The following is a 115,343-nucleotide window of genomic DNA, read 5'->3' as shown; positions in this document are numbered from 1 at the left end:
ATGGCACTTACCGAAGTCTAAGCTACACACCGAGCCGTCTTAGCTGGGCAAACCTAACCAAAAAGTGCGGCCTGACCAAAGAAAACTTAGCCGAAGGAGGGTGAAAACAAGTAAAATGAAGATATAATGATGACAACGCTAATTCGCGCTGTTGGGTTGGGCTGGGCGGCTTTTGGCCTGTTCCCAGTACACGTCCATCTGCGCCAAAGAGAGGTCGGCGAGGTGCTGCCCGTTGGCGGCAGCGGCCGTTTCGAGGTACTGAAAGCGACTGATAAACTTGCGGTTGGTGCGCTCTAGTGCTTCCTCCGGGTTGATGCCGGCGAAGCGGGCAAAATTGACCAGCGAAAACAGCAAATCGCCAAATTCATCGGCCGCTTGCTCGGCCTTCATTTTCTCTGGATTGCCGTGGCTATACTCGTCGCCAAATTCGCTCAATTCTTCCTGCACTTTTTCCCAAACCTGTTCGGGCTGCTCCCAATCGAAGCCCGCGCCGCGGGCTTTTTCCTGAATGCGCATGGCTTTCACCAAAGCCGGCAATGAAGTAGGCACGCCACCGAGAACGCCGGTGGTATTGCCTTTTTCTTTCAATTTTAGCTGCTCCCAATTGCGCTTGACGGTTTCCTCATCGTCGGCTGTCACGTCGCCATAGATGTGGGGGTGGCGGTAAATGAGCTTTTCGCACTGGGCGTTGAGCACGTCGGCAATGTCGAAAGCGCCTTTTTCGGCGGCAATGCGGGCGTAAAAAATCAGGTGCAGCATCACGTCGCCCAACTCCTTTTTCAGGTCGGGCAGGTCGTCGCGCAGAATGGCATCGCTGATTTCGTAGGTTTCCTCGATGGTGAGGTGGCGTAGCGTTTGCAGCGTTTGCTTTTTATCCCACGGGCATTCGGTGCGAAGGCGGTCGAGGACGTCGAGCAGACGGCCGAAGGCTTCGAGCTGCGCCGGGCGGCGAGCGCTGGTAAGCAGGACACTAGGAGCAGAAGCGGAATTTTCCATTGTTCCAAAGATAAATGCCAGCGTCACCAACCGGTTGCGAATGCCTAATTTTGGTCTTTCAAAAACTCTACTCCGTGACTCTAATAAAATCTATTTCCGGCATTCGCGGCACCATTGGCGGGCCGGTTGGGCAGGGCCTGACTCCGCTCGACGTGGTGAAGTATGCCGCCGCCTATGGCACTTGGGTGAAAACCCAAGGTGTTGACAGCAAGCTCATTGTTATTGGCCGCGACGCCCGAATTTCGGGTGAGATGGTTAGCCGCCTCGTGGCCGCCACCCTGCAGGGGCTGGGCCTTGATGTGTGCGACCTGGGCCTGAGCACCACGCCCACCGTGGAGATGGCCGTGCCCGCCAAGAAGGCGGCCGGCGGCATTATTCTCACCGCTTCGCACAATCCCAAGCAATGGAACGCGCTGAAGCTACTGAACGCCCACGGCGAATTTATTTCTGAAACCGACGGGCAGCAGGTACTGGCTTCCGCCGAAAGCGAGGATTTTGAATTTGCCGTTGTGACGAAGCTGGGCCAGTACACCACGGACGCTACTTTCCTCAAAAAGCACATCAAAGCCATTCTGGCGCTGCCGCTGGTGGATGTGGACGCCATTCGCGCCCGCAACTTCCGGGTGGTGGTGGACGCCGTGAATTCGTCGGGTGGCATTGCCGTGCCGCTGCTGCTGGAAGCGCTGGGCGTGACCACCGTGGAGAAACTGCATTGCGAGCCCACCGGCGACTTTGCTCACAACCCCGAACCCCTGCCCGAACACCTGCGCGACATCGCCAAAATACTGGAAAAAGGCGGCTTCGACCTTGGAATCGTGGTTGACCCCGACGTGGACCGTCTGGCGCTGGTGAGCGAAAACGGCGAAATGTTCGGCGAAGAATATACGCTGGTGGCCGTGGCCGACTACGTGCTGAAGGCCCTGGGCGGCGGCAACACCGTGAGCAACCTGAGCAGCACCCGCGCCTTGCGCGACGTGACCGAAAAAGCCGGCGGCAACTATGCCGCCGCCGCCGTGGGCGAGGTAAACGTGGTGACCAAAATGAAGGAAACCAACGCCGTGATTGGCGGCGAGGGCAACGGTGGCATCATCTACCCCGAATTGCACTACGGCCGCGACGCCTTGGTGGGCATTGCGCTGTTTTTGACGCATTTGGCCAAATCGGGCCTGACGATGAGCCGGTTGCGGAATTCTTATCCGGGCTATTTTATTTCTAAAAATAAAATTGAGCTGACTCCGGAAATTGATACCGATGATGTGCTGGTGCAAATGCAGAAGCGCTACGCCAAGCAGCCCGTGAACACAATTGACGGGGTAAAAATCGAGTTCGATAAGGAATGGGTGCACTTGCGCAAATCCAATACGGAGCCGATTATCCGCATCTACGCCGAATCCGATTCCAACGCTACCGCCGATTACCTGGCCCAGAAAATTATTGGCGACATCAAGGAGATTATTGCCGTGAAGGCCTAAAATCTTCGGGTAAGCGCGGGTGAGAAGGGCCCACGGCCGAGCTTTGTATTCACGATTCCCAAGCGCCGGGGGCACCCACTCCCGGCGTCTGGTTTTACCCTCATTCTATGACCCCAACTGCGCCCTCCGCTCCCGCCTTCGTTTATTTTGATAATGCGGCCACCACGCCCCTCGACCCCGAAGTGCTGGCGGCCATGCTGCCCTTTCTGAGCCAGCACTACGGCAACCCGAGCAGCTTGCACGGCCCCGGCCGGCAAGTGCGGGCGGCCATCGAAAATGCCCGTAAGACTGTGGCGCACCTGCTGAATGCCGCCCCGGCCGAAATTTCCTTCACCAGTGGTGGCACTGAGGCTGACAACTACGCCGCGTTCGGCAGCATCCGCACGCTGGGGCTGAAGCACGCCATTACCTCGCCGCTGGAGCACCACGCGGTGCTGCACCCGTTGCAGGCCCTGGCAAAAAGCGGCGAAATTGAGCTGCACTATTTGCAGCACGATGCCCAGGGGACTTTGGACCTGACCCATTTGGAAGCGCTGCTGGCCGCTCAACCGCGCACGTTTGTGAGCCTGATGCACGCCAACAATGAAATTGGGAATCTGAACGACATCGAGGCCATCGGCGAAATCTGTGCCCGGTACGACGCCGTGTTTCACACCGATACGGTGCAGACCATGGGCCACTACCGGCACGACGTGCAGCAGCTGAAAAACCACTTTCTGGTGGGTTCGGCACACAAGTTTCATGGGCCGAAAGGCGTAGGTTTTCTGTATACCCGGAGCGGAATCCAGGTGAGCCCGCTCATTCACGGCGGCTCGCAGGAGCGCAACGTACGTTCCGGCACCGAGAATGTGTACGGCATTGTGGGACTGGCGAAGGCCCTGGAAATTGCTATTCGGGACCTGGGCGCGCATCAGGCGCATGTGCAGGGCTTGAAAACCCGCTTTATTGAGAAGCTACGGGCCGAGATTGACGACGTACAGTTCAACGGCCTGTCGAAATACGCCGACCAAAGCCTGTACACGGTACTCAGCGTGAGCTTGCCGCCGTCGTCCATCAGCGAGATGCTGTTGTTCAACCTCGATATCAGCAAGGTGGCAGCTTCGGGCGGCTCGGCGTGTACCAGTGGGGCACAGGCGGGCTCGCACGTGCTCGAAGCACTAGGTGGCGATGCCGACCGGGCCACGGTGCGCTTCTCAATGAGCAAGATGAACACCGAAGCCGAAGTGGACTACGCCGTGGCAACACTCGCCAAGCTGTACCGGCCCGTAGCGGTCTAGCTCAGAACTGGCCCGTAGCGCCGCCGCCGCCCGATTGCCCGCCGCCAAATGCGAATCCACCGGCTGGTGCGGCAGGGGCGTGGGCCGTTTGGGCCTGAATCAGGTTTTCGAGGTTGAAGTGGCGGGGCTCGTCATCGGGCAGCGAGGTAAGGCCGAACCGGGCGGGGCGCAGGCCCCGTAACAGGATTCCCGCTAACGCCGTGAGGACTATTCCCGCCAGAAGGGCGGCTATCTCGGGAGGCAGCAGCGAGCGGTAGTGCCGAAGCGTGTAGAGCGAAAAGGCCAGTGCCAGCAAGCCCACCAGCAGCGTGGGACGGTCGGCCCGGCGCAGCCCCAACATGATATACAGGAGTGGAATGCCCGCCGTGAAGGCATAAAATATTGCTGCAAACGGCACCTGAACCGACGTGTATAAGTCGTGCAGGGCGGCATTGCCTTCGCGCACTACCAGATAATTGCCGCCCAGGTACAGCACCACCAGCCCCAGCACTTTCAGCACCAACAGGCAGGTGGCATAATAGTCGGCCAAGTAAGTGCCCGCCATCCGGCGGCGCAAAAGGAGCTGAAAAACCAGCGCACCCCCGGCCGCAGCCATAGCCAGAAAAGGCAGCAGGGCTTGCCCTAGGGCCGACTGCAGGCCCAGGAGTGCTACCAGCAGCAACACATTGAAAAAAGCAGCGGCCGACACCACGGCATCCGCATAGCGCAGGGTAGCGGCTAGCAAAAGCGCCAGCGTTAATAGCAGAGGGGGAGCAAGGTAGCCGTTGCTGAGGGCGAGATGAGCGAGACTGACGGGCCAGAGATAGACGCTAAACACGTAAAAAATCAGCGCTACGGCCACGCCCAGTCCGGCGTACAGCAGGGCGTTGTCAGCCCCGGCGCGGTAGAACTTTCGCTCCCGAATCAATAGCTCCAGCACCCCGAAGCAGGCCGCGCAATGCACTGCTCCGGCCGCGAAAAGTGACTCGCCGGTAATCAAAAATGTGAAACCGCTTGCCATGACCAGCCCGAACCAGGCGAACAGGAAAAGTGCTACCCGCAACGGCCACACCGGGCGGTAGTAATCCAGCGGATAAGCGACTGCGATGCCGGCCAGCTGCTCGGGGCTGAGCAATTGCTGGCGCTGCCAGCGCGCCGCCCTGGCCTGGAGAGCCGCTCGGAAAGCCCATTCCGGATGGTAAGCCTGAAGCTTCATAACTCAGCTATTAGAGGGAGGAGTGGTGGCGGTGGCCGGACCGGCAGACCCGTGCATAATCTTTTTCAGATTGACGAAGAACAGCACCATGCCCAAGGCGGAAAGCGGAAAAAACACCATCAGCACCAGCCCGATAAGGTCATTGGGCAGTGCCATAATTACTTGTCCCACTAGGCAGCCGACGGCGAGATAGGCGTAGCCCGCGGCCAGTATCAGAAACCAATAGGACTGCGTGCGCCGTGCATACCAAAACAGCCCGCCGCACAAAGCCAGCACCAATAGCGCGGCCCCAGTGCTGGCGACCGGCTGCTCGTTGAAGGTGGCATGCACCAGTGAAGTGGCCAGCGCGGCGAGCGCCAGGTTGCTGCCCAGTAACAGATAAGTGAAGGCGAAATGGGCTTTGCGGCCCTGGTGTTCGGAGTAGAATCCGGCGGCCATCAGCACAAGGCCCAGCCCCAGTGCGGCACTGCGGATGCTGGTATTCCAAAAATCATTTTCCGTGAGTACCGATAGCGGCGCCACCGTGAGGCCCACCCAGGATGCCAGCGCCGTGAGGCCCATGGCCAGCACGCCGCGGTGGTCGAATGCATACGCCAGCGGCAGAAAAACCAGCGCCGGCACGGCTGTAGCCAGCCCGTAGCGGGTGCCAAATACATGGTATTGATACTGCACGTAGCCTTCCAGCACCACGAACAGCAGGCAGCCGAGCAATAATAAATAGTCGGCCCCCACCGAAGTTTTGGGAGCCACGCCCCAGGTAAATGGGCCCCGATGCCGGGCCGCGTACCCGAAACAGGCCGCCATAAGCACCGCCGTCGCGGCAATAATAACCTCGTGCCCGATACTGTCGAGGTGTTGGTAGACGAGCACGCCCAAGCCACCCGCGAGCAGCGTGATGCCTAAGTAGAGCAGTGTGCGCAACTCGTAGTGCAGCGAAAAGGGCTGCGCTTGGTCAGCGGCGGCAATGGCAGCGGCCTGGTCGGGCGGTAGCAGGCCCCGCGCTTGCAAATCGGCGAGGTAAGGGTCGGGTGGGGATGACGGCATGACGTGGGGACAGGAAGGGGCAGCTTATCGGGTGGGCCGCAAGTACGGCATTTAGCGGGTAAAGGCGTATATCGTCTATATAGCCCGGCATAATGGGGCGAAGCGAATTGCGCTGGCAAAGGAAGGATGCCGGGCTGCGGCCCGGTTTCAGCCGGTAATGACTACTTTTCGCCCCTTTCCGTACTAAGCCCTACAATCCATTTCTGCATGGCTGATATCAATATTCAACGCAAAAAATCGGCACCAAGCCCGTGGCTGCTGGTGCTGCTGGCGGCGGCGGTGCTGGCCGTGGTGGCATATTTCTTCCTCCGGCCCGACCCTGCTGACGAGCCCATGCCCGCTGATACTACCAGCGTGGAGGCAGCCCCTACCGATACGCTGGCTCCCAATAGTGCCGCTGAGCAAGCCCGCGCTACCCCGCCACCCGCCGATGCCGCCGCAGGCGTGGCCGACTCCGTGGCCCCCGCCGACGCGACGGAAGACTACAGCCCCGCTACCCTGGCGGCCCAGGCCGCCACCAACCCCGCTGCCCCAAACTATGCCCTGAACGGCCTGCAAAAGCTAAGCGGCATCCTGGTGGCCCTTACCGACCGGGACGACCTGCGCGACCCCACCACCACCGAGCAGCGCGACAACCTGACCAGTGCCACCGCCCGCCTCGGCGAGCCCGATGCCAGTCTGCGGCCTGGTTTTGTGGCGGCGGCCGGCCTCATCCGGGTCATGCAGCAAAAGGCGTATCCCGCGCTGGAAAGCGAGGCCAATGACCTGGTGCGCCTGGCCGGCCAGTTGTCGGGCCGTAGCGCCACGGCCGCCGAACAGCAGCAAAACAAACAGTTCCTGACCCAGGCCGCCGCCGCCGTGCGCGTGCTGAGCGAGCCGGCTCATTAATCTTTATTCTTGCCGTGAATTATGGAAACTCCCGTGTTGCGCCGCTTGCGCGATTTGACCGATTTTGAAGTAGCCGACAACAATCCGGACGTGCGCGGCTGGACTGTGCGCGGCAGCGACGGCCGGGCCCTGGGCACCGTTCACGAGCTGATTGTGGAGCCCGAAAGCCTGAAAGTGCGCTACCTCGATGTGGAGCTGGACTCCCGTTTTAACATCAACGAGTACGAAAATCACATCCTGTTGCCCATTGGCGCAGCCGCTCTTGATGCGGACGACGACAACGTGTTCGTACCCGCGCTCAATTCCGAATCGGTGCTCACATACCCGCCCTACGTCGAAATCCAGATTAGCCGCGAGTACGAAGAAGCCATGCTGCGCGCCCTTGGCAAAGAGCCCGCCACACCCAACCCCCGGTTTTACGAGCAGGATTCTTTCGACGCCGATAGTTTCTACCATCGCCGCAAAGCTTCCTGACGCAGTAGCTCGCAGCTGTTCTCGCTCAGGATAATTGCCGAAAATCAGTTCCGCCGAATCATGGCCGCCACCGCATCCACCCACTGCGGCTCCGAGTTGAGCGAGGGCACCAGCTGCCAATGGTCGCCGCCGGATTTTTCAAACAGCTCCTTGAATTCCTCGCCAACTTCGATGGTCGTTTCCAGGCAGTCGGCCACGAAAGCGGGGCTGAACGCCAGCACGTTTTTAATGCCTTTGGCAGGAAATTCTTTCAGCACCTCATCAGTGTACGGCTGCAGCCAGGGGTCGCGCAGGCGGCTTTGCAGGCGGCTCTGGAAGGCCACCGTGTACTGGTCTGGCTTCAGCCCCATGCCGACTGCCACCAGGCGCGAGGTTTCGAAGCACTGGGCCCGGTAGCAGTAGCGGTTGTTCTCGTTCAGCGTGTCGCAGCAGCTCCCGAATTTGCAGTAGTTGTGGAAGCTGCCCTTCGTAATGTGCCGCTCCGGAATGCCGTGGTAGCTGAACACGATATGGTCGTAATTCCGCTTGGCCTGCTCCCGCTGGCCCAGCGCCACGATGGTGGCAATAAAGCCCGGGTCGGAACTAAAGGCGCTGATAAAGCTGATGCTGGGCACAATCCACCAGTCTTTCACGATGTCCATCACCTTCTCCTGTACCGAACCCGTGCTGGCTGAGGCGTACTGCGGGAACAGCGGCAGCACGATGATGCGGTCCACGGCGGCCTCGCGCAGCTCGTCCAGCGCTTTGGCGATGCTGGGTTTCTGGTAGCGCATCCCGAATGCCACCACATATTCCGGTCCCAGCTCAGCCTGAACTTTTTTCTGCAAATCGAGGCCGTGAAAAAGCAGGGGCGAGCCGCGCTCGGTCCAGAGCTGCTGGTAGATTTTGGCCGATTTCGGGGCCCGCAGCGGCACCACCAGGCCCTGAAACAGCGGGTAGCGCACGGCAGCGGGCATGTCAATCACGCGGCCATCGGTGAGGAATTCGTTGAGGTAGCGCCGCACGTCGGGCGTGTTGGGCGAGTCGGGCGTGCCGAGGTTGACGAGCAACACGCCGATGCGGGCGTTGGGAAAAACGGGAGAATTCATTGGGACAAAGTTCGGGAGCAACACGCGGACTGTAGCGGGGATTCGGCGAGCTTCTGGTGCCGTTCGCCAAGCTAACAGCCGTTCGCTGGCATGGTTCGACGCACCGCCCGAACTTGCGGCCTGATTTCACGCTTCTATCTCATGACGCCGCCCGACACCCTCGCCGCTTCTTCGCTCAACCTGTTGTTGTGGGTGGCCGGCCAACACGGCGCCGACGTGCCCGCCCTGTGCCGCGCCATCGATTTTGACCCCGCTGCCACCGCTGGCAATCCCGATGCCCGCGTGCCCATCGCCACCATCCAGCGCCTGTGGCCATTGCTCATCGACGCCACTCACGACCCAAACTTCGACCTCCATCTCGGCGGCTACATCAACTTCACCGCCGCCGGCACGCTGGCCTACGTGCTGCTGCACGCGCCCACGCTCGGCGCGGCCGTCGTCCAGCTGTGCCGCTACCAGGACATCGCCTGCCAGGGCGTGCGCACGTTTCAAACGCCCGCCGCTGAGTGGCCCGGCAGCAGCTGGCTGAACCTGGAACTGACCAGCCCCGCCATCGTGCACCCGCGCTACGTGCTGAACTCGGAGCTGTCGATTTACCTGGCGGCCTTCGGCACGCTCACCGGCCAGCCCGTGACTCCGCTGGCCGTGCGCCTGGCCTACCCGCGCCCGGCCGATACGCGGGAACATGAGCAAGCCTTCGGCACGGCCAAGCTGGAATTCGACGCGCCCGTGACGGCTATTGCTTTCGATGCGGCCACCCTGGCGCGGGAGGTGCTGCACGCCAATCCGGCGCTGTTTCCGCTGTTCGAGCAGCACGCGGCGGCGTTGCTGGCCCAACTACCCACTAGCCAGCCGCCAATCTTGGTAGAGCGGGTGCGCAGCGAAATCGTGCGCCTGCTCAAGGGCGAAGCGCCCACGCTGGCCGCCGTAGCCGACCAGCTGTGTCTGGGCGTGCGCACGCTCCAGCTCCAGCTCAAAGAAGCCGGCCACACCTACCAGCAGCTCCTTGATAACGTGCGCCGCGACCTCGCCCAAAGCCACCTGCGCGAGCCCCACCTCAGCATCACCGATGTGGCGTTTCTGCTGGGTTACTCCGAGCCCAGCGTATTCGTGCGCTCCTTCAAGAAATGGACGGGGCAGACGCCGGGTGCCTTTCGCCGATAACCTCCCGGTTGCGGTCTACCCAATAGGCCAGCAGCACCGTCAGCCACAGCAGCTGCCCACCCCAGCCAATGAGCGCCACCGAAGCAGGCGGCGGGCTGAAGATGCTGGCTAGGTGTGACACTACCAGGAACGCCAGCAGCCCCAGCAAGCCGTAGCGCCCCACGCCGTTGCGGGCCCGGGTGCGCCGCACATACAGCCACAGCCCCCAGCCCAGCAGGGCAAATTCCACTACCTGCGTAATCGCCAGATGATTCCAGAGCCCAAAACCCAGCAGGGGCGAAGGGCCGGGATACAACGGTAAATCGGGCTGATGCACCACCAAATCGAGCAGCCAGTGGCTGGGCACCAGCAGGCCCACCAGCAGCGCCCCCTGCGCATTGCGTCGCACCAGCCAATAAACTAAGCCCAGCAGCAGGCCGCCCACCAGCTCGGCCAGCAGGCTGTGGGTGAAGGGGTAATGCACAAAGTCCAGCGCGTTGGCTGCCGTGGCGTGGGGCACGATATTCACGCGCTCCACGCCCAGCAACAGCAGGGTGGGCCACACCAAATCGGCGAGCTGCGCGGCCAGGAATAAGGTGCCCAGCGACACGCGGGGCTGAAGTGACTTGGCGCCGAAGCCGACGCCGAAATGTCCGAGAAACATGTGATTTGCGGGTTGGGGAGGAGGAAGAGTCTTGTTTTAGAACCGGACAAAGGTCCGGCCCTGCCCCAGCCGCCTTGCTGACGCTTTCCGCAAATCAAATTGACCAAAAGCGAAATTCTGCGCCGTTAGAACTGCCAAGTAGCTCGTCATGCAGCGCGCAGCGAAGCATCTGGCGCGCCACCGCTAATCCTTTTTTCTACGATTGAGTTACTACCACAGGCGAGATGCTTCGCTGCGCGCTGCATGACGTTCTGCGGGGCTAGTTTAGCGCTACCGTAGCTTTTGCCCGCCAAAAGCCGTACCTTTGCGGCCCTGATTATCAAACCCATCCATCGTGAACCCCGAAACTAAACCCCACCGTGCCGGCTTCGTGAGCATCATTGGCAAGCCCAATGTGGGCAAGTCCACGCTCATGAACGCGCTGGTGGGCGAGCGGCTCAGCATCGTCACCAGCAAGGCCCAGACCACGCGTCACCGCATCCTGGGCATCCTCAACGGTGATGATTTTCAGCTGATTTATTCCGACACCCCCGGTATCATTCAGCCCAAATACGAGCTGCACAACGCCATGATGTCGTTCGTGTACTCGTCGCTCGAAGACGCCGACGTGGTGCTGTTCGTGACCGATATCTACGAGAAGCACGACGAAGAACCCGTGGTAGAGCGCCTGCGCAAGATGGTGGATACGCCCATTATCCTGCTCGTCAACAAAATCGACCAGGCCGACCAGGCCGAAGTCGAAGCCAAGCTGGCCTACTGGAAGGAGCAGCTCCCCAATGCCGCCGAGGTTTTGCCCATCTCCGCTCTCAACGCCTTCGGTACCGACAGCGTGCTGGCCATGGTGCTCGACCGCCTGCCCATTCACCCGCCGTACTACCCCAAAGACGAGCTTACCGATAAGCCGGAACGCTTCTTCGCCGCCGAAATGGTGCGCGAAAAAATCTTCAAGCTCTACAAAAAGGAAATTCCCTACAGCTGCGAAGTCGTCATCGAGGAGTTCAAGGAAGAAGAAACCATCATCCGCATCCGCGGCGTCATCTACGTGGAGCGCAGCAGCCAGAAGGGCATCGTCATCGGGGCCGGCGGCGAGGCGCTGAAGAAAGTAGGCACCTGGGCCCGCGAGGAAATGGAGAAGTTTTTCCAGAAAAAAGTGTTTCTGGAGCTGCACGTAAAAGTGAATGAGAACTGGCGCACCGACCCCAAAGCGCTGAGCCGGTTCGGGTACCAATGAGTCATTGTTAGGCAGTATAGAACGTCATGTCGAGCGCAGCCGAGACATCTCGCTCGCATCGTTGAACGATTTGATTAGTGCTGCATGCGAGATGTCTCGGCTGCGCTCGACATGACGTTCTCTCAACCAATATAAAATCCGACCATCTATAACTAACACACCCCGGGCACTGCCGAATCTAGGTCGGGTCGGCGGCTGGGGCCAACACAACATGTCAATTAAGAACACCATCGCCATCGTGGGGCGGCCCAACGTGGGCAAATCCACGCTATTCAACCGCCTCGTGGGCCAGCGCAAGGCCATTATGGACAACGAGAGCGGCGTAACCCGCGACCGCCACTACGGCTACGGCGACTGGATTGGCAAGAACTTTACCGTGATTGACACGGGCGGTTACGTGCATAATTCGGAAGATATTTTCGAGGGCGAAATCAACAAGCAGGTGAAGCTGGCCATCGAAGAGGCCGACGTTATCCTGTTCATGGTGGATGCCGAAGCCGGCGTGCACGGCCTCGATGAGGAGTTTGCGCACGTGCTGCGGCGCTACATCGGCAAAAAGCCCATCTATATGGTGGCCAACAAGGCCGATACCAATCTGCGCGCCAACGGTGTGGGTGAGTTCTACTCGCTGGGCCTGGGCGATGGCGAAATCTACGCCATCAGTAGCGCCAACGGCCACGGCACCGGCGAGCTTCTGGACGCCGTGGTGAGCCATTTCGACGAGCCCGGCGTGGAAGAGCCCGAGTCGGACATTCCGCGCATTGCCGTGGTGGGCCGCCCCAACGTGGGCAAATCCAGCCTCGTAAATCTGCTGCTGGGCGAGGACCGCAGCATCGTGACCGACATCGCCGGTACTACCCGCGACTCGATTTCGGCCCGCTACAATGCCTTCGGCAACGAGTTTATCCTGGTCGATACGGCCGGCTTGCGCCGCAAGGCCAAAGTGAGCGAGGACATCGAATTCTACGCCAACATGCGCAGCCTGCGCGCCCTGGAAGAGTGCGACGTCTGCATCGTGATGCTCGACGCCAGCCGGGGCGTGGAGGCCCAGGACGTGAACATCATTACCCTGGCCGACAAAAACCGCAAGGGCATCGTCATCCTCGTGAACAAGTGGGACTTGGTGGAAGATAAAAACACCAACTCAGCCAAGGAATTCGAGGCGAAAATCATGGAAAAGATTGCGCCCATTGCGTACGTTCCCGTTATTTTTATTTCGGTGCTGAACAAGCAGCGCGTGCACAAGGCCATCGAAACGGCCATTGAAGTGTACCACAACAAGCGTCGCAAAATCCCGACCTCGCAACTGAACGACGTGATGCTGAAGGAGATTGAGAAATATGGCCCGCCCGCGCTCAAAGGCAAGATGATTCGCATCAAATACGCCACGCAGCTACCCACGCACAACCCGGTGTTTGCCTTCTTCTGCAACCTACCGCAGTACGTGCAAGCCAACTACACGCGCTATCTGGAGAACCGGATGCGCGAGCATTTTGACTTCACCGGCGTACCGATTGGCATCGTTTTCCGCAAAAAATAGTGGCTGGAAACACGGCCAGCGCTGGTCCTCATAAATTCTTCACAAATCTTTGGGGTAGTGGGTTACCTTTTTCAGGCGGGGGTATAAAGCCCCAAATTTGAAGATTTGCACTGGCATAACTTCAACAATCAACTGAATTTCACCCACATTTTTAAACCCAACCCAAGATGAAAAAAGTATTGTTCCTCGCCCTGGCTGCTGCTTCGTTCTCCTTCACCGCTTGCGACAGCAAGAAAGAAGATGCCCAAGAGCAAGTTGGCGAAAACGTAGAGAAAGCTGGCGAAGCCAAAGCTGATGCCATGGAAGACAAGGCTGACATGGTTCGTGACTCGGCTGATGCCAAAGGCGAAGCCATCAAGGACAACGCCGACAAAATGGACGCTCCGGCTACCGGCACCACCACCACGACCACGACCGAAGAAGTTAAGAAGTAATTCCAGCTGCTTAGCGTAATAAAAAGCCTCTCCGGCAACGGAGAGGCTTTTTTGCGTTTGGGCTAGAGCGTGGTTTCGGGCGCACCCAGCCGGCGGTTCAGCAGGCCGTCCACCACTTCAAACAGGCGGCGGGGCTCGTAGGTGCGCCACGGCAAGTCGTCGAGCTGTCCGCCGAAATTCACGTAGTTGTCGACGTTGTACTGGCGCATCTCACGTTGCACGTGCTCCTGGAAATTCACGCCTGCAATCCAGCCATCTTCCACGTCCTCAAACCATTCTTCATAGTAATCATCGTCGGAACCGTGGAAATTGAACACGTTTTCGCCGATGAGGATGAACTTGCGAATGCCTTCGTGCACGAGGATGTCCACGATGTTGCGCTTCAGCTCCATGATGTCGTTCTCGATGGCGTCGTTCCACTCGCCGATGAATTCGAGCACGGCAATGCCCAATTCATAATCAACAAAAAGGATTTTGAAGAACAGCGTGTCCGACCCCAGGCTGTCCCACTGCGGGTGGATATAGTAGCCGTAGATGGTGTTGGTGTAAGTGTCGAGGCTGTTTTCGGTTTCGAAAAGGGGAGAGCGCGGGTCTTCCGACGCCGAGTATTGCTCAATCCAGTTGTAGTGCGGTTCGATGGTGTGCATAGGTAGTGGCACCTGCTGAAACAGGTGCCTTCCTAGAAACGCCGGAAAGCCCGAATCGTTCGCCCGAAAAAATAAGCCCGTGAAACACAAGCCAGAGCAGCGGCTACGAACGGGCGTGCAGCGCAGCGCGCACGCTGCCGTGCTGCTTCAGCAGCGCCGCCGCTTCGGCTTCCGCAATGCCCAACTCGTCCATGAGCATCTTTTCGCCGCGGTGCACCAGCTTCTCGTTGGAAAGCTGCATGTCCACCATCTTATTGCCTTTCACGCGGCCCAGGCGGATAAACGTGGCCGTGGTGAGCATATTGAGCACCAGCTTCTGCGCGGTGCCGGCCTTGAGGCGGGTGCTGCCGGTAATGAATTCCGGCCCGGTCACCACTTCCACCGGAAACTCGGCCGCCGCCGCCACAGCCGAGCCGGCGTTGCACACCACGCAACCGGTGGCCAGGCCGGCCGCCCGCGCTTTGTTCAGCCCGCCGATAACGTAGGGCGTGCGCCCCGAGGCAGCGATGCCCACCAGCACGTCTTTGGCATTGATATCGTAGGCCTGCAAGTCAAGCCAGGCCTGTTCGGCGTCGTCTTCGGCGCCCTCCACGGCTTGCCGGATGGCGGTATCGCCGCCGGCCATGATGCCGACTACCAGGCTCGCGGGCACACCAAACGTGGGCGGACACTCGGAGGCGTCCACCACGCCCAGCCGCCCGCTGGTGCCCGCCCCGATGTAAAACAGCCGCCCTCCGGCTTCCATCCGGGCCACCACAGCTTCCACCAGTCGCTCAATCTGCGGCAGCGCTTTGGCCACGGTGTCGGGCACGGTGTGGTCGAGCTGGTTCATGCCGGCCAGCAGGTCGGCGGTGGAGCGGGTTTCGAGGGCGGTGTACTCGGAGGGGGATTCGGTGCTCATCATGGCGGGTAGAACAAGCGCTGGCTTGTCCAAAAATGGGTTTTCGTTCAGACGGGAACAAGCCAAGGCCTGTTCTACAGCAATACCCCAATGACGGGAAAATTGTCGAATACGTTGGCCGTGTGCGGCGCATCTTTGTCAAGCTCGGCCGTCAAATCCTGGCCCGCCCAGTGCTCGTAGTGGTTGCCGCGCCGCCACAGGCGCGACCGGCTCACGTCGTAAATCTGGCCCTGATACGCCACCCAGATTTCGTCGCGGTCCTGCCCATTGCGCAGGGCCAGCTGGTTTTTGGTATAGGTTTTAGTGGTTGGTTGCTCGTTGTCAGTTGTCAGGGGCATAATTCTATCGTTCAATAAAAACCAAGGCTAACACCTCACAACTAACAATTAAAACCTAGCTCATCAACGCCTGCAGCCGAATCCAGCGCTGTGGCAAGTCGCCCTGCGAGGCGTGCATGTAGTCCTCGTAAGTGCACGGCACCACGCGCTTCACGGCATTGTCGCCCAGGCGCTCCACTTCCATCCACCATTTTTCGGCGCGGCGCGACTTGTAGAACACCAGCTTATCGGGGTTGCCGGGCAGCACCACCGTGTAGGTGAGGAAGCGGAACGTGCCAAAGCCCGTTTCGGGGCGGCGGTGGTAAAAGCCTTCCACAAAATACCAGAGCATGGTGGAAAGCGTGGCGGCGGCCAGGCCGTGGGGGTCGTGGTCGGCGCGGTAGCCATACAGCCCAAAAGAGCTAAGCTGCTCATTGTGGCCCGCGTACCAGCAAAGCTGCGTAGCGTCTTCGTTGCTGAGACCAAACGGGTTGGCGGGGTAGTACCCCGGTGCATCCTGCCAGCGCAGGGCCGCAATGTCGACGCTCATAAAATCGGCCTGGCGCACCAGCGGCTCGGCCAGGCGCTTGTCGGCCCGGATTTCGCCCACGCTCATGGTTTCGAAATGCAGCTTTTCGAGGGCCACCAGCACTTCCGGCGGGGCTAGGTACTGCTGGTGCCCCAGGTGGGCCAGGCTGAACACGAAGTTGGGCTCGTGCACCAGCAGGCGGCGCAGGTGGCTGTCTTCGGGCGGAGTGCCGGGGCCGGGCTCGGCCATGTCGGGCCGGGCGTCCACCACGGCCAGGCTGATGGCGCGGTCCTGGCTTTCGTAGGCCAGAAACTGGCCGTAGTCGAGGTCGTGGCTGCCGCCCAGCAGAAGGGGCACGGTGTTTTCTTCCAGCAGGGCCCCAATTATTTCGCGCAGGCGCTGGTAAGTATCCTCCAGCGTGAGGCCCGGACGCAGGTTACCGAGGTCGACCAGCCGCACCGTGCCGGTCCCTTTTTGCAGCTGATAAAAGCGCTGGCGCACCACGTTGGCGCCGTGGCGGCTGGGGTGGCCGGCGGCGCTGCCGCGCCATTCGTCCAGCCCAATGAGGGCGAGGTCGGCGTTGCGCCAGTCGGGAAATGTTTCGGTGAAGCGGGTGGCGTAGGCGGCCAGGGTGGTGGGCGCGGGCACGGCGGCGGTCAGCGATTCCGGCAGCGGGTCAAAAAACAGAGCCAGGTTCATTGGAGACGGAAAGGCAAGTGCTCAAAATTACGCAGGAAAAGGCCGTGTTGCGGGGTTTTTGACCGTTTTTGCTACTGATTTGGTTTTTGCTCGTAGTAGCTGCGCCCTGGTTGAGTTCGCCTCACGGTAGCACGGCCCAAAAAAAAGCTCTTTATTTAAGCTGAAATTCACCCGATACGCTTTTTCCAACCCCACCCATGGACGTTCGTCGCGCCTTCGATATCCTGCCCCACCAAATTGCTGATTCGCCCAAAAAAGATGCGCTGGCTTCTAAAATTGATGGTCAATGGGTGCCCATCAGCAGCCAGCAGCTTCAGGAACAAGTAAACCTCGTCAGCCTCGGCCTGGTGGCGCTAGGCCTCAAGCACGGCGATAAAGTGGCCATTATCAGCATGAACCGCCCGGAGTGGATGATGGCTGATTTCGGTATTTCCCAAATTGGCGCCACCAGCGTGCCGATGTACCCCAGCATCACCGTCGAAGACTACAAATACATCTTCACCGACGCCGGCGTACGGGCCGTGTTCGTGGCCGATGTCAAGCTTTTTGAAAAGGTGAAAGAGGCCACCGCAGGCTTGGATATTCCCGCTGAGAACGTTTTTACTTTCGATAAAGTCACCGGTGCCCGCCACTTCGACGAGCTATTGGAACTGGGCAAAAAAGGCAACCCCGCCGACCTGAACCCCCTGAAAGCCGCCGTGCAGCCCGACGATTTGCTCACGCTCATCTACACCAGCGGCACCACCGGCAAGCCCAAGGGCGTGATGCTTACGCACGACAATATCCTGAGCAACTGCCGCAACTCGCAGCGCTTCGTGCCCGTCACGAAGGATGATAAAGCCTTGAGTTTCCTGCCGCTCTGCCACATTTTTGAGCGGATGGTGACGTACCTGTACATGATGAACGGCGTAAGCATCTACTACGCCGAGAGCATGGACGTCATCGCCGACAACCTGCGCGAGGTGAAGCCCGAGATTTTCACCACCGTGCCGCGCCTGCTGGAGAAGGTGTATGATAAAATCGTGGCGAAAGGCCACGAGCAGGAAGGCATTAAGAAAAGCCTGTTCTTCTGGGCCTTGGATTTGGGCCTGAAATACGATACCCAAAAAGACCAGGGCTTCTTCTATAACACGCAGCTGACGCTGGCTAACAAAATCATTTTCAACAAGTGGCGTGAGGCCCTGGGCGGCAATCTGCGCTGCATCGTGAGTGGCGGCGGAGCTTTGCAGCCGCGGCTGGCGCGCGTGTTCTGGGCGGCTGGCATCCGCGTGATGGAGGGCTACGGCCTGACCGAAACTTCGCCCGTAATTGCCGTGGGCGGCTACGAACCGGAAAACAACATGATTGGCACCGTGGGCCCGCTCATCGACAACATGGAAGTGAAAATTGCCGCCGATGGCGAGATTCTGACCAAATCGGCCTCCGTGATGAAGGGCTACTACAACCAGCCGACACTCACCGCCGAGGTATTCGACAAAGAAGGCTGGTTTCACACCGGCGACATCGGCGAGTTGGTAAATGGCAAGTTTCTGAAAATCACCGACCGCAAGAAGGAGATGTTCAAAACCTCGGGTGGCAAATACATTGCCCCGCAGGTCATCGAAGGCAAGCTGAAGGAAGACCCGCTCATCGAGCAAGCCATGGTGGTGGGCGCCGACCAGAAATTCGCTTCCGCGTTGGTCATTCCGTCCTTCTCTGACCTCAAAGGCTGGTGCAAGCGCAACGGCGTGCCCGATGCGTCGAACGAGGAACTGATTAAAAATCAGAAGGTAGTGGATATGTACGAAGCTTTGGTGAAAAAATACAACCAGAGCTTTGCGCAGTGGGAGCAGGTGAAGCGCATTGTGTTGCTGCCCGAGCTTTGGACCGTGGAAAGCGGCGAAATGACGCCCACCATGAAGGTGAAACGCAAGATTATTACGGAGAAAAACAAGGATTTGATTGAAGGCATGTACGCGTAGCCGCGTGGTCCTGACGACGTAATCCATCCTCTCAGCTACCAGCCCGGTACTGTAAAAAGCCCCGACTCAGCATAGAGCCGGGGCTTTTGCATTTAGTGGAAAGGCTTGTGGCACCAGGAACTGAGCCGCTGATGATAAGACTTATTGCTGCGTACTGCGTGCTGGCAATGGGATAGAATGCCACGGAAAGAAAATTTCAACTGTTATGCAAGCCTAACAAATTATTCGTAAGTTTACCGCTCTTACCGCCCGCCCATGAAACCTGAAGAAACCGTCGACTATAACATTAAAGTGGCCTGGCACGCGATTTCGCGGATGTATAACACGCAAGCTGCCCAAAATGATATCACCACGAGCATTGGCTTTGTGCTGTTGAATATCGACCAGGAGAAGGGCACGCCGGCCACCAAAATCGCCCCGTTGCTGGGGCTGGAAACTCGTAGCCTCACCCGCATCCTGCGGAGCATGGAGGAAAAGGGCCTGATTTATAAGCAGGGCGATTCGGTGGACAAACGCTCGGTCCGCATTTTTCTGACCCCGCTGGGCTTAGAGAAAAAAGAAGTTTCCCGCCAGACGGTGCGACACTTCAACCTGAAGGTGCGCGAGAAAATCCCGCAGAGCCAGCTCGATGTTTTCTTCAAGGTTTCGGCTCAGATTACGACCATGATTGAGGGTAAAACCCTCTTTGAAGACTTCGTGCTGAAACCACTGCGGCAGGAATCGTCAGCTTCTTAAAAAGAACTAAGCTATAGAACGTCATGCTCATCTGACGTCCGCGCAGCCGAAGCATCTCGCGTGCAGCAGTACTCAATGCCATTGCAACGAAGCTAGCGAGATGCTTCGGCTGCGCGGACGCCAGATGAGCATGACGTTCTTTAAGAAACTCATTACCACCCACCTCATCACCCCACAAGAGGATGAATCGAACCATCAAGAAAGTTGCCGTGCTCGGCTCCGGCGTTATGGGCTCGCGTATTGCCTGCCATTTCGCTAACATCGGCGTGCAGGTGCTGCTGCTCGACATTGCGCCCAAAGAGCTGCTGCCCGACGAAGAGAAGAAGGGCCTCAAGCTTGACTCCCCGGCCGTGCGCAACCGCATTGTGAATGCTGCGTTGCAGGCCGCAATCGTTGCCAATCCCTCGCCGCTCTACCGCAAGGCCGACGCCAGCCGCATCAAAACCGGCAACTTCGACGACAACCTGAAGGACATCGCCACCTGCGACTGGACGATTGAGGTGGTAATCGAGCGCCTCGACATCAAAAAGAGTCTCTACGAGCGGGTGGAGCAGTTCCGCAAGAAGGGCACGCTGATTACCAGCAACACCAGCGGCATCCCGATTCACCTGCTGGCCGAGGGCCGCTCGGAGGATTTCAAGCAGCATTTTGCGGGCACGCACTTCTTCAACCCGCCGCGCTACCTGAAGCTGCTGGAAATCATCCCGACCCCGGATACCAAGCCGGACGTGCTGGATTTCCTGCGGCACTACGGTGATTTGTACCTGGGTAAAACGGTGGTGTTGGCCAAGGACACCCCCGGCTTTATCGCCAACCGCGTGGGCGTTTTTGCCCTGCTTGATGCCATGCAGACCATGCAGAAGCTGGGCCTGACCGTGGAAGAAACCGACAAGCTGACCGGCCCGGTAATCGGCCACGCGAAGTCGGCCACGCTGCGCACTTCCGACGTGGTGGGCCTGGATACGACCATTAACGTGGCCAACGGTTTGGCCCAAGGGCTGCCGAATGACGAGGCCAGGGACGTATTCGTGCTGCCCGATTTCGTGCAGAAAATGGGCGAGAGCAAGTGGCTGGGTGACAAAACCGGTCAGGGTTTCTACAAGAAGGTGAAGGGCGAAGGCGGCAAGTCGGAAATCCACGCGCTGGACCTGAATACGATGGAATACAAGCCGGGCCAGAAGGTGAAGTTCGCCACTCTGGAGATGACCAAAACCATCGAGAAGCTGGCTGACCGCTTCAAGGTGCTGGTGGCGGGCAAGGACAAGGCCGGCGAATTCTACCGCCTCAGCTTCGGCAGCCTCTTCGCCTACGTGAGCAACCGCATTCCTGAAATCTCGGACGAGCTGTTCAAGCTGGATGACGCGTTGCGTGCCGGTTTCGGCTGGGAAATGGGGCCGTTTGAAACCTGGGACGCGCTGGGCGTGCAGGCCGGCCTCGATTTGGCGAAAGCTGCCGGCCGCACTCCCGCCCCGTGGGTGGAGGAGATGCTGGCTGCCGGCCACACCACCTTTTATAAGGTGACCGAAGCCGGCGTGCGCCAGTTCTACGACATCGCCTCAAAAAGCTACCATGACGTGCCGGGTGTGGAGAATTTCATTATTCTCGACAACCTGCGCGCCAGCGGCAAAGTGCTGTGGAAAAACTCCGGCGCGTCGGTTATCGACCTCGGCGACGGCATCCTGAACGTGGAGTTCCACTCCAAGATGAATTCGCTGGGCACCGACGTTATCCAGGGCCTGTTAAAAGGCGTGGAGATGGCCGAAGCCGGCTACCGCGGCCTCGTGGTGGGCAACGACGCGCCGAACTTCTCGGCCGGGGCCAACCTCGGCCTCGTGTACATGCAGGCGTTGGACCAGGATTTTGACGAGTTGAACATGATGATTCAGCAGTTCCAGCAGGCCATGATGCGGATGCGCTACAGCAGCATCCCGGTGGTGGGCACCCCGCACGGCCTCACGCTGGGCGGCGGCTGCGAGCTGAACCTGCACTGCGACCGCGTGGTAGCAGCCGCCGAATCCTACATCGGCCTCGTGGAATTTGGCGTGGGCCTGATTCCCGGCGGCGGCGGCACCAAGGAAATGACCCTGCGCACCGCTCTCAAGTACGAAGACGGCGAGCCGGAGTTCAACCTGCTGCGCAACACCTACATGACCATCAGCACGGCTAAGGTTTCGACTTCCGCCGCTGAGGCATTCGACCTGGGCTTCCTGCGCCGGGGCGACGAAGTGGTGCTGAACAGCAACCGCGTTATCGCGGCTGCCAAGTCGGCTGCCATCGACCTGGCCGATGCCGGCTACACTCAGCCGATGCAGAAAACCAACGTGAAAGTCCACGGCAAAGGCGCACTGGCTATGTTCAAAACCGGCGTGTATGCCATGCAGCAGGGCAACTATATCTCGACCCACGACCAGCTTATTGCCGATAAACTGGCCTATGTGATGTGTGGCGGTGATTTGTCGTCGCCCACCGAAGTGAGCGAGCAGTACCTGCTGGACCTGGAGCGCGAGGCGTTCCTGAGTCTCTGCGGCGAACGCAAGACCCTGGAGCGGATTCAGAGCATTCTGACCACTGGCAAGCCGCTGCGCAATTAATTCATTCTGAATCGATAAAGAACATGTCTAACACCGCATATATCGTAGCCGGCTACCGCACGGCCGTGGGCAAAGCCCCCCGGGGCGGCCTCCGTTTCACCCGGCCCGACGACCTCGCCGCCGCCGTTATCAAACACCTCGTGGCCCAGGTGCCGGCCCTCGACCCCACGCGTATTGACGACGTAATTGTTGGCAATGCTGTGCCGGAGGCCGAGCAGGGACTTCAAATGGGCCGCCTGATTTCGCTGCTGGCCTTGCCCATCAACGTGTCCGGCCTCATCGTGAACCGCTACTGCGGCTCCGGCGTGGAAACCATTGCCATGGCCGTGGGAAAAATCTCATCCGGCATGGCCGACTGCATCATCGCGGGCGGCACCGAGAGCATGAGCCTGGTGCCCACCGTGGGCTGGAAAACCGTGCCCAACTACACGCTGGCCATGAAGCACCCCGACTACTACATGGGCATGGGCCTCACCGCCGAAGCCGTAGCCAACGACTACAAAATCAGTCGTCAGGACCAGGACGAATTCTCCTACCAGTCGCACCAGAAGGCCATCAAAGCCATTGCGGCGGGCAAGTTTGCCAAGAGCATCGTGCCCATCACGGTAGAGGAAACCTACGTGGACCAGGCCACCGGCAAGAAGAAAAACCGCTCCTACGTGGTGGACACTGACGAAGGCCCCCGCGCCGACACCTCGGTAGAAGCCCTAGGCAAGCTGCGCCCCGTGTTCGCCGCCAACGGCACCGTCACCGCCGGTAACTCCTCCCAAACCTCCGACGGCGCGGCCTTCGTGCTCGTGATGTCGGAGCGCTTGGTGAAGGAGCTGAACCTGGAGCCCATCGCCCGCATGGTGAACTACGCCACCGAAGGCGTGGACCCGCGCATCATGGGCATGGGCCCCATCAAAGCCGTGCCGAAAGTCCTCAAGCAAGCCGGCCTGAAACTCGAAGACATCGACCTATTTGAGCTGAACGAAGCCTTCGCCTCGCAGTCGCTGGCCGTGGTGCGCGAGCTGGGCCTCGACCCCGAGAAGCTGAATGTGAACGGCGGGGCCATTGCCCTGGGCCACCCGCTGGGCTGCTCCGGCGCCAAGCTCAGCATCCAGCTCTTCGACGAGCTGCGTGAGCGCGGCAAGAAGTACGGCATTGTCACGGCCTGCGTGGGCGGCGGCCAGGGCGTCGCCGGCATCTACGAGCTGCTGAGGTAGCTTCTTGTATTGCTCTTAAAAAGAACGTCATGCTGAACGCAGTGAAGCATCTTTGCCGCAGAAGTAATCCATTTAATTGCCGCGAACGGTAGAGGTGCTTCACGATATTCGGTATGACAATGGCGGACTATGAAACAGGCCTTCATTCTATGTTTTCTGCTGATTGTGTCTGCATTAGGAGCCCGCGCTCAAAAACTGCCTGCTCCAAAAGAAGCTGTTGATTCCACGCATGTGTATACTTACGTGGAAAAGATGCCGCAATTGCTTAGTGGTGGTGGGTTTACGGGAATTGTGAATGAGTTTTCAAAACAGTTGCGTATACCGGCATTTACCGATGACGGGGACACTCGTTATTCGGGCATTCATGTAACATTTATAGTCGGTGCTGATGGACAGGTGCGAAATGCTGAAATATCGAAAAGCAGCAATAATCCCGTCATTGACAATGCACTACTGGCAACCGTAAGAAGTCTGCCTAGATTGAGCCCTGGTTACCATAATGGTCAAGCAGTACCAGTCCGCCTGACCATTCCTATCAGCTGCATCAAACCTCAATAGATGAAAAAGCGGCTACGAAAGAAACGTCGGCTACATGAGTTTCAGGAAATGGGCTTCTCGGTGAAATTTGATTTGAATTTGCCCGACAGCAAAGCGGAGGACGACTTTGGTGACCGGCTAATCAATGCAATCGAATCAAACCACTTGCTATTGGGCGGGGGGCTTAATGACTTTTTCGTGCAATCTGATTCAAGTCGGAAAACGTCGGAATCTGACCGCCAAGCGGTAGAAGCTTGGTTGCGGCAGCAACCTGAAGTCACAGCCATAAATATTGGCCCGTTGATAGATGCTTGGTACGGCTTCTTCAACTAGGCCACTGCCCAAATCAAGAAAACCCCGCTCATCCGGGGTTTTCTTTAAACAAAGTAGTAGGCACGCCTAACATTCTTTCTTAACTTGCAACACTAAACCGCTGGCCTCGTTGTTTCCCTAACTAGTAGGCTAGCCTAATACTTTTCAACTCCACAACCCACCCCAAACCGTCATGGAAGTAACGCAGCAAGCCAGCCTGAAGGGCGGCGAATTCATCATCAAGCCGACCGATGCCCAGAGCGTCTTCACCCCGGCCGACTTTACCGAAGAGCAGGTCATGATGTACCAGACCTGTCTGGATTTCGTGGCCGCCGAAGTGCAGCCGCTGCTGGAGCGCCTCGATAACCACGAGGAAGGCCTCATGCGCGGCCTGATGGAGAAAGCCGGCCAGCTCGGCCTGTTCGGCGTGAGCGTGCCGGAGCAGTTTGGTGGGCTGGATATGGACTTCCCCACGGCCCTGCGCGTGACGGAGGGTGTGGGCGGCGGTCACTCGTTCCCGGTGGCATTCGCGGCGCACACGGGCATCGCCCTGCTGCCCATTCTGTATTTCGGTACCGATGAGCAGAAGGCCAAGTACCTGCCCGGCCTCACCGATGGCACCCTGATGGGCGCTTATTGCCTCACCGAGCCCGGCTCCGGCTCTGACGCTTTGGGGGCTAAAACCAAAGCCGTATTGAACGCCGAGGGCACGCACTACGTGCTGAACGGCCAGAAAATGTGGATTACGAACGCCGGCTTTGCCGATGTGTTCATCGTGTTTGCTCAGGTTGACGGCGACAAGTTCACCGGCTTCATCGTGGAGCGCAACACGCCCGGCCTGAGCCTCGGCAACGAGGAGCACAAGATGGGCATCAAAGGCTCCTCGACCCGTCAGGTGTTCCTGACCGATGCGCTGGTGCCGAAGGAGAATGTGCTGGGCGAGATTGGTAAAGGCCACCTCATCGCCTTCAACGTGCTGAACATCGGACGCATTAAGCTGGCCGCTGCTTGCCTGGGTGCTACCAAAATGGCTGCTGATTTGAGCGTGAAATACGCCAACGAGCGGGTGCAGTTCAAAATGCCCATCTCGAAGTTTGGCGCCATTCGCTACAAGCTGGCGCAGCAGGCCATCCGCATCTACGCCGTGGAATCGGCCATTTACCGCGCGGGTTCCGATATCTACCGCATGGAGCAGCAGCTCATGGCGGAGGGCAAAGGCGCTAACGAGGCCCTGCTGGGAGCGGCCCGCGAGTTTGCCGTGGAGTGCGCCATTCTGAAAGTGGAAGGCTCGGAAGTGCTCGACTACGTGGTGGACGAGGGCGTGCAGATTTACGGCGGCTACGGCTTCTCGGCCGACTACCCGATGGACCGCGCTTACCGGGATTCGCGCATCAACCGCATCTTCGAAGGCACCAACGAAATCAACCGCCTGCTGGCCGTTGACATGATTCTGAAGAAAGGCCTGAAGGGCGAAATCGACCTGATGGGCCCCGCCCAGGCCGTGCAGCAGGAGCTGCTGAGCATCCCGAGCATGAGCCAGGACGAGGAAACCGGCCTGTTCAGCAAGGAGATGAAGACCATCGCCAACCTGAAAAAGGCCATTCTGATGGTGGCCGGCTCGGCCGTGCAGAAATTCACTGCCACCCTTGCCAAGGAGCAGGAGCTGCTGATGAACATTGCCGACATGGCCATCAAAACCTATATCGCCGAGAGCACCCTGCTCCGCGTGGAGAAGGAGGCCGCCGCCAAGGGCGAAGAAGCCCTGGCCGTGGAAGCCGACATTGCCCGCGTGTACCTGGCCGATGCCGTGGACATCGTGGAGAAAGCCGGCAAAGATGCCATCGGCAGCATGGCCGAGGGCGACGAGCAGCGCCTGCTGCTCATGGGTCTCAAGCGCTTCACCAAAACGGAACTGCTGAATGTGAAAGAGTCGCGCCGTCGCATCGCCGCCAAGCTGATTGAGGCCAACGAGTACGTGTTCTAAACCCATTCGCTTGTTGACACAAAAGGCCGCTCCTGACTCAGGAGCGGCCTTTTGTGTGTTTATGGGCAGTAGGCAAACTGACTACTTCACCACAATCTTTTCCAACTGCAACGCCGCCGATTTTTTGCTCGGCCGGCTCACCCCGATAATGGTTTTTTCGCCCAGCCACGCCGTGAAATCCTTTACGTAGGCCAACTGCTGGTCGTCGGCCACGTTCAACTTCAGGCGTTCGGGCGGGCTGATTACGCCCGTCTGGGCATTTACACGACGTAGGTATAGGTCCGATTTTTTGTTGATGTTCTCCAGTGTCAGTAGCTGCACCGTGCCACCGAATACCGCCGCCCGAAACCCAATGCCAGTGTAGGAATCGACGGCCGGGGCCACTTGGTCCTTCGCCACGATGCTGTGCCAGGTGGGCGCCCCAAACTCGTTGTAGCCAAACAGGTGCAGCTCGCGGGCGTGCACCGGGGCCTCGCTGCCGCCCTCTTCAAAGTGCTTTTCAGCCACCACCACCAGCTGTTTTTCAGGGGTGAGCAACAACTCACCCAGGTACACGTCGTCCAGCCGTTTTGCCTCCGTGCCGCTGGCTTTGCTCACCTCGGCCAGGTAGGCAGGGGTGAAGCGAAATTCCGGCGAGAACTTCATGTCGCCGGTGCCACTGAAGTCATATTTCACCACTTTCAGGCTGTAATATTCGCCGGTGGCGTAGTCGGCGCACAGAGCGGCGGCATACAGGCTGCCATCGTTCAGCACCGTGAAGCGGGCGTCGCGCACGGTCACGGTTTTGCCGCCGTACACGCCGCCCACCGGCACGCCCAATACCTTGATTTCGGTGGTAGGCCCGGCCGGGTAGCGGCGCACGGTCAGCTTTTTCATGCCTTCGCTAATGAGCGTTACATACTGTGTGCCATCGTTCGCCACATGCACGGCGGGCGAGAAAAAGTCGCTCAAATCGCGGAAATCATAGTTTTTTTCCTCCAGCTGCCCCAGGTTCTGGTCAAACAGCGTGGCCGCGATGCGCTGAACCTGCTGCTCGCGGGTGAGGTAGCGGAAGGCCAGCAGCCGGCTGCCATCGGGCGAGATGGACACGCCCGGCCGGCGGTCGCGCGGGGCGGCGGTCATCACCACTTTGGCGGGGCCGCGCTGGCCGCTTTGCAGGTTCACGGCCACTACGGCCAGGTTTTGGCCACTGTCGTCCTTGTGGTGCAGCACTACCCACGCCTGCTGTGGCCCCCGTCCAAAGGCTTCCAGCGTTTCGCCGGGTGTTACCGGGATGGTGGTGCTCCACTGCTTTTTGAGGTCGGCGTCGTAGCGTTCCACGGCGTAGCCGCCCGCGCTTTGGTGGGCCAGGATGACGAAGCCCGTGCCATCGGCCAGGGCCAGGGTTTTGTGCGGCACCCGCATATCGTAGCGGTCGGTGCCCTGCTCGGGCAGGTAGCTAAACGGGGCCGACTTTACTTTTTGGGCCACAGCCGGAGCCGCGCCACTCACCAATGCCCACCCCATCAGTCCAATCAGCAGTGCTCGATGCGACATAAAATTTTGACGTATTCTAAACATGAGAAAAAATATTTGCCCGCCCATTATGCCCAAAAGTACCAGTTTTGGGCGTTGCTGCATTCGTTGCAAGCGAGTCTCCGGACCGCTATTCAAGGAGCAGCTAACGAAAAAGTATCCTAAGCATAACACTATCATGGCCACTTCCGTACATGGGGCCTGTTTACTTCGTAGCTGTTTAGCAGGCTCAACCGGGGTCAAGCAACCAGTCCGATAACTACCTCCAAGTCCCATCAGGTTGCGGCGCCAGACGGCCGTGCTTTTTGCCCTTTTAAACGTTTTTTTGTAACAAGGCTGAGGTCGCGTCGTACCTTTGTCCTCGCAATTATCTACTACATTATGAAGTCGCTCTTTAAGTTTACGCTGTTATCGGCCATTATTATCAGTGGCAAACTTGCCAAACAACCCGCTCCGGTCGTTGTAAACCAGGCAATTGAGACGAAGACGCAGTCCGATACTTCAGTAGTGTTGGTGCACCAGGTTCTCACCTCTGAGCCAGTGAAGCCTGCCCCAGAGCACAGCCAGCCGCAGCAGAGCGGTAGCGGACTTCTCGCCGAGATGTTCTAGCTGAAAAAGCCTAACGACTTCTGGTAAGGTCGTTTTTTTTTGCCCATACTTATTTCCTGGGGCTAGCTAATCCGGCTCCAGTTCACGGCCGTAGCCGGCAGGCTTTCGATGTGGTGCCGGATGTTGCCGTTGACGGGGTGCACCAGCTCGGGGTCTTCCAAAAGGAGGGCCTGAGCGGCGGCCCGGCTTTCGCTCAGAATACGGCCATCTTTGGCCAGGTCGGCAATGAGCAGGTCGAGCACGCCGCTTTGCTGAGTGCCCATCAGGTCGCCGGGGCCGCGCAGCTTCAGGTCAATGTCGGCGATTTCGAAGCCGTTATTGGTCCGGACCATCGTTTCGAGGCGGGTGCGGGCGTCCTTGCTCAGCTTGAAGCCCGTCATCAGGATGCAGTAGCTCTGGTCGGCGCCGCGGCCCACGCGCCCACGCAGCTGGTGCAGCTGCGACAGCCCGAACCGCTCGGCCGATTCAATCACCATCACGGAGGCATTGGGCACGTTCACGCCCACCTCAATCACGGTAGTGGCCACCATAATCTGCGTTTCTTTCTTGATGAAGCGCTGCATTTCGTAGTCCTTTTCCTCCGCCTTCATGCGTCCGTGCACGATGCTGATTTGGAACTCCGGGAAAGCCCGTGACACGCTCTCGTACCCGTCGGTGAGGTCCTTGTAGTCCATCGTTTCCGATTCTTCAATCAGCGGGTACACGATGTATACCTGCCGCCCCAGCTTCACCTGGTCCCGAATAAACTCGAACACCTTCAGGCGGTTGGCATCGTAGCGGTGCACCGTCACGATGGGTTTGCGGCCGGCCGGCAGCTCGTCAATCACGCTCACGTCGAGGTCGCCATACAGCGTCATGGCCAGCGTGCGCGGGATGGGCGTGGCCGTCATCACCAGCACGTGCGGGATGATGTGCGGGTTCTTCTGCCACAGCTTGGAGCGCTGCGCCACCCCAAACCGGTGCTGCTCGTCCATGATGGTCAGGCCCAGGTTGCGGAACTGCACCACGTCTTCCAGCAGGGCGTGGGTTCCCACCAGCATGTGCATGGTGCCGTTGCGCAGGGCCTCGTGCAGCACGCGCCGCTCAGCGGTGCGGGTGCTGCCCGTGAGCTTGCCAATGCTGATGCCCAACTCGTCGGCGTACACCTTCAGCCCGGTGTAATGCTGGTCGGCCAGGATTTCGGTGGGGGCCATGATGCAGCTTTGCGCACCGTTGTCGGCGGCCATCAGCATGGCAATAAAGGCCACGATGGTCTTGCCCGAGCCCACGTCGCCCTGCAGCAGCCGGTTCATTTGCTGCCCCGTGCAAAAATCCTTGTAGATGTCGTGAATAACGCGCTTCTGCGCCCCGGTCAGGTCAAACGGCAGGTGGTTTTTATAGAAATCGACGAGCGTCGGCACCTGATTGAAAATCTGGCCGGCCAGCGTCACCTTGCGCTGGTCGCGCTGCCGCAACAGCTTCAGCTGTATGTAGAACAGCTCCTCAAATTTTAGCCGGAACTGCGCCGCCGCCAGCAACTCCGGGCTCTGCGGGAAATGAATCTGCTGCATCGCCTGCGCCTTGCTCATCAGCCCATACCGCTCAACAAGCACCGGCGAGAGCGACTCCACGATGTGCGGCCCCGCCAGCTTCAGGAGCTCGGCCACCATCCGCATAATGGCCTTGCTATCGATGCGGTGGTAGTTTTTGAGCTTTTCCGACGTGTTGTAAACCGGTTGTAGAAAGCTCTGGCCTGGCTTGGCCTCGCTCACTTCTTCCAGTTCCGGATGGGCCATTTGGGGCCGGCCGTTGAACATGGTGGGCTTGCCAAAAACGATGTATTCCTGGTTGTTTCTGGCGTATTGCTGCACCCACTTCACGCCCTTGAACCACACCAGTTCCAATTCACCGGTGCCGTCGCCCACCTTGGCCGTCAGCCGCTGCTTGGGTCCTTCGCCAACCAATTCCTTGCCGCGCAGCATGCCCCGAACCTGCACGTAAGGCAAGTCCTCAGTCAAATCGGCCACTTTATAAAACTGCGTCCGGTCCAGGTAGCGGAACGGGTAGCGCTGAATCAGGTCGCCGTAGGTGAATAAGCCCAGCTCTTTGCCCAGCAATTGCGCCCGTTGGGTGCTGCCCACCGTCCGCAAAAATTCGAGCCGGGTATTGAAGAAATTACTCATTCTTCGTCCCTACTTATATTTTAAAGTGTTGAGCATTCGTACCATATCCGTCTTCACGTACTCAATCACCGGGGCCAGCGAGTCGTTGGCCGTAGCCGTTTGGAAGTACAGCGCCGCCCGCAGAAAATGGTGCGTGCTATCGGTGGTGTAAAATTGAAACTGGCTGGGCACCTCGCCCGAAAGCTCAAACACCGAGGCCCGCATGCCGCTGGGTGTCTTTAGAATCCGCTCATCAATAGCCGTGGCTTTGATTTCGTGCTTGCCCGTGAGCTTGCGGGCATCCTCCATCATCTTGTTGTAGAGGCGCCGGTCGCGCTGCACGTCCATGTACGTAATCTGCACGTTGGCGTGCAGCTTGGGGTAGTACACGTTCAGCCAGTGCGGCTGGGCAATCGACGAAGAATCCCGCTTAATAACAGCTTGCGTCGAATATTCGAACTCATACGGATGGCCGCCCTGCAATTCCCGATAGCGGTGCGCAGGCAAGTCGATGCGATTGTAGCCCTTTGGTTTAGGCGTGAAATCCGGCGCCGACGAACAGCCCGCCAGCAGCGCCATCCCCACGGTCAGCACGGAAAGTTTTTTCAGGGTTGATACCACGTAATTTCTTCTACTAAGCAGGCAGCGCCACCGTTCCGGTCAGGCGCCCAGGCTTCAAAGGTAAAACCTGCGGCCCGCACCGGGCGCAACGAAAAAAGCCCCGGCCTGGTGCCGGGGCTTCTTTTTAAAATCGATAGCCAATGGCTAAAATGGCAGCTGGTCCAGCTCCGGCTCTTGCCGAAAGCTTTGCTGCGGCTCGGCGGCGGCGGTGCCGTTGGCATCCGTTGGGCTACCAGCACCTTGGGGCCGGCCGCCCAGCATCGAAATCTCATCGGCGATGATTTCCGTGATGTAGCGCGTCTGTTGGTCTTTGTCCTGGTACTGACGGGTGCGCAACTTGCCTTCAATGTACACTTGCTGGCCCTTTTTGAGGAATTTATCCGCCATGTCAGCCAGCCCGCGCCAAGCCGAAATGTTGTGCCATTCGGTGCGCTCCACGCGGGTGCCCTGCTTGTCTTTGTAATACTCGTTGGTAGCGAGGGTGAAGTGAGCCACGCTCACACCGCCATCCAAATGACGGACCTCGGGGTCTTTGCCCAGGTTGCCTACCAAAATTACCTTGTTTACTCCGGCCATATTATTGCACGTTAGGAAATACAGAAATAAAAAAACCGCCCGGCCTTTTCTGCTTCAAAGATAATAAATTAAATCGGCAAACACCTAAGTTTTTACTAAAAATACGGGCCAAAAAATCCAATTAAGTTGGGAAATGTCTTTCTAAAGATTCTGGCTGCAATAATTAGCAATCAGCTTCGGCTTGGGCAGGGCTTCTATCTCATCGGCAGAATAGGCGCGTAGCCCTAGGTCACGCAACGTGCTGGCCGGTAAAGCCTGCGTCAACGCCAAAGGATGAAACCGCGCCTCCAGCTTCTGATGGCTTAATACGTGGCGGTAGGCCGCCGTGGGCTCGGCTGCCTGGCTGGTGTCGAGGGCGGCGCCCAGCGCATCGAGATGGCGCAGCAGTTCGGCGGGCGGCAGCTCGGGCACAGTGGTTTCGGCCATGGCGAAGTCGTAGAGGCCTTGCCAGATGTCTTTCTCCCGCCGTTCGCGCAAATAGGTTTGTTCGCCATGGCGCAGCACGAAATAGTGGAAGTAGCGAGTGCGGGAGGCTTTGGCCTTGCTCTTCACGGGCAGCAGCGCCACCTGCCCATGCTGAAATGCCCAACACTGGCTCTGCAAGGGGCAAAACAGGCAGTCGGGCTTGGCCGGCGTGCACTGGATAGCCCCAAACTCCATAATGGCCTGGTTAAAATCGGCAGGAGCAGTGGCCGGAATATGCTGGTCGGCCACGGCCTGAAACTCTTTGCGCGAGCTGGGCGCAGCGATATCAGAATGCAGCCCAAAGATGCGGGCCAGCACCCGGTACACATTGCCGTCGAGCACCGCCACGGCTTCATCAAAAGCAAAAGAAGCAATGGCGGCGGCCGTGTAGGGACCAACGCCACGGAGCTTTAGCAATTCCGCATAGGTGCCGGGAAATCGGCTGCCGTGCTCCGCCACTACCTGCTGGGCGGTGCGGTGCATGTTTCGGGCCCGCGAATAGTACCCCAGGCCCTGCCAATAGCGTAGTACTTCGGCTTCCGGCGCGGCCGCCAAATCCTGCACGGTAGGGTAAGCCGCCAGAAAAGTTTCGTAGTAAGGCAGGCCCTGGGCTACGCGGGTTTGCTGCAGAATAACCTCCGAGAGCCAGATGGCATACGGGTCGCGGGTGTGGCGCCAGGGCAGGTCGCGGTGATGACGCGGATACCATGCCAGGAGAGCAGCAGCCAGAAAGGAAGGGCGAGGATTTGATTTTGTCAAAATTTTGAAAGAGAATAATTTGGGTCCGGGCCTTGTTTCGGTGTCCGGGTTGGTAAAACAAAAAAAGGGGGCTACCTTTGTGGCCCGAATTCAGGGGCGAACCGCTTACCGGGCAAGGGCTTACGCTGGAATTCGGGACTTTTTTGCCTAAAAACGTAATTTTTTCAACCACCTAAGTACCATACCAACGTGACTAAAGCTGAGGTAATCGCCGAAATCTCCACGAAGACCGGCATCGAGAAAGCTGATGTATTGATGACTGTTGAGGCTTTCTTCAAAGTCGTGAAAGATTCAATGACGGAAGGCAACAACATTTACGTGCGCGGCTTCGGCTCGTTCGTAAACAAGAAGCGCGCCCGCAAAGTCGCTCGCAACATCTCGAAAAATACGTCGCTCATCATCGAAGAGCACTACATTCCGAGCTTTAAGCCGTCGAAGACATTCGTGGCAAAAATCAAGAACAGCAAGAAGGTGAAAGCCGTTGCGGCCAAAGCCTAGTTTTGTTGTTTTTTTAAGTAGTTAGCGCTCAGTAACAGGTTATTAATTAGCCTAATGCTGAGTCAAGACTGCTTGCTACTGAATATTGCCGGCCGCGCCGCCGGTGTCTTTTCCGCGAGGAAAAGCCCGGCGGCCGGCTTTTTCAGCCCATGGCCACTACTAGCTCCACCACGCATCAATTGGTTGTCCTTGCCGCCGCACTTGTGCTGGTGGGAGGCTTATTTGTGTTGCCCAAAGGCATTATGAAACCGAAGGAAAGCCGGTCGGAACTGAGCAAAGACGCGGCAAAAACGGCCAACCGCGACGGCGGCGGTCCAGCCACCAACGGCTCCAAAACGGAGGAGTCCTCGGGGCCAGTGCCGGCGACGGCCACGGAAAACAAAGGTCCGAATGCTGCGCCTCACACCTCCGCTACTCCAGCCCAACGGCAGGAGTTGGCGCGGTTGCTAGCCCAATACAACGCGGCCCCGGATGGTGCGGCCCGTGCCACGGTGGCCACCACCCTGGCGCGGCGCTACAACAGCGTGGAGCGGTTCGACAGCGCCGGCTACTACCTGGAGCAAGTAGCCTTGGCCAAGCCCAATGCCCAAAACTGGCAGCAGGCTGCCGATGCCTATTTTCAGGCGTTTAGCTTTGCGGCTACCGACGAGCGGGTTAAATTGCTCGGTGGCAAAGCCCGGGAGCTATACGCTAAGGTGTTGAAGGAGCAGCCCGGCAACCTTGATGCTAAAACCAATCTCGGTATGGCCTACATGGCCTCCGACAACCCCGTGCAGGGCGTAACGCTGCTGCGCGAAGTGCTGGAATCCGACCCCCGCAACGAGAAAGCCCTGTACAATATGGGCATTCTCGCGGTGCAGAGCAACCAGTACGATAAGGCCGTGAAACGTTTCCAGGACTTGGTGAAAGTCAATCCGAAGAATGTGAACGGTCAGTTTTACCTCGGGGTTACCTTGGCCCGTACCGGTGCCAAGGAGGAGGCCAAGGCGGCTTTCCTTACCGCCAAAAGCCTCAGCTCCGATCCGGCCCTGGCTGCTTCGGTCGACGAGGAAATTGCCAAATTAAAATAGTTGTTAGTCGCTCGTTGTCAGTTGTTAGCGATAAGTTGCGACACAACGAGCCTGACAATTGACAACAAAAATCTGACAAGCTAAAACATCACCAACTTAACCCCCAAGCATCATGCCCTGCGGTAAAAAAAGAAAGCGTCATAAGATTGCCACTCACAAGCGCAAAAAGCGCCTGCGCAAGAACCGCCACAAAAAGAAGTAAGCCTCACGGGGCGTAGCGGCGGCCAGCAGTTTTCCTAACGGGAAGGGAGCCAGCCGCCTATCTCTCACGTAGCCTCCTGGGTGTGGCCGCGCCGAGTGCTTTTCCCGTGGCTCGCGAGGGAAGCCAGAACCATTGGTTCTGGCTTCCCTTTGCCGGTTTCGGGGTAATGCTTCGGCGGCTTGACCCGTAGGTTACCTTAACTAAACCAACGCTTTGAGTAATGAATTAGTGATTAATTCTACTCAGGAAGGCGAGCGGATTGCGTTGTTGCAAGACAAGCGGTTGATTGAATACCACTTCGACCGCAACGACACCAACTACTCAGTAGGCGACATCTTCCTGGGCACCGTGAAAAAGGTGATGCCCGGTCTGAATGCGGCTTTTGTGGACATCGGCTACGAAAAAGACGCTTTTCTGCACTACGGCGACCTCGGCGAACAATACCCTTCTCTGACGAAGTGGGTACGCGGGGTACAAAATGGCCGGGCGCCGGGCGCCGGACTAGAGAAATTCACGTTTGAGCCCCCGCTTGATAAAGTGGGCAAGGCCGAAAGTGTATTCAAAAAAGGCCAGCAAATTGTGGTGCAAATCATCAAGGAGCCAATTTCGACCAAAGGCCCCCGCGTGAGCACCGACATTTCGATGGCCGGCCGCTACCTGGTGCTGATGCCGTTTTCGAACACCATCAGCGTCAGCAAGAAAATTGTGAGTAAGGCCGAGCGTGACCGCCTCAAGCGGCTCATTGCCAGTATTAAGCCAGAAAACTTTGGCGTCATTATCCGCACGGTAGCGGAAGGCCGCGAGGTAGCCGAACTGGACAAGGACATGCAGGACATGGTGGCCAAGTGGGAGCAACTCCACACCACGCTCCGCACGGCCAAGCCCAACGATAAGGTGCTGGGCGAGTTAGGCCGTACCTCGTCGATGCTGCGCGATATGTTGAACGAGTCCTTCGACAGCATCATGGTGGACGCGCCGACCATGTACGAGGAGATGCGCGACTATTTGCAGAAAATTGCGCCCGACAAGCTTGGGCTATTGAAACTGCACAACTCGAAAATTAAAATTTTCGAACAGACCGGCATTGAAAAGCAGCTCAAGACGCTGTTTGGCAAAACGGTGACCGTGCCAGGCGGCGGCTACCTCGTCATCGAGCACACCGAAGCGCTGCACGTCATCGATGTAAACTCGGGTAGCAAGAGCAACCAGGAAAACGACCAGGAGGCCACGGCGTTAATGATTAACATGCTGGCGGCCAAAGAAGTGGCCCGGCAGTTGCGCCTGCGCGACATGGGTGGCATCATCGTCATCGACTTTATTGATATGCGCTCGGCTGAGAGCCGTAAAAAGGTAGAGGACACCGTGCGCGACGTGATGAAGCTCGACAAAGCTAAATTCACGGTGCTGCCCATCACCAAGTTCGGTTTGCTGCAGATTACCCGGCAGCGGGTACGGCCGGCCGAAAACATTGTGACCGGCGAGGTGTGCCCCACCTGCGGCGGTACTGGCAAAATCTCGGCTTCTATCCAAGTGACCGATGACATCGACAATAGCATCGACGACCTGCTGGTGAACCAGAACCAGTCGGGTATCACGTTGTCGGTGCACCCGTTCCTGCACGCCTACTACACCAAAGGGCTGGTTTCGCGCCAGATGAAGTGGTACCTTAAGTACTACAAATGGGTGAAAGTTGTAAAAGACAGCAGCCTGGGCCTCACCGACTATCGTATTGAAGACGAGCGAGGTGAGGAAATCCAGCTGCGTTCGTCGGCCGCTGCGATGAGCCGACTGCAGGACCGCGAAGTAGAAATTGTGGACTAACCTCTTGAGGCAAACAAAAAGCCCCGCCGTTTGCACGAATGCAAATGGCGGGGCTTTTTGTTTGGTAACCGAATGGTTGAACTAGAATTTAATGCCTAAGTCCAAGCCGAAAGAGCTATTCTTGATGGTAACATCTTTGAAGCCGCGGGTGCTTTCAAAGTAATGGTCGATGTCAACCAGGCCGCGGTGGTAGCTGAGGCCAGCAAAAACCTTGGTGCTTTTAGCTAACTGGTACTCGACGCCGGCTCCGGCCATGATGTCGACATCAACGAAGTAGATGTAGTCGCTGGCTTTGTTCTCTTTGGCCGTAGCGGGGTCGGTGAAAAACTTATTGCCATCGATGCGAGTGCCGATGGGGATATTCAGCGACGGCCCGACCTGGAAATAGAGGCGTGTGGCCGGAGCTATTTCATTGGTGAAGAGCTTGATGGTGACGGGCAACTCCAAATACTGGGTGCTGATTTTGGGCTTTACTACGAACGGTTGACCCGTGACGCCGCCGGACACATCGGTGTAGGAAATGGTGCCGCCTTTGCCCGTCAGCAGCAAGCCGGTGCTGAAGGCGTAATTTTCGCCAAAGAAGTAGTCCACCACCAAGCCGCCGCCAAAGCCAAGTTGGCTGCCGTCGCTGGCAAAGGCGTGGTCGGTGGGCGACTCAGCCCGTAAGCTGGTAATGGATGGCGACACTTTGAGGCCGATTTCAATCTGGGCGGCGGCGGTGCTAATGGTGGCGGTGACGACCAACAGGGCGAGGAATATTTTTTTCATACGGAGGATATAACCGGATTACATGCGGCGGATGCCGACTGCTGATGGGTTTTGGCTAATTTTACCCCAAAGTAACGAGCGTGGATAAGAATAATTTTGCGTGGCGGCGCTGGCTGCCCTTGTTTTTTGGATTGAGCCTTGGGTTGGGCGCATGCAAGCGCGGACCTACCGACGGCTGCCGGGCCGATGCCGCCGCCGATGCCCCGGCCCTGCCTGTGCGGGTGCAGCACCTGGAGCCGGCGTTCTTCAATATAAAAAATATTGCTGATGCCCAGCAGTTTATGAACGCGCATCCGGCCTTTTCCCGGTATTACTTGCAGCGCCAGGCGGCCAACGAGAAAGAATTAGAGGGGGGCTTATCTCAGATGGCTACCAATGCGGCCTTGCAGCAAGTGGGCCGCGAAACCGCCGCCGCTTTCCCAGACAGTGCGGCGCTTACCCATGAACTGAGCGAACTATTCCGGCGGGTGCATTACTACTTTCCTGATTTCCGGGTGCCCCCGACGGCTACGTACATAAGTGGATTTCTGAGCAAGGATATTTATGTGAACGACAGCTTGTTGGTCCTCAGCCTGGACTGGTTTGCGGGCCCAAAAGCCAGCAAGCGGCCCGACTTGCCGCAGTATATGCTGCGCCGCTACACGCCGGCGGGCATGCCGCCTCTGCTGGCCCAGAACATATCGAGCAAGTACAACCGCCACGAGCTGACGGCCAATACGATGCTGGACGCCATGGTGCATTCGGGCAAAGCCCTGTACTTCGCCAGCCAGGTGCTGCCCTGCACTCCCGATTCGCTGTTGCTGGGCTATACCGCCCGCGAAATGGTGGGGTTGGAAGCTAACGAAGCCCGCGTGTGGGGCCATTTCCTGGAAAATAATCTGCTGTATTCGACCACTCCTTTTTTGGTGCAGAAATACGTGGGCGAGCGTCCCAACGTGCCGGAAATCGACAAAACCTGCCCCGGCCGGGTGGGCCAGTGGGTGGGCTTGCAAATTGTGCGCAAGTATGTGGCCGAACACCCCAAAATAAGCCTGGGGCGCTTGATGGCCGAAAAGGATGCCCAAATCATTCTGAACGGGTCGCATTATCGTCCCAAGCGGGAAAAATAGTTAGTGAGTGACGCTTAACGCACGCTTCTTAAGTGTGGCAGTCGGGGCGTTGTATGCTGCTCATTGACAGCCTTTTCCATGCACATCGCCGTTTTTAGCCAATATCATACAAACCCCGATTGCCCGGCTACCAGCCGGCACTACACGCTGCTGGCCCATATTGCCAAATCGCATCGAGTAACGCTGCTGACCACTCCCGCTTGGAAAAGCCAGCGACTGACCCAAAAATTTCCGTGGGTGCCAGCTGGGGTGGAGATATTGGAGGCTAAGGTGCCGTATGACAACAAGATGGGGCCCGCCCGCCGGGCGTTGTCGTTTGCGCAATACGCTGCCTGGGCCATGCGCGAAGGCCTGCGCATTGTGAAGCCGGACATAATCTGGGGCATCAGCACGCCACTGACAGCTGCTTGGGCGGCGGCGCAGGTGGCCGGGTTGCGGCGGGTGCCGTGGGTGTTTGAGGTGCAGGACTTATGGCCGTCGTTCCCGATTGCCATGGGGGCCGTGCCCACGGCGCTGGCCCGGCGGCAACTGTATCAACTCGAAAAACGGCTGTATAAAAGCGCCCGCCACATCCTGCCGCTCTCGCCCGACATGGCGCGGTATGTGACCGATTTGGGCATTGCGCCCGAAAAGGTAACTACCGTGCTGAATGGCACTGACCTGAATCTGGCTGCGCGCGCGACGCCTGACGTAGTGGCCCGCCTGCGAGCTGAGCACGACTTGGTTGGCAAGCAGGTGATTTTATACGCGGGTACATTCGGGCGGGCTAACGACGTTCCCACGCTGGTGGCGGCGGCTGAGGCTATGGCTTCGATTGATAGCAATGTGGTGTGGCTGTTTCTGGGGCATGGCTTTTATGAGCCGCTGGTGGCGGCGGCAGCGGCCCGGTGGCCCGGCCGCATTCGACTGGTGGGAGGGCAGGCGCGGCACGCGGTGTTTGGATGGTTTGCGCTGGCCGAGGTTTCGGTGGTGGCGTTTCTGGCGCTACCGGTGCTGGACTCCAACTCACCCGCTAAGCTTTACGACTCGCTGGCGGTGGGCACGCCGGTGATTGTGACCAACCGGGGCTGGACCAAAGCGCTGGTGGAGCAGCATGATTGCGGCTGGTACGTGCCGGCCGGCGATGCCAGGGCTTTAGCTGAGCAGCTTTGGGCACTACTGGCCCAGCCGGCGCTATTGGTGGCGGCTGGAGCGCGGGGCCGCCAACTGGCGCTGGAAGAGTTTGACCGCCAGCAACTGGCCCAGCAGGTGCAGCAGGTATTAGAAGCTGCTGCTCGAAAAGCATAAAGGCTTTCCTGAGTGTTGTAGTGCAACATGCAGTGTTTTGTGTGGTATAGTGCTCAGCTTATGCCGATTTATGCAATTGCCAAGCTGGACGTATTTGTAATGCTCAGCCACGGTAGTTACGCCTTTGGTATGGGCTCGTAGGCTAATGCCTTGCCGAAGTTCTTTTCGAAGTAGGCGCAGCTGGGCGCCAAGGGGCAAATACTGCATTTGGGCGAACGGGCCACGCAAATGTAGCGGCCGTGCAAAATGAGCCAGTGATGCGCTTTGGCAATTAAATCCTGCGGGATGTGCCGTACCAGGGCCTTCTCCACCGCCAGCGGAGTGGTAGCGGTTTTCGGCACGAGGCCCAGGCGGTGCGATACCCGGAAAACGTGCGTATCGACGGCCATGGCGGGTTGGTTGTAGATAACGGAAACGACAACATTGGCCGTTTTGCGGCCCACGCCGGGCAGTCGCTGCAATTCATCAATCTGACTGGGCACTTCGCCCGCGAAATCCTCGGTGAGCATGCGGCCCAGGCCCGCAAGGTGCTTGGCCTTGTTGTTGGGGTAGGAAACGCTGCGGATGAACGGGAAAATATCGTCGGCGGAGGCCGCACCCAAGTGAGCGGCGGTTGGGAATTCGGCCAGTAGTGCGGGCATCACCAGGTTCACACGCTTGTCGGTGCACTGCGCACTGAGCACCACGGCCACGATGAGCTCATACGGGCTGCCGTAAGCCAGCTCCGTTTTGGGCTCCGGAAAGTTGGTCGTGAAATAGTCGAGAAAGTAGCGGAACCGGTCGGCGCGAGTCATACGGTGGAGATAAGGAGCCAACAAAAGTAAAACGGCCCTGCCGGGTTGGTCGAAGCATCTCCAACACAATAGCAAAACCAGTCGAGGGGATTGCTACTGCGGGCGGGATGCTCTGACCAGCCCGGCAGGGCCGTTTTATTCTGTTCAGCGTATGGGCTTGCGCTACCCGCGCCAACGGGGCGCACGCAGGGGCCGCCACAAAAAGTCTAAGGGGCTCAGGACTTGGGTAAGAAAGTGCGCGAGTAGCGCAAAATTGCCTCGGAGGTTTCGGGCCGGGGTTCTCGACGCACACCGTCGAGCGCCCGCTGGGCCAAAAGGAGGTCGGCGCAGGTAGCGGCCAAGTCCGGGTCGTGCTGCAGTGCCTCCTCTACCTCGCGCTGCCTTTCAGCCGGCAATTCGTTGTACACATACTGGAGCAGTGTCGAATGGGGTAAGGTTTGAATCATAATCGAGGGAATTTGCGGTCATTTTTTTCCGCAGGTTTATCAGCGCGTAGCGCATCCGGCCCAAGGCCGTGTTGATGCTCACGCCGGTTGCGTCGGCAATTTCCTGGAAGCTCATGTCGCCGTAATGGCGCATGAGCAGTACCTCCTTTTGGGCGGCGGGCAGTTCCTGGATTAACGCCCGAAGGCGGGCGTGGGTTTCTTCGCGGGCCAAAATATCGTCCGGCCCGTCGTCGGCAATGGTGAGAGTATTGGTCAGGCGGTCATTATCGGTGAGGCTGATGTGGGGCACGCGCTTGCCGCGCCGAAACGAGTCGATGGCCAGATTGTGGGCGATGCGGCAAATCCAGGGAGCAAACTTGCCCTCTTCGTTGTAGCGGCCACTCTTGAGCGTGTGGATGGCCTTAATGAAGGTATCCTGCAACAGGTCCTCGGCCACATCCTCATCGCGCACGATGAGGAGGATGGTCGTGAACGCACGACTGCGGTGCCGTTCCAGAAGGATGGCGAAGGCGGATTCCTGGCCAGCCAGGTAGAGCGAGATGAGCGCGGAGTCGCTCGGTTGCAAGAGGTCCATAAAGGGCTACGGATAAGGGGAACGTAGAGCTTCAGGCCATAGTATGCAGTTACCGAGAAAAATTTTGAGAGCGACGAGCAGCCGGGTATTAAAACCCGCTAGAATCGGACCAAATGTAGAGAAACGAAATGCACTTGCGCAATAGAGAAAAAATAAAAATGACAGAATTTTGCGGTTAAAACAGCGCAACCTTCCTCAAAACTTCATCTAAGCCCTATTTTGCTTTTGACGAGTTACAAAAAAACTAAAAAAGTTTTCCTTGAAATAATATTCAGGCACTTATTTGGCCCGACAACCAGTGGTATGCGGCGGCTTCGTCGGTGAAAAGCGCGGTTTGGTAGCCATACTCGGGCCGTTGGTTGGCGCTGATGGTGGCCACCGAGCTGGCCGATTGTTCTCGCAAAGCCCGCGTGGGTGAAATCAAAAAGGCGATGCGGACGGGCTTGGGGTAGCGACGGGCACGCCGGGGAAAGAAATCGGTATTCATCCACGTGGTAAGCTCCGGAGTGGCCGGGTCTTCGCGGCGGCGCAGGTCGAGGAGCCAGCGCCAGCACTGCAGGTCGTCGGCAGCTTCGAGCACGGCAAACCAGCTGGCTTGCCACTCGGACGCAGTGATTTCGCGCTGCCACCGGGCCACGACGGCGGGCAGGTCGGGGCGGGGCGTAATTTCCAGACCAAAAGCTGACATAAACCGAGGGGCGTCGGTGAGGCAAAATCTATCTGCAATGCAGGCGAAACCCGCCAACTGACCCCACCACCCAACGCGACACGGCCTACCTTTGGGGCGGGCCGTCGTACAGGCGGTTTTGCGCTTCTATATGCTTCCTCCCGCTGCTGCCCCTGTTGCCCACGACCCCTACGCGGCCCTGCGCGTGCCTGATTTTCGCCGGCTGGTGTCGGCCCGGGTGCTGTTCACCATCGCCAGCCAGATTCAGGGCGTGGTGGTGGGCTGGCAGATTTACGAGCTGACTAACAACCCGCTGGCGCTGGGCCTGATTGGCTTGGCCGAGGCCATTCCGAGCATCACCGTGTCGCTCTACGCCGGGCACGTGGCCGATTCGGTGCCGCGCAAGCGCATCATCTTGCCAATGATGCTGGTGCTGTTTCTGTGTTCGCTGAGCTTGTTTTTACTGACCAAACCGGCGGGCATGGCACTGTTTGCGGGCCAGCAGGTGGCCTCTTTTCCCCTTTATGTGGTGATGCTGTACGTGGTGCTGTTCGTGAGTGGCATTGCGCGTGGGTTCCTGGGACCGGCGGTGTTCTCGTTTATGCCGCAACTGCTGCCTGACCGTGGCTTGCTCTCGAACGCGGTGACGTGGAATTCGAGCAGCTGGCAGGCGGCGGCGGTGCTGGGGCCGGCCATCGGCGGGCTGCTGTTTGCGAAGATGGGCAAGGGCTTCGCGTATGAGGTGGATGCGACTTTGATGCTCATCTCGCTGCTGCTGTTTCTGAGCATTGCGGGGCGGGCACTGCCGCAACGCGAGGGCGAGCGGCTGAGCCTGGGCGAAAGCATTCTGAGCGGCGTGAAATTTATTTTCGGTAACCAGATTGTGTTGGCGGCGCTGTCGCTCGACTTGTTTGCGGTGCTGTTTGGCGGGGCGGTGGCGCTGCTGCCCATTTTTGCGAAGGACATTCTGCACACCGGGCCGGACGGGCTGGGCTACCTGCGCGCTGCGCCGGCCGTGGGCTCGGTGCTGATGGCGGTGTGGCTCACGTACTCGCCCATGCGGCGTGGCGCGGGACGCAAGCTGCTGTGGGCCGTGGGTGGTTTTGGGCTGGCCACCATCGGGTTTGCGCTGTCGAAAAGCTTTGCGCTGTCGCTGTTCCTGTTGTTCCTGACGGGGGTGTTCGATTCGGTTTCCGTCATCGTGCGCTCCACGCTGATTCATACTTACACGCCGGAATACATGAAAGGCCGGGTTTCGGCGGTGAATAACATCTTCATCGGCTCCAGCAACGAGATTGGTGGGTTTGAGAGCGGGGCGGCGGCCAAGCTGATGGGCACGGTGACCAGCGTGGTGTTTGGCGGGGCAATGACGCTGGTGGTGGTGGCCATCACGGCATGGCGGGCCGATAAGCTGCGCGGGCTGGAATCGGGGACGAAGTAGATGGAAGGGCTCCTGGCAGGGGCATTTTTAGTCGCACAGTGTGGGCAAGTCGGGGTTTTGGGCAAAGGCCAGCATGGTTTCGAGTTGCGCGAGCGTAACGCGGTCGGTGGATAATTCCAACCCCACTAACTCGTCGCGGTGCACCCAGCGGACTTCGGCGGTTTCGGTGGTGTGAGGCCGGATGGTGCCGCCGGTTACGCGGCAGAGCACGAAGGCCTTGTACACGTACCAAGGCTGTGGCGGGTGATGGTGCTGCTTTTTGTCGAGCAGGGCCAGCAGGCGCACGGCCTGGGTTTCGAGGCCGGTTTCTTCCTGCACTTCCTTCACGGCCACTTCGAAGGGCGTGTAGCCCACATCAGCCCAGCCACCGGGGAGCGACCAGCGGTTGCCGTCCATTTTCTCCTGCACCATCAGGACTTCCTCGGTGCCCCGGAAAAGCACGGCCCGGATGTCCACCTTGGGCGTGGGGTAGCCGGTTTCGGCGGCGAAAATTGCCTGGAGCTGAGGCACGGGCTCGCCGGTGAGGTTGGCGAGCATTTGCATGCTGAGGGCGTGGATTTCCCGGTGGCGCTCGGTGTCAAAGCCGTTGGAAGCGTAGGCAAGGCCGGTTTGGGCCAGGGCCTGGAGGCGCTGGGCGATGCGCAGCCAGTCAGTAGGATTCATCAGAGAGGTAGGAAGCATTGTTGAGGAGCGTGGCGTACTGCTCGGGCGTATCCACGTCGAGCAAACCGGCCAGCAAAGGTATTCGGCCGACGCCTGGCCCAAAGCTGGCGATGAGGTGCCTGGCGCCCTGTTGCCCCTGCAATTGGAGTAAATCAGCTAGCATGGTTTGGCCGAAAACGGCGGGGACTCCCAGTGTGTCGCCGTAGAGTGAGGCTACGACGGGAGCCTGCGTTTGCTGCTGCTGGGCCACCAACTGCCGCAACAGTTCCGACGTCACCAGCGGCTGGTCGCACAGCATGATGAGCACGGCGGCCGGCCCGGTTGCGGCCACGGCGGCCAGGCCCGTGCGGATGGATGAGGCCATGCCGGTTGCCCAGGCCATGTTGCGCACTGCCTGAATGGGCAGGCCGGTTACCTCCGCCATTAATTCTTCGTGCAGCGCGCCGGTAACCAGCACGATGGGTGTGCACCCACTGGCCACGGCCGTTTCGGCGGCGTGGCGCAGCAGGGTGCGGCCGTTATAGGGCAGCAATTGCTTGGGCCGGCCCATGCGGGTGGAAGCTCCGGCGGCCAGCAACAGCAGCGCCACTGGCCCGGCTGAAACCGGAGCGGTGGCGCTGGAAGTTGAACGGTTGGCCATGGTTTAAACGGCCTTCGTGCCCAGGATTTTATCGGGCGTGATGGGCAGGTCGCGCACGCGCTTGCCGGTGGCGTGGAACACGGCATTGGCCACGGCGGCCGATACGCCCACCATCGAAATCTCGCCAATGCCCTTCACGCCCATGGCGTTGATGTAGGGGTCGTGCTCGTCGATGAATTCCACGGTCATGTCCGGGATGTCGGCGTTCACGGGAATGTGGTAGTCGCCGAGGTCGGAGTTGACGTAGCGGGCGTAGTGCGGGTCGCGCACGGTGGCCTCCATCAGGGCCGCGCCGATGCCGAAAATGGAGCCGCCGATAATCTGGCTGCGGGCCGTTTTGGCGTTCAGAATGCGGCCGGCCCCGTGCACGCTCACCCAGCGCGTCACGCGCACCGTGCCCAGGTCGGGGTCGACGTGCACCTCGCAGAAGTGGGCACCAAAGGAATGCATGGAGTGCTGGCCGGCCTCGTCTTTGTGCGCGTCGCTGGCGGCGTTGGCGCTTTGGCCGGCCTCGTAGCCCGCGCCGTACTTGCCCTGGCCGCTGCCTTCGATGTCGTCCAGGCCGCCGCGCTTCATCAGGGCCATAAAGTCCTCGCCTTTCGACGGGTCTTTCTTCAATTGCAGCCGGCCTTTTTCCATGGTCACGTCCTCCGGCTTGGCTTTGAATAGGGGCGATTTGGGGTCTTGTGTGGCCATTTTGGTCAACTTCTGCCACACGTCCTGCGCCGCCATGTAGACCGACGATGACACCGTGCCCGCCGCCACCGAGCCGCCCGAGTTGGGGGCCGTGGGCAGCCGGGTGTCGCCCAGCTCGAAGCGGACTTTTTCGGGTGGCAGGCCCAGCGAATCGGCGGCTACCTGCGTCATCACGGTGTAGGTGCCGGTGCCGAGGTCGGTGGCGCCGGCCTGCACCACGGCGTGGCCATCGGCAAACAGGCGCACGCGGGCCGTGCCCTGCGAGCTGTGCACCGGGTAGCTGGCCGTGGCCATGCCCCAGCCCACGAGCGTGCGGCCGTCTTTGGTCACGCCGGCTTTAGGGTTGCGCTTGCTCCAGCCGAACAGCTCGGCCCCGCGGGCGTAGCACTGGCGCAGGCTCTTGCTGCTCCAGGCCTGGCCGGTGCTGGGGTCTTTTTCGGCGTAGTTCCGCAGCCGGATTTCGATGGGGTCGATGCCCAGCTGGTAGGCCAAATCATCCATCGAGCACTCGATGGCGAAGGAGCCGGGGGCCTCACCGGGGGCGCGGGTAAAGGTGGAAGTCATCACGTTGCCCCGCGCCAATTGGTAGTGCGACTCAAACGTGGGGCACTCGTAGAGCAGATTGATAATCTTGCTGTTCGACTCGGCGTAATTGTCCCAGGGCGACGTGGTGGAGGTTTTCTCGTGGATGAGCGCCGTGAGCTTGCCTTCGTTGGTAGCGCCCAAAGTCAGGGTTTGGGTCTGGTCCTCGCGATGGCCCATGCTCGTAAACTGCTGCTTGCGGCTGAGCACCAGCTTCACCGGCCGGCCCACGCCCTTGGCAGCCTGCGCCGTGAGCACGGTATGCGGCCAGCACGAGCCTTTGCAGCCGAAGCCGCCGCCCAAAAACTTGGTCACGACGCGCACCTGGTCCTGCGGCAGGCCCAGCATGGCGGCCAGCGACTTCTGCGTGCGCGTCACGCCCTGCGTCGATTCGTAGACCGTCAGCCGGTCGGGCGCTTCCCAAATGGCCGTTGTCGAACCCGGTTCCATCGGGTTGTGGTGGTTGATGGCGTGGGTGTACACGGCCGTCATTTTAATGGGCGAGCTGGCCAGGGCGGCGCGGGCATCGCCGCGCCGGGTGTAGCCATCGGCTTTGCCATCCTGAATTTTCTCGGGGTTGAAGAGCTGGGCTTTGGGGTCGGTGTAGGCGGCGATGGGCTGCTCGGCGGCGTAGGTCACGCGCACCAAAGTGGCAGCCTGGGTGGCGCGCTCAAAGGTGTCGGCCACCACCAACGCTACCGGCTGGCCGGCGTAATAAATCACATCCGAAGTGAGCGGCAGGAAGCCCATGGGTGCGCCAATGGCCTTTTTACCATCGGCATCGTTGGGGGTTTTGGCCAGTTTGGGTAGGTTCAGATGGGTGTAGATGGCCAGCACGCCGGGCGCTTTGGCCGCCGCGCTGGTATCGATATTCTGAATTTTGCCCTTCGCGATGTCACTGGTTTTGAGCACGCCGTAGGTGAGGCCCGGTAGCGGGTATTCGGCCGAGTATTTGGCCCGGCCCATCACCTTGTCGCGGCCGTCCACGCGGTTCATGGGCTGGCCTACCGAACTGGGCGTGGGCGAAGTTTCGAAGAAAGCTGGTTCGTTTTCCATGGCTAAAAAGTCGGATAAATGCGGGTCATGCAGAGCGTAGCGAAGCAGCTCGCGTGCTTTCACTAATCAACACGATTGAATCACTGCCGCACGCGAGCTGCTTCGCTACGCTCTGCTCTGCATGACAGATGATTAAGCTGCTGATAATTCTGTCAATGCCCTTACCAGCGTGTTTTGGGCCAATTCTACCTTGAAGCGGTTTTGCTCGTGGGGCTGGGCGTCGCGCACGGCAGCCGCGGCGGCCGCCCGGAACGTGGCCTCCGTGGCCGGTGCCCCGGTCAGGACTTTCTCGGCCGCCAGAGAGCGCCAGGGTTTGGTGCCCACGCCGCCCAGCGCTACGCGGGCGGAGCGAATCTGGCCGCCCTGCACATCCAGGCCCACGGCGGCCGAGGCCAGCGCGAAGGCATACGAAGCCCGGTCGCGCACCTTGAGGTACATCGATTTGCGGGCGTGCGCGGCGGCCGGCACGGTCACGGAAACTATCAATTCGCCGGGTTCAATCACGGTTTCGCGCTGCGGTGTGGAGCCGGGCACTACATGGAAATCGACCAGCGGCACGCGGCGCTGCTTGCCCTTGCTGTTCTCGAGCAGCAGCACGGCGTCCAGGGCCACAAGGGCCACGGCGAGGTCGCCGGGATAGGTGGCGATGCAGGACTTGCTGCCCCCCAGAATGGCGAGGCCGCGGTTTTCGCCGTCCTGCGCCGGGCAGCCGGAGCCGGGCTGGCGCTTGTTGCACGGAAAGGCCGTGTCGCGGAAATAGCCGCAGCGGGTGCGCTGCAAAATATTGCCCCCAATGCTGGCCATATTGCGCAGCTGCGGCGAGGCCGCCAGCAACAGCGACTGCGAGATAACCGGATAATTCTGCAACACGAGCGGGTTTTCGCCCACGTCGCTCATGCGTTCCAGCGCACCAATGCGCAGGCCATCGGCCGTCTGCTCCACGCCTTTGAAGGCGAGCATGTTGATGTCCACCAGCTGGCTGTGGTTTTCCACATCCAGCTTCATCAAATCGAGCAAAGTGGTGCCGCCCGCGATGAAGGCCGCTTCTTTGGTGCCCGCTACGGCCGCAGTGGCATCTTTTGCCGCCGTGGCCTGGAGGTAGGTGAAGTTGTTCATAGCTAGTTGGTTATTAGTTGCTCATTGTCAGTTGTTAGTTCGTTGAAATCTGTCCGGTGCTGACAACTGACAACAAGCAACTGACAGCTAATCACCCTTTAAAACCGCTTTTTTCCACCTCGCGGATGGCCGCTACGATGTTTGGATAAGCGCCGCAGCGGCAGAGGTTGCCGCTCATCCACTCGCGCACGTCGCCGTCGGTTTTGGCGTGGCCTTCCTTGAGGCAGGCCACGCCCGACATGAGCTGACCCGGCGTGCAGTAGCCGCACTGGAACCCGTCGTGGTCAATAAAAGCCTGTTGCAACGGGTGCAATTCCTCGCCTTTGGCCAGGCCTTCCACCGTCGTTATTTCCTTGCCCTGCGCCATCACGGCCAGGGTGAGGCAGCTGTTCACGCGGCGGCCGTCGACCAGCACGGTGCAGGCGCCGCACTGGCCGTGGTCGCAGCCTTTTTTCGAGCCGGTGAGGTCGAGGTTTTCGCGCAATGCATCGAGCAGCGTCACCCGTGGCTCAGCTTTTATGGTGCGCAGCGTGCCGTTCACTTTAAGACGCATTTCGCTCACGCCTTCCACCTTTTTGGACATGGCGGTGAGGCGCTCGGCCTGGCTGACGAGTGGTGGAGCCAGGGCCAGGCCCAGCAGGCCAGTGGCTTGCTTGATGAATGAGCGGCGGCCGTCGTTGGGCGCCGGGCCGTCGGGCAGCGCGGCCGAATCGGGCGTGGAGTTATCCATCATGGCAGGGAAGTGGGGAGTGGTAACTGATATTGCTAACCTGTTGGGAGGGCCGTTGGTTAGGTCCGCAGTTTTCTGAACGGTGTTAAGTTCAACCACCTACTACGGTACTACCATTCCCAATAGTTACTTCCTGCCGTGACTTTTTTTAGAGATTTTCGGCAATGCCGGGCTATTCGCAGCGCACATAGGGCCGCATTTTCTCCCAGTCGGCCGGCTTTAGAATTGGAATCTGCTTCAAATCCTCCACTGTTTTGAATGGCCCGTGCTGCTGCCGGTAAGCCACGATAATGCGCGCCCGCGGCTTGCCGATGTAGGGCTGCAAATACATTTCGTCGAACGAGGCCGTGTTCACATTCACCGTTTTGGGCGCGAAGCCGGGCGCCACGAACGTGTATTTCTTCAGACTATCCCGCAAATCCGGCGCGTCTTTCAGCACAAACACCTCGTCCAGCTGGTCCTCGCGCAGGTAGCCACCCAGCTGGTTGCGGTACTTCACCACCCACTTCGCCCGGCCCGCGCCAATGCCGCGAATCTGCATCAGCTGCGTGGTGTCGGCCGTATTCAGGTCGAAGGGTTGGAGGTTGCGGGGCTTGCGTGAGAACTTGCCGGGCGCCCCATCGGTGGCGGCGAAGGGCGGGAATTTGCCGTCCGGGCCGGGCTTGTTGGCGGCGTAGTCACGCTTGGGGGCTTCGTCAGGCAGCTGCATGAACGGGGCCAGCCGCTGGTACACGGAGTCCTCCAGGCCGTACATCTTCTTGATTTGAGCTTTGGCCTTGAAGCCGCCGGCGGCTGCGCGGTATTTTTCAATTCGAGCGGCCACGAAGTGCGGCACGCCCCGCGCCTCCCAGCCTGCAGCGGTGAGAGCGTTGGGGTCGAAAGGGGCGAGGCGGATTTGAGCCACTGCCGGATAACGGCTACCGCGCTCAAGCTTTTTATAGTCGCGCTTGGGGAAGCGCGTGGCGTAGCCCTGCTCGGCCGTGCGGTGGTCTTTGAGCTGGGCCGCCAGCTGGTCGAGGCCTTTCTGGTCGGCGGCGGGCAAATACCTGGGCAACTCCGGCCGCAGCAGGATGGGCGCCACGATGGCGGCCAGCATCAAAACCAAGAGCCCAACCATACCCTTGGCTTCGCCCCGCGAGTAGCCAAAATAGCGCCGCACCCAGCGCATCGGGCCGGAATTGTCCCAGGACCGACGGGGCTGTGGCGAGTGTGGAGAGGCCATAAGAAAAGGAGCCCTGGCGAGCGGCCCGGGAGCGGTAGAGGCGTGGAAGAGAGCAAGTAGACTGCCCGGGCCTGGGGTAGAGCCGCAATGATAGGCAAAAAATAGCAGGGCCAGCCCTGGCCGTCAGCGGCCAGGGGCTACGCTAGCCGCGCGTCCGTGCGGTGGCAGGTGTCCGGACGGGTTTGCGGCCGGTGGGGGGGCGTTTCACCGTTACGGGCAGGGGGCCGCCGGGGAGTTGAGTTTCCAGAGTTACCCAATCTTGAATTTTCTTCAGGGCTTTGGGCGAAAAAACGGCTTGCTGTGCTCCGTTCACCATTGGCCACTGGGCCGGGGCGGGCTGAAACAGGTGGTTGACGCCGTTGAGCTTGTAGGTGGCCACGGTGCGCTTGGCATGGTGCAGCGCCTTGGCCAGTGGCATCATATTGCGCTTGGCCGAAACCTGCAAATCGGCAGTGCCATTGAGCAGCAGCACCGAGCATTGCACTTTGTCGAGCTGGGCCTGGGGGTCAAAATCGAAAAAATAGCGCGACCACGGCGAAGTCAGCTGCGCGGCGCGGGCGCGGGCCATGGCGGCGTCAATCCCCGTGTTGGTAGCCGTGAGCAGGGCCGCTACCTTGGCGCGGGCCGTTGCGTTGTCGGACGTTTGGCGGATGATGCCCACCGTGCGCTGGAACACCGCCTGGGCCGCTTTCACCTGCGCGGGGTCGGAGCCGATAAGGCGCATGATTTCGCCCTGCTGGCGCAGCAGCACGTCATAACCCGTTTGGCCGTAGCCCGCCAATGACACTACGAAAGCCGGGGCTCGGTTTGGTGCGGCAGCGGCCAGCAGAGCCACATTGCCGCCCTCGCCGTGCCCAATGAGCCCCACGCGGTGGTCCGACACCAGGGGCTGGGCGCGTAGAAAAGTCAGCGCGGCCTGGGCATCGGTTACGAGGTCGGCGGTGGTGGCGCTGGCGTAAGTGCCGCTCGATTTGCCCACGCCCCGGTCGTCGAAGCGCAGCACGGCAATGCCGTGGCGGGTGAGGTAATCGGCCAGCTGGCCAAACATGCGGTAGCCGGTCACCTCCACGTCGCGGCTTTGCGGGCCGGAGTCGGACAGTAGCACCACGGCGGCAAACGGCCCTTCGCCGGCCGGCACCGTGAGCGTACCGCTGAGGTAGTTTTTGGTAACCGGGTTCTGGAAGCTGACGTCGGTTTGGCGGTAGGGCGGCGCGGCCTTGAACCTGGTAGCGGCCTGCACCGAGGCCACGGCCCGCTGCAACACCATGGGGGCCGTCACGCCCGGCTGTTTCCAGGTGCCTTTGAGGGTGGCGCCGCCATCAAGCACCCTGCCCACAAAGCTGCTGCCAGCCTGCTCGATGCGCAGCGTGAGGTCGTCGTCCTTCAGCTCTACTTCCACCGGCATGCGGCTGATGCGCTGTTGCGGAGCGTCGAGGGCGGCGTAATACGCGCCGTTGGTGAGGGGCACGATGGTGATGACGATGGTGATTTGGCCACCCAGTAATTTCAACGGGCCTCTCCATTGGCCGTTGAGGGGCGCGGGACCCGTCGGCGGGGTTGCCGCAAAGGCGCTATTCAACCCGCACGCAAGTAGAAAAACAGTAGCAAGTAAAAATCTCATCTTGGAATCGGAATAAATAATTGAGGGTAGCAGGGCAATCAATAGAATCTGGTGTTGAAAAGTACAACAAATCTATAACATGCCAATCAGTCCCCAACTTACTTAGCCTACTGAGCAGCCCGTACCTGCTCTCGCTTCACCACGGTGCACTCGCAGGCTGAGTTTACGCCGGGCCGCGGAATTTATTTTCGACTGTGCTGCGCTATCCAATCACCAATAATCTGCAGGGCGGCTGGGGCAAACGTCTCCTCAATGGTGCCGTATTCGGCCGGGCCGCCCGTGCTGGCGGTCTGAAACAAATGGTTGAGGCCGGGCAATTCTTTCACCGTCACGTCGCGGTTGCCACCGGCTTTCAGGGCGGCGGCGGCGGCGGCCAGGTTGCGCGTGGCGGGCACCTGCAAGTCTTTGCTGCCGCCCAGGGCCAGCACCGGACAGTGCACTTTGGCCAGCGTTTGGGCCGGCCGGTCGGCCAGCAGGTGGCGGTAGAAGGGCGAGGTCATCGCCGCATATTGGGATTCCATGGCCGCTGCCGTGTTGGGGTCATTGGTGGGGTTGTAGAGCGCCATTAGTTGGGCGCGGGCCTGGGCATCATCAGGCGTTTTCTGAATAATCTGGGTCATGCTACGCTGTTGCTTCTCGATGGTGGCCAGCTGAGCTGCGTCCGTGGTTTGCAGGCGGGTCAGGGCCAACGACTGTTGCACAATCAGCTCATCACCGGCGATAGCCGGCCCGGCCAGCAGCACCAGGAAATCGGGCCCCGCCGGCTGCCCGGCCGCGCCAATGCCCGCCGTGCCGCCCTCGCTGTGCCCCAGCAATCCCACCTGGCTTTTGCGGATGCCGGGCTGGGCGCGCAGCCAGGCCAGGGCCGCCTGGGCGTCGGTGGTGTAGTCGGCGCTGGTCATGCCCTGCTGGGTGCCGCCGCTCTGGCCCACGCCCCGGTCGTCGAAGCGCAGCACGGCTACGCCGCGACGGGTGAGGTAATCGGCCAGCACCGCGAAAGGCTGGTGGTTGAAGATGGTTTCGTTGCGGTCTTCCGGCCCCGAGCCGGTAAGCAGCACCACGGCCGGAAACGGGCCCATGTCGGCGGGCACGGTGTAGGTGCCGGCCAGGGTCAAGCCAGCCTTTTCATTCTTAAAGGTGATATCGGCCGACTGGTAGGGAAACGGCGGCTGCGGCGTCTGGGGCCGGTTGGGGCCGGCGGCTTTGGCGCTGCCCGCGCGGCTGAGCGTGAGCGGAAACGAGCGCAGGCCCTGCTGCCATTCGCCCACCAACTGCTGCCCATCGGCTGAGCGGCGGCCGGCAAACTGCGCAGCCACCGGCTGGCGCATGCGCAGGTACACGCTGTCGGCCGGTGCCGTGAACTGCATGACCAGGCCATTGGCGTGCTGGGCGGGGATGTCCAGCGTGGCCGTGCGCGGCCCGACGGCGGAGTCCGTGAGGTGGGCCGTGAATTCCAGCGGCCCCAGTGTGCCCGTCCAGTTGCCGGTGAGGCTGGGCTTGGTGGCCGTCTGGCCGTAGGCGCCGGTGAGGCTAAGCAGCGCGGCACCGGCCGTGCTTATGAAAAAACGAGTAAGCGTTTGCATGGCAGGGGATTGGTAAATGGATGTACAATGGTACAAAGATAATTAGACAAGTTTCTAATTGATGGAAAAATAAATTTCCATGCTCTTGCTTTTAAGCGAATTAGAAGCTTACCGCCAAAGTGGTTGAGTTCTGACCGGCCGGCAGTTGGGCCAAGGCATAAAGGGCATTGGCAATGCAGTCGGCCGCACTGTAATGCGTTCCGATGAATATCAGTTTGCCTTTGTAAGAAGCTGTTGAACTCGACCCTTTTTCTGGTTTTTTGTCAGAGAAGAGGAAACGTGATTTTCCTGCTTTATCCGGTAAGGGAAGTTGTAGGTGCAGATTAGTAACGAGCACTAGGCGGCATACTTCCAGTAGAATACCCTTCCAGGTCGAAATTGACTTGACAGAACCATTTGGTAACCGCAGCTGCTTCGGTTTCTGGCCCGCCGGCAAATCCTGCAAATGCAGCTGGCTTACATCGGTGAAGTCGGCTGCTTCGGGTTGAGGCTTCTTCGGTTTTGCAAGCGGCTTGGCAGTGGGTTTCGTCAGTTGGGGCTGCTTTAGAAGCGGCGAGCCCGCGTGAGAAGGCGTTGGACCAAAATCCGGCTGGATACCATGGCCGCTCTGCGCTGCATCAAGCCACTGAACAAGTTGTAGCGCAGCGGCGACGGTGTCGGCCTCTTGCAGATTCAACGTTGCTACGGGCTCGTAGCTGGAATGAGCGGGCGAATAGTAATGCCAGTTTAAGCCATCTGTGATGAAGAAATTAGTCGGCTTGAGCGAAAAGGCATATCCAATCAGCGCCCCAACGTGGCCCAGCTTATCGAGACTTTCGCCCAGCTTTTTAGCTTCGACCACAGAGCGAATGTTTCCTTGCGTATCCTTCAATACATAGTCAAGCGACTGCTTATTAGCGACCATGCGCTCGGGTTCTACCATGCGCACATTGGCTGTATCCCAGCCCAAAGCCCGCAAAATGGGGTCAATCAATGCGGCTCGGGTAGCCGCTTCGTTGTTTCGAAACAAGCTGGCATTGGCCGAGGCGTTGGCGCGAATCTGTTGAATAACCTCGTGAACAGAAGCAAGCGGACTGGTAGAAAGCATAAGCAATTGGCGAGGCGAAAAGGGACGCAATGTTAAGGAAAGTGCTGCATTATTTGCCCGATGTCAGCACATTGGTGCTCCAATGGTTTCGGATGCCCTCCGCCCCGGCCGTACCTTCGTACCCATAGCAATTGCCGTCGGCCGAAACCTTCCGGCCCCTCTCCGCTGTTAGTTCGTTTATGCCCAAAAAAGACGCTTTGCAAGTTTCGGCCCCCGCCGACAATGCCATTGATAACCTCGACCCGCGCGAATTTATCCTCATCAAAAACGCCCGGGTTCACAACCTCAAAAACCTCAGCGTGGCCCTGCCGCGCAACCAGTTTATCGTTGTCACGGGCCTCTCGGGCTCGGGCAAATCCAGCCTCGCCTTCGATACCTTGTACGCTGAAGGTCAGCGCATGTACGTGGAAAGCCTGAGCAGCTACGCCCGCCAGTTTCTGGGCCGGATGGACAAGCCCGACGTGGACTACATCCGGGGCATTTCGCCGGCCATTGCCATCGAGCAGAAGGTCAGCATCAAGAACAACCGCTCGACGGTGGGCACCAGCACCGAGATTTACGACTACCTCAAGCTGCTGTTTGCGCGGGTGGGGCGCACGTTTTCGCCCGTTAGCGGCGAGCAGGTGCGCAAGGATAATGTGGCCGACGTGGTTGATTTCCTGGCCGCCCAGCCCGAGGGCACCAAAGCCATGATTCTGGCCCCGCTCTACCGCGCCGACAAAACCCGCACCATGAATAAGGAGCTGGATTTGCTGCTCCAGAAAGGCTACAGCCGCGTGGTGGTGAACGGCGTGACTTCCCAGATTGAGGACCTGATTGGCGAGGGCCAGCCCGAAGTGAAAGGGGAAGTTTTCATCATGATTGACCGCGCCGTGCTGCGCCCCGATGACGAGGACCTGCTCTTCCGCCTCTCCGATTCGGTGCAAACGGCCTTTTTTGAGGGCCACGGAAGTTTAGTTGTCCGTTGTCAGTTGCCAGTTGTTAGTGAAGACGGCGCTGGCCTGACAACTGATAACCAACAACTAACAACTAACAGAACCTTCTCCGATAAATTCGAGCTCGACGGCATCATCTTTGAAGAACCCAGCGTCAACTTCTTCTCCTTCAACAACCCCTACGGCGCCTGCCAGACCTGCGAGGGCTTCGGCTCGGTGCTGGGCATCGACGAGGATTTGGTGATTCCGGACAAGAGCCTGACGGTGTACGAAGGCGCCATCGCGCCGTGGCGCACCGAGAAGCAGGGCGAATGGCTGAAGCCGCTGCTGAAAAACGGCATCCGCTTCGACTTCCCCATTCACCGACCTTACAACGAGCTGAGCCAGGCCGAGCAGCGCCTGCTCTGGACCGGCAACAAGTTCTTCGACGGCCTCGATAAGTATTTCAAGTGGGTGAGCGAGCAGACCCACAAAATCCAGTACCGCGTGCTGCAAAGCCGCTACCGGGGCCGCACCACCTGCCCCGACTGCCGCGGCACCCGCCTGCGCAAAGATGCTCAGTACGTGCGCATCGACGGCCGCAGCATTGCCGATATCGTGCTGCTGCCCATCTCCGACGCGCTGGCGTTTTTCCAGAATATGAGCCTGAACGAGCACGACGCCAAAGTGGCCGAGCGCCTCGTGACGGAAATCACCAACCGCCTCGGTTACCTTAACCGCGTGGGCCTGGGTTATCTGACTTTGAACCGCCTGAGCAATACGCTGAGCGGGGGCGAAAGCCAGCGCATTTCGCTGGCTACCTCGCTGGGCTCGGCGCTGGTGGGCTCGATGTATGTGCTGGACGAGCCCTCAATTGGCTTGCACCCGAAGGATGCCGAGCAGCTGATTGGCGTGCTGCGCTCGTTGCAGCAGCTCGGCAACACCGTAGTGGTGGTGGAGCACGAGGAGAAGATGATGGAGGCCGCCGACCAGATTATCGACATCGGCCCCGAAGCCGGCAGCGGCGGCGGCAACCTGATGTTCCAGGGCACCATGGCCGAGCTATTGCAGGACACCACCACCTACACCGGCCAGTACCTGAGCGGCCGCATGGAAGTGGCCGTTCCCAAAGTGCGCCGCCCCTGGCGCAATGCCCTGGAGCTAACCGGAGCCCGCGAAAACAACCTCAAGAACGTCAATGTGAAGATTCCGCTTGGCGTAATGACCGTCGTAACGGGCGTGTCCGGCTCGGGAAAGTCCACGCTCATCAAGCGCATTCTGGCCCCGGCGCTGATGAAGATGCTGGGCGGCGGCGCGGGCGAAAGCACCGGCAAGTTCGACCGCCTCACGGGCGTAAACGGGCAGGTGTCGCACGTCGAATTCGTGGACCAGAACCCCATTGGCAAGTCGTCGCGCTCCAACCCCGTTACCTACGTGAAGGCCTACGACGCTATTCGGACGCTGTTTTCGGAGCAGCCGCTGGCCAAAGCGCGGGGCCTCAAGCCTTCGCACTTCTCCTTCAACGTGGACGGCGGCCGCTGCGAAGTGTGCCAGGGGGAAGGCCAGGTTAAAATCGAGATGCAGTTCATGGCCGACATTTACCTGACCTGCGAGGGCTGCGGCGGCCACAAATTCAAGCAGGACATTCTGGAAATCAAATTCCAGGACAAGGGCATTGATGACGTGCTGGAAATGACCGTGACCGATGCTGTCCAGTTCTTCAAAAGCCAGCCCAAAGTGGCTGAGCGCCTCAAGCCGCTGGAAGACGTGGGCCTGGGCTACATCCGCCTCGGACAGTCGGCCAACACGCTGAGCGGCGGCGAGGCCCAGCGTGTGAAGCTGGCCAGCTTCCTCACCAAAGGCGCTACCCTTCAGCAGGATAAAATCCTGTTCATCTTCGACGAGCCCAGCACCGGGCTGCACTTTCACGATATTGCCAAGCTGCTCGGCGCCCTGAATGCGCTGATTGAGCAGGGCAATTCCGTACTCATCATCGAGCACAACGTGGACATCATCAAGTGCGCCGACTGGCTGATTGACCTCGGCCCTGAGGGCGGCCTCAACGGCGGCCACCTGCTATTCGAAGGCACGCCCGAGGAACTGGTGAAGCTGAAAGACACGAACCACACGGCCCGCTTCCTGGCCGATAAGGTCTAAGGCCCGCATCATGCAGCTCGGCGCCGAAGCAAAAATTACGGTCGGCACCCCCGAAACCTTCCTCGAAAGCACGGCCACGGCTGGTACCATGCGCGTGGTTTTTGAGGACGACGGCACTACCGGCTACCTCTACGCCATCCGGCCGGGCCCTGAGCTGCACATCCTTGATGCCCTGCACGTGTACGACGTAGCCAAGGTGGCCGACCGGCAGATTCCCGTGACGGTGCAGCTGTTCTGGGACGCTACCGAAACGGCGGCGGCGCTTATTATCAATGGCCATTGCCACGCGCTGTACGATTTTCAGCGCATGGCGGGCTTTTGCCGCAATGCCTTTCCGCCGGCTCGCAACGGGCAACTGGCCAAGCGGGAATTAACGGATGAGGTTGTAGAGCAGTATTTCGCAGCATGATATGGCCGTTACGGCTTCTTAGGAGGCATATTTTGTTGGTTGGAGGTCCAAAAGATTCGGACCGTACCGCACGTTATCTGGCAGATAAAGTGTAACGTTGCGGCCCCGCTTGGCTCCCAGGCAACGGCCGGGGCGGTTCTTTTCGAATATACCATTGCCAACACAGGTTCCTGGCGTGTCAGATAGGCGTTCCAGTCCCTAATCCGACTCATTTACTGATACGTAGGTGTCTCGTCTATTGCTCTATTTATGCAGCTCACCGCAACGGTCCCCCCCGACCACTACGCCCCTCCCAACCGCTCGGCTGCCGGCCGGGCGTGGCGCTGGCTGACGGCCCTGGCCATCTTTGGCAATATTTTCCTCAATTACTACGCCAATACCCACCCGTTTGCCGGGCAAACCATGGGCGTGGTGTCGGCCAAATACCCCACGCTGCTCACGCCGGCTGGCTACGCGTTTAGCATCTGGGGCTTAATTTTTTTGGGACTGGCCGTGTATGCGGTGTGGCAGCTGCTGCCCGCGCAACAGCGCAAGTCCTTGCCCGATGCCGTGGCCAAGCCCCTCACGCTGGCCAGCATCGCCACGGGGACTTGGGTCGTGCTGTTTGCCTACGAGCTGCTTTTGCCCAGCGTGGGCGTTATGCTGCTCCTGTTGGGCTGTCTCATTGCCACCTACGGCCGGGTGCGGCGGCGGATATTTGCCGAGGCCGCACCTACTTGGGTTGGGGTGCCGTTCTCGCTGTATCTGGGCTGGATTTCAGTGGCTTCGGTCATCAACTTCACCATTGGACTGCAGCAGGGCTGGCAAACTGCCGAAGGTGTTTCCATTATACTAACCCTGGGATTGATTGCCATAGTTGTGGCATTGGCACTGATAATCAGCCGGGTATTTCGGGATATGGTGTTTCCGCTGGTGGTGGCCTGGGCCTTGGTTGCCGTTTGGATGGCACGCCTGAGCGCCGTGCCCGAGCTGGGTTGGGCGGCGCTGGCCGGGGCTACGGTGGCGGCCATCGGCGGCATTGTGCTGTCGCGGCTGGGAGGCCGCAAGCAGCCCTGGGAGCTGGCTGCCGAAGCCGCCGCCGCCGAAGCCGAGATTGCCGCCCGTAACGCCAGTTCCGTTCGGACCGGCGAGTAGATTGGGTGGTACAACCGGCGCTTTGGCCCGTAGCTTTGCAAGCAGTACCTCCCATTTACTTGACTCGCTTGATTATGCGCCAAAACCTCGTTGCCGGCAACTGGAAAATGAACCTGACCTACCCCGAGGGCCTGGCCCTGGTAGAAGAAATTACCCGGCTGGCCGGCGATGCCGCTACGGCCCCCAACGCCCCGGAAATCGTCATTTGCCCGCCGTTTCCGTTGCTGCACGGTGTGGGCCAGCAGCTGCCCAAGGCGTCGAAGTTTCATTTGGGCGCCCAGAACTGCCATCAGAAAGAAAGCGGTGCTTTCACCGGCGAAGTATCGGCCAAGCTGCTGGCGTCGGTGGGCTGCGAGTACGTTATTCTGGGCCATTCGGAGCGCCGCCAATACTTCCGCGAAGACGATGAGCTGCTGAGCCAGAAGCTGAAAGCCGCCCTGGCCGCCGGCCTGAAACCCATTTTCTGCGTGGGCGAGTCGCTGGATACCCGCGAGGCCGACGAGACGTTCGACTTCGTCGGCAAGCAGCTTACCGACGGCCTGTTCCACCTTAGCAACGAGGAGTTTGACCAGGTGACCGTGGCCTACGAGCCCATCTGGGCCATTGGCACGGGCCGCACGGCCAGCAGCGCCCAGGCCCAGGAGGTGCACGCCTTCATCCGCGAGCGGATTGCCCGCGCCTACGACGCCAAGGCGGCCCTCGATACCACCATTCTCTACGGCGGCTCGGCCAACGCGCAGAACGCGCGGGAGCTTTTTTCGCAGCCCGATGTTGACGGCGGACTGATTGGCGGGGCTTCGCTGAAAGCAGCGGATTTCACGGCCATCATTCAGTCGTTTTAAATTGTAGCGCGAACTTTGCAGTTCGCGTTCACGCGCCGTTAAAGTCGTTCTGGAACGCGAACTGCAAAGTTCGCGCTACTGTGGTGCTTAGCTTTATTTACGATGTTTTTTTCCTTCCTGCTCAGCGGATTATTGGCGCTTGCACCGGCTTTCCCACCGCCGGCTGCGGCTGCCCTGGTAGCGGCCGTGCCGCACGCGGCCGGCCCGCTGGAGCCCTGCAAAATCTACGGTTCGGTGTACCTCGAAACCGACCCCGGCCGCCGCACCTACTGCTTCGGCACGGTGTACGTGGAGCCCGAGGAGGCTTTTGCCGACGTCCTCGTGTTCAAGGAAAACAACAAGCTGTTTGCCGACAAAGCCGGCTTGTGGGCCGAAGCGCCCGCCCGCGACTTTGCCGACTACGTGCTGCTGGTGGTGACTGACCGCAGCCGGGCCGATTTCAGCATTCACTACACCAACGTGCGCTCGTTTGCGGGCTGCAAGAGCAACAATTGAACAAGCTCTCGTTTCGTCATTAAACTCGTTAAAAAGCCCCTTCCCACAACTGCGGAAAGGGGTTTTTTGATAACAAGGCGCCGCTTCGAGCCGTGCAGCGGGCTGGCAGTGGGCGTTTATTGCCCGCCGCCAGTTTCTGAAGGTGGCTGGCAAGTTCAGCAACCAGATTTGGAGCATAAAAACCAAAGCCCCCGCCTGCGCCAGGCAAGTCGGCGGGTTTGTGACGACTTTTGTGCATTGTTAACCTTGAAACTGTTTAGAAAGTCGCCAGAACGGTGTAGAGACGAACTGACTTTCTAAACAGCTTCCTTATGACCTGTTGCGTAGCCCAATGGATTTTATTGAACTGACCGTTGAAGCCCCGCGCGAGCTGGCCGACATTCTGGTGGCCGAGCTGGCCGAAGTAGGCTTCGACACCTTTGAGGACACCGACGCGGGCTTCTGCGCCTACACCACCGAAGACGCTTTCAACCCCGACGCGGTGGCCGAAATCATGAGCCGCTACGAGGGCCAGGGCGCGCTCAACCACTCGCACCGCGTCATCACCCGCCAGAACTGGAACGCCGAGTGGGAGAAGAATTTCCAGCCGCTCATCATCGCCGGGCGCGTGTCGGTGCGGGCCCCTTTCCACCCGGAGCCGGCCAGCGTCGACTACGACATTGTGATTATGCCGCGCATGTCGTTCGGCACGGGGCACCACGAAACCACGGCCCTGATGATTGAAAACCAGCTCGATGTGGACCACAAAGGCCTGCGCGTGCTGGATATGGGCACCGGCACCGGCATTCTGGCCATTATGGCCGAAATGCTGGGCGCCCGCCAGGTACTGGCCGTGGATACCGAGCCCTGGACCGTGGAAAATGCCCGCGACAACGCCGCCGAAAACCAGTGTCGCACCATCGAGTGCCGCCTCGGCGGCGTCGAAACGTTGGCCGATGAAGCGCCTTTCGACCTCATTCTGGCCAACATCAACCGCAACGTGCTGCTGGAAGACATGAACGAATACGCCCGCCTGCTGCCCAGTGGCCGGCCCATCCTGTTCAGCGGGTTTTACGAAGAAGACCTGCCGAAAATAACCGCCGAAGCCGCCCGCCACGGCCTGCGCTACCAGCGCCACCGCACGCTACGCAGCTGGGTGTCGGCCATCTTCGAGAAGGAGTAGGGCCGGATGTAGCGCGGACTTTGCAGTCCGCGTCCCCGCGCCGTTAAAACGATTCAATCGGCGCGGGGACGCGGACTGCAAAGTCCGCGCTGCGTTGTGCTACTCGGGTGGCATCGTTCCCGGCATCGATTGCGCGAATAAAAAGGGCCTTTTTGGCATATTAGGACTGGTGAGGGACGTAATATTAGATGGGGATTTGCCGGGCTGTCGCTGCCAATCGGGCGTGGCTGCGGCTCGGCTTTCTTCATCGGACTCCCACATTTCCCACCATGACAACTTATTATTTCCGCACTATTATTCCGTCTTTCGAGCGGGCCCGGCGTTCGGTCCGTATCGGCTTTGGCCTGCTGGCCGCGGTAGCCGGCCTGGCCGCCAGCGCTCCGGCCCAGGCCCAGCAGCTGGCCTTTCCCGGGGTGGAAGGCGCCGGGCGCTTTGTGAGCGGCGGGCGCGGCCGGGCGGCCACGCCTACCACGGTGTTTGAGGTAACCAGCCTGGCCGATACGAACACGCCGGGCACGCTGCGCTACGCCATCAGCCAGTCAGCCACCACGGCGGTGTACCGCACCATCGTGTTTCGGGTGTGCGGCACCATCCATCTCACGGCGCGGATGAGCATTCCGCGCAACACCACCATTGCGGGCCAGACCGCGCCCGGCGATGGCATCTGCATTGCCGACCGCCAGGTGGCCGTAAGCGGCGACAACGTCATCGTGCGTTTTGTGCGCTTCCGCCTCGGCGACCTGTACCCGCAAACCAGTGGCGGCGGCATGGTGAACGGCAACGGGGACGAGGATGCCTTCGACAGCCAGGAGCACAAGAACATCGTGGTCGACCATTGCACCATGAGCTGGAGCGAGGACGAGGCCTTCACCTTCTACGGCGCGGCCACCGACTCCATGACGCTGCAATGGAACCTCATTTCGGAGCCGCTGAACTACTCCTATCACTTCGAAACCGGCGACCCCGACTATGAGCGGCACGGCTACGGCGGCATCTGGGGCGGCCGGCGGGCTTCGTTCCACCACAACCTGTTTGCCCACTGCAACAGCCGCACCCCGCGCTGGAACGGCACCCGCTATGGCGCTGCCATCGCCTCCGAAAACTGCGACTTCCGCAACAACGTCATCTACGACTGGGGGACAGGCGCCAATGTCTACGGCGGCGAGGGTGGCAACTACAATATGGTGAATAATTACTATAAGTATGGCCCTGCCACCGGTACCAGCACCAGCAACCGCTCCCGGGTGATGAATCCCTACAAGCAGACCACCGCGCCCGTGCTCCCTTACGCTCAGGTGTATCTCACCGGCAACTATGTGGATGGCAACCCAACGGTGACCAATGCCAACTGGAAAGGCGTGACCATGCAGGGTAGCACCCAGGCCGATACCGTCTTGTCCAAAGTCCTCACGCCGTTCAACATTGCCCCGCTCAACACCCAGACGGCCGCCGCGGCTTACGCTTCGGTGCTGCAAGGCGTGGGCTGCGTGTTGCCCGTGCGCGATGCCGTGGACCAACGCATCATTCAGGATGTGCAGAGCCGCACTGGCGGCCTCATCGATGTGCAGGGCGGCTACCCGGCCCACGTCACGCCCTACAGCGTGTCGCAGGCTGCGTGGCCCACGCTCAGCTGCGGCCCCGCGCCGGCCGACTCGGACCACGACGGCATGACCGACGCCTACGAGCTAACCAACGGCCTCAATCCCAGTAATGCGTCTGACCGCCAGGTTATTGCCACTAACGGCTACACCAACCTTGAAAACTACCTCAACGGCCTCGTGGCCGTGGTGACGGCCACCAAGCCCACCGGCGCCATCGTCGAGCCGCTGCACCTGTACCCCAACCCGGCCAGCGAGCAACTGACGGTGGTACACCCAAAATCCACGGCGGCGGCCCGCCTCACGGTCTACAATTTTGTGGGCCAGCGCGTGGCCACGCTCACGCCCACGGCGGGCGGGCTGACAACGCTGGTGAATATCGGCGCCCTGGCCAAGGGTAACTATGTGGTGGTGTACACCGATGCCAACGTGAGCCTGACGGCCAAGTGCACGCGCGAGTAGCGTCTCCTTGCGTGAATTGAATGCCTGATGGGGCCTGAGCTGCACTTGCCTAGTGTGGCTCAGGCCCCGACTTTTACTTTTCTAACCAGTCTTCCGGCTATGTTGAATCGACTTTTTTTCAGCAGCGCGGCCCTCGGCTTGCTGCTGCTCACGGCTTTTGCCGCGCCGTCCCGGCACATCACGGTGTATCTGGTGGGCGATTCCACGATGTCGGCGAAAGAGGTGAAGGCCTACCCGGAAACGGGCTGGGGCATGCCGTTTGCCATTTTTTTTGATGAAACCGTGACCGTGGACAACCGCGCCCAGAACGGCCGCAGCACCAAGAGCTTCGTGGCCGAAAACCGCTGGCAGCCCGTGGCCGCCGCCCTGCACGAAGGCGACTACGTATTCATCCAGTTCGGCCACAACGACGAGGTGCCCACCAAGCGCAGCTTCACGCCCGAAGCCGATTATAAGAACTACCTCATCCGCTTCATCGCGGAAACCCGCGCCAAAAAAGCTACGCCCATTCTCCTCACGCCCGTGGCCCGCCGCAAGTTCGACGCGGCCGGCAAGGTGGAGGAAACGCACGCCATGTACGCCGAAATTGTGCGCGCCACCGCCCGCGAGCAGCAAGTTGCCCTCATCGACCTGGACCGCGAAAGCCAGGCCCTGCTCCAGCAATACGGCGTCGAAAACTCCAAGCTATTGTTCAACCAGCTGGCGCCCGGCGAACACCCCAACTACCCCGCCGGTAAGGAAGACAACACCCACTTCAATGAGCTGGGGGCCCGCAAGATGGCCCAAATTGTGCTGGCCGATATTCGCGCCCTCAAGCTGGAGCTGGCCGGCCGCATCGTGCAGCGCGAGGCCGCCAAAGTGGTGGACCCGCAGGCAAAATAAGGCGGTTATACCACCAGTTTGGGCAGCGGACGCGACGACTCCCGCACCACCAGCGTAGTGGGCAGCTTCATGGTGTTGGGACCAGTGCTTTTGTGCTTGCGCTCAATGAGTTCGATGAGGCGCTCGGCGGCGAGCTGACCAATTTCCTGGGCCGGCTGGGTCACGGTGCTCAGCGGCGGGTTGAGCAGGTGGGCCGACTGAGAGTTGGTGAAACTGAGCAAAGCCACCTGGCCGGGGATATCTACGCCGCGCTGGCGCAGGGCGCCCAGGCAGCCCAGTGCCAGCCGGTCGCTGGCGGTAAAGAAGGCATCGGGCGGCGGCGAAAGGGCCAGCAGCTCGTCCACCAGCGGGCCGGCTTCGTCGGGGCCGAAGGTGCCGTAGCGCACCAGGTTTTCGTCGTAGGGCACGCCGTATTGTTCCAGCGCGGCGCGGTAGCCGGCCAGCCGCTCCTGCGTGATGCTGAGGTAGGGCGGAATGGTGAGGTGGGCAATGCGCCGCCGGCCGGTTTGGAGCAGGTGCGAAGTGGCGGCATAGGCCCCACCGAAGTTGTCGGCCACCACCTGAGTCACGGGCAGCTCGGCGGCTACCCGGTCGAACAAGACTATCGGCATGCCCTGTTCAATCAGGGCTTTGATGTGAGATACGTCCGAGGTTTCGCTGGAGAGCGAGAGCAGCAGCCCGTCGACGCGGCGCGACACGGCCTGCTGGATATTGGCCACCTCGCGCTCGTAGGACTCGTGCGTTTGGAAGATGATGACGTGGTAGCCGCGGTTGTAGGCAATGGCCTCGATGCCGTTGATGGCCTGCGAAAAAAAGTTGTTCGCAATCTGGGGCACGATGACGGCCAGAGCCTTGCTGCTGCTGCCCTTCAGGCTCAGGGCAATGGGATTGGGCCGGTAGTTGAGGCGCTCGGCGTACTCCATCACCAGCCGCTTGGTTTCGGGGCTGATTTCGTAGCTGTCGCGCAACGCCCGCGACACCGTTGAGGTCGACAGGTTCAGCGCGTGCGCAATATCCTTGATGGTAACGGGGTCCAAGCGCGTCGAATCGAATAAAAGGTAGAATTAACAGCCATAACCAGCCGAAGCCCACGGGCCCAGTTGAATTACCGGATTAGCGCCCCAAATGGTTCCGGAAAGCGGCCCGCCTGCCCACTTCCTCCCCGCCCGCGCCGCAGTGGCCCCCAATAAATTGAGGCCCCGGCGCCCCGGCGGGCACATTCGGAAAATCTTTATCGGACCAAATCCATTACAAGAGTAGCAAATTCTGACTGAATTGGAACCGCTGCCGTTGCCGTTTCAGATTGGTAGCGGCCCGGTTCGCAGCCCCGGCACTCCTGGTTCGTGCGCGGGCTTCACCGCTTCGCCATCTTTGCGGAGTAATCTCGCGGTTGGTTTAGAAGTACGGACTAGCTGTTTTTGACTGAATAGTAACATGAAAATAGTGCGCGTGCAAAAAGGAATGCTGGCGGCCCTGCTGGCCGGAGCGATGCTGCTAACGGCCACGGCTTTTCGCCAGCGGCCCGCCGACGAAGGCCTGATGCAGCGCATCGCGCGCCAGCTGGGTGAATTTTATACGGCCGCCCGGGGCGAAAAAGCCTACCTGCACCTTGACCGCCCGGTGTATGCCACCGGCGAAACCATCTGGTTCAGCGCCTACGTCGTGGACGCGTCGCGGCACCAGCTCGACTCGCTCAGCCAGGTGCTGCACGTCGACCTGCTCTCGCCCGATTTGAAGGTGGTGGCCCGCCGCACCCTGCGCCTGCAGGGCGGCCGGGCCAGCGGCGACCTTGACATTGCCGACACCCTGGCCGCCGGCACCTACGTGCTGCGCGCCTACACCAACTGGATGCGCAACGCCGGCGATGAGTTCGTGTACAGCCGCCGCCTGAGCGTGTGGCCGGCCTCACCCATTGGCCCGCAGGAGCCGTCGGCCCCGGCGGCTCCCACCACGGCTTTTGGCCGGGCCCGGGCCGCGGCTGCCGCGCTCCCCGACGTGCAGTTTTTCCCTGAAGGGGGCTACCTGATTGAAGGCCTGCCGGCCGTGGTGGCCTGCAAAGCCACCGATGCCAGCGGCCGGGGCCTCGACGTGCGCGGCCAGATTCTGAACGCCCAAAATGCCGTGGTGGTACCGGCCTTCAGCAGCCGCCACCTGGGCATGGGGCGCTTCGCCTTTGTGCCCGGTGCCGGCCAGCGCTACCACGCCCACCTCACCCTGCCCGACGGCAGCGCCAGCGACTACCCGCTGCCCGTGCCCCAGCCCGGCGGCTACACCCTGCACGTGGTGGATAGCGGCGAAAACTTCCTGGTGGAAGCGCGCTACCGTGGTACCACGCCCGCGCCGGGCCCGGTGCAGCTGCTCACGGAAGTGCGCGGCGTGGTGGCCTACCCCGGCCCCCGCACGCTGGATGGTGCTACCCCCGCCGTGTGGCGCATGCCCAAGAAAAACTACCCCAGCGGCATCGTCCACTTCACGTTGTTTGATGCGCTGGGGGCCCCGAAGTGCGAGCGGCTGGCCTTCGTGCAGAACGGCCCGGCCGGGCTGAAAATCACCGTCACGCCCGACCAGGCCAGCTACGGCCCCCACGCCCCGGTGCAGCTGATGGTGCGCGTGGCCGATGCTGCCGGCCAGCCCGTGGTGGCCAACCTTTCGGTGGGGGTGAGCGATGCCGGCCTTGCCGCTCTTGACCCCACGGCCGAAACCATTGCCTCCAACCTGCTGCTCACCTCCGACCTGGTGGGCTACGTGGAGAAGCCGGGCTATTACTTCCGCGACCAAACGGCCGGCACCGCCCTGGCCCTCGATGACTTGCTGCTGACCCAGGGCTGGCGGCGCTTCGTGTGGAAGGATGTGCTGGCCGGGCCGGGCCCCACCGGCATTTTCTCGCCGGAGCAGGACATCTCCCTGGTGGGGCAGGTGCTGAGCGAACACGGCAACCGCCCCATCCCCAACAGCCAGCTGACTTTTCTGCAAACACGGCCGGTGAAAAACGTGGCCACGGCCACCACCGATGCCAAAGGCCGCTTCAGCTTTACCAGCTTCCCGGTGCAGGACACGGCCATTATTACGTTGCAGGCCCGCCGGTCGCAGGGCGGCTCCAATGTCATCATTCGCCCCGATGCCGGCCCCGTGCCCAATGCCCGGCCGCTGCCCGTGCTGCCGCCGCTGGCCCAGGCCCCGGCCGGAGTGGCGGCCTTCGTGCGCCGCAGCCGGCAGGCCCAGGCCGCCGACCTGGATTTGCACCCCGAAAAAGGCATTCGCAACGTCAACCTGGCGAATGTATCGGTCACGGCCAAGCGCGTAAAAGTGCCCGTTGATGACCCGCGCCGCCTGTACGGGGCCAGTGGTGGCACGGTGGTCGACTTCGCCGACAACCCCGCTGCGCAGTCGGGTATGAACATCCTGCAAGTGCTCCAGGGGCGGGTAGCCGGCCTCACCATCAGCGGCAACCCGCCGAACATGACGGCGCAAATCCGCGGGTCGGGCTCGCCGCAGTTCATTCTGGACGGCCAGCGGGTTGATATCGACGTGATATCCACGCTTTCTTCCACCGACATTGAGTCGGTGGAGGTTTTCAAAGGACCTGAGGCAGCCATTTTTGGTGGCAGCGGCGGCGTTATTGCCATCTATACCAAGCGGGCCGACCCCAACTACAAGGGTGCCGACAAAGGCCCGGCTCCCGGCATTGCCATCGTGAAGCTGCCCGGTTACTACCCGGCCCGCGAATTTTATCAGCCCCGCTACAACGCCCTGCTGACCAACCCGCCCGCTGACCCCCGCACCAGCACCCTCTACTGGAACCCCACCGTGCGCACCAACGCCAAAGGCGAAGCCGAACTGCACTTCTTCACCGCCGACGGCAGCGGCACCTTCCAGGCCGCGGCAGAAGGCCTAAGCCGGGATGGCCAGCCCGCCCAAGGCACCGGAACGCTGAGCGTGAAGGGTAAGTAAGGAATCTCCCGTCGCATGGCAGCAACGCACCCCTTTGCGTCTCTACCGTCTGCGCCGTTCACCGATAATCGTTTAATGCGGAGTCGCGTTGGGTGGCTTCTTTACAATCGTTCTACTGACCTTTTTTACCCAAAAAAAGCCCCGCTGAATATATCAGCGGGGCTTTATAAAAGAGCGAAGGGCCTGCCGGTTATTCTACTACCACCTTGCGCGTCACGGGCGTGCCGTCTACGTTCAGGCGCAGCGTGTAGACGCCTGCGGCCAGGCCGCGCACGTCAAACTCGGCGTTGATGGACTGGCCGGCGGGGGCGCTCAGCAGCTTGGTGCGCACGGTCTGGCCCAAGGTGTTGATGAGGGCAGTCGACACGGCCGCTTTGCTGCTCAGCATGGGCAGCCGCACCCGGAACGACGAGGAAGCGGGGTTCGGAAACAACTGGACCTGCGCGCCCAGCACCTGGGCGGCGCGCACACCCAGCACTGCCTGGGCCGCGCCCTTGAAGCGCACGTTTTTCAGCAGGGCGTAGCGCGGGATGCCGGTGCTGCCGCAGGCGAAGTACAGGCGCACGGTGAGGGTTTGGCCAGCCGCCACGGCCACGCCGCCGCTGGGGTTGGCCACGCTGGGGCCGCTGAGGGCCGCGCGGTACAGGTTGGTGTTGCCGGAGGTCTGGTTCAACAGCGGGAACGAGTTATTAAAGTTGCCGCTGGCAGTGAGCGTCTGCACCCCGCCCGGCCCGCTCACGCCCGTTATTTCAGTAGAATCGGCGGGCGTGGTGAAGCCATTCCGCGAGTACACAATGGCCATTTTGGTGTTGGAGCTGGTGTTGTAGAACGCCGAGTTGAACAGCACCGAGTCGAGGCGCATGGTGGGGGCACCGGCGGCGACGGTCACGGTGAACTGCTCGTAGTAGAGGCGGCTGAGCGTACCACCGGGGCCGCCGGCGGCGGTGCTCCACTGCCCGTCGCCGGCCGGGCTGGCGCCGAAGGCCTGCCCGAACTGGTTGGAATAGGCCGGAATCGTGGCCATCGTGGTGCCGTTCGACAGGTAGAGGCGCTTGAGCGTGGGCGTGGTGGCCACAATGCGGCTGCTGCGGGCCTGGGTGCTGTCGGCGTTGTTCACGCGCAGCGGCCACCACTGCACCACGTTCGACGTGATGGTGGGAGCCACAATGGCCGTGCCGCTCAGGCTGAGCACCAATGTGGTGGCGTTGGTGCTGGCCAGGGTAAGCGTGCCGGTGTAGGGGCCGGCCGTGGTGGCATTCAGGCGCACGTAGACCGGGGTGCTGGCCAGCGCGCCGGTGGTCGGGCTCAGGCTCACGCTGCTGGCGAAGGTGCCGCCCGAAGTCAGCGACACCTGGAAATTGGCCGAAGCCGTCACCGTCACGGGGCCAACCAAGTCGGAACCCGATACCGCCACGTTCTGCGCGCCGGAGCCCGTGCCCAGTTGCTGGGTGAAATTGCCCAGCGCGCCGGTGGCCACGATGGTGGGCGCGCTGCTGATGGTGATGGTGTCAGACGAAATCTGGCGCACGGCGTTGCTGCCGCGCACGAAGTATTTGTACAGGCTGCCCGAAGCCGGAATGGCATCGGAATACGAGTAGTTGAAAATCGTGTCGCTGGGCTCGGTCTGGGTGCCCACCACCGCGAATGCGCCGAGGACGGCCGGCGGCGTGGCCGTGGCGCGGTACACGCTCAGCACGTCGCCGGAAGTCGGAAAGCTGGTGTTCCAGGTGAAAGCCGACGTGGCGGCGCCTTTCACGCCCCTGAAATTATTGACGATGACCGGCTTCACGAATGGCGTCACGCAGTCAATCAAGGAGCAGGGGTCCCAGCCGCTCAGGATGTTGGCTTTGGTGTAGGTAGCCGCCTCAGTGGCGGTGAGCTGCGAAGAAGGCTGGGCCGGAGTCAGGCCCTGGCCCGAGAGCACGCGGCTGCTCACGTTGATGGCGCGGCCGTTGAAGTGGGTGTTCTGATACTCCACGAAGTAGGAATCGCGGATGGTGGCCGTGCCCGCCGAACTGGTGGGCGACCAACCCTCGGCCAGGATGATGGGCGTGGACAGGTTGCAGTTCAGGAACGCGGCTTTGGGGCTGGCCTGCCAGGGGCGGCCTAGGTCGTAGCTGGTGCCGCCGGCCACGGAGTGCCCGGTCACGTTGCAGTTTTTGAACACCATGCCGAACGCCTGCCCGGCCGGCGTGTTCGGCACGGCGATGTAGGAGGTGCTGGTTGTGGTCTTGTTCTTCGCGTAGACGTTGCAGTTCTCGAACAGGGCAATGGCGCTGCCGAAGATGAAGTCGGTGTTGCCCTCGATGTAGCAGTTCACGAAGTACTGGCGTGGCGTGCCGTTGCCCTTCAGGTACATGGTGTCCTGGTTGCCCAGGAAGCGGCAGTTGCGGAAGGCGGCCCGGTCGTTGTTCACCAGCACGGCCACGGCCTGCCCGTTGGAAGCCGCCTCGCCGAACGAATTTTCGAAGGTGATGTTCAGCGCCGAGAAGTCGGTGGCGTTTATCGTGACCGAAGCCGAGTTCTGGGTGCCCAGCGCCACGCCCGCCACGATGGTGCCCGCCGAGTTGTTGTAAGTAACGAGGGTGTTGCCCACGCTTTCGCCCACCAGCTGAATAAAGGGCTTGGTGGCCGGCACGTTCACCAGCTCTTTGTACCGGCCATTCTTAATGAAAATGGTGAACGGCGTGGTGCGGCCGGCCGGCGCCGCGTCGATGGCCGCCTGCACGGTGGTGTAGTTGCCGGTGCCGTCTTTGGCCACCGTCAGGTCGTAGGCAAAGGCCTGGGAGCTAAATGCCAGTATAAAGCCCAGCAGAACCCAGAATCGGGCCTTTGTGCCGCGCCGGGCGAAAGGCGTTGAGAAAAAGTTTATCATAATGAGCAACAGTGATGTTGAGTGGGAATCCTGGTCAAATATCACCCAGTCCATCAGCCAAATGCGCCGGGCCGGTTAGGTTTATTTGTGCAATCGTTGCCGGGAACGTTGCCAGCCCGGTCGAAGCGTATTTACGGGTCTTCCGATTGCCAGCTAATGCCGGTGAGTGGCCGTTTAGTGGTGTTCCTAAACCCTTAAAAACCAACGCGCCTCCTGCGTGAGCAGAAGGCGCGTTGGGTACTTCGTAACAGGGAAAGCTACCGCTACTCTTTCGCGATGCGGGCGCTGCTGCGCTGCGTGCCATCGGCGTACTCCACCAGGTACAGGCCGGTGGTCAGAGTGCTGAGGTCAACCGCCGTTTCAGTGGTGCCGGGCTGGGTGGCAAACACGGCCACTTTGGTGCCGGTATTGCTGAACACCGTCACGCGGGCGTCGCGGCTGGCCGCGGTATGGGGCACGGTGAGGCGGTTCTGAACGGGGTTGGGGTAGGCGGCCAGATTGGTTTGCACGGCCGGGCGGGTAGCCAGCAGCACCTGCTGGCTTTTGAGGGCCACGTTGCGCAGCAAGGCATGGCGTGCCGCGCTACTGGTGCTGCTACTTACATAAACACGGACAGTAAGGGTCTGGCCAGCCGTAAGGCTCACGCCGCTGGCGCCATTTAGCGCCACGCTGTACCGCAAGTTGTTGGGTGCACCCGAAACCAGCGTAATGGAAGGCGCAACGACGTAGGCGCTGGCGATAGTAGAGCCATTGGCCGCGCCAACAAGGGGGGCTGTAGGCCCTTTGCCGCCGCCGCTAGCTTCTACGGAGTCAGAAACGAAGCCGCTTTTGGAATAACGCACGCCCAGGTTGGTGCCGGTGGTGGTGCTCAAAAACGTCAGGTTCATCACCAGCGAATCGGCTCGCAGGGGCGTATTGGCAGGTGCGGTGGCCGTGAACTGTACGTAATAATAGCGGCGCAGCGTGCTGCCGGTGCCTCCGGCCGACGTGCCCCAGTTACCCCCCGCCGCCGATGGGGCAAAGGCCATGCCGTAGAGCGAACTGTAAGGCTTGGGCGGAGCGGCGGCCGTGCCGTTCGATAGCACAAAACCATTGAGGGAGACGCTGCTTGCTGCCATCGTGCTGGGCGAGCGCAGGGCGGCGCTGTCCTGGGCGCCAGCCTTCAGCGACCAGAACTTGTAAATAGGGGTGGTTTGAGCCGTAGCCACCTGGGCAAGCCCCAGGCCTCCTAATAGCAATAAAGCCGAGCGTAAATTGTTGTTCATGAAATAATGGGATGGGGTGAAACAGGAAAGTGGAAAATGTAGCGTAAAAAAGCCCGCTTAGCTGGCTTTGACAGGATATTATTTCTGCAATTTCCAAATTTGCTCGGCAAGCGGCAAGCCTTTCCCGGACTTTAATTGCGCAATCGTTGCCGGGAACGTTGCCATTCAGCGCGTGGCATCAATCGAGTACAGCTTGTTGTATCACTAATTCCGGAAAGGGTTGTTGCCGGGCAAAGGCAGGCGGGGACTGATGAGCAAATGTGAGAACGTTCCCGGCAACGATTGCGCAAAAAAAAGTGCCTCCCGGTGCCGCTTCAGGCAGGTAACGGCTCGGAAGCGACCTAATATTGTTAGGGCAATACTGCCTTTTTTCTTTCCTCAACAGGCTGCGCTGGCGGGTGCGGCCTTTTCTTTCCCACCCATGAAATCACTCTTGGCACTGCTGCTGGCCGGGTTGGCCGCATTCCTGACGGCGGCCTTCCAGCCGGCTGACGCCCCGAAAACCCAGATTTTCCTGGTTGGCGATTCCACCATGTCCGACAAGCCCGACCTGACCAAGCCCGAGCGCGGCTGGGGCATGGAATTCGGCCAGTATTTCGACAACGGCGTCATCATCCGCAACACCGCCGTGAACGGGCGCAGCACCAAAAGCTTCCTCCGCGAAGGCCGCTGGGCCAAGGTGCTCGAAGCCCTCAAGCCCGGCGACTGGGTGTTCATCCAATTTGGCCACAACGACTCCAAAGTGGAGGACAGCACCCGCTCGGCCCCGGCCCAGACGCTGTATCGCCAGCTGCTCACCAAGTTCGTGCAGGAAGCCAAACAGAAAGGTGCTAATCCGGTGTTGCTAACGCCCGTGGGCCGCCGCTATTTCGACGACAACGGCAAGCGCAAGGACGACCACGGCGAGTACCCCGGCGTGGTGCGCGAGGTGGCCAAAGCCCAGAAAGTGGCGCTAATTGACCTGCACGAAAAAAGCTGGGCCCTGTACTCGGCACTGGGCGAAGTGGGCACCCGGCCGCTGTTCTGGAGCTACCAGAACGGCTACTACCAGCCCAACCCCGTGCCACCCGCCAAGAACGACAATACCCACTTCTCAGACTACGGCGCCACCCGCGTGGCCCAGCTTGTGGCCGAGGACGTAGCCGCCCAGCACCTCGCGCTGGCCAGTCACCTCAGCCACGCCGTGTTCGACGGCAAGCTCACGGCCGACCTGCCCGTGGTGCTACAGGCGTCTTTCAAGAAGGACACTTTCAATCTGGCCAGATACGGTGCCGTGGCCGATGGCCAGACCCTGAATACCGAGGCTTTCCGCAAGGCCATTGAGGCCTGCGCCGTGGCTGGCGGCACCGTGCTGGTGCCGCGCGGCCTGTGGCTCACCGGCCCCATCGTGCTGAAAAGCAACGTGAACCTGCACCTGGCCACCGGTGCGCTGGTGCAGTTTACGGCCGACCGCAGCCAGTTCCCGCTCATCAAAACCACTTGGGAAGGGGAGGAGGCCATCCGCAGCCAGGCCCCGATTTCGGGCGTGGATTTGACCAACATTGCCATCACCGGCAACGGCACGTTTGACGGCGCGGGCGATGCCTGGCGGCCCGTGAAAAAAAGCAAGCTCAACGAGACGCAGTGGCAGAAGCTGGTGGCCTCGGGCGGCGTGCTGAGCGAGAAGAAAGACTACTGGTACCCATCGGCGGCGTCGATGAAGGGCAACCTGCTGGCCACCGCCGGCACGCCGCGCAAAAGCCTGAATCTGGCTGACTTCGACGATATCCGGGACTTTCTGCGGCCCAACATGCTCAGCCTCACGCGCTGCAAGCAGGTGCTGCTCGAAAGCTTCACCATTCAGAATTCGCCGGCCTGGACCATTCACCCGTTGCTGTGTGAGGATATTACGCTGCGCAACGTGACGGCCAAGAACCCCTGGTACGGCCAGAACACCGACGCCGTGGACTTCGAATCGTGCCGCAACGGGCTGGTGGAAGGCTGCACGTTCGACGTGGGCGACGACGGCCTGTGCATCAAATCGGGCCGCGACGAGGAAGGCCGCAAGCGCGGCGTGCCCACCGAAAACTTCATCATCCGCGACTGCCGGGTATACCACGCCCACGGCGGCTTCGTGATTGGCTCCGAGATGTCGGGCGGCGTGCGCAATATGTACGTGAGCAACTGCACCTTCATCGGCACCGACGTGGGCCTGCGCTTCAAAACGGCGCGGGGCCGCGGCGGCGTGGTTGAGAACATCTTCGTCGACGGCGTGGACATGACCGATATTGCCGGCGAGGCCGTGTTGTTCGACATGTATTACGCCGCCAAAGACCCCGTGCCCATGGCCGGCGAGTCGACGGCCCCGCCCGTCATCGCCGCCCAGCCGCTGAACGAAGGCACGCCGCAATTCAAGGGCTTCCGTATCCGCAACATCACCTGCAAAGGCGCGGCTACCGGCATTCTGGTGCGTGGCCTGCCCGAGATGAGCATCAAGGACATCAGCATCGAAAACGCGGTGCTCGAATGCAAAAAAGGCCTGGTGTGCCAGGAAGCGGAGAACATTCGCCTCAAAAATATAACCTTGCTCGCGACTGATACCGCGCCCGTGATGGAAGTGCAGAACAGCCATAATATTGCGCTCGACGGCATTTACTACCCCAACGGCGCCGACCTGCTCCTGCGCGTGACCGGCGACCGCAGCAAGGACATTCGCTTCACCAACACCAACACCAAACTGGCCAAGAAAGACGTGGAGCTGGGCCAGAAAGTGGCCAAGAAAACGGTAGTAGTGGCCCAACGGTAGTTATTTCACGCAGTGTTCTGCGGTGTTAAAACGCAGTGTTCCGCAGTGGACCCTTGAACGACACTGCGCACTGCGCTTTTAACACCGCGAAACACTGCGTGAAAGCGTATCTGAATAAAATCAAAAAACTATGAAAAGGCTTTTCCTGCCACTGCTGGCGTTGCTGGCTGAAACCGGTGCCGCCCAAACGGCGCGGCCGGCTCCGTATTCGCAGCGCATGGCCGACGCCTTCATCAGCTGGAGCCCCGATTCCATCGTCATCGGCAACCGTAAAACGGCCCGCTGGGACTACGAGCAGGGCCTGATGCTGAAGGCACTGGAGCGCGTGTGGCAGCGCACCGGCGACGCCAAATACTTCACCTACATCCAGAAAAACCTCGACCAGTTTGTGCAGAAGGATGGCAGCATCCGCACCTACAAGGCCGACGAATACCAGCTCGATAACGTGACGCCCGGCCACGCGCTGCTGCTGCTCAGCCAGGTGTCGTTGCCCGGCAACGACAAGTACGTCAAGGCTGCGCAACTGCTGCACCAGCAGCTCGAAACCCAGCCGCGCACCAAGGAAGGCGGCTTCTGGCACAAGAAAACCTACCCCAACCAGATGTGGCTGGACGGCCTGTACATGGCCGAGCCGTTCTACGCCGAGTACAGCCGGGTATTCAACCAGCCCACCGGACTCGATGACGTGGCCAAGCAGTTTGCCCTGGTCGAGAAGCATTTGGTCGACCCCAAAACCGGCCTGCTCTACCACGGCTACGACGAAAGCAAGGAGCAGAAGTGGGCCAACAAAACCACCGGCCAAAGCCCCAATTTCTGGGACCGCGGCATGGGCTGGTACGCCATGGCCTTGGTCGACGTGCTCGACTATTTCCCCGCCAACCACCCGCAGCGGCCCGCGCTGGTAAAGGCCCTGCAACGCCTGGCGCCCGCACTGGCCAAATACCAGGACCCCAAAACCGGCACCTGGAGCCTGGTGATGACCCAGGAAAGCCGCAAGGGCAACTACGCCGAAGCCTCGGGCAGCAGCATGTTCGTCTACGCGCTGGCCAAGGGGGCCCGCCTGGGCTACCTCGATAAAAAGTACGCCGACGTGGCCAAAAAGGGCTACGCCGGCCTGCTGAAAACCTTCGTGGCCACCGAAACCGGCGGCGCTCTGGCCTTCAATGGCACGGTGAGCGTGGGCGGCCTGGGCGGCAACCCCTACCGCGACGGCTCCTACGAGTACTACCTCTCCGAGCCATTGCGCAAGAACGATTTGAAGGGCGTCGGTCCGTTCATCCTGGCCAGCACCGAAATGGAAATTGCCGCCGAGGATGCTCCCGGTCAGGGCAAAACCGTGGGCCTGGACTACTTCTTCAACCACGAAATGCGCAAAAGCCCGCTTACCGGCGAGCAGGAGCAGTGGCACTACACCTGGGAGGAGCGCACGCACGGAGGCTTCTGGCTGTGGGGCAACCAGTTCCGCGAGTTGGGGGCCAAAACTGTGGCCGTGCCCGCCGCGCCCACGGCCGCCAGCCTCAAGCCCCTGAGCGTGTACATCATCGTCGACCCGGACTCGCGCAAGGAGTCGCCCAGGCCCAACTACATCCAGCCCGCTGACAGCAAGGTTATGACCGAGTGGGTGAAGGGCGGCGGTACGCTGGTTCTCCTCGCCAACGACACGGCCAACTGCGAAATCACGCACTTCAACGAGCTGGCCAAAAACTTCGGCGTGCAGTTCACCGACCAGAGCGTGAACATGGTGCAGGGCAGTCAGTTCGAGCAGGGCAAAGTGGACCTGGCTTCGGGCAAAGCGGTGTTCAAAACGGCCAAGGCAGCTTATATCAAGGAGCTGTCGGTGCTGTCGGTAGCGGCCCCGGCCCAGCCGCTGGTCACCAACAACGGCAAGGTCATCATGGCAACGGCCCGCTTGGGCAAGGGCAAGGTGTTCATCCTCGGCGACCCGTGGCTGTACAACGAGTACACCGACGGCCGAAAGATTCCAGCGGCCTTTGAGAATTTCCAGGCTGGGAAAGATTTGGCTACGTGGCTTTTGGGCGCGAAATAACTGCACAAAAACGCGGGTGCAATTGCCTGAGTGAGTACACAATCGGTTGTGTAAACTGGTGGAATCAACCGCCCGAAGGCGGGTAGGAAAGGAAGCTATCGGCAACGTTTCCGGCAATACTTCTGAGGGGAAAACAAAGATTTTCCTTTCAGAAACGGTTTTTTTGCCGGAACATTACTTTTCCATAGCTTCGCAGCCGCCGCGCAAACCTGCGTTTTGAGCGGCCGCCGCACCTCAATTCCCACTCCCGTTCGATGCACCAGAACCAGCTCGCCACGATTGATTACATCGTATTCTTCGTCTACTTCCTGATTGTAGCCAGCTACGGCATTTGGATTTACCGCCGCAAATCGGGGCACGACGGCACCCTGGAGGGCGATTCCAAAGACTACTTCCTGGCCGAAGGCTCCCTGACGTGGTGGGCCATCGGCTCCTCGCTCATCGCCTCCAACATCTCGGCCGAGCAGTTTGTGGGCATGTCGGGCTCGGGCTTCAAGATGGGCCTGGCCATTGCCACCTACGAATGGATGGCGGCCATCACGCTGGTCATCGTGGCCACGTTCTTCATCCCGGTGTATCTGAAGAACCACATCTTCACCATGCCGCAGTTCCTGAGCCAGCGCTACAACAGCACGGTGGCCATGATTATGGCCATTTTCTGGCTGGCGCTCTACGTGGTGGTGAATTTGACCTCAATTCTCTACCTCGGCGCCATCGCCATCAGCAGCATTGCCGGCCTGAACCTGAACTTCTGCATGTACGCGCTGGCGGCCTTCGCCGTCATCATCACCCTGGGCGGCATGAAGGTGATTGGCTTCACCGACGTTATCCAGGTGTTCTTCCTGATTCTCGGCGGCCTGGCCACCACCTACCTGGCCCTGAACCTGGTGGCTACGCACTACGGCACCTCGGGCGTCGTCAACGGCTTCAACCTGATGACCCAGCACGCCGGCGACCATTTCCAGATGATTTTCAAGCGCGACAACCCCAATTACATCGACTTGCCGGGGCTCACGGTGCTGCTCGGCGGCATGTGGATTGTGAACCTGAACTACTGGGGCTGCAACCAGTACATCACCCAGCGCGCCCTCGGCGCCGACCTGCCCACGGCCCGCGCCGGCATCCTGTTCGCCGCTTTCCTCAAGCTGCTGATGCCCGTGATTGTGGTGCTGCCCGGCATCGCGGCCTTCGTGCTGTATAAGAGCAACGTGTTCAGCGGCGAGATGATGCAGAACGGCGAGCTGAACCCCGACCGGGCGTATCCGGTGCTGCTCAACATCCTGCCGGTGGGCTTGAAAGGCCTGTCTTTCGCCGCCCTCACGGCGGCCGTAGTGGCCTCGCTGGCCGGCAAAGCCAACTCGATTGCCACCATTTTCACGCTGGATATCTACAAGAAAGTCATCAACCCCGAGGCTTCGGAAAAGACGCTGGTGGCCACCGGCAAAATTGCCGTAGTCGTGGCCATGATTCTGGGCGTGCTCATCGCGCCGCACCTGGGCATCGATAAGAAAGGTGGTTTCCAGTACATTCAGGAGTACACGGGCTTCGTGTCGCCGGGTATTTTTGCCATGTTCATCCTCGGCTTCTTCTGGAAAAAGACGACTTCTACGGCCGCGCTGTTTGCCACCATCGGCGGCTTTCTGCTGTCGGTGATGTTCAAATTCCTGCCCACCTACGCCGACCTTTCATTCCTGGCCCCGTTTGGCTTTTCCGTGAAAAATGCGGCCGGCGTCTACGAAATTCCTTTCCTCGACCGGATGGGCTTCGTGTTCATCATCTGCATCGTGATGATGATAATTATCAGCCTGTTCGAAACCGGCCGGGGCGTGAAAACCAACGGCCTGGAAGTCGACCGCAGCATGTTCAAGCCACAGCCTAGCTTCACCATTGGCGTGGCTGCCATCGTGGTCATTCTCACCACGCTGTACACCATTTACTGGTAGGGACCGGGGCTGCCGCCGCGCCCGGGAATCAGTTGGAAGTAGTCACCCTATTTCGCCCGTCGGCCCCCGCCGGCGGGCTTTTTAGCTTTTATGCGAAACCTCATTCATTGCGCCCTGTTGGGGCTGGCGTTGACAGTTGGCGTTGGGCCTGTGGCCATTGCGCAATCAACGTTGTCGCAGGTCTGGGTACCTGATTTGGGCAACGGCACCTACAAAAACCCGGTGCTCTACGCCGATTATTCCGACCCCGACGTGGTGCGCGTCGGCACCGATTACTACCTCGTTTCGTCGAGCTTCAATTGCGTGCCGGGCCTGCAAATCCTGCATTCGAAGGACCTGGTGAACTGGTCGCTCATTGGGGCGGTGTTCAGGGAGCAGCCGCCCGTGGCCGAGTTCCGGCTGCCGCAACACGGCAACGGCGTGTGGGCGCCCGCCATTCGCTACCACAACAAGCAGTTCTACATCTATTACCCCGACCCCGACCGCGGCGTTTACGTGGCGCGGGCCACCAACCCGGCCGGCCCCTGGGAAGCACCCAAGCTGATAAAAGAAGCCAAAGGCTGGATTGACCCCTGCCCGCTGTGGGACGAAGACGGCCAGGCCTACCTCGTGCACGGCTTCGCGGGCAGCCGGGCGGGCTTCAAAACCATTCTGGCCGTGTCGCGCATGAGCGCCGATGGCCTGCACATTCTGGGCGATGACGCGCTGGTGTTCGACGGCCACGCCAAACATCCCACGCTGGAGGGGCCGAAATTCTACAAGCGCCACGGCTATTACTACATCTTCGCGCCGGCCGGCGGCGTGCCCACCGGCTGGCAAACCGTGCTGCGCTCCCGCAACGTGTTCGGGCCCTACGAGGACCGGATTGTGCTGGACCAGGGCAACACTGCCATTAACGGCCCGCACCAGGGCGCCTGGGTGGATACGCCCGATGGCAAAGAGGACTGGTTCCTGCATTTCCAGGACCAGGGGCCCTACGGCCGGGTGGTGCATCTGGAGCCCATGGTGTGGAAAAACGACTGGCCCATCATCGGCTCCGACCCCGACGGCGACGGCAAGGGCCAGCCCGTGCTCACCCACCGCAAGCCCCGCGTGCCGGGCCCGCCGCAACCCGTAGCCACGCCCCCGACTTCGGACGAATTCAGCCGCACCACGCTGGGCCTGCAATGGCAGTGGCATGCCAACCCGCAGCTGGGCTGGGCCTTCCCCAATGGCCCGCTGGGCTACCTGCGCCTCTACGCCGTGCCGCTGCCCGCCGACTTCAAGAACTACTGGCAGGTGCCCAACCTGCTGCTGCAAAAGCTGCCGGCCGAAACCTTCACCGCCACCACCAAACTCACCTTCACGCCGCGCACCGATGGCGAAAAAGTGGGCCTCCTGGTGATGGGCCTCGACTACGCCTACCTCTCCATAACGAACCAGAACGGGCAGTGGCAAATTGCCCAAACCACTTGCCACGACGCCGACAAGCTGAGCCAGGAAACCGGTACCGTGCCCCTTGCCATGGCCCCAGCCCCGGGCCCCATCTACTTGCGGGTGCAGGTAGCAGCCGGAGCCAAATGCCGCTTCAGCTACAGCCTCGATGGGCAGGAGTTCAAACCGGTCGGGACCGAGTTTCAAGCCCGGGAAGGGAAATGGATTGGGGCTAAAATTGGCTTATTCTGTAGTCGTATTGGTAAAACCAATGATTCAGGCAGTGTAGACTTGGACTGGTGGCGAATTGCTCCCTAAATTCGCAGGACTCAGCTTTGCTACCAATGGGCTGGGTACTGCCTTTCCTAAGTCCACCCGCTACCATGCGCACACAGCTCCTTGTTGCCTTATTGTTGTTCAGCTTTAGTATCGCTGGCTTTGCCCAAACCAAGCAGGTGCTTGTGGCCCAGGACGGCAGCGGCGCTTTCCGCACGGTGCAGGCCGCTCTCGATGCGGTGCCTAAGGACAACCGCGCCCTCATCACCATATTTATCAGAAAAGGCATCTATAAAGAAAAGCTGAACCTGGCCAAGAAACAGAATTTCGTGCGGCTGGTGGGCGAAGACCTCAACACCACCGTGCTCACGTACGACGACTACAACGGCCGCACCCCCGACAACGGCGAGCCCCTGGGCACCTCCGAAGCCGCCAGTTTCCGGGTTTTTGGCAACGATTTCTCGGCCGAAAACATCACCTTCGAAAACACGGCCGGTACGGCGGGGCAGGGCCCGGCCATGTGGGTGTACGGCGACAAAGCCCGGTTTCAGAATTGCCGCTTTCTGGGGTTTCGCGATACGCTGTACCCCTACGGCTACGGCAGCCGGCAGTACTACAAAAGCTGTTACATCGAAGGCACCACCGATTTTATTCTGGGTTCGGCCACGGCGTGGTTTGAGGACTGCACCTTGTTTTGCAAAGCGGGTGGCACCGTCATCATGGCCGCTTCCACCCCCGACAGCGTCCGTTACGGCTTCGTGCTGCAACGCTGCAAGATTGTGGGCGATGCGCCCGCGGACTCCTACTTCCTGGCCCGGCCCTGGAAGCCCTTCGCCAAAACCGTGCTGCTCAACTGCGAGCTGAGCAATGCCATCAAGCCCAAGGGCTGGGACCATTGGGGCAAGGAAAGCAACAAGCAGGACGCCTTTTTTGGCGAGTTCAAATCCGTTGGGCCCGGCGCGGCGCCCAAGGCCCGCATTTTGTGGTCGCGCCAGCTCACGCCGCAGCAAGCCGCGTTCTACACCCGCGAAACCGTGCTGGGCGGCTGGGACCCCACCATAGTTGAGTAAGGGCACCTCCCGCTGAAGCAGAGCCGATTCGCGGCTGTCAATGAGCTTTGAGAAACTGCTGACAGTATTCGGAATGCTCGTTATTTGAAACAATAAGATGAATCAGTAGAAGCTTACAGGGTTTGCTGCCGATAATAAACCCGGCTTGCTGAAGTCGGGTTTATTGTAAAAATTCAATTTAATTGCATGGGTAGGTAGTTGGGTGCCGGGAGTTGGAAGATGCCTTTTTAGGCTGATGAAATGGGCTTACGCCAGGGTGGGAGAGGGTATGGAGATGTATGGCATCGTTCCCGGCAACGATTGCGCAAAAAAATATTGTCCAACTCTTGCTTTTGGTGAAGGACGGATGAAACCTTTAAGAAGCAAAGCCACTCTCGGCAGTGCCGAAGGCCCGGAACTGGCTTTTTATTCTCTTCGCATCGTCCCTTTTTCATGACCGCATTTTCCTCTGCGTTTAGCTTGGTCGGCAAGCGGGCCCTCGTCACAGGCTGCGACCGCGGTATTGGCCAAGCCATTGCCCTGGGCCTGGCCGAGGCCGGCGCCGACATCATCGGCGTATCGATGCACATGCCCGTTGGCGGCGAAACGGAAATGGCCGTGCAGGCGCTGGGCCGCGAGTACCACGGCTACCGGGCCGATTTTGGTAAGCTGGACGAGTTGCAGGGCTTCATCAAGCAGGTGCAGGCCGACTATCCGGTCATTGACATTCTGTTCAACAACGCCGGCATTATCCGCCGCGCCCCGGCCGCCGAGCATTCCGACGAAGACTGGGACGCCGTGCTCACCATCAACCTCGACGCGCCGTTCCGGCTGGCCCGCGCCATTGGCGGGCAAATGCTGAAGCAAGGCAGCGGCAAAATTGTGTTTACGGCCTCCCTGCTCACCTTCCAGGGCGGCATCAACGTGCCCGGCTACGCGGCCAGCAAAGGCGGTGTGGGCAGCCTCGTGAAAGCCCTGGCCAACGAATGGGCCAGCCACGGCATCAACGTGAACGCCATCGCGCCCGGTTACGTGGCTACGGACAACACCGCCGCCCTGCGCCAGGACGAGGAGCGCAGCGCCGCCATTCTGAGCCGCATTCCGGCCGGCCGCTGGGCGCTGCCCACCGATTATCAAGGCCCCGCCGTGTTCCTGGCCTCGGCCGCTTCCGACTACGTGCACGGCACCATCCTCACCGTCGACGGCGGCTGGATGGGACGCTAAAAATCAGTTAAATAGTTGGCAGTGAGCAATGAACAATGGCTCGCTGGTGCTGCCTCCTGGCTTTACATCAACTGTTAATTACTCACTGTTAACTGCTCACTGAAAACATGACCCAGCGCTTTGCCATTGGCCCCCGCGAAACGGCTACCCTGAACACCACGGATATCCGGGAGCATTTCCTGATTGAAAATATCTTCGTGCCCGGTGAAATTCAACTGACCTACACGCACTACGACCGCATGATTGTGGGCGGCGCGCAGCCCACGGAGGCAGCGCTGACGCTGCCCTGTCCCGAGTCGCTCAAAGCTGATTTCTTCCTGGAGCGCCGCGAGCTGGGTGCGCTGAACGTGGGCGGGGCCGGCACCGTCACGGTGGACGGCACGGTGTACGAGTTGGGCAACCAGGACTGCCTGTATGTGGGCCTGGGTGCCCAGAACGTGACGTTTGCCAGCGCCGACGCGGCCAACCCGGCCAAGTTTTACCTGCTTTCGGCCCCGGCCCACGCGGCGCACCCCACCACGCGGCGCACCCAGGCCGAGGCCACGCCGGTGCAAATGGGCACCCCGGAAACGGCCAACGAGCGCACCATCTACAAGTACATCTACCAGGAAGGCATCCAGAGCTGCCAGCTGGTGATGGGCCTCACGCAGCTCAAAGCGGGCTCGGTGTGGAACACGATGCCCAGCCACACGCACGACCGGCGCATGGAGGCCTACCTCTACTTCAACCTACCCCAGGGCCAGCGCGTGCTGCATCTGCTGGGCGAGCCCACCGAAACCCGCCCGCTGTGGGTGAGCAACGAGCAGGCCATTCTCTCCCCGCCGTGGTCCATCCACACGGGCTGCGGCACCAGCGCTTACGCCTTTATCTGGGGCATGGCCGGCGAAAACCGCGAATACACCGACATGGATGCCGTGCCCCTCGACACGCTCCGCTAAGGCTTTTCATTAAAACTCCCACCCAACTTTTTTTAATATGAAGAAATATTATTTCCTGCTCTGGCTGCTGCTTTTCGGCGGCATTGGGCTGGCGGCGGCCCAGAGCCATCAGGTTCAGGGCGTCGTTAAGTCGGCCGAAGGCGAAACCCTGCCGGGCGTGACGGTGCTGGTGGAAGGTACTACCAATGGCGCTTCTACGGGCGCTAACGGCGACTTCAGCATTACACTGCCAGCAGGCAGCGACAACGCCACGCTGCGCTTCAGCTACGTGGGCTTTGTGTCGAAAGAAGTGACGGTGGGCAGCCAGTCCACCATCAACGTGACCCTGGCTTCGGACAGCAAGCAGTTGGAAGACGTGGTGGTGATTGGCTACCAGGCCGTGCAGCGCCGCGACGTGACGGGTTCGGTATCGTCGGTGGGCGCGCAGCAGATTAAGGATATTCCGGTCAACTCGGCTGCTGAGGCCCTGGCCGGCCGTCTGGCCGGTGTGCAACTGACGTCGTCGGAAGGCTCGCCGGGTGCCAACGTGGTGGTGCGGGTGCGGGGCGGTGGCTCCGTGACGCAGGACAACTCGCCGCTGTATGTGGTAGACGGGGTGCAGGTAGAAAACGCCCTGGCCGTGATTGCGCCGCAGGATATCCAGTCGGTCGACGTGCTGAAGGATGCTTCGGCCACTGCCATTTATGGTGCGCGCGGAGCCAACGGTGTCGTTATCATCACGACCAAAGCCGGCCGTGAGGGCAAAACAGTAATTAGCTACAACGGCTTCGTGGGCGTGCGGGCCCTGGCCAAAAAGCTGGACGTAATGAACCCCAGTCAGTTTGTGGATTATCAGTTTGAGCGGGCAACTTCGCTCGGCTCGACGGGGCTGTCGGCGTTCAAGTCGCGGTTTGGCACCACGCGCTTTCGCAGCGACACCCTGCAAAACCTGCGCAACACGCCCAACATTGACTGGCAGAACAAGGTATTCGGCCGCAAGGCGCTCATGCAGACGCACAACGTTTCGGTATCGGGCGGCAATAAGGGCACTACGTATTCGCTGAGCCTGACCAACAACCAGGAAGACGGCATTCAGGTAAGCTCGGGCTATGTTCGCAACCTGCTGAATTTCCGTTTCGACACTAAGGCTTCGGAAAAGCTGCGCCTGGGTTTCAACGTGCGCTACAACGACCAGGTGATTGAGGGGGCCGGTACTTCCACCAACGGTACCACGCCCCAGGGTGTCTCCACGTCCTCCATTAACACCCGCTTGCGCAACACGGTGCTGTACCTGCCGCTGGAGCTGCCAAACATCAGCTCGACCGACCCCAACGTGTTCGACGAAGACTTCGTGACCAACAGCAACCTGGTGAACCCGCTGGTGGCCATCGACAACGACTACCGCCGCAACCGCCGCAAGGTGCTGAACCTGGCCGGCAATGCCAGCTTCATCATCGTCAAAGACCTGACGTTCCGCTCCACGGGCGGCATCGACATCACCAACTCCAGCCTCGAATCCTTCTACGGCCCGTACTCGCCCACGCTGCGCCAGCCCGCCGGCAACTTCAACCTTCAGCCCTTTGCCAATGTGAACACGGGGGTGACGACGAGTATCAACAACTCGAACGTGCTGAGCTACACCTTCAAGACGGGCAAGCACAGCTTTGATGCCTTGCTGGGCGAAGAGGTTTATCAGCAGCTGACTACTTCGCAGAACATTCAGACCAAGTACCTGCCCAAGGAGATTACGGCCGAGCAAGCCATTGCCAACATCAACCAAGGGGTCCTGCCGGGCAGCACGTTTGCTCAGCCGTCGCCCACTACCGACCGTGACGAGTACCGCTTGCTGTCGGGCTTTGGCCGCCTGAACTACAATTTCGACGAGAAATACCTGCTGACGGCCACGTTGCGGGCCGATGGCTCCTCCAAGTTTGGGGCGAACAACCGGGTGGGCTACTTCCCGGCGGCTTCGGTTGCCTGGCGCATCTCGCGCGAAGCTTTCCTGGCCGACGTCAGCCAGATTTCGGACCTGAAGCTGCGCGTCAGCTACGGTGAGGCCGGCAACAACCGCATTCAGAACTTCCTGTATTCGCAGCTCTACCAAACCGGCAACAGCCAGTACGCATTCAACGACGTGTCCTATAACGGAGCCGCCTCGACGCGCCTGCCCAACCCCAACCTGAAGTGGGAATCTACCACTTCCCGCAACCTGGGCGTGGATTTGGCCATGTTCAACAACCGGGTGCAGCTGACGGCCGACGTGTACTACAACACCACGCACGACCTGCTGGTGGACGTGCCCATCTCCTCAATTTCGGGCTATACTTCCCAAACCCGCAACATCGGCTCGACCACCAACCGCGGCCTTGAGCTCCAGCTGTCCGGCAACATCATTCAGACCCCGGACTTCACCTGGTCGGCTAACGCCAACGCGGCCATGAACCGCGGCCGGATTGAAAGCCTGGGTTCGGCTTCGTCCATCTTCTCCAGCTCGGGTTGGGCCAGCAGCGACATTTCCTCCGACTTCCTGACCCAGGTGGGCAGCCCCGTGGGGCAGATGTTTGGCTACGTGGTGGACTACTCGGGCGGCAACGGCAAAGGCTTTTACACGGCCGATGATTTCACGGGCTACAATGCGAGCACCGGCCGTTGGACGCCCAAGCCCGGCGTGGCTGATGACGCCAGCACGACGGGTAACAACCTGGCGCCGGGCACCATTCGCCTCAAGGACCTGGACGGTAACGGCGTCATCAACGAAGCCGACCGCACGATTATCGGCAATGCCAACCCCAAAGTGGTGGGCGGCCTGAACCAGCAGTTCACTTACAAGGCATTTGATGCCAGTGTGTTCCTGAATTTCGTGTACGGCAACGACGTGTACAACGCCAACAAAATTGAGTTCACGACCGCCCGGTATGCCTACGCCAACCTGCTGTCGACGATGAACAACCGGTTCCGCACCATCGACGACAATGGCGTCGCCATCACCGACCTCGATGTCTCGCGCAACCTGAACCAGAACGCCAGCATCTGGACGCCCACCCGCAAAAACTTCGTGAGCTCCTGGGCCATCGAGGACGGTTCGTTCCTGCGCATCAACAACATCACGCTGGGCTACACCATGCCCAAAACCCTGATTTCGCGCGCCAAGCTCACGCAGCTGCGCTTCTACGTGACGCTGAACAACGTGTACGTTTTCACCAAGTACTCGGGCTACGACCCCGAGGCCAATACCCGCCAGGGGGCCAGCAGCCCGCTCACGCCGGGTGTCGACTACGCTGCCTATCCCCGTAGCCGGGGCTTCCTGTTCGGCGTCAACCTTTCCTTGTAATCATACATAGTCCGCCCACCGGTTATTCTTATGAAAATCTCCCTTCTTCGTTCTGCTATCGCCCTGACGGTGGCGTGCGGTACGGCCGGCCTATGGTCGTGCAAAGACTACCTCCAGGTCGACCCCGTGGCTTTCAATACCACGGAGGCCACGTTCAGTTCCGTGACCGGGGCCTCCGGGGCCGTAACGGGCGTTTACGACCAGCTTTCTGGCGATAACACCTACGGCAAAACCGTGGCCCTGTACTATCCCTACGATACCGATGAGTTCATTGGGCAATCCGGCGCCAGCCAGGCCGGCCGTCGGGCCATTGGCCGCTACGCCGAAACGTCGACCGATGCCGAAGTAGAAAACGGCTGGAACGCCCTGTACCAGGGCGTGGAGCGGGCCAATATCTGCATCAAGTACATCCCGCAAATGCCGCAGTACGCGAGCGGCGCGGACTCGGCCACCCTGCACCACCTGCACGGCGAAGTGCTGGCCTTGCGGGCGCAGTTCATGCACGAGCTGATTCGGAACTGGGGCGACGTGCCGGCCCCTCGGGAGCCTTCCATCGTGGGCAAGGATTTTCCCAACGAAGACCGCAACGCGACCTATGATAAACTGCTTGAAGACCTGCGCCAGGCGAGCAAGCTGGTGCTGTGGCGCTCGGCCGGTGCGCCGGAGCGGGAGCGATTTACGCGCGGCGGGGTGATGGCCCTGCGCGCCCGCCTGGCCCTGGCCCGGGGCGGCTACTACCCCAAAGGCGACCACGAAAACGAGCGGGCCGCCGACTACCGCACCTCGCTGCAACTGGCGCACGACATCTGCCAGGAGCTGATGCAGAGCACGCACAGCGGCGAGCACAGCCTCAACCCGAGCTACTCCGACGTGTTTCTGAGCATCAACCACCTGCAGGCCGATGCCACCCACGAATTGATGCTGGAGGTAGCGCACGGCACCGGCACTTCGGCCGCTTCCTCGGATAGCAAGCTGGGCTACTACAACGGCCCCAGGCTGAACTCGACTACCTACGGCACTTCCAGCGGTGCCATTACGGTAACTCCGCCGTATTTCTATGCCTTCGACTCTACCGACCAGCGCCGTGACCTGACCATCACCGCCTACACCCGTGCCACGGCAACGGGCGGGGCGAGCGACTCGAAAATTGGCGTGGCGCTGGACAAGGCCACCGACGGCAAATTCCGCCGCGACTGGCACAGCCCGCCCGTGCCCGGCGGGGGCAACTACCTGGGCTACAACTGGCCCCTTATTCGTTTTGCTGACGTGGTGCTGATGTTTGCCGAAACTGAAAACGAATTGAACGGGCCCACGACTGCCGCCGTGAATGCGCTGCTGAGCGTGCGCCGCCGAGGCTTTGGCCCCAATGCCGCCAACGCCGCCCGCAACCTGGATTTGAGCACGGCCACTACCTTCCGCACCGCGCTCCAGAACGAACGGCTGGTAGAGTTTGGTGGCGAAGGCATTCGCAAATACGACCTGTTGCGCTGGGGCCTGCTAAGCACCAAAATTGCCGAGGCCCGGGACAACATCAACAAAATGGCTAATGGCCAGCCCGTGCCCACCTTTTACGGCCCCCGGCTATTGCCTGCCGGAGCCTATTACAAAACAGTGAACGGCGAGGTGCAGTGGGCCAATTCTTTCTACCGGCCCACGCCGGCCACCGCTCCCGCCGGCACCACCCGCGTGAACTGGACCCAGAGCACCAGCCTTGCCGCGTTAGGCGCTAGCGGACCCGGTGCCACCGGTCTGGCCGCCGAGTACGTGCCCCACCTGGGCAAGGAACTGCTGCCCATCCCGCAGAAAACCATTGACTCGACCCCTGGCCTGCACCAGAACATGGGCTACTAACCATCGGGCATGGGCCGGCCCGTACCGCGCTTTTTTGAAATCAGTAACCACGATTACCTGAGGATTGGACCTCGCATTCTGACGCATGATGACGCTGCAATTACTATTCCTGCTGGCAGGACTGTGCAAGGTGGGACTTGATATACCCCAAGCCCAGCAGGCGACGGTAGCCACGGGTGGCCCGGAAACTTTCCGGGCCACCCAAGCTGCGGTGCAAGACGTGATGCAGGACAGCACCGCCGAAAAAATGCTGGTGTTTCAGCGGGCCATTGGCGGCTGGCCCAAGGCCGTAGGCGACCACAAAGTCGACTACAGATATCCCCTCAGCATGGCCGAGCGCGCCAGCACCCTGGCCGATAAAAAGCGCGGCGATGCCACCATCGACAACAATGCCACGACCCGGGAAATCAGTTACCTCGTCGGGGCTTATCAGCAAACCAATAATCCTGCCTACCGCATGGGCGCCGAAACCGGCATCCGCTTCCTGCTGAAAATGCAGTACGCCAACGGCGGCTTCCCCCAGTATTACCCCGATTTCAGCAACTACCGTCACCAGATTACCTACAACGACAACGCCATGGTGCGGGTGCTGGAAGTGCTCCGCAACGCGGCCACTGGCACCAAAGGATTCGGCGAGCTCGACCCCGCGCTGAAGCCGCTGGCCCAGCAGGCCGTGGAGCGCGGCACCGAATGCATTCTGAAAACCCAGTACGTGCGCAACGGCCAACTCACGGCCTGGTGTGCCCAGTACGACGAGAAGACTTTGCAGCCGGCCAAGGCCCGCGCCTTCGAGCTGGCCTCGCTGAGCGGTGACGAGTCGGTCGAAATCGTGCGGTTTCTGATGGGCATTCCGCAGCCTTCAGCGGCCGTGAAAAAGTCGATTGAAAGCGCCGTGGCCTGGTTCGAAAAAGGGAAGCTGACCAACACGGCCATGAAGGACATCCCGGCCCCAAACGAGCCCCGCGGCCGCGACCGGGTCATTGTGCCCGAGGTGGGTTCCACCATCTGGGCGCGGTTTTATGAGCTGAATACTGACCGGCCCATCTACGTGGGCCGCGACAGCCAGGTGCATTACCAGCTCAGCGAAATTGAGAACGAGCGCCGCGCTGGCTACCTCTACGCCGGCACCTGGCCCGAAAAATTACTGACTAAAGATTATCCGGCCTGGCAGAAGCGGGTGAGTACGGGAGAGAAGAAGTGAAACCCACTTCTAGCTTCGTTCAGCAACAACTAATATCCCCACCGCACAAATGGACACTTTAAATAGACAGCTGGCTTCGGCCATGCCCAGCAGCACGGCCCCGGTGTCCTGGCCCACGCCGGGCCTGTTTGCCCTGCCCGAGAAGGTGCTGCAATTCGGGACCGGCGTGCTGCTGCGCGGCCTGCCCGATTTCATGATTGACGAGGCCAACCGCCGGGGCGTGTTCAACGGCCGCATTGTGGTGGTGAAAAGCACCGACGGCGGCGACGCCACGGCTTTTGAGCGCCAGGACGGCCTGTACACGGTGTGCATTCGCGGCGTGGATGATGGCCACCCGGTGGAAGAAAACGTGGTGTGCAGCAGCATCAGCCGCGTGCTCTCGGCCAAAAGCCAGTGGGCCGAAGTGCTGAAATTTGCCACCAGCCCCGACTTACAAGTAGTCATTTCCAATACCACCGAAGTCGGCATTCAGCTGGTGAATGAGGATATTCACCTTACCCCGCCCACCTCGTTTCCCGGCAAGCTGCTGGCCGTGCTCTACGCGCGCTTCGTGGCCTTCGAGGGCGACGTGAATTGCGGGCTGGTGGTGGTGCCCACCGAATTGATTCCCGAAAACGGCCGCAAGCTCGAAGCCATTGTGCTGGAGCTGGCGCACCGCAACGACCTCGGCAGTGCCTTTATCGACTGGCTCGAGTCGGCCAATCACTTCTGCAATACGCTGGTCGACCGCATTGTACCGGGCAAGCCCGACGCCGCTACCTACGCCCGGCTTCAGGCCGACCTCGGTTATCAGGACGAGCTGCTGACCGTGGCCGAAGCCTATGCGCTCTGGGCCATCGAAGGCGGCGAGCGGGTGCGCGAGGTGCTCTCGTTCCACACCGTGGCCAAAGGCGTGGTTATCCGGCCCGACATCACGCTGTTTCGCGAGTTGAAGCTGCGCCTGCTCAACGGTACGCACACGCTGAGCTTCGCCCTGGCCCACCTCGTGGGCTGCGTTACGGTGCGCGAGGCCCTGGAAAACGAGAACCTGGCCCGCTTCATTCACAACCTGATGCTGGCCGATTTGCTGCCCGGTATCCCGTACGCCGTCGACGAGAAAGTGGGTCAGCGCTTCGGTATGCAGGTCCTCGACCGCTTCCGCAACCCTTACCTGGAGCACCGCTGGCTGGCCATTGCCATGCAGGGCACCATGAAAATGCAGATGCGCAACGTGCCCACGCTGCTGCACTACTATCAGCAGCACGAGGCTGTGCCGCACTACGTGGCGCTGGGCTTCGCGGCCTACCTGCTGTTTATGCGCAACACGGCTACTGGCGCCAGCACCGGCCAGGGCGAAGCCAACGGCCAGTCCTACCTCATTCAGGACGACCGCGCCGGCTATTTTGCCGACCTGTGGGCCAAGCTGTTGCCGGAGGAGCTGACCGCTGCCGCGCTGCGCAACACCGCTCTCTGGGGCCACGACCTGACTCGCTTGCCCGGCTTCGCCGACAAGGTGAGCCAATACCTGAACCAGCTGCTGGAAGAAGGTGCGCCGGCCACCCTGGCCGCGTTTTTTACCAAAAAATCAGCCTTGGCTAATTAATCAGCACTATGAACGTCATGCTGAGCGGAGCCGAAGCATGACGTTCAGTTAAAAAAAATACCCCGTGAAACATCAAGTTGCCCGCATCCACCCCGCCGACAATGTGCTGGTCGCCCTCGCCGACCTGCCCATCGGCACCGAAGTGCCCTGGGAAAATGGGTTCGTCACCACTTCCGAAGCCATTCCGGCCAAGCACAAGCTCGCGCCCCTGGGCCTGACGCAGGGCCAGCCCGTTACCATGTACGGCGTGCTCGTGGGCACTGCCCGCGAGGCCATCCGCCCCGGCGGCCGCCTCACCACCGCCAATATCCAGCACGCCACCAACAGCTACGACGAGCACGCCCACCGGCGCGCCGCCTGGACTGCCCCCGACGTAACCGCCTGGCAGGACCGCACCTTCCAGGGTTACCACCGCGCCAATGGCCGCGTGGGTACCGCCAACTACTGGCTGGTGATTCCGCTGGTGTTCTGTGAAAACCGCAACATCCAGGTGTTGCAGGATGCGCTGATAACCGACCTCGGCTACGGCCGTCGCAAAAGCTACCAGCCCGAAACCCGCAAGCTGGTGGAGCTGATGCAAGCCGGCAAAACGGTGGAGGAAATCCTCAGCGCCGACCTCGAAGCCAGTGCCGACGCGGCTCAAAATAACCGGCCGTTTCCGAACGTGGACGGCATCCGCTTCCTCTCGCACGAGGGTGGCTGCGGCGGCATCCGCCAGGATGCCCAGACGCTGTGCGGCCTGCTGGCCGGCTACATCACGCACCCCAACGTGGCCGGCGCCACCGTCCTCAGCCTGGGCTGCCAGAACGCGCAGGCCAGCATGCTGCAGGACGAAATCGCGAAGCGCGACCCCCACTTCAGCAAGCCGCTCTACATCCTCGACCAGCAGAAGCTGGGCACTGAGGAAACCCTCATCAGCACCGCGCTGCGCCAGACTTTCGCCGGCCTGATGATTGCCAACCAGGCCCGGCGTGAGCCCGCCCCGCTCAAGGCCCTCAACATCGGCCTGGAATGCGGCGGCTCCGACGGCTTCTCCGGCATCTCGGCCAACCCGGCCCTCGGCCACGTTTCCGACATGCTGGTGGCCCTGGGCGGCTCGGTCATCCTGGCCGAATTCCCGGAGCTGTGCGGCGTGGAGCAGGAGCTGGTGGACCGCAGCGTGAACCAGGAAACGGCCGAGCGGTTCAGCAGCCTGATGAAAGCCTACGGCGACAGCGCCGTAGCCGTCGGCTCGGGCTTCGACATGAACCCTTCGCCCGGCAACATTCGCGATGGTCTGATTACCGATGCCATGAAATCGGCCGGGGCGGCCCGCAAGGGTGGTTCCTCGCCGGTGGTGGCCGTGCTCGACTATCCGGAGCTGGTAACCAAGCCGGGTTTGAACCTGCTCTGCACGCCTGGCAACGACGTGGAATCGACCACGGCCGAAGTAGGCTCGGGAGCGAATATTGTGCTCTTCACCACTGGTTTGGGTACGCCCACCGGCAATCCTATTGCCCCGGTTATCAAAGTGGCCAGCAACACGGCCCTGGCCAGGCGCATGCCCGACATCATCGACGTGAACACCGGAACGGTGATTGACGGCGAAGAAACCATCGAGCAGGCCGGCGAGCGCATTCTCGACTATGTCATTCGCGTGGCCAGCGGCGAGGAAGTGGCCGCCGTGCGCCACGACCAAACCGATTTCATTCCGTGGAAGCGCGGGGTGTCGCTGTAGTCAGACATTAAAAGAACGTCATGCTGAGCTTGCCGAAGCATCTCTACCGCTTCGTTGAATCAGCATTGAATTAGTTACGTGGTAGAGATGCTTCGGCAAGCTCAGCATGACGTTCTTTTAAACTATTTACGCAACCGTTTTCGCTAATAAATACCGAAAGCAGGAGCCTTCAGGAGGGATATGGCGCGGGGAGCGGCCTACCTTCGGTTCCCGAAGCTAAAGCGCATCCCAGGGCTCCCACCCACCCAATTTAGTTGCTCATGAAGCCTTTTCTCAACGACGATTTCCTGCTGCAAACCGCCACGGCCAGCACGCTCTACCACGAGTTTGGCAAGCAGATGCCCATCATCGACTATCATAACCACCTGCTGCCCGACCAGATTGCCGAGGACAAGCAGTTCGACAACATCACCCAAATCTGGCTCTACGGCGACCATTACAAGTGGCGCGCCATGCGGGCTAACGGCGTGCCCGAGCGCTACATCACCGGCGATGCGTCGGACTGGGAGAAGTTTGAGAAATGGGCCGAAACCGTGCCTTACACCCTGCGCAACCCGCTCTACCACTGGACGCACCTGGAGCTGCGCCGCTACTTCGGCATCACCGAGCTGCTGAATAAGGACAGTGCCCGCCGCATCTACGACGAGTGCAGCGCCAAGCTCCAGACGCCCGAGTATTCGGTGCAAAGCTTGCTGCGCAAGATGAATGTGGAAACCCTCTGCACCACCGACGACCCGGCCGATTCGCTGGAGCACCACCAGGCGCTGGCGGCTTCCGGCTTCGAGGTGCGCGTGCTGCCCACCTTCCGGGCCGATAAGGCCATGGCGGTGGACGACGCTCCGAGCTACAACGCTTACCTCGACAAGCTGGGAGCGGCGGCCGAAGTGGAAATCCGCACGTTTGGCGACTTGCAAACGGCCCTGCGCAACCGCCACAGCTTCTTCGCCAGCGTGGGCGGCCGCTTGTCGGACCACGGTCTGGAGCACATTTACGCCGCCAATTACACGGCGGCCGAAATCGACGCCAGCTTCAGCAAAATCCGGGGCGGCAGCGAATTGACTTCGACCGAAAACGTCCAGTTCAAATCGGCCATGCTGGTTTTCCTGGCCGAGCTGGACTGGGAAAAGGGCTGGACGCAGCAGTACCACATTGGTGCGTTGCGGAACAACAACTCGCGCATGCTCCGCGAGCTTGGCCCCGATACGGGCTGGGATTCCATCGGCGACTTCCCGCAGGGCCGCGCCCTCTCCACCTTCCTCGACCGGCTCGATGGCCAGAACAAGCTGGCGAAAACCATTGTCTACAACCTGAATCCAGCCGACAACGAGCTCATCGCCACGATGATTGGCAACTTCAACGACGGCTCGGTGGCGGGCAAAATCCAGTTCGGCTCCGGCTGGTGGTTCCTCGACCAGAAAGATGGCATGGAGAAGCAAATCAATGCCCTGAGCAACATGGGCCTGCTGTCGCGCTTTGTGGGCATGCTCACCGATTCGCGCAGCTTCCTGTCTTACCCGCGCCACGAGTATTTCCGCCGCGTGCTCTGCAACCTGCTCGGCAACGATGTGGAGAATGGCGAGCTGCCGGCCGACATGGACCTGCTCGGCAAAATGGTGCAGAACATCTGCTACGGCAATGCCAAGGAGTATTTTGGTTTCGGCAAAGTGGCGCAGGCCGCAGCCGTAACCGCGTAGCAGTATTGAATAATTGAACGTCATGCTCATCTGGCGTCCGCGTAGCCGAAGCATCTCGCGTGCAGTAGTAATCAAGACGATTGCAACGATTGGATTAGTGATAGCACGCGAGATGCTTCGACTACGCTCAGCATGACCGTTCTTTCGGCCAAGTTTTCAAGTTCCCAAGTCTCCAAGTCTCCACGAATGAAGCAAGTAGTCACGTTCGGCGAAATCATGATGCGGCTGTCGCCGCCGCTGAACTACCGGTTCGCGCAAACCCAGAGCCTGGAAATCGTGTACGGCGGCGGCGATGCCAACGTGGCCGCTTCGCTGGCGGGCCTGGGCGTACCCGCCGCGCACATCACCTGCTTCCCGGCCAATGACCTGGGCCACGCGGCGGCCCAGCAGTTCCGTGCCCTGGGCGTGAACATGGACGCCACTGTTTATGAAGGGGACCGGCTCGGCCTGTATTTCCTGGAAGTAGGGGCGGGGATGCGCGCCAGCAAGGTCGTCTACGACCGCGCCAACTCGGCCTTCGCCAACCTCGACCCGGCCGCTTTCAACTGGGATGAAATCCTGAAAGATGCCGGCTGGCTGCACTGGACGGGCATTACGCCCGCCATTTCGGCCAGCACCGCCGAGGCTACGCGCCAGGCCATTGCCGCCGCGCGCCGCCTGGGCCTCACCGTATCGGCCGATGTGAACTACCGCCGCAACCTGTGGCAATACGGCCAGACCGCGCAATCCGTAATGTCGGAACTGGTGCAGGGTTGCGACGTGGTGGTCTGTTCCGAGAACGACGCCGAGGACTTATTCGGCATCGTGCCACTGCCCGGCACCGACAACAAGTTCGTATCGGTGGCGCAGCAGGTGATGGCGCGGTTTCCGCAAATCAAGCAAGTCATCACCACCCGCCGCAAAACCCACAGCGCTTCGCATAACGGGCTGAAGGGCATTTTTTACGATGGCCAGCAGTTTTTAGAAACCATCACCTACGACATCAACCCCATCGTGGACCGCATCGGCGGGGGCGACGCCTTCATGGCGGGCTTCATCTACGGCTCGCTTGCTTACAACAACCCGCAGCAGGCCCTCACTTTCGGCGTGGCCGCGTCGGCCCTCAAGCACACCATTCACGGCGACGTTAACTTAGTAACCGTGGCCGAGGTGGAAGACATCATGCGCGGCAACACCAGCGGCCGCCTGCTCCGCTAAACTTCTCAATTCCATGGCTCAACTCATTGCTTCCGATACGCTTGCCACGCTGTTGCGCTACCCCGTAGTGCCGGTGTTCTATCATGCCGATGTGGCCTATGCCCAGCGCATGCTGCGGGCCTGCTACGACGGTGGTATCCGGGTGTTTGAATTCACGAACCGGGGCGCAAACGCCCTGGCTGTCTTCACTGAATTGCAGGCTTTCGTGCAAACGAATTGCCCGGACATGGTGCTCGGCATCGGCACGCTGTTCACGGCCGAGCAGGCCGAGCAATTCATTGCCGCCGGCGCGGCCTTCGTGGTGCAGCCCTGCGCCACGGCCGAAGTGGCCGAAGTGTGCCGCGCCCACGACATTCCGTGGCTGCCCGGCGCCCTCACACCGACCGAGATTTACCAGGCCAGCCAGCTGGGTGCGGCCGTGGTGAAAATCTTCCCCGGCAACCTCGTCGGCCCCGACTATGTGAAGGCCCTGCGCGGCCCCATGCCCCACATCAAACTCATGGTAACGGGCGGCGTCGAGCCCACCGAAGCCAGCGTCAGCGCCTGGTTTGGGGCGGGCGTGAATGCCGTGGGCATGGGCTCGCAGCTGTTCAGGAATGCCGATGATACCGATGCCCTGGCCGCCAGCATTGGCGAGCTGATGAAGTTTGTGGATACCCTGAAGAAATAATGCCTGATATGGTGGCACCCACCGCCGGTTTCCGCCGCGAGTAATCCCCGTCTTAAATTCCCGCACTCGATGACACCACTTCCCACCCAATCGCCGCCGGCTTCGCCGCTGGATACGGCCAACGCCGCCATCGGCAAGTACCGCTGGACCATCTGCGGGCTGGTGTTCTTCGCCACCACGATTAACTACCTTGACCGGGCCGTTATCTCGTTGCTGAAGCCGTACCTGGAAAAGGCTTTCCACTGGAATTCTGGCGACTACGCCAATATCGAAATCGCCTTCAAGCTGGCGTATGCGGTGGGAATGGTGGGCGTGGGCCGCATTATCGACCGGCTGGGGACCAAGCTGGGCTACGCGCTTTCGACGGCGCTGTGGAGCGTGGCGGCCATGGGGCACGCACTGGTGAGCAGCACGCTGGGCTTTGGGGTGGCCCGGGGATTTTTGGGCGTCACGGAAGCGGGTAACTTCCCAGCGGCTATCAAGACCACGGCCGAGTGGTTTCCGCAGCGGGAGCGGGCGCTGGCCACGGGCATCTTCAACTCGGGTTCCAACGTGGGGGCCATCGTGGCGCCGCTCTCCGTGCCGTGGATTGCCGAGCACATCGGCTGGCAGTGGGCGTTTGTGATTACCGGGGCGCTGGGTTTTATCTGGCTGGTGCTGTGGTATCTCATCTACGACACGCCGGCCAACAGCAAGCGCCTGAGCAAGGCCGAGTTCGATTACATCAACGCCGATATTCCGGCGGGCCTGCCCGAAGAAGGCGTGACGGAAGAGAAACCCAAGGCTTCGTGGGGCACGCTGCTGGGCTTCCGCCAGACCTGGGCCTTCGTGATTGGCAAGTTCATCACCGACCCCATCTGGTGGTTCTACCTGTTTTGGTTGCCCGATTTTCTCGGCAAGCAGTACCACCTCACGGGCACGGCCATTGCGCTGCCGGTAGCGGCCGTGTACATCCTGTCGAGCATTGGCAGCATCAGCGGCGGCTACATCCCGTTGGGCTTCATGAAGCGCGGCATGCCGGCCTTCCAGGCCCGCAAGCGCAGCATGCTGCTGATTGCCTGCTGCGTATTCCCGATTATTTTTGCGCAGTGGCTGGGCAACATTAATATGTGGCTGGCGGTGCTGGTCATCGGCATTGCGGCGGCGGCCCACCAGGCGTGGAGCGCCAACATTTTCACCACCGTGTCGGATATGTTCCCGAAGCGGACGGTGGGCTCGGTGACGGGCATTGGCGGCATGGCCGGCGGCCTGGGCGGCATTGCCCTCACCGCGCTGGTGCAGAAGCGCATGTTTGTGCACTACGAAAGCATTGGCCAGCTCGACAAGGCGTACTACATCATGTTTTTCATCTGCGGCGCGGCGTATTTGCTGGCCTGGGTGCTGATGTTCACGCTGGTGCCGCGCATGGAGCCCATTAAGTTCGACGATAACAACTAATGAGCGGCGCAGCCGTGCGCGTTGGTCTTTCTCTGGTAACGCAATCAGTATAACTGTCTGGTTATTGCTGCTAGCCTTGGTGCTGGCCTTGCCGCTCATTGCCTTTACTCAGGCATACAATCCGAAAATATGGACCTCGAAAAAGAAGTGGAAGCCCTGGAACGCCAGCGCTTCGAAGCCCAGGTAAGTAAAGACTTCACTGTTCTGGAAAAAGCTTTCGCTGATGACCTGATTTACATCCATTCCAACGGGCATCAGCACAACAAAAGCGAATACCTCCAGAGCATTCGCAGCGGCGAAAGCCAGTACAACAAGATTGACGTGGAAGCCCTGGCTGTGCGCACTTACAACGACGGCAAAACCGCCGTAGTAAACGGCACCGTGCTCATCACCCTGGCCAATTTACCCGACGGCACTCCTAATCTCACCCACCTCAAATACGTGACGGTGCAGGTGAAAGACTCGGAAAAAGGCTGGCAGGTAGTGCTGTGGCAATCGCAGAAACAAGCCTCTTGATTTCAGTGAGCAGTTAACATTCCCATCTAGCTACCAAACCAAAATGGTTAACTGCTCACTGTTAACTGTTAACTGACTACAATGTCCCAGATTACCGAAAACTCCCTGGCCACGCCCGTTGGCACCACGCTGGAGCGCTACATCATGCGCAAGCAGAGCGAATTCGCCTACGCCACTGGCGAGCTAAGCCAGTTGCTGCGCGACATTGCCCTGGCCGGCAAAATCGTGAACCGCGAAGTGAACCGCGCCGGCCTTTCGCGCATCACCGGGGCCATGGGCGAGAAAAATGTACAGGGCGAGCACCAGCAGAAGCTCGACGTGGAAGCCAACATCCGCTTCGTGCGCGCCCTCACCAATGGGGGAGAGGCCTGCGCCGTGCTCTCGGAAGAGGATGAGGAAATCATTCAGACCGGTAATGTTTTCGGCAAGTACGTGGTGGCTATCGACCCGCTCGACGGCTCCTCGAACATCGACGTGAACGTGAGCATCGGCACCATTTTCAGCATCTACCGCCGCGTGTCGCGCATTGGCGGCCCGGCCCGGCAGGAGGATTTTTTGCAGGGCGGCCGGGCGCAGGTGGCGGCGGGCTACGTTCTGTACGGCTCCAGCACCATGCTCGTGTACACCACCGGGCACGGCGTAACGGGCTTCACCTACGAAAACTCGCTGGGTGAATTCTTCCTTTCGCACCCCGATATCAAGATTCCGCGCCACGGGCCGGTGTTCAGCTGCAACGAGGGCAACTGGTTCGACTATCCGGAGTTCGTGCGCACCTACCTCACCAGCTGCAAGGAGCGCCGGCTCACGGCTCGCTACGTAGGCTCATTGGTGGCCGACTACCACCGCAACCTGTTCACAGGCGGCATCTACCTCTACCCGCCCACCGTGGACAAGCCCGGCGGCAAGCTGCGCCTGCTCTACGAATGCTACCCGCTGGCCTTCCTCATTGAACAGGCCGGCGGCATGGCCGTAACCGGGGCCGACGTGGTGCTCGACGTGCACCCCAACGCCGACCTGCACCAGCGCGCCCCGCTCTTCGTGGGCTCCGCCGATTTGGTGATGGAGCTGCAAGCCGTAGCCGCGCAGTAGAGGCATGAGCATGCGCGGAAAAAGCCTTTTGCTCGCGTTGCTAGCCATTTTGGGAAGCCACTTTGCGCAAGCGCAGAAGTCCGGCCCGAACGTGCTCGACTGGAAGGCATCGGCTACGCTCAGCACGTATTTGCTACAGCAAACGCACGCGCAGTACGCCCCCCGCGCCGCCGAGCTGGACCGCGCCGCGCAGTCGGCCCCCGGCGCGGCGGCCTACCGCGACAGCGTGCAGGCGCGTTTCCGGCGGGTGCTGGGGCCGCTGCCCGCCCGCACACCGCTGCACGCACAGGTGACGGGCAAGCTGGCGCGAGCTGGCTTTCGCATCGAGAAAATCATTTATGAAAGCACGCCGCGTCACCACGTCACGGCTAATTTGTACGTGCCGGCGGGCAAGGCGAAAAAGCCGGGCGTGCTGCTGTTTTGCGGGCATGAGCAGGAATCAAAAGCCACGGTTTTGTACCAGAAAACAGCTGTTCTATTCGCTCAGCACGGTTTTGTGGTTCTCGTCATTGACCCCATTTCGCAGGGCGAGCGCATGCAGCTGACCGATGCGGCCGGCAAACCGTTGGCTCGCGGCGGCACCACCGAACACACCTTGCTCAATGCCGGAGCGGCCCTGCTGGGCGAAACCACGCCCGCCGAAGAGCTGTGGGACAACGAGCGCGGCCTCGATTACCTGTTCACCCGGCCCGAAGTAGACACGGCCCGCCTGGGCTGCCTCGGCAACTCCGGTGGCGCTACCCAAACGGCCTATTTCATGGCCTTGGAGCCGCGCATGAAAGTGGCCGCGCTGTGCAGCTACGTGGCCAGCGGCGAACGAAACCTGGAACTGACCGGCCCCGCCGATGGCTGCGTGCAGCTGCCCGGCGCCGGCCGCGCCCGCCTCGATATCGCTGACTGGCCCATCATGTTCGCACCCAGGCCGCTGCTGATACTGGCCGGCCGCTACGATTTCGTGGACTACAATCAGATTGAAGCGGCTACGGCAGAGACTGGCCGGATATACGAGGCTTTGGGCAAACCGGCTCAGCTCAGCCTGTTCACTTACGACGACGGCCACGGCATTTCGCAGCCCAAGCGGGAGGCGGCCGTGGCGTGGTTCCGGCGGTGGTTTTATGGCGATGCAAGTCCGGTGCGGGAGGGTAGTTTGGCGGTATTGTCTGAAAAAGAGCTGCGCTGTACCACCACGGGCCAGGTAAATACTGCGTTTCGGGATGAGGAAACCCTGCCTGCCAAACACCTTGCCCAAGCCAAAATTCTGGCTAGTCAGCGGGGGGCAAACCCGCCCGCTGCGGTGGAAAAATTGGTGTCGCAGCAATTGGGCAGTGCCGCAACAGATGTCAAGAGTTTGGCGATTTCACCGCTCGATACGCTGCGCCGAGATGGTGTTATGCTGCAAAAATTTATTCTTCGCGCGATGGGTGAGCCGCCGCTGCCCGTGCTGGTAGCGCTGCCCCCGGGGAATGTGCCCACCAGGGTGCTCCTCTGGCTGCCCGATGCCGGGAAAGCCAGCATCTTGGACAGTGCCGCGCAGCTTCGGGCTTACCTGAGCCAGGGCACGGCCGTGGTGCTGGCCGACTTGCGCGGCCTGGGCGAAACCACCGACCCCACCGCTTTCAACGACCCCAAATATTATAACCGCGAGTACCGCAATGCCCTGCTGGCGCTGCACACGGGCCGCCCCCTGGTAGCCCAGCGCATTGCCGATATCGCCCTGCTCCGCCTGTTTGTGCGAAGCACCGACCACTTAGCCGGAGCGCCGCTCGAAATCAGGGCCAGTGGCCGGGCTGTGGTGCCGGCGCTCTGTGCGGCGGTGCTTTCGCCCGTCATCACTCGTCTCACCGTGGCGCAACTGCCGCAATCTTTCCAGCAGCTGTTGGAGCATCCTGCCACTAAAGACACGTACTCACAAGTGCTGCCCGGTGTGCTTCAACACTACGACCTGCCCGATTTGCAGCGGGCGCTGGGGGGCCGGCTGGTGGTTGGCAAGCCGTAAGTCAGCAGAGTGTTAAGCCGAGGCGGGCTGCTCCAGCAGCTCATTTTGCCACAGCAGCTGCTCCTCGCGGATAGGGTAGGGGATGCCGTTGCGGATGGTTTGAAACACGGCTTCAAACAGGCCTCTGTAGTTGCCGGGGGCGGCGGGGTCGGGGGTGGTTTCGAGCGCACCGGTGGGGGTGGCAAGGGTCAGGTGGCCTTCCTGGCCGGGTTTTTCGTGGCCGTATTCGGGGGCTTCGGGCGACATTCCGGCCAGCAGTTGGGTTTCCTGCACGTCGGTACGGCCTTTTTGGTAGCTGCCTTGGGTGCCGTGCAGCACGTAGGCCGGGCCGGGCGCCGCCACCAACAGGCCCGAGGTAATCCACACGTTGAGCCCCGCCGGGTAGCGCAGTTGCAACGAGAAAAAGTCCTCTACCTGGGTGCCGGGCCGGAAATAGCCCACGGTTTTGTGCACGCTGAGGGGCCGGCCAAACAGGCTGATAGCCTGGTCGATAATGTGCGGCCCCAAATCATACAGCAGGCCGCTGCCGGGCAACGCTTCCTCCTTGAATTTCTTAGGATTCAGGGCCACCTTGTACCGGTCGTAGCGAATATGCACTTCGATGAGCTGGCCCAGCTGGCCGCTTTCTACCACGCGGGCGACGGCCCCGAAGTCACTGTCCCAGCGGCGGTTCTGGTAGGCAAAGAGGTGGCGGTCCATCTTTTTGGCCAGGGCCAGCAGCTCTTGTAGCTGCGTAACGGAGGTGGCCACGGGCTTTTCCAGCAGCACGTGCTTGCCGGCGCGCAGGGCTTGCTGGGCCAGGTCGAAATGCGTGTTGCTGGGCGTATTCACCACCACCAGCTCAATGGTGGGGTCGGCCAGCACCTCGGCCACGCTGGCATAGCTGCGGATGGCCGGGTAGTCGTGGCGCATGCGCTGCTCGGTGCGTTCCACCACGCCGTGGAGGTCGAAGCCGGGGTGAGCGGCCAGAAAGGGTGCCTGAAAAAGCTTGCCCGACATGCCATAGGCCAGCAAAGCGGTGCGAATGGGAACGGTCGTCATGCCTCAAATGTAAAGCGAATGACCGGTGAGCAAGATGTGCATCGCCGCATTTCGGCTCCAGGTTTGTAATAATATGGGGGACATAAACAGTATGTTATTTAGAAAATAATTGATAATCAACAGGAGTGTCGCGTTAAGCGCTATCGTCAGCGAATTGCTTTTTTGATTGTGCCTAACTTGTACCGGGTTTATTAGCACAACACTGGGCACTTACCACCGCGCCAGACGTTTGCGTTGAGAAGCAGCCGGTCGGGCAGGGGCCGTGTCGTTTGATGCGCGGCCGAGGCCGGAGTGAGCATATGGTATTATGTATGAAAGCGGGGGCGGCCCGCGGCTTGCTTAGCGAGCCCCAATTCCAGTTCAATCTAATGATATGAAGCAAATAGTTCTTTTTACTGCGTGGTTGGGTCTGTTGCTCGGTAGCTATTCAGGCGTGCGGGCGCAGACGAAAGCGCCTGCCCCCGGTGCTGCGGCGCCTGCCGCCGCCCCGCGCTACCAGGTCGGGAAGCTCTCGACCGACCCGGCCCAGTACATCACCGATGTGCAGGGCATGATGGCCAGCACCAACAACGCCACCGCCCGCGCCATGGGCACCCGCCTGAAAGAACTGTGGGGCTCGAACCGCCTCACGGCTTCGCAGCAAGCCCGCATCGTGGCCCTGTCGCAGACCATGCTGGCCAAAAAATTCAAGCCCCGGCCGCACTTTGAGATGTTGTTTGGGGCCATCGTGGGTGGCGCGACCACGGCCAAGCTCAGCGACCAGCAGATGGACCAGTACCTCGACGTGCTGGGCCAAACCCTGGAAAAAGAGACTCCCCAGGAAACCGAGAAATTTATTTTCAGCACCAGCCGCTTCCTCAACGGCGGCTACCTCTACCACTCGGGCTACAATTCGCTGCGCGCCACGGGCGGCACCATTTCCTTCGCGTACTCGCCCATTGCGGCGCCCACTTCCAACCTGGAATTTGGTTCGGAGGCCCCCGCGCCCAAAGAAGAGCCGCTGCCCGCCGCGCCCAAGCCCGTGGCGAAGAAGCCCGTGGCGAAGGCTCCCGTGAAAGCCGCGGCCAAGCCCGCCGCCAGGAAAAAAGCCAGCAGCAGCGGCTGGGACACTGCCGACCTGTGGTCCTCGCCCTCGGGTGGGGGCTGGGGCGACAGCGACGACGGCTGGGGCACCCCGATGAAGAAGAAAGCGCCGGCCAAAAAGCCCGCCGCAACTGCCGCAAAAAAGCCGGCGGGCTCTACGCCGACTGCCCCGGCTAAGGAAGCCGCGCCGGTGGCCAAGTCGTCGGATTTTGATGCGCCTTCGGCTTCGTTTGCGCCCTCGGCGCTGCCGTATGACGACTACGTGGCGCCGCCGGCCCGGGGCGCGGTGATGGTGGTGAAGGATGCCGACCTGTTCATGGCCACGGCCGGCGACTCGGTGGTGCTGAAGAAGGTGAGCGGCACGGCCGTGCCCAGCTCGGGCCGGTTTCTGGCCACAGGCGGGCAGCTGGCCTGGACCATTAAAACCAACCCGGTGACGGCCGACATGGCGGGCTTCGACTTCGACATGAGCAAGCCCGAATTCACGGCCCAGCCCGTGACGCTGACGTACGCGGCCGTGCTGGAAGCCCCCGTGAAAGGCGCCCTGAGCTACAAAAGCGTGCGGCGCAAGCCCGGCGCGACGGACACCGGCTACCCGCGCTTCATCTCGCTCACCAACGATGCCCGCATCAAAAACCTGGGCGACAACATCAAGTACCGGGGCGGCATTTCAATGTCGGGCGGCAAGGTGCTGAGCGCCGCGCTCGACGGCTCGCTGTCCAACCTCACCGTGAGCCTCGACGGCAAGCCCAAGTTCAAAGCGGCTTCGCGGGCCTACGTGCTCAGCGACTCGCTCATCACGGCCAACCGGGCGGCGGTTACCATTTACGAAGGCGCCAAGGACTCGGTGACGCACCCCGGTGCGCAGCTCAAATACTCGAAAGCCAAGCAGCAGCTGAAGCTCGCGCGGGAGGAAGGCCTGTACAAGAACACGCCCTACAGCGACTCCTACCACCAGCTCGAAATCCGCACCGAGGCCCTGACCTGGAACCTGCGCCAGCCCACCATTGACTTCGCCGTGCTGTCGTCGAAAAACCAGCAAACGGCCGATTTCGAGAGCAAGGAATTCTTCACCAACACCCGCTACCAGCAGCTCAAAAGCATCAACCGGCTGCACCCGCTGCAAATGCTGGTGGGCTACAGCCAGGCCCACGGCGACGAGAAAACCATTAATGTGAGCACCTTGGCCACGGATTTGAACACGTCGGTGGCCAACATGCGCAGCGATATGTCCGGCCTGGCCCGCGACGGCTACGTGGCCTGGGACCCCCAAACCGGCAACGTGACCATCCTGCCCAAGGGCGCGCACTACGTGGCCGCTGCTCGCGACAAGAAGGACTACGACCACATCGCCATCAAGTCCCTGTCGGGCTCGGGCCGCAACGCCACCCTCAACCTGAACACCAACGAGCTGCTGGTGCGCGGCGTGGACCGGTTCAACTTTTCGGATGACTCGGCGACGGTGTTCGTGCGGCCCGACAGCGCCATCATTCGCATCGAGAAAAACCGGAACATCAATTTCAGCGGCACGGTGGTGGCGTCGGCCATGCGCTTTAAGGGGCGGGATTTCAAGTTTGACTACGACGGCTTCTACGTCGACATGGCCAAGATAGACTCCATCGTGATTCGGAGCGAGCCCAAAACGGCGGCGGGCAAACCCACGGGCAAGCACGCCGACTTCGCCCTCACCAACAAAGGCAAGGTATCCACCGGCCGCCTCTTTCTGAACGACCCCAAGAACAAGTCGGGCCGCAAGAAAAAAGGCCAGTACCCGGCGTTCGACTCCAAGAGCGGAGCCAACGTGTACTTCGGCAAGCAGGACGTGCTGGGCGGCGCCTACGACTCGACGATGGTCTTCGATATTCCGCCGTTCAAGCTCGACTCGCTCAATGGCATCGGCAAGTCGGCGTCGGGCTTCGATGGCACGTTCCGCAGCGGCGGCATCATTCCCGACATCAAAACCAAGCTCACCATGCAGCCCGATGGCTCGCTGGGCTTCATCTACGACGTGCCGAAGGACGGCTTCCCGCTCTACAAGGGCCGCGGCCGCGTGTTCAACAAAGTGAAGATGGACGGCAAGGGCCTGCAGGCCGACGGCACCGTGACGTATCAAACCGGCACGTTCACCTCCGACAGCTTCGTGTTCTACCGCGACTCGGTGGTGGCCGTGGGCAAAACGGGCACCATTCTGGCCAAAAAGGAGGGCGATGTCGACATTCCCCGCATGAACTTACCCACCGGCTACCTCATGAACTGGAAGGTGCGCCAGGACTCGATGTACCTGTCTACCCCGCCGGGCGGCGAGTCGTCCATCCGCCTGTACTCGGCCGTATCCGACCCCAAATCCAAGACCATTACGTCCTACAATTTCCGGGGCACGGCGCTGCTGACGCCCAAAAACGCGGGCGGCAATGGCCGCCTCGACGGGCCGCAGTCGTTCATCAAATCGCCGGAGTTTACATTTAAATCCAACAGCTATTCGGGCAAAAAGGCCATTCTCAGCGTCAAATCGGCCGAGGCCAATAAGCCCGCGCTCACGGCCAACGACGTGAATTTCGAATACAACCTGAAGAAGGGCTACGCCGATTTCAAGCGCGAGGAAGGCAGCAAAGCCAGCATCGACCTGCCGTATTCGAAATTCAAAACCACGCTCAGCGGCGGCCATTGGGACTTCAAGAAAAAGCAGGTTAAGCTGCGCGTGGCCACCAATGGCGACTCCACCAAGTCGTACTTCTACTCCACCAATCCCGACCAGCAGGGCCTGAAATTCAAGGCGGCCACCGGCGTATACGACCTGGCCAAGTACCAGATGAAGGTGGGCGGCGTGCCCTACATCGCCGCTGCCGATGCCTGGATTATCCCCGACTCGGGCAAGGTCAGCATCGGGGCCAATGGCCGCCTGCAGCGTTTCAAAAGAGCCGGCATCCTGCTCGATTCGCTGGCTAAGTTCCACAAGCTTTACAATGGCAACATCGAGGTGCTCTCGAAGGTGGCCTTTACCGGCAACGCCCTCTATAGCTTCAAAACGGCCCGCGACTCGGTGGCCCTGCGCTTCACCAACTTCGGCCCCGACCAGGCCTCTATGCTGGTAGGCAAGGCCGCCAAAGCCGCCCATAAAGAGAAAGAGAAAGAGAAAGAGAAAGAGAAAGATGGCATGGACAGCGGTGGCGGGGCCGCCGCCGGGGCCGCCACCGTGGCCACCGCCACCGTGGACGCCGCTACCAAATTCCAGCTCACGCCGCGCATCGGCTACCGGGGCGGCGTGCAGCTGAACTCGCAGCGCCGCGGCTTCGTGTTCGATGGCCAGGTGCAGCTCCAGTTTGGCAAAGACCGCAACTCCGCCGAATGGATTGCGGTGAAGGATTCCATCGACCCCAAGAACTTTAGCCTGAACCTGAAAGACATCAAGGCCGAGGACGGGGCCCCGCTCGTGACCGGCCTGTTCGTCTCGGACCAGACCAACAAGCTCTATCCGCTGTACGCCGCCACCGTGCCCAACCCCACCGACGTGCCCGTGTTCAAGGTGGATGGCAAGCTGCGCTACGACGACCGCAAAGGCGTGTACAGCATCTCGCGCAACGACATTACCGACGTCAACGCCTACGAGGGCGCGGCCCTCACCTACACCGATTCCACCAACGCGCTCAGCTTCCGCGGGCCCATGTCCTTCATCACGTCCAACAAGGACTACAAAATGGTGGGCAGCGGCGTGGGCACCGCCAACCCCGACAGCGCCCGCTACGCGGTGGATGCCCTGCTGGGCATCGACATCGTGATGCCGCCCAAAGCCGTCGACATCATGGGCGCGGAGATTGCCAAAATCACCAAAGGCTCGCCCGAGGCGCAGGACGGTGGCACCAACGAGCTCTACAAGCTCGGCCAGTTCATCGGCGACAAGGGCGTGGAGGCCTACACCATGCGCAAAGGCGCCGCCGACCCGCTCATGAAGCTCTCGCCCAAGCTGGCCCACACCATCCTGCTGAGCAAGGTGAACCTGCGCTGGAACGAGAGCAAGCGCGCCTGGTACTCGGTGGGCCAGCTCGGCCTCGGCGGCATCGGCAAGCAGCCTTTGAACGCGATGATTAACGGCTACGTGGAAATTCGCCGGGAAAACGCCTCCGATGTCGTGGAGCTTTACCTCGAACCCGAACCCCAGAGCTGGTATTACCTGAAATACGCCAACAACGTGCTGCTGGCTAAGTCGCAGAGCGAAGATTTCGACGGTGAGATTGGCAACAAGGCCAAGGGCAGCATCGAAACGGCGACCAACTACGGCGTGTTCCTGGGCGATTTCCCGGACGTGGACGCCTTCCGCTCGCACTTCGAGCGGGACTACCTGCACAAGTCCGGCAAGCTGGCCGCCCGCCCCACCGCCCCGGCCCCGGCCGAAACCTTCGACGCGGTGGACAGCAAAAAGAAGAAGAAAAAGGGCAAGGGCGACGACGCCTTTGGCACGGATGCCAGCGCCGACCCCAACGCCAACCCCGGTGCCGCTACCGCTGATGCCGCCCCCGAACCGTCCAGGAAGAAGAAAAAGGCCAAAGCCAACGACCCCTTCGGCGACGGCGTGATGGACGACCCCAACGCCCCGGCCCCCGCCCCGGAAACCACCAGGAAGAAGGAGAAAACCAAGGACAAGGCCGCCGACGCCGACGCTCCCGCCACGGCCGACGCCCCCGCCGCCGAGCCCAAAAAGGTGAAGACCAAAGCCAAGGACGCCGACCCCGCCCCGGCCGACGCGGCCCCCGCTGCGGCCGACACCGCCCCCGACCCCGCGCAGGCCAAGAAAGAAGCCGACCGCCTGGCCAAGGAAGCCGAAAAGGCGAAGAAGGACGAAGAGAAGGCCAAGAAGGACGAGGAGAAAGCCAGGAAGGACGCGGAAAAGAAAAAGAAGAAAGCCACCGACGACCCCTTCGGCGACAGCTAAGCCGGGGCGAAGGCAACACGTAAAAAGAACGTCATGCTGAGCGCAGCCGAAGCATCTCTACCGCGCAACTAATTCGATTTAGTATTGCACGCGAGATGCTTCGGCTCCGCTCAGCATGACGTTCTTTTGTCTCCATTATTACGCCCTAACCGCCACATGCCCATTCTCTACATCCTCCTTGCCCTCGTCGCGGCCTACCTGCTCGGCTCCATTCCCACGGCCTTGTGGGTGGGCCGCCGCTTCTTTAACCTGGCCGATATCCGGGAGCACGGCTCCGGCAACGCGGGCGCCACCAATACCTTCCGCGTCCTCGGCCCCAAAGCCGGCACGGCCGTGCTGCTCGTCGATGCGCTGAAGGGCTTCGTGGCCGCCTATTTTCTGCCCAACTGGCTGCTCAGCCAGGGCGCCATCGAGCCGGGCCAGGTGCTGTACTTCCGGCTGGCGTGCGGCGTGCTGGCTGTGGTGGGCCACATCTACCCGGTGTTTGCGCAGTTCCGGGGCGGCAAGGGTGTGGCCACCATCCTGGGCATGATGCTGGGCGTGGCCCCGGCCACGGTGGGCGTGTGCATGCTGATATTTATCGTGATACTGCTGCTGTTCCGCTACGTGTCGCTGGCCAGCATGACGGCCGGCCTCAGCTTCGCGCTGCTGCAACTGCTGCCCCAGTTCCGGCCGGCGCAGCCGTTCATGGTGGGCGTGGGCTTCGTGCTGGCGGCGCTGCTCATCTACACGCACCGGGCCAATATCGGCCGGCTCCGGAGCGGGACCGAGAGCCGGGTGCCGCTGCCGTGGGCGAAGTAGCAATGCTGCAGTTTGCTGATAAACTGTTTGTGATTTATGACTGGACGACATTTCCAGACAAGCACGCAATCCGCAACCTCTATGCCTACGATTCGGAAGGTGAACGATTATGGATAGCAGAAGAGCGACGCTCTGGCGATTTTTTTACCGGCTTTGTAGGCGATGGTAAACTCTTGCAGGCCGCAACATGGGATTGTTTTTGCTGCACCCTTACCCCTGAAACTGGCGAGATACTCGATTCGTATTTTACTAAGTAGCTATCCACCCAACCCACCCCCCGGCACCCCCGAAACACCCGAAATAGCTCCGGTAACTGCTTTGGTCGCGCCGGGAAGTGCTTCGAAGAGGCCGGGGAAGGTTTCAAGCGGGCCGGGGAGTGGGGCGGGGGAGCCGGGGAACGCCGGGAGGGAGCCGGATGGTGCTTCGGGCGGGCCGGCGGCTGCTTGGCAGCGGCCGGAAAATACTTCTGGCTCGGCGGGAAATATCCCGATACCTTCGGGGCGGCAGCTGCCCGGGCGGCAGGTGTGATGTTACCCATCTCATTCCCCCACATTTTTATGCTTGACAAAGACCCCATCGCCGAGTACCCTTCTACCCAGGCCGCCCTTTGGGAACGCTGCCTCGCGATGAGCGCCACCGCCCGCCGCGACGCCGCCGAGCTGGCCAGGCGCGGCATCACGGCCGCCGCGCTCACCAAATTCGATGCCGACACCGCCACCTTCGGCACCATGGACCCCGACACCGTGCTGGTGCAGGAGGCCAAGGTGGTGACCGACGACAAAGACGAAACCCAGGCCCGGCTCGAAACCGCCATTCAGGCCGTGATGGACTGCGTGGGGCTGAAGGACGACCCGCGCACGGCCGCCTACAAGCGCTTTGGCGTGAGCGACGTGACCAGCCTGGGCCAGGCCAAGCTGCACCTGGCCGCCACCATGGTGGCCAGGCAGGGCCGCAAGTACCTGGCCGACTACGCCGATAAGGGCCTCACCGCCGCCATGCTGGCCACCGTGGAAACCGAGAACACCGCCTTCGTGGACCAGATGGCCGGCCGCTACGAGGCCGTGAGCACCCGCGCCGGGGCCACCCGCGCCCGCATCGTGTTTGCCAACGGCCTCTACCGCCAGCTGGTGGCCCTGGCCAACGCCGGCCAGGCCGCCTGGCGGCTCGCCGATGCTCAAAAAGCCCACGAGTACGTGATTGACGCCGCCCCGGCCGATACCGCGCCGGTGGCAGCCAAGCCGTAGGCCAGGGCTTTTTTGGGCAACGCAACGCCCCGGCAGCTGCCCGCTGCCGGGGCGTTGCGTTGGCGGGGAGGGGATTTCGGGCGCTACTTTTAGGCGATGTTCCGCACGCTGCCCAACTTGCTGCTGGCCTTTGGGCTGGCCCTGCTGCTGCTAAAGCCGGCCGCCGCCCAGCGCTACAACGTGCCGCTGGCCGCCCCGCCCGCCGGCTTTGCCTGGCAGGCGCTGCCCGACGGCAAGGCCGCCGCGCTGCTTCCCGCCGGCTGGTACTACCGGGCCGAGGGCCGGAAGGGCGCGCCCACCTACTACCTCACCCAGGAGCCCATCGGCGAAAGCGGCGAGTTTGTTACGGGCCTCTCGCTGCAAGTGGTGCGCAAGGCCACGGCCCACACCAAGCGCCCCGCCCCCGAATACGCCGAGCTGCTGATGCTGCGCATGGGTTTCGGCCGGAGCCAGCAGGTGCTGGAAAAGGCGACAGCCGTGGAAGGCCCCTGGCACAAATGGACGGTGCGCTACCGCGACGCCCCGCCCGATGCCGACCCGCGCACCGTGTACCAGCTGGCCCTGGCCAACGCCAAAACCGACACCCTCTACCTGCTCACCTTCGAAAGCCCCGAGAACGACTGGCCCGAAGCCTGGAAGCTGGGCGAGGTGATGGTGCGGGAATTGGTGCTGGATTCCCGGCAGTAAACGCTGGCGCTGCTGGCGCGGGCCGGTGGCCCGCGCCAGCGTTCCGGCCCGGCCCGCTACTTTTACCCCCGCATTCCCAACCTCCAACCTCCGCTCCGTATGGCCCACTATCTTTCCGATAACCAAACCCGCTTCCTCGACGAGCTGATTGACTGGCTCCGCATCCCCTCCGTGTCGGCCGACCCGAAATTCCACGCCGACATCTTAAAGGCCGCTGATTACCTGAAAATGCGCCTCGAAGAAGCCGGCGTCCAGAACGTCGAAATCTGCCCCACGGCCGGCAACCCCATCGTGTACGGCGAATACGTGGTGGGCCCCGAGGCCAAAACCGTGCTCGTGTACGGCCACTACGACGTGCAGCCCGCCGACCCCTACGAGCTGTGGACTTCGCCGCCTTTCGAGCCGGTGATTAAGGACGGTCAACTCTACGCCCGCGGGGCCTGCGACGACAAAGGCCAGGTCTACATGCACGTCAAGGCCTTCGAGATGATGATGCGCGACGGCCAGTGCGGCGTGCCCTGCAACATCAAGTTCATGTTCGAAGGCGAGGAAGAAATTGGCTCCAACAACCTCGAAATCTTCGTGAAAGCGAACAAGGAGAAGCTGAAGGCCGACGTCATCCTCATCTCCGACACCGGCATTCTGGCCAACGATGCGCCCAGCATCGAAGTGGGCCTGCGCGGCCTGAGCTACCACGAAGTGACCGTGACCGGCCCCAACCGCGACCTCCACTCCGGCCTGTATGGCGGCGCGGTGCAAAACCCCATCAACGCCCTGTGCGAGATGATTGCCAGCCTGCACGATGCCGATGGCCACATCACCATCCCCGGCTTCTACGCCAACGTGGACGAGCTGAGCGCCGACGAGCGCGCCGAAATGGCCAAAGCCCCATTCTCCGAGGACGAGTTCAAAAAGAGTATCGGCCTGCCCGCCAGCTACGGCGAAAAAGGCTACTCCAGCATGGAGCGCACCAGCATCCGGCCCACGCTCGACGTGAACGGCATCTGGGGCGGCTACACCGGCGAGGGCGCCAAAACCGTCATCGCCTCGCAGGCCCACGCCAAAATCTCCATGCGCCTGGTGCCCCACCAGACCTCGGCCGAAATCACGGCCCTGTTCCAGGCGCATTTCGCCAGCATCGCCCCGGCCGGCGTCACCGTCGAAGTGCGCCCCCACCACGGCGGCGAGCCAGTGGTGACGCCTACCAACTCCATCGCCTACAAAGCCGCCGCCGATGCCATGGAAACCACCTTCGGCAAGCGCCCGGTGCCCACGCGCGGCGGCGGCTCCATCCCCATCGTGGCCATGTTCAAGTCGGAGCTGGGGCTGGATACCGTCCTGCTCGGCTTCGGGCTCGATTCGGACGCCATCCACTCGCCCAACGAGCATTTCGGGGTCTTCAACTTCCTGAAAGGCATCGAAACCATCCCGCATTTCTACCGCAACTACGCGGCGGCGGAGTAGGGGCGGAGCCGGTCGGCATTCACGAAAAAGCCCGGCCTCCGCTTCTGGAGGCCGGGCTTTTTCGTGCCTGATACGCCGGAGGATTATCCACCAAACGAGTACGTCAGGTACAGCTGAAATACGCTGTTCCGAATGTTGTTCTGCACAGTCACGTTACCGGCCGTATACGATTTTTCGACGTTGGTAAACCCGCCGTTGTAGCGCAGGCCGACGCCGGGGCCGGTTTTGCGCTGGTAGCCTAACCCGACCAGATAGCCAAAATCAACCGTATTGTAGAGGGGTTTGCGGTCCAGGCTGAGGTTGCCGGCCTGGTCTTTGGCCGCCAGCAGAAAACCCACTTGCGGGCCGGCCTCGAAGAACAAGCCATCGGCATTGACGTGGAAAGACAACGGGACGTCGACGTAATTCAAGCGCGTGGTCACATCCGAGGTCGAAGTCTTGGCACCTTTCTGCGAGTAGATGATTTCGGGCTGGAAGGCAAAAAGGTCGGTGATGCCAATGTTGGCGAAAGCCCCCGCGTGAAAGCCAAAAATACTTTCGTAGTTGGTGGCCTGCTTGCCGACAAACGATGAATACGAGCCGCCAGCCTTCAGGCCCAACGAAACGTTGCTATGCTGCGCTTGTGCCACGCCGGTTAGGCCACCCATCAGGGCGATGGTAAAAAGAGTCTTTTTCATAAGCATCTGGGATTTGGATAGAGCCACAAAGCTACGGCTCGCACAAGGCCGCCCTGCCCAATTATGCGGCAGCCAGCCGCATATTCAACGCAAAAGCCCGGTTTCCATTGCGGAAACCGGGCTTTTACCTGATTCAGCGAGCCGTAGCCTAGCCGCCAAACGAATACGCGAGCACCACAAACACGGAGCTCGACTTGAACTTGCCGGTGCCCAGGGCAGTCGCGGTGTTGCTTTTGAAGACGTTGGACGCGCCGCCGTCGTAGCGCACGCCCAGCGACGGGCCGTGGCCCAACTGATAGCCCACACCCACCACGTAGTCCAGAATCACGCTGTTGACCTGGCTCTTCACGTCATTGCCGTCCTCATCCACGGCCTTAATCGGCACGCTTACCTGGGGACCGGCCTCCAAAAAGAGTCCCCCAACGTGGTAGCGGGCCAGCAGCGGTACGTCGATGGTGTTGATGTCGCGGTTCAGGTTCGCGTCGTTCGAGGTATCAAAATAGCGCATCGTGTACAGCACTTCGGGGTGAAAGGACACCTTTTCCGAAACGTTCAAATCGGCCGTCAGGCCCGCCTGGTACGCCGAATGGCTCACCGAAGTGTACTGGTTGTTGTTTAGCAGGCGGTCGCGGCCGTAGGCCACCGTGATACCGACTGTAGTGGCCCGGTTTTGGGCCTGGACAGCACCGGCTACGCTAACCACCAAGGCCAGCGAAGTGATGATTTTCTTCATGTTAAAGAACGAAATAGAATGGGGGTGGGTAAGCATAAGTGCGCTGTTCCAGCGCCGGGGCGTATACTAATTTCATCCGTCGATAGTTGCCCGTACAGCATAAAAAGCGCCTTGGGGCAGCTCCCAAGTTTTTCTTTCCCAGGCCTGGCTCAACGCCAAAGGGCCCGGCCTCTGTAGCAGAAGCCGGGCCCTTTGGCGCGGGAGCAAGGTGGCAGCTAGTGCTTAGTCAGGGGAATTATCAATCCTAATTTTCTGGTAATGCCGTCCGAGTTTGGTGCGGGCCTTCTCCAGGGTAAATTGCCAGCGCACGGTGGCGCGGGCGGCATTGCGCTGGGCCACGCAGGCGGCCACGTGGGCGGAGAGTTCCTCCTGGGTGGGA

Annotated in this window: 90 protein-coding genes; 57 read left to right on the top strand and 33 right to left on the bottom strand. The window is 60.7% G+C overall.

Annotated elements, in window-relative coordinates; genetic code table 11:
* Nucleotides 1-138: 138 nt before the first annotated feature.
* On the bottom strand, nucleotides 139-996 hold the full coding sequence (gene mazG, locus J4G38_RS17495) for a nucleoside triphosphate pyrophosphohydrolase (RefSeq protein ID WP_210519206.1): 858 nt from the start codon (nucleotides 994-996) through the stop codon (nucleotides 139-141).
* A 74-nt stretch (nucleotides 997-1,070) separates the two neighbouring features.
* Here mazG and glmM point away from each other — a divergent pair, with 74 nt between their 5' ends.
* Together glmM and J4G38_RS17485 are read left to right on the top strand one after the other, a co-directional pair.
* Nucleotides 1,071-2,468 carry a phosphoglucosamine mutase gene (glmM, locus tag J4G38_RS17490; RefSeq protein WP_210519205.1) on the top strand — a complete coding sequence of 466 codons (1,398 nt, stop codon included), beginning with the start codon at nucleotides 1,071-1,073 and terminating at the stop codon, nucleotides 2,466-2,468.
* A gap of 107 nt (nucleotides 2,469-2,575) precedes the next feature.
* Complete coding sequence (locus tag J4G38_RS17485) at nucleotides 2,576-3,745, top strand: cysteine desulfurase family protein (protein ID WP_210519204.1); 1,170 nt, start codon at nucleotides 2,576-2,578, stop codon at nucleotides 3,743-3,745.
* 1 nt (nucleotide 3,746) lies between these two features.
* Here the strand turns inward: J4G38_RS17485 and J4G38_RS17480 are convergent, their stop codons facing one another.
* Together J4G38_RS17480 and J4G38_RS17475 are read right to left on the bottom strand one after the other, a co-directional pair.
* Entirely contained in the window at nucleotides 3,747-4,940 is a 1,194-nt protein-coding gene (locus J4G38_RS17480) for a hypothetical protein (RefSeq protein ID WP_210519203.1), read from the bottom strand.
* A gap of 3 nt (nucleotides 4,941-4,943) precedes the next feature.
* A complete protein-coding gene (locus tag J4G38_RS17475; RefSeq protein ID WP_210519202.1) occupies nucleotides 4,944-5,984 on the bottom strand; it encodes a DUF2157 domain-containing protein in 1,041 nt (346 codons plus the stop codon).
* 207 nt (nucleotides 5,985-6,191) lie between these two features.
* Here J4G38_RS17475 and J4G38_RS17470 point away from each other — a divergent pair, with 207 nt between their 5' ends.
* Both J4G38_RS17470 and J4G38_RS17465 read left to right on the top strand, forming a co-directional pair.
* Nucleotides 6,192-6,872, top strand: coding sequence for a hypothetical protein (locus J4G38_RS17470; protein ID WP_210519201.1), 681 nt, complete (start codon nucleotides 6,192-6,194; stop codon nucleotides 6,870-6,872).
* A gap of 21 nt (nucleotides 6,873-6,893) precedes the next feature.
* Entirely contained in the window at nucleotides 6,894-7,346 is a 453-nt protein-coding gene (locus J4G38_RS17465; protein WP_210519200.1) for a PRC-barrel domain-containing protein, read from the top strand.
* Between the two features lie 44 nt (nucleotides 7,347-7,390).
* On the opposite strand, the gene hemH is transcribed toward J4G38_RS17465, so the two are convergent.
* Nucleotides 7,391-8,434: a ferrochelatase gene (gene hemH, locus J4G38_RS17460; protein WP_210519199.1), complete on the bottom strand. Its 1,044-nt coding sequence runs from the start codon at nucleotides 8,432-8,434 to the stop codon at nucleotides 7,391-7,393.
* Between the two features lie 141 nt (nucleotides 8,435-8,575).
* Here hemH and J4G38_RS17455 point away from each other — a divergent pair, with 141 nt between their 5' ends.
* On the top strand, nucleotides 8,576-9,598 hold the full coding sequence (locus J4G38_RS17455) for an AraC family transcriptional regulator (protein ID WP_210519198.1): 1,023 nt from the start codon (nucleotides 8,576-8,578) through the stop codon (nucleotides 9,596-9,598).
* Here J4G38_RS17455 and J4G38_RS17450 read toward each other — a convergent pair.
* Nucleotides 9,555-10,241, bottom strand: a complete 687-nt coding sequence (locus tag J4G38_RS17450) for a hypothetical protein (protein WP_210519196.1) — start codon at nucleotides 10,239-10,241, stop codon at nucleotides 9,555-9,557. The genes J4G38_RS17455 and J4G38_RS17450 overlap by 44 nt on opposite strands.
* 334 nt (nucleotides 10,242-10,575) lie before the next feature.
* On the opposite strand from J4G38_RS17450, the gene era reads away from it, so the two are divergent.
* The 3 genes from era to J4G38_RS17435 all read left to right on the top strand — a co-directional run bounded on the left by era (nucleotide 10,576) and on the right by J4G38_RS17435 (nucleotide 13,446).
* Entirely contained in the window at nucleotides 10,576-11,472 is an 897-nt protein-coding gene (gene era / locus J4G38_RS17445; protein WP_210519195.1) for a GTPase Era, read from the top strand.
* A gap of 217 nt (nucleotides 11,473-11,689) precedes the next feature.
* Nucleotides 11,690-13,012: a ribosome biogenesis GTPase Der gene (gene der, locus J4G38_RS17440; protein ID WP_394371049.1), complete on the top strand. Its 1,323-nt coding sequence runs from the start codon at nucleotides 11,690-11,692 to the stop codon at nucleotides 13,010-13,012.
* Nucleotides 13,013-13,179: 167 nt separating this feature from the next.
* Complete coding sequence (locus J4G38_RS17435; RefSeq protein ID WP_210519192.1) at nucleotides 13,180-13,446, top strand: hypothetical protein; 267 nt, start codon at nucleotides 13,180-13,182, stop codon at nucleotides 13,444-13,446.
* 62 nt (nucleotides 13,447-13,508) lie between these two features.
* On the opposite strand, the gene J4G38_RS17430 is transcribed toward J4G38_RS17435, so the two are convergent.
* The 4 genes from J4G38_RS17430 to J4G38_RS17415 all read right to left on the bottom strand — a co-directional run bounded on the left by J4G38_RS17430 (nucleotide 13,509) and on the right by J4G38_RS17415 (nucleotide 16,539).
* The gene (locus tag J4G38_RS17430) at nucleotides 13,509-14,093 is read right to left on the bottom strand and encodes a hypothetical protein (RefSeq protein WP_210519190.1); all 585 of its coding nucleotides are present in this window, start codon (nucleotides 14,091-14,093) and stop codon (nucleotides 13,509-13,511) included.
* Between the two features lie 103 nt (nucleotides 14,094-14,196).
* Complete coding sequence (murQ, locus tag J4G38_RS17425) at nucleotides 14,197-14,994, bottom strand: N-acetylmuramic acid 6-phosphate etherase (protein ID WP_394371048.1); 798 nt, start codon at nucleotides 14,992-14,994, stop codon at nucleotides 14,197-14,199.
* Between the two features lie 74 nt (nucleotides 14,995-15,068).
* Complete coding sequence (locus J4G38_RS17420) at nucleotides 15,069-15,332, bottom strand: cytochrome b5 domain-containing protein (RefSeq protein WP_210519187.1); 264 nt, start codon at nucleotides 15,330-15,332, stop codon at nucleotides 15,069-15,071.
* Nucleotides 15,333-15,387: 55 nt separating this feature from the next.
* Nucleotides 15,388-16,539 (bottom strand): formimidoylglutamase, encoded by a 1,152-nt coding sequence (locus J4G38_RS17415; RefSeq protein ID WP_210519186.1) that lies wholly within the window; start codon nucleotides 16,537-16,539, stop codon nucleotides 15,388-15,390.
* Nucleotides 16,540-16,736: 197 nt separating this feature from the next.
* On the opposite strand from J4G38_RS17415, the gene J4G38_RS17410 reads away from it, so the two are divergent.
* The 7 genes from J4G38_RS17410 to J4G38_RS17380 all read left to right on the top strand — a co-directional run bounded on the left by J4G38_RS17410 (nucleotide 16,737) and on the right by J4G38_RS17380 (nucleotide 25,867).
* Nucleotides 16,737-18,500, top strand: coding sequence for an AMP-dependent synthetase/ligase (locus J4G38_RS17410; RefSeq protein WP_210519184.1), 1,764 nt, complete (start codon nucleotides 16,737-16,739; stop codon nucleotides 18,498-18,500).
* Nucleotides 18,501-18,755: 255 nt separating this feature from the next.
* Nucleotides 18,756-19,235 carry a MarR family winged helix-turn-helix transcriptional regulator gene (locus J4G38_RS17405; RefSeq protein ID WP_210519183.1) on the top strand — a complete coding sequence of 160 codons (480 nt, stop codon included), beginning with the start codon at nucleotides 18,756-18,758 and terminating at the stop codon, nucleotides 19,233-19,235.
* Nucleotides 19,236-19,417: 182 nt separating this feature from the next.
* Nucleotides 19,418-21,826, top strand: coding sequence for a 3-hydroxyacyl-CoA dehydrogenase/enoyl-CoA hydratase family protein (locus tag J4G38_RS17400; RefSeq protein WP_210519181.1), 2,409 nt, complete (start codon nucleotides 19,418-19,420; stop codon nucleotides 21,824-21,826).
* Nucleotides 21,827-21,849: 23 nt separating this feature from the next.
* Complete coding sequence (locus J4G38_RS17395) at nucleotides 21,850-23,034, top strand: acetyl-CoA C-acyltransferase (protein ID WP_210519179.1); 1,185 nt, start codon at nucleotides 21,850-21,852, stop codon at nucleotides 23,032-23,034.
* A 129-nt stretch (nucleotides 23,035-23,163) separates the two neighbouring features.
* Nucleotides 23,164-23,592, top strand: a complete 429-nt coding sequence (locus J4G38_RS17390; RefSeq protein ID WP_210519176.1) for an energy transducer TonB — start codon at nucleotides 23,164-23,166, stop codon at nucleotides 23,590-23,592.
* Nucleotides 23,593-23,904 (top strand): 50S ribosome-binding protein YggL, encoded by a 312-nt coding sequence (locus tag J4G38_RS17385; protein ID WP_210519174.1) that lies wholly within the window; start codon nucleotides 23,593-23,595, stop codon nucleotides 23,902-23,904. It begins immediately after the preceding gene.
* Nucleotides 23,905-24,076: 172 nt separating this feature from the next.
* Nucleotides 24,077-25,867, top strand: coding sequence for an acyl-CoA dehydrogenase family protein (locus J4G38_RS17380; RefSeq protein ID WP_210519172.1), 1,791 nt, complete (start codon nucleotides 24,077-24,079; stop codon nucleotides 25,865-25,867).
* Between the two features lie 81 nt (nucleotides 25,868-25,948).
* On the opposite strand, the gene J4G38_RS17375 is transcribed toward J4G38_RS17380, so the two are convergent.
* A complete protein-coding gene (locus J4G38_RS17375; RefSeq protein WP_210519170.1) occupies nucleotides 25,949-27,403 on the bottom strand; it encodes a hypothetical protein in 1,455 nt (484 codons plus the stop codon).
* Nucleotides 27,404-27,763: 360 nt separating this feature from the next.
* Here J4G38_RS17375 and J4G38_RS17370 point away from each other — a divergent pair, with 360 nt between their 5' ends.
* Nucleotides 27,764-27,991: a hypothetical protein gene (locus J4G38_RS17370; RefSeq protein WP_210519168.1), complete on the top strand. Its 228-nt coding sequence runs from the start codon at nucleotides 27,764-27,766 to the stop codon at nucleotides 27,989-27,991.
* Between the two features lie 62 nt (nucleotides 27,992-28,053).
* On the opposite strand, the gene recG is transcribed toward J4G38_RS17370, so the two are convergent.
* The 4 genes from recG to mutY form a co-directional block, all read right to left on the bottom strand.
* Nucleotides 28,054-30,153: an ATP-dependent DNA helicase RecG gene (gene recG, locus J4G38_RS17365; protein WP_210519166.1), complete on the bottom strand. Its 2,100-nt coding sequence runs from the start codon at nucleotides 30,151-30,153 to the stop codon at nucleotides 28,054-28,056.
* Between the two features lie 9 nt (nucleotides 30,154-30,162).
* Nucleotides 30,163-30,711, bottom strand: a complete 549-nt coding sequence (gldD, locus tag J4G38_RS17360) for a gliding motility lipoprotein GldD (protein ID WP_210519271.1) — start codon at nucleotides 30,709-30,711, stop codon at nucleotides 30,163-30,165.
* A 186-nt stretch (nucleotides 30,712-30,897) separates the two neighbouring features.
* Nucleotides 30,898-31,329, bottom strand: a complete 432-nt coding sequence (locus J4G38_RS17355; RefSeq protein ID WP_210519164.1) for a single-stranded DNA-binding protein — start codon at nucleotides 31,327-31,329, stop codon at nucleotides 30,898-30,900.
* 141 nt (nucleotides 31,330-31,470) lie between these two features.
* Nucleotides 31,471-32,553 carry an A/G-specific adenine glycosylase gene (gene mutY / locus J4G38_RS17350; protein WP_226163512.1) on the bottom strand — a complete coding sequence of 361 codons (1,083 nt, stop codon included), beginning with the start codon at nucleotides 32,551-32,553 and terminating at the stop codon, nucleotides 31,471-31,473.
* Between the two features lie 189 nt (nucleotides 32,554-32,742).
* Here mutY and J4G38_RS17345 point away from each other — a divergent pair, with 189 nt between their 5' ends.
* The 3 genes from J4G38_RS17345 (at nucleotide 32,743) to J4G38_RS17335 (ending at nucleotide 36,144) form a co-directional block, all read left to right on the top strand.
* A complete protein-coding gene (locus J4G38_RS17345) occupies nucleotides 32,743-33,051 on the top strand; it encodes an HU family DNA-binding protein (protein ID WP_046244842.1) in 309 nt (102 codons plus the stop codon).
* 149 nt (nucleotides 33,052-33,200) lie between these two features.
* Nucleotides 33,201-34,121, top strand: a complete 921-nt coding sequence (locus tag J4G38_RS17340) for a tetratricopeptide repeat protein (RefSeq protein WP_210519162.1) — start codon at nucleotides 33,201-33,203, stop codon at nucleotides 34,119-34,121.
* Between the two features lie 415 nt (nucleotides 34,122-34,536).
* Entirely contained in the window at nucleotides 34,537-36,144 is a 1,608-nt protein-coding gene (locus tag J4G38_RS17335; RefSeq protein ID WP_210519160.1) for an Rne/Rng family ribonuclease, read from the top strand.
* 81 nt (nucleotides 36,145-36,225) lie between these two features.
* Here J4G38_RS17335 and J4G38_RS17330 read toward each other — a convergent pair whose 3' ends face one another.
* A complete protein-coding gene (locus J4G38_RS17330; RefSeq protein ID WP_210519158.1) occupies nucleotides 36,226-36,912 on the bottom strand; it encodes a porin family protein in 687 nt (228 codons plus the stop codon).
* An 80-nt stretch (nucleotides 36,913-36,992) separates the two neighbouring features.
* Here J4G38_RS17330 and J4G38_RS17325 point away from each other — a divergent pair, with 80 nt between their 5' ends.
* Nucleotides 36,993-38,021 carry a gliding motility protein GldB-related protein gene (locus J4G38_RS17325; protein ID WP_210519156.1) on the top strand — a complete coding sequence of 343 codons (1,029 nt, stop codon included), beginning with the start codon at nucleotides 36,993-36,995 and terminating at the stop codon, nucleotides 38,019-38,021.
* Nucleotides 38,022-38,099: 78 nt separating this feature from the next.
* Nucleotides 38,100-39,308, top strand: coding sequence for a glycosyltransferase family 4 protein (locus J4G38_RS17320; RefSeq protein ID WP_210519154.1), 1,209 nt, complete (start codon nucleotides 38,100-38,102; stop codon nucleotides 39,306-39,308).
* A gap of 116 nt (nucleotides 39,309-39,424) precedes the next feature.
* On the opposite strand, the gene nth is transcribed toward J4G38_RS17320, so the two are convergent.
* The 3 genes from nth to J4G38_RS17305 all read right to left on the bottom strand — a co-directional run bounded on the left by nth (nucleotide 39,425) and on the right by J4G38_RS17305 (nucleotide 41,810).
* Complete coding sequence (gene nth, locus J4G38_RS17315; RefSeq protein ID WP_210519153.1) at nucleotides 39,425-40,102, bottom strand: endonuclease III; 678 nt, start codon at nucleotides 40,100-40,102, stop codon at nucleotides 39,425-39,427.
* A 384-nt stretch (nucleotides 40,103-40,486) separates the two neighbouring features.
* A complete protein-coding gene (locus J4G38_RS17310; protein WP_210519151.1) occupies nucleotides 40,487-41,122 on the bottom strand; it encodes an RNA polymerase sigma factor in 636 nt (211 codons plus the stop codon).
* A gap of 271 nt (nucleotides 41,123-41,393) precedes the next feature.
* Nucleotides 41,394-41,810 carry a hypothetical protein gene (locus tag J4G38_RS17305; protein ID WP_210519149.1) on the bottom strand — a complete coding sequence of 139 codons (417 nt, stop codon included), beginning with the start codon at nucleotides 41,808-41,810 and terminating at the stop codon, nucleotides 41,394-41,396.
* A 130-nt stretch (nucleotides 41,811-41,940) separates the two neighbouring features.
* Between J4G38_RS17305 and J4G38_RS17300 the strand changes: the two genes are divergently transcribed.
* Nucleotides 41,941-43,230: an MFS transporter gene (locus J4G38_RS17300; protein WP_210519147.1), complete on the top strand. Its 1,290-nt coding sequence runs from the start codon at nucleotides 41,941-41,943 to the stop codon at nucleotides 43,228-43,230.
* Nucleotides 43,231-43,257: 27 nt separating this feature from the next.
* On the opposite strand, the gene J4G38_RS17295 is transcribed toward J4G38_RS17300, so the two are convergent.
* The 9 genes from J4G38_RS17295 to J4G38_RS17250 form a co-directional block, all read right to left on the bottom strand.
* Nucleotides 43,258-43,911 (bottom strand): NUDIX hydrolase, encoded by a 654-nt coding sequence (locus J4G38_RS17295; protein WP_226163511.1) that lies wholly within the window; start codon nucleotides 43,909-43,911, stop codon nucleotides 43,258-43,260.
* The gene (locus tag J4G38_RS17290; RefSeq protein ID WP_210519145.1) at nucleotides 43,880-44,533 is read right to left on the bottom strand and encodes a nucleotidyltransferase family protein; all 654 of its coding nucleotides are present in this window, start codon (nucleotides 44,531-44,533) and stop codon (nucleotides 43,880-43,882) included. The genes J4G38_RS17295 and J4G38_RS17290 overlap by 32 nt, the downstream gene beginning before the upstream one ends.
* Nucleotides 44,534-44,536: 3 nt before the next feature.
* Entirely contained in the window at nucleotides 44,537-46,867 is a 2,331-nt protein-coding gene (locus J4G38_RS17285) for a xanthine dehydrogenase family protein molybdopterin-binding subunit (RefSeq protein ID WP_210519143.1), read from the bottom strand.
* A 132-nt stretch (nucleotides 46,868-46,999) separates the two neighbouring features.
* Nucleotides 47,000-47,983 carry an FAD binding domain-containing protein gene (locus tag J4G38_RS17275; RefSeq protein ID WP_210519142.1) on the bottom strand — a complete coding sequence of 328 codons (984 nt, stop codon included), beginning with the start codon at nucleotides 47,981-47,983 and terminating at the stop codon, nucleotides 47,000-47,002.
* A gap of 91 nt (nucleotides 47,984-48,074) precedes the next feature.
* Nucleotides 48,075-48,716, bottom strand: coding sequence for a (2Fe-2S)-binding protein (locus tag J4G38_RS17270; RefSeq protein ID WP_394371047.1), 642 nt, complete (start codon nucleotides 48,714-48,716; stop codon nucleotides 48,075-48,077).
* 169 nt (nucleotides 48,717-48,885) lie between these two features.
* Nucleotides 48,886-49,935, bottom strand: coding sequence for a helix-hairpin-helix domain-containing protein (locus J4G38_RS17265; protein ID WP_210519140.1), 1,050 nt, complete (start codon nucleotides 49,933-49,935; stop codon nucleotides 48,886-48,888).
* Between the two features lie 142 nt (nucleotides 49,936-50,077).
* Nucleotides 50,078-51,514: an alpha/beta hydrolase family protein gene (locus J4G38_RS17260; RefSeq protein WP_226163510.1), complete on the bottom strand. Its 1,437-nt coding sequence runs from the start codon at nucleotides 51,512-51,514 to the stop codon at nucleotides 50,078-50,080.
* Nucleotides 51,515-51,738: 224 nt separating this feature from the next.
* Entirely contained in the window at nucleotides 51,739-53,139 is a 1,401-nt protein-coding gene (locus tag J4G38_RS17255) for an alpha/beta hydrolase family protein (protein WP_210519136.1), read from the bottom strand.
* 100 nt (nucleotides 53,140-53,239) lie between these two features.
* Nucleotides 53,240-54,226: a hypothetical protein gene (locus J4G38_RS17250; protein WP_210519135.1), complete on the bottom strand. Its 987-nt coding sequence runs from the start codon at nucleotides 54,224-54,226 to the stop codon at nucleotides 53,240-53,242.
* A 179-nt stretch (nucleotides 54,227-54,405) separates the two neighbouring features.
* Here J4G38_RS17250 and uvrA point away from each other — a divergent pair, with 179 nt between their 5' ends.
* The 8 genes from uvrA to J4G38_RS17210 all read left to right on the top strand — a co-directional run bounded on the left by uvrA (nucleotide 54,406) and on the right by J4G38_RS17210 (nucleotide 64,281).
* A complete protein-coding gene (uvrA, locus tag J4G38_RS17245) occupies nucleotides 54,406-57,297 on the top strand; it encodes an excinuclease ABC subunit UvrA (protein WP_210519134.1) in 2,892 nt (963 codons plus the stop codon).
* 10 nt (nucleotides 57,298-57,307) lie between these two features.
* On the top strand, nucleotides 57,308-57,706 hold the full coding sequence (locus J4G38_RS17240; protein ID WP_210519133.1) for a DUF2251 domain-containing protein: 399 nt from the start codon (nucleotides 57,308-57,310) through the stop codon (nucleotides 57,704-57,706).
* Between the two features lie 249 nt (nucleotides 57,707-57,955).
* Nucleotides 57,956-58,840 carry a hypothetical protein gene (locus J4G38_RS17235; protein ID WP_210519132.1) on the top strand — a complete coding sequence of 295 codons (885 nt, stop codon included), beginning with the start codon at nucleotides 57,956-57,958 and terminating at the stop codon, nucleotides 58,838-58,840.
* Between the two features lie 74 nt (nucleotides 58,841-58,914).
* Entirely contained in the window at nucleotides 58,915-59,682 is a 768-nt protein-coding gene (gene tpiA, locus J4G38_RS17230) for a triose-phosphate isomerase (RefSeq protein ID WP_210519131.1), read from the top strand.
* A gap of 102 nt (nucleotides 59,683-59,784) precedes the next feature.
* A complete protein-coding gene (locus tag J4G38_RS17225; RefSeq protein ID WP_226163509.1) occupies nucleotides 59,785-60,177 on the top strand; it encodes a hypothetical protein in 393 nt (130 codons plus the stop codon).
* 331 nt (nucleotides 60,178-60,508) lie between these two features.
* On the top strand, nucleotides 60,509-61,339 hold the full coding sequence (prmA, locus tag J4G38_RS17220; RefSeq protein ID WP_210519130.1) for a 50S ribosomal protein L11 methyltransferase: 831 nt from the start codon (nucleotides 60,509-60,511) through the stop codon (nucleotides 61,337-61,339).
* 269 nt (nucleotides 61,340-61,608) lie between these two features.
* Complete coding sequence (locus J4G38_RS17215) at nucleotides 61,609-63,399, top strand: T9SS type A sorting domain-containing protein (RefSeq protein ID WP_210519129.1); 1,791 nt, start codon at nucleotides 61,609-61,611, stop codon at nucleotides 63,397-63,399.
* A 99-nt stretch (nucleotides 63,400-63,498) separates the two neighbouring features.
* Nucleotides 63,499-64,281: a rhamnogalacturonan acetylesterase gene (locus J4G38_RS17210; protein WP_210519128.1), complete on the top strand. Its 783-nt coding sequence runs from the start codon at nucleotides 63,499-63,501 to the stop codon at nucleotides 64,279-64,281.
* 5 nt (nucleotides 64,282-64,286) lie between these two features.
* Here J4G38_RS17210 and J4G38_RS17205 read toward each other — a convergent pair whose 3' ends face one another.
* Nucleotides 64,287-65,318: a LacI family DNA-binding transcriptional regulator gene (locus J4G38_RS17205; protein WP_210519126.1), complete on the bottom strand. Its 1,032-nt coding sequence runs from the start codon at nucleotides 65,316-65,318 to the stop codon at nucleotides 64,287-64,289.
* A gap of 397 nt (nucleotides 65,319-65,715) precedes the next feature.
* Here J4G38_RS17205 and J4G38_RS17200 point away from each other — a divergent pair, with 397 nt between their 5' ends.
* Nucleotides 65,716-68,232, top strand: coding sequence for a TonB-dependent receptor (locus J4G38_RS17200; protein WP_210519124.1), 2,517 nt, complete (start codon nucleotides 65,716-65,718; stop codon nucleotides 68,230-68,232).
* 190 nt (nucleotides 68,233-68,422) lie between these two features.
* Here J4G38_RS17200 and J4G38_RS17195 read toward each other — a convergent pair whose 3' ends face one another.
* Nucleotides 68,423-71,107: a pectinesterase family protein gene (locus J4G38_RS17195; RefSeq protein ID WP_210519122.1), complete on the bottom strand. Its 2,685-nt coding sequence runs from the start codon at nucleotides 71,105-71,107 to the stop codon at nucleotides 68,423-68,425.
* Nucleotides 71,108-71,370: 263 nt separating this feature from the next.
* The gene (locus tag J4G38_RS17190; protein WP_210519121.1) at nucleotides 71,371-72,372 is read right to left on the bottom strand and encodes a T9SS type A sorting domain-containing protein; all 1,002 of its coding nucleotides are present in this window, start codon (nucleotides 72,370-72,372) and stop codon (nucleotides 71,371-71,373) included.
* Between the two features lie 421 nt (nucleotides 72,373-72,793).
* Between J4G38_RS17190 and J4G38_RS17185 the strand changes: the two genes are divergently transcribed.
* From J4G38_RS17185 to J4G38_RS17090, 20 genes are all read left to right on the top strand, one after another.
* Nucleotides 72,794-75,157 carry a glycosyl hydrolase family 28 protein gene (locus tag J4G38_RS17185; protein ID WP_210519118.1) on the top strand — a complete coding sequence of 788 codons (2,364 nt, stop codon included), beginning with the start codon at nucleotides 72,794-72,796 and terminating at the stop codon, nucleotides 75,155-75,157.
* Nucleotides 75,158-75,287: 130 nt separating this feature from the next.
* Nucleotides 75,288-77,204: a glycoside hydrolase family 88/105 protein gene (locus J4G38_RS17180; protein ID WP_210519117.1), complete on the top strand. Its 1,917-nt coding sequence runs from the start codon at nucleotides 75,288-75,290 to the stop codon at nucleotides 77,202-77,204.
* A 254-nt stretch (nucleotides 77,205-77,458) separates the two neighbouring features.
* Complete coding sequence (locus J4G38_RS17175) at nucleotides 77,459-79,147, top strand: sodium/sugar symporter (protein WP_210519115.1); 1,689 nt, start codon at nucleotides 77,459-77,461, stop codon at nucleotides 79,145-79,147.
* Between the two features lie 90 nt (nucleotides 79,148-79,237).
* Nucleotides 79,238-80,878 carry a glycoside hydrolase family 43 protein gene (locus J4G38_RS17170; RefSeq protein ID WP_210519113.1) on the top strand — a complete coding sequence of 547 codons (1,641 nt, stop codon included), beginning with the start codon at nucleotides 79,238-79,240 and terminating at the stop codon, nucleotides 80,876-80,878.
* A 65-nt stretch (nucleotides 80,879-80,943) separates the two neighbouring features.
* Nucleotides 80,944-81,906, top strand: a complete 963-nt coding sequence (locus J4G38_RS17165) for a pectinesterase family protein (RefSeq protein WP_226163508.1) — start codon at nucleotides 80,944-80,946, stop codon at nucleotides 81,904-81,906.
* Nucleotides 81,907-82,141: 235 nt separating this feature from the next.
* Complete coding sequence (locus J4G38_RS17160; protein ID WP_210519109.1) at nucleotides 82,142-82,342, top strand: hypothetical protein; 201 nt, start codon at nucleotides 82,142-82,144, stop codon at nucleotides 82,340-82,342.
* Nucleotides 82,339-83,109, top strand: a complete 771-nt coding sequence (locus J4G38_RS17155) for an SDR family oxidoreductase (protein WP_210519107.1) — start codon at nucleotides 82,339-82,341, stop codon at nucleotides 83,107-83,109. The genes J4G38_RS17160 and J4G38_RS17155 overlap by 4 nt, the downstream gene beginning before the upstream one ends.
* A 107-nt stretch (nucleotides 83,110-83,216) precedes the next feature.
* Nucleotides 83,217-84,047, top strand: coding sequence for a 5-dehydro-4-deoxy-D-glucuronate isomerase (gene kduI / locus J4G38_RS17150; protein ID WP_210519105.1), 831 nt, complete (start codon nucleotides 83,217-83,219; stop codon nucleotides 84,045-84,047).
* Between the two features lie 37 nt (nucleotides 84,048-84,084).
* Nucleotides 84,085-87,357 carry a SusC/RagA family TonB-linked outer membrane protein gene (locus J4G38_RS17145; protein ID WP_210519103.1) on the top strand — a complete coding sequence of 1,091 codons (3,273 nt, stop codon included), beginning with the start codon at nucleotides 84,085-84,087 and terminating at the stop codon, nucleotides 87,355-87,357.
* Between the two features lie 30 nt (nucleotides 87,358-87,387).
* Complete coding sequence (locus J4G38_RS17140; protein WP_210519101.1) at nucleotides 87,388-89,208, top strand: RagB/SusD family nutrient uptake outer membrane protein; 1,821 nt, start codon at nucleotides 87,388-87,390, stop codon at nucleotides 89,206-89,208.
* An 85-nt stretch (nucleotides 89,209-89,293) separates the two neighbouring features.
* Entirely contained in the window at nucleotides 89,294-90,409 is a 1,116-nt protein-coding gene (gene pelA / locus J4G38_RS17135; RefSeq protein WP_226163507.1) for a pectate lyase, read from the top strand.
* Between the two features lie 49 nt (nucleotides 90,410-90,458).
* On the top strand, nucleotides 90,459-91,991 hold the full coding sequence (locus J4G38_RS17130) for a tagaturonate reductase (RefSeq protein WP_210519099.1): 1,533 nt from the start codon (nucleotides 90,459-90,461) through the stop codon (nucleotides 91,989-91,991).
* A 64-nt stretch (nucleotides 91,992-92,055) separates the two neighbouring features.
* Entirely contained in the window at nucleotides 92,056-93,708 is a 1,653-nt protein-coding gene (locus J4G38_RS17125; protein ID WP_210519097.1) for a UxaA family hydrolase, read from the top strand.
* A gap of 260 nt (nucleotides 93,709-93,968) precedes the next feature.
* Entirely contained in the window at nucleotides 93,969-95,402 is a 1,434-nt protein-coding gene (gene uxaC, locus J4G38_RS17120; protein ID WP_210519095.1) for a glucuronate isomerase, read from the top strand.
* 186 nt (nucleotides 95,403-95,588) lie between these two features.
* Nucleotides 95,589-96,599 (top strand): sugar kinase, encoded by a 1,011-nt coding sequence (locus J4G38_RS17115; protein WP_210519093.1) that lies wholly within the window; start codon nucleotides 95,589-95,591, stop codon nucleotides 96,597-96,599.
* A 13-nt stretch (nucleotides 96,600-96,612) separates the two neighbouring features.
* A complete protein-coding gene (locus J4G38_RS17110) occupies nucleotides 96,613-97,269 on the top strand; it encodes a beta/alpha barrel domain-containing protein (RefSeq protein WP_210519091.1) in 657 nt (218 codons plus the stop codon).
* Nucleotides 97,270-97,338: 69 nt separating this feature from the next.
* A complete protein-coding gene (locus J4G38_RS17105; protein ID WP_210519089.1) occupies nucleotides 97,339-98,706 on the top strand; it encodes an MFS transporter in 1,368 nt (455 codons plus the stop codon).
* Nucleotides 98,707-98,835: 129 nt separating this feature from the next.
* Nucleotides 98,836-99,222 (top strand): nuclear transport factor 2 family protein, encoded by a 387-nt coding sequence (locus J4G38_RS17100; RefSeq protein WP_210519087.1) that lies wholly within the window; start codon nucleotides 98,836-98,838, stop codon nucleotides 99,220-99,222.
* A gap of 81 nt (nucleotides 99,223-99,303) precedes the next feature.
* Nucleotides 99,304-100,311, top strand: a complete 1,008-nt coding sequence (gene fbp, locus J4G38_RS17095) for a class 1 fructose-bisphosphatase (protein WP_210519085.1) — start codon at nucleotides 99,304-99,306, stop codon at nucleotides 100,309-100,311.
* 49 nt (nucleotides 100,312-100,360) lie between these two features.
* On the top strand, nucleotides 100,361-102,307 hold the full coding sequence (locus J4G38_RS17090; RefSeq protein WP_210519083.1) for an alpha/beta hydrolase family protein: 1,947 nt from the start codon (nucleotides 100,361-100,363) through the stop codon (nucleotides 102,305-102,307).
* A 12-nt stretch (nucleotides 102,308-102,319) separates the two neighbouring features.
* On the opposite strand, the gene J4G38_RS17085 is transcribed toward J4G38_RS17090, so the two are convergent.
* Complete coding sequence (locus J4G38_RS17085) at nucleotides 102,320-103,348, bottom strand: Gfo/Idh/MocA family oxidoreductase (RefSeq protein WP_210519081.1); 1,029 nt, start codon at nucleotides 103,346-103,348, stop codon at nucleotides 102,320-102,322.
* 373 nt (nucleotides 103,349-103,721) lie between these two features.
* Here J4G38_RS17085 and J4G38_RS17080 point away from each other — a divergent pair, with 373 nt between their 5' ends.
* The 6 genes from J4G38_RS17080 (at nucleotide 103,722) to J4G38_RS17055 (ending at nucleotide 113,554) form a co-directional block, all read left to right on the top strand.
* A complete protein-coding gene (locus J4G38_RS17080) occupies nucleotides 103,722-109,358 on the top strand; it encodes a hypothetical protein (protein ID WP_210519079.1) in 5,637 nt (1,878 codons plus the stop codon).
* Nucleotides 109,359-109,514: 156 nt separating this feature from the next.
* Complete coding sequence (plsY, locus tag J4G38_RS17075) at nucleotides 109,515-110,159, top strand: glycerol-3-phosphate 1-O-acyltransferase PlsY (protein ID WP_210519077.1); 645 nt, start codon at nucleotides 109,515-109,517, stop codon at nucleotides 110,157-110,159.
* Nucleotides 110,147-110,416, top strand: coding sequence for a hypothetical protein (locus J4G38_RS17070; protein WP_210519075.1), 270 nt, complete (start codon nucleotides 110,147-110,149; stop codon nucleotides 110,414-110,416). The genes plsY and J4G38_RS17070 overlap by 13 nt, the downstream gene beginning before the upstream one ends.
* A gap of 300 nt (nucleotides 110,417-110,716) precedes the next feature.
* Nucleotides 110,717-111,403, top strand: a complete 687-nt coding sequence (locus J4G38_RS17065) for a hypothetical protein (protein ID WP_210519074.1) — start codon at nucleotides 110,717-110,719, stop codon at nucleotides 111,401-111,403.
* A 96-nt stretch (nucleotides 111,404-111,499) separates the two neighbouring features.
* Nucleotides 111,500-112,090, top strand: coding sequence for a hypothetical protein (locus J4G38_RS17060; protein WP_210519072.1), 591 nt, complete (start codon nucleotides 111,500-111,502; stop codon nucleotides 112,088-112,090).
* A 99-nt stretch (nucleotides 112,091-112,189) separates the two neighbouring features.
* A complete protein-coding gene (locus tag J4G38_RS17055) occupies nucleotides 112,190-113,554 on the top strand; it encodes a dipeptidase (protein WP_210519070.1) in 1,365 nt (454 codons plus the stop codon).
* 83 nt (nucleotides 113,555-113,637) lie between these two features.
* Here J4G38_RS17055 and J4G38_RS17050 read toward each other — a convergent pair whose 3' ends face one another.
* Both J4G38_RS17050 and J4G38_RS17045 read right to left on the bottom strand, forming a co-directional pair.
* Complete coding sequence (locus J4G38_RS17050; protein WP_210519068.1) at nucleotides 113,638-114,231, bottom strand: porin family protein; 594 nt, start codon at nucleotides 114,229-114,231, stop codon at nucleotides 113,638-113,640.
* A gap of 148 nt (nucleotides 114,232-114,379) precedes the next feature.
* A complete protein-coding gene (locus J4G38_RS17045) occupies nucleotides 114,380-114,964 on the bottom strand; it encodes a porin family protein (protein WP_210519067.1) in 585 nt (194 codons plus the stop codon).
* Between the last annotated feature and the right edge of the window lie 379 nt (nucleotides 114,965-115,343).

Origin of the sequence: Hymenobacter terricola, assembly GCF_017921975.2 — a bacterium.
In the GTDB taxonomy this organism is placed as follows: domain Bacteria; phylum Bacteroidota; class Bacteroidia; order Cytophagales; family Hymenobacteraceae; genus Hymenobacter; species Hymenobacter terricola.
This window is presented reverse-complemented; position numbering and strand designations above follow the sequence as displayed.

Coding starts and splice junctions, on each gene's coding strand:
- mazG (WP_210519206.1), bottom strand. CDS start 996: ATGGAAAATTCCGCTTCTGCTCCTAGTGTCCTGCTTACCAGCGCTCGC.
- J4G38_RS17485 (WP_210519204.1), top strand. CDS start 2,576: ATGACCCCAACTGCGCCCTCCGCTCCCGCCTTCGTTTATTTTGATAAT.
- J4G38_RS17480 (WP_210519203.1), bottom strand. CDS start 4,940: ATGAAGCTTCAGGCTTACCATCCGGAATGGGCTTTCCGAGCGGCTCTC.
- J4G38_RS17475 (WP_210519202.1), bottom strand. CDS start 5,984: ATGCCGTCATCCCCACCCGACCCTTACCTCGCCGATTTGCAAGCGCGG.
- J4G38_RS17470 (WP_210519201.1), top strand. CDS start 6,192: ATGGCTGATATCAATATTCAACGCAAAAAATCGGCACCAAGCCCGTGG.
- J4G38_RS17465 (WP_210519200.1), top strand. CDS start 6,894: ATGGAAACTCCCGTGTTGCGCCGCTTGCGCGATTTGACCGATTTTGAA.
- hemH (WP_210519199.1), bottom strand. CDS start 8,434: ATGAATTCTCCCGTTTTTCCCAACGCCCGCATCGGCGTGTTGCTCGTC.
- J4G38_RS17455 (WP_210519198.1), top strand. CDS start 8,576: ATGACGCCGCCCGACACCCTCGCCGCTTCTTCGCTCAACCTGTTGTTG.
- J4G38_RS17450 (WP_210519196.1), bottom strand. CDS start 10,241: ATGTTTCTCGGACATTTCGGCGTCGGCTTCGGCGCCAAGTCACTTCAG.
- J4G38_RS17435 (WP_210519192.1), top strand. CDS start 13,180: ATGAAAAAAGTATTGTTCCTCGCCCTGGCTGCTGCTTCGTTCTCCTTC.
- J4G38_RS17430 (WP_210519190.1), bottom strand. CDS start 14,093: ATGCACACCATCGAACCGCACTACAACTGGATTGAGCAATACTCGGCG.
- murQ (WP_394371048.1), bottom strand. CDS start 14,994: ATGAGCACCGAATCCCCCTCCGAGTACACCGCCCTCGAAACCCGCTCC.
- J4G38_RS17420 (WP_210519187.1), bottom strand. CDS start 15,332: ATGCCCCTGACAACTGACAACGAGCAACCAACCACTAAAACCTATACC.
- J4G38_RS17415 (WP_210519186.1), bottom strand. CDS start 16,539: ATGAACCTGGCTCTGTTTTTTGACCCGCTGCCGGAATCGCTGACCGCC.
- J4G38_RS17410 (WP_210519184.1), top strand. CDS start 16,737: ATGGACGTTCGTCGCGCCTTCGATATCCTGCCCCACCAAATTGCTGAT.
- J4G38_RS17405 (WP_210519183.1), top strand. CDS start 18,756: ATGAAACCTGAAGAAACCGTCGACTATAACATTAAAGTGGCCTGGCAC.
- J4G38_RS17400 (WP_210519181.1), top strand. CDS start 19,418: ATGAATCGAACCATCAAGAAAGTTGCCGTGCTCGGCTCCGGCGTTATG.
- J4G38_RS17395 (WP_210519179.1), top strand. CDS start 21,850: ATGTCTAACACCGCATATATCGTAGCCGGCTACCGCACGGCCGTGGGC.
- J4G38_RS17390 (WP_210519176.1), top strand. CDS start 23,164: ATGAAACAGGCCTTCATTCTATGTTTTCTGCTGATTGTGTCTGCATTA.
- J4G38_RS17385 (WP_210519174.1), top strand. CDS start 23,593: ATGAAAAAGCGGCTACGAAAGAAACGTCGGCTACATGAGTTTCAGGAA.
- J4G38_RS17380 (WP_210519172.1), top strand. CDS start 24,077: ATGGAAGTAACGCAGCAAGCCAGCCTGAAGGGCGGCGAATTCATCATC.
- J4G38_RS17375 (WP_210519170.1), bottom strand. CDS start 27,403: ATGTCGCATCGAGCACTGCTGATTGGACTGATGGGGTGGGCATTGGTG.
- J4G38_RS17370 (WP_210519168.1), top strand. CDS start 27,764: ATGAAGTCGCTCTTTAAGTTTACGCTGTTATCGGCCATTATTATCAGT.
- recG (WP_210519166.1), bottom strand. CDS start 30,153: ATGAGTAATTTCTTCAATACCCGGCTCGAATTTTTGCGGACGGTGGGC.
- gldD (WP_210519271.1), bottom strand. CDS start 30,711: ATGGCGCTGCTGGCGGGCTGTTCGTCGGCGCCGGATTTCACGCCTAAA.
- J4G38_RS17355 (WP_210519164.1), bottom strand. CDS start 31,329: ATGGCCGGAGTAAACAAGGTAATTTTGGTAGGCAACCTGGGCAAAGAC.
- J4G38_RS17340 (WP_210519162.1), top strand. CDS start 33,201: ATGGCCACTACTAGCTCCACCACGCATCAATTGGTTGTCCTTGCCGCC.
- J4G38_RS17330 (WP_210519158.1), bottom strand. CDS start 36,912: ATGAAAAAAATATTCCTCGCCCTGTTGGTCGTCACCGCCACCATTAGC.
- J4G38_RS17320 (WP_210519154.1), top strand. CDS start 38,100: ATGCACATCGCCGTTTTTAGCCAATATCATACAAACCCCGATTGCCCG.
- nth (WP_210519153.1), bottom strand. CDS start 40,102: ATGACTCGCGCCGACCGGTTCCGCTACTTTCTCGACTATTTCACGACC.
- J4G38_RS17310 (WP_210519151.1), bottom strand. CDS start 41,122: ATGGACCTCTTGCAACCGAGCGACTCCGCGCTCATCTCGCTCTACCTG.
- J4G38_RS17305 (WP_210519149.1), bottom strand. CDS start 41,810: ATGTCAGCTTTTGGTCTGGAAATTACGCCCCGCCCCGACCTGCCCGCC.
- J4G38_RS17300 (WP_210519147.1), top strand. CDS start 41,941: ATGCTTCCTCCCGCTGCTGCCCCTGTTGCCCACGACCCCTACGCGGCC.
- J4G38_RS17295 (WP_226163511.1), bottom strand. CDS start 43,911: ATGCTTCCTACCTCTCTGATGAATCCTACTGACTGGCTGCGCATCGCC.
- J4G38_RS17290 (WP_210519145.1), bottom strand. CDS start 44,533: ATGGCCAACCGTTCAACTTCCAGCGCCACCGCTCCGGTTTCAGCCGGG.
- J4G38_RS17285 (WP_210519143.1), bottom strand. CDS start 46,867: ATGGAAAACGAACCAGCTTTCTTCGAAACTTCGCCCACGCCCAGTTCG.
- J4G38_RS17275 (WP_210519142.1), bottom strand. CDS start 47,983: ATGAACAACTTCACCTACCTCCAGGCCACGGCGGCAAAAGATGCCACT.
- J4G38_RS17270 (WP_394371047.1), bottom strand. CDS start 48,716: ATGATGGATAACTCCACGCCCGATTCGGCCGCGCTGCCCGACGGCCCG.
- J4G38_RS17265 (WP_210519140.1), bottom strand. CDS start 49,935: ATGGCCTCTCCACACTCGCCACAGCCCCGTCGGTCCTGGGACAATTCC.
- J4G38_RS17255 (WP_210519136.1), bottom strand. CDS start 53,139: ATGCAAACGCTTACTCGTTTTTTCATAAGCACGGCCGGTGCCGCGCTG.
- J4G38_RS17250 (WP_210519135.1), bottom strand. CDS start 54,226: ATGCTTTCTACCAGTCCGCTTGCTTCTGTTCACGAGGTTATTCAACAG.
- uvrA (WP_210519134.1), top strand. CDS start 54,406: ATGCCCAAAAAAGACGCTTTGCAAGTTTCGGCCCCCGCCGACAATGCC.
- J4G38_RS17240 (WP_210519133.1), top strand. CDS start 57,308: ATGCAGCTCGGCGCCGAAGCAAAAATTACGGTCGGCACCCCCGAAACC.
- J4G38_RS17235 (WP_210519132.1), top strand. CDS start 57,956: ATGCAGCTCACCGCAACGGTCCCCCCCGACCACTACGCCCCTCCCAAC.
- tpiA (WP_210519131.1), top strand. CDS start 58,915: ATGCGCCAAAACCTCGTTGCCGGCAACTGGAAAATGAACCTGACCTAC.
- J4G38_RS17225 (WP_226163509.1), top strand. CDS start 59,785: ATGTTTTTTTCCTTCCTGCTCAGCGGATTATTGGCGCTTGCACCGGCT.
- prmA (WP_210519130.1), top strand. CDS start 60,509: ATGGATTTTATTGAACTGACCGTTGAAGCCCCGCGCGAGCTGGCCGAC.
- J4G38_RS17215 (WP_210519129.1), top strand. CDS start 61,609: ATGACAACTTATTATTTCCGCACTATTATTCCGTCTTTCGAGCGGGCC.
- J4G38_RS17210 (WP_210519128.1), top strand. CDS start 63,499: ATGTTGAATCGACTTTTTTTCAGCAGCGCGGCCCTCGGCTTGCTGCTG.
- J4G38_RS17200 (WP_210519124.1), top strand. CDS start 65,716: ATGAAAATAGTGCGCGTGCAAAAAGGAATGCTGGCGGCCCTGCTGGCC.
- J4G38_RS17195 (WP_210519122.1), bottom strand. CDS start 71,107: ATGATAAACTTTTTCTCAACGCCTTTCGCCCGGCGCGGCACAAAGGCC.
- J4G38_RS17190 (WP_210519121.1), bottom strand. CDS start 72,372: ATGAACAACAATTTACGCTCGGCTTTATTGCTATTAGGAGGCCTGGGG.
- J4G38_RS17185 (WP_210519118.1), top strand. CDS start 72,794: ATGAAATCACTCTTGGCACTGCTGCTGGCCGGGTTGGCCGCATTCCTG.
- J4G38_RS17180 (WP_210519117.1), top strand. CDS start 75,288: ATGAAAAGGCTTTTCCTGCCACTGCTGGCGTTGCTGGCTGAAACCGGT.
- J4G38_RS17175 (WP_210519115.1), top strand. CDS start 77,459: ATGCACCAGAACCAGCTCGCCACGATTGATTACATCGTATTCTTCGTC.
- J4G38_RS17170 (WP_210519113.1), top strand. CDS start 79,238: ATGCGAAACCTCATTCATTGCGCCCTGTTGGGGCTGGCGTTGACAGTT.
- J4G38_RS17165 (WP_226163508.1), top strand. CDS start 80,944: ATGCGCACACAGCTCCTTGTTGCCTTATTGTTGTTCAGCTTTAGTATC.
- J4G38_RS17160 (WP_210519109.1), top strand. CDS start 82,142: ATGAAATGGGCTTACGCCAGGGTGGGAGAGGGTATGGAGATGTATGGC.
- J4G38_RS17155 (WP_210519107.1), top strand. CDS start 82,339: ATGACCGCATTTTCCTCTGCGTTTAGCTTGGTCGGCAAGCGGGCCCTC.
- kduI (WP_210519105.1), top strand. CDS start 83,217: ATGACCCAGCGCTTTGCCATTGGCCCCCGCGAAACGGCTACCCTGAAC.
- J4G38_RS17145 (WP_210519103.1), top strand. CDS start 84,085: ATGAAGAAATATTATTTCCTGCTCTGGCTGCTGCTTTTCGGCGGCATT.
- J4G38_RS17140 (WP_210519101.1), top strand. CDS start 87,388: ATGAAAATCTCCCTTCTTCGTTCTGCTATCGCCCTGACGGTGGCGTGC.
- pelA (WP_226163507.1), top strand. CDS start 89,294: ATGATGACGCTGCAATTACTATTCCTGCTGGCAGGACTGTGCAAGGTG.
- J4G38_RS17130 (WP_210519099.1), top strand. CDS start 90,459: ATGGACACTTTAAATAGACAGCTGGCTTCGGCCATGCCCAGCAGCACG.
- uxaC (WP_210519095.1), top strand. CDS start 93,969: ATGAAGCCTTTTCTCAACGACGATTTCCTGCTGCAAACCGCCACGGCC.
- J4G38_RS17115 (WP_210519093.1), top strand. CDS start 95,589: ATGAAGCAAGTAGTCACGTTCGGCGAAATCATGATGCGGCTGTCGCCG.
- J4G38_RS17110 (WP_210519091.1), top strand. CDS start 96,613: ATGGCTCAACTCATTGCTTCCGATACGCTTGCCACGCTGTTGCGCTAC.
- J4G38_RS17105 (WP_210519089.1), top strand. CDS start 97,339: ATGACACCACTTCCCACCCAATCGCCGCCGGCTTCGCCGCTGGATACG.
- J4G38_RS17100 (WP_210519087.1), top strand. CDS start 98,836: ATGGACCTCGAAAAAGAAGTGGAAGCCCTGGAACGCCAGCGCTTCGAA.
- fbp (WP_210519085.1), top strand. CDS start 99,304: ATGTCCCAGATTACCGAAAACTCCCTGGCCACGCCCGTTGGCACCACG.
- J4G38_RS17085 (WP_210519081.1), bottom strand. CDS start 103,348: ATGACGACCGTTCCCATTCGCACCGCTTTGCTGGCCTATGGCATGTCG.
- J4G38_RS17080 (WP_210519079.1), top strand. CDS start 103,722: ATGAAGCAAATAGTTCTTTTTACTGCGTGGTTGGGTCTGTTGCTCGGT.
- plsY (WP_210519077.1), top strand. CDS start 109,515: ATGCCCATTCTCTACATCCTCCTTGCCCTCGTCGCGGCCTACCTGCTC.
- J4G38_RS17065 (WP_210519074.1), top strand. CDS start 110,717: ATGCTTGACAAAGACCCCATCGCCGAGTACCCTTCTACCCAGGCCGCC.
- J4G38_RS17060 (WP_210519072.1), top strand. CDS start 111,500: ATGTTCCGCACGCTGCCCAACTTGCTGCTGGCCTTTGGGCTGGCCCTG.
- J4G38_RS17055 (WP_210519070.1), top strand. CDS start 112,190: ATGGCCCACTATCTTTCCGATAACCAAACCCGCTTCCTCGACGAGCTG.
- J4G38_RS17050 (WP_210519068.1), bottom strand. CDS start 114,231: ATGAAAAAGACTCTTTTTACCATCGCCCTGATGGGTGGCCTAACCGGC.
- J4G38_RS17045 (WP_210519067.1), bottom strand. CDS start 114,964: ATGAAGAAAATCATCACTTCGCTGGCCTTGGTGGTTAGCGTAGCCGGT.